Raw genomic sequence first — 111,855 nt, 5'->3', positions numbered from 1 at the left:
GCAATCCTGTGACAGTAAGTCCCAGGTCTTCGTCATGCGCATTGACAGCAAGATGGTACTGTTCGGGATCGCTCAAGCGAACTCGGTATTTACGAGTCGGTGTCTCGACCGTTTCCATTCCAAAGACGCCCGGCCCGCCGCGATTCTTTTTTGTCAACAGGTGGACTCTGCCAAGAATCTGCACCGCAACCGGAGCGTGGGTATCTTCGGCAAGTTTTGCGGCTACCTCATCAAAAACTTTATAATCATTATGATGAAATTCAAAGGTAAATCGGTCTGACGTGCCTGCTGGGATATCGATCGGATCCCACTCTAATGTAATATCGCCACCTGCTGACTGCTCTGTAACACCTTTCAAGGCGACCGATAGATCGTAAGAAACACCTCGCTGGACTCCTGCTTCAAATCCAGAAAACGATCCTGTCTTCCTGTAGTGATCGAGCGCCTCGGCCGAGGCTTCAAGTGCCTGCGAAATCGACCTGGTTACTGATCGTGCCTGCACAACTTCCAGGCCGGGGATAACAGGCGCGTCTGTGTGGCTATTCGACAAATTTACTGGTGTTTGTGTGGGAGCTAGGGCGGTGACAATATAACTCCCCACCGCTGTCTGCCCCATGAATACTCCGTCCAAATACCGGCTAGCGAACTGGCCATGTTTATTACTGTAACGACGAAGAGGGTCAAGATAGGACTTCGCTCCTGCAACAAGGGTTCCTCTAGCTGCAGAGATTAGTTCTTCGCCAGCTTTCCAAGGGATCAGACCGGCGGGAGCAGTGCTTTCTTTGCGGAAACGGAACGAATCTGCAGGCTCGGATCTAAGCCTGGGCAGTATCTCAGTCAACCACGCCTCTCTTGTGGAAAGCGATTGAGTTTCCGCTAATGCTGCTGCCATTGTTTCCGTGAAATCGTCGGCGGTTGTATCTAGAGGGAGGATTACCGAGAATCGGCGACGATGATCCAGTATGGGCGCAGAAGCGGGTGGCGAAAGTCGTGAGTACATGCCAGTTCGGCCGCCTACGATCTTCCATCCTGTTCGTTCAAGTAATGTCAGAAGTCTTTGGGGGTTAACTTGAGCGACAGTAGGAGCGTCATAAGAAAGATTATTATGGTCCATTTACAACGCCCCTCCTTTGTCAATCTTGTCAAGAATGTCACTCAAGGCGCTTGCGTCGAATATATTACTTGTGGGTATCCGGATCGATGGTGACTGTACACCATCCTTTGGAACTTCGCCCTCCAAGCTTCGCCAGTAACAGCAATGGCGCACTTCGAGTAGGTCGTGACTTGCGGAAGTCCAATCCGCCTGTATTGGTGATGTCACCATGACAATCAAAATTGCCTTGGGTGCGGTACGTCGCTTTTTTGAAAGATGGAGAAAGCTCTCACGTTTGGAAAATTGATAGGAGAACCAACCGTTTGTCGTGTCAGGTTTCTTTGTTGTGGTATTTTTCAACTGTGCGCGAACGGATATTTCCTCATCCACGGTTGGATCTAGGCCAGGACGGATGAACTCTACATCTAAACCGTGTACATCGCGGGCAATGTATTCCATAGAGCATCCGGCGGTTGCTGCCACGGCAGCTACATAACCCTCTTGCAATTGTTCCATGTATTCGGTAAACGTGCGCGGGTTTACCGGAACCACATTTTTTAGTCTAGACATCCTAACTCCCGGTAGCCGTACGCCAACGTTCAAACGGATATCGTTCGAACTGCTCTGGCGTTACACCGCTGGTTCTTGAGGAATTTTCCTCTAGAGGATCAAGGCCGCGCCGCCTGCGCGGCGCGGCGCCGTTGGCCTGTCCCGTGTGCTGGTGGTCCGGGGCCATCGCGCCACGGCGCGGGCTCCCGCTTCGCTCCGCCCGCGCGGGCGCGCGGCACGGCCCAGGCCCGGGCAGGGGAGGCGCCGCGCCACGCAGGCGGCACGGGGTGGGAGCCATGGCAACCAGCGACAGCAGCTCGTGATGGTTGCCGCTGAGCGCGTGGGGTGCTTCTCCGCCCCGCAATCGTCTAACGCTGCGAGGGGCCTATCAAGGGCGCCCGATGGGCGTCGCTGGCGCGATGAGGCACAGCCTCACCCTTGACAGACCCCTCCCAGCGCTAGAAGCGGCCAGTGCGAAGAAGCGGGGGAGACCGAGCCCCGGGTGATCGCTTCGCACCGGTCGACTCAGCCAGGAGGTACCTCGGATGCGCGCCAGCCGCCGTGAGCCCGGACCCAACCAGCTCAGCCTGTGGAGCACCTACGCCCTTCACCAGCGAGCCACCTACCAGGACCCGGCACCGGCCAAGCCCGCCCGCAAGCGCAAGCCGCGGTCTGCCCCGCGCAAGGTCGCCGAGACCATCCTCACGACCACCCGTCAACCGACGACGAGGGCCAGGAGCAAGCGCAGGACGGCCCCTGAGACCCGCTGTCGCACGGGCGCCCGGGGGCCGTCCTGGGTGGGTGTCTGAGGGACTCGTTTAGGGGGATTTATCCCGATGGTGCACGGTCTATGCACGGTTTTCACCGCTCGAAGTCGCCAAACGACGCTAGAGGACGCTTGGCGCTCCGGCGCGTCTGTGCAGGTCACGGCAGGTGTCGAGCAGCAACGACAGACGTTGCGAGAAGTTGATCTTGACTCGAAGGGTTACTGGTTCGAGTCCAGTTGGAGGAGCCAAAACCCCAGGTCACACGGCCTGGGGTTCTTTGCTGTCCGGGGTCGGTGATGCGCCTGTGGTGCACCACGAGAAGACATCGAGCGTGCTCGGAAGTCCTTGTCGGCGGTGTGCGTGTCGCGGAAGTCCGGGGTCGGTGTCGACTCCGGCCTGGTTTGCCCGTTCGGCGGCGTGTGGTGACGACGGTTGCCGGTTCTGCGGGCGGTCGTTCGCTGAACGCCACGACGCCCATCCGCCCGCGATGACCGCTGTGGTCACCACGGCGGTGATCACAGCGGTTGTCAGGTGCAGTGCCCGGTCAGCCACCGGTGCTCGTCACGTCTGCCGGTGGGGGCAGGGGCTCACCGGGTGCGGGCCCGATCTCGGGGTGGGCCAGCACCCACCAGAAGACCCCCAGGGCGACCAGCACCAGCAGGGCGGTCACCACGGCCGTGCGGATGACGATGTCGCGCCTGCGCCGGTCAGCCGACGGCATTGGCGTAATCCAGGTACATCTTTCCCTCACCTTCCAGCGATCCAGCCCTGCATGGCCACGAATACCGAGGCGCTGGAGTACCGGTTGGCCGGGATTGCGGCTGGGCCGTGTACGCCCGCGACGAAGGTCCGGTGGTTGATGTCGAACCAGGACCCGCCGCCCTCGTGCACGCGGTGTCCGACGGTGGACAGCATGCTGTGGCCGGGGCTGTTGACCGTAGAAGCCGAGCACGCGCGCGGCTCACCGTCGGTATTGGTGAAGAAGACCTTCCCCGTGACAGTAGCGACGTAGAGGTCCACGTTCGCCCCTCCGGCCTGAGAGTGGCGTCAGCCAATCGGGTCGTCGCCTCCTCGGCTCGTGCGATCGGGTTCTCCCAGCGGTTCGAGCTGGGTTGGTCGACGGGCTTGACCGCGACCATCCGCTCGGGAGTTCAGTACTCTCACGGTCTTGCGGAAGCCGAGGCGGCAGGGTCACTGGGCCCTGGTCGGGCTTCCGCTCACGCGGACTCACCCCGGAGCAGCGCGGAAGCCGTACGCCCGACGATAACCACGTCTCGGTCACCTGTTCGGGGCCGAATGGGTGATGCGATCTCCCGATGGGTCATACGATTTCACTCTTCTGGGTCCCGTGATGTTGGCGAGGGTCGCAAGCCCGCTCGTCTGCCCGGAACTGGTTGTGCCGGTCTGGGCGCTTCACGGGTAGCGGTCGACGGGAGACAATTGTCGTGCCCGACGGTGATCGGTGATGGCAGTCGGTCACCACCCTGTCCCCCCGAGGTGAGCATGTTCGGGATCGACATCTACGGCCGCTACCAGACCGTGACGGACTGGTGGGCGGTGCGTGGTGCCGGGGTGCGGTTCGCCTGGGTCAAGGCGTCCGACGGCGGTGGGCCCGCGCTGGTGCGCGCCGACGCGCTGGTGGCCGGGGCGCGGTCGGTGGGGATCGCGGTGGGGTTGTACCACTTCGCGCAGAAGTCGCCCGGTCCCGAAGTGCAGGCCGGGGTGTTGGCGGGGGAGGTTTCCCGGCTCGGGGCCCGTGGGGTGGTGCCCGCGCTCGACATGGAGGACAACGCCGGGGCGGGGTTGCGGTGGTCGGTGGCGGAGGCGCGGGAATACGGCACCCGGTTCCTGCACCGGTTGCGGGAACTCGGGTACGACCGGACCGCGATCTACTCCAGCGTCGGCCAACTGGGCCAGTGGCGGCCGGAGGGGTGGGGCGTGCCGGAACTGGTGATCTGGGCCGCCCGGTACGGCAGCAACAACGGCAGCAACCAGGGCCTGGGCGGCTACAGCGGCCGCGTCGACGTCCACCAGTACACCTCCGTCGGCCGGGTCCCGGGGATCTCCGGGTCGGTCGACCTGAACAACGGCCTGACCGATCCCACCGAGGAGGGCTTCTTGTCCGCACTCTCCGACATCGAGCAGCGCACCCTCTACAACCGGGTGATGGGCTTCCTGCGCCAGCGCTGGTACCTGCGCGGTGAAGACGGCAGCATCGCCATGGTCCCCGAGGGCACCCCCGGCGCCATCCCGGCGGCGGCGCTGGACACCCTCGACGGCAACCACCTCGTCGGCCTCCTCGGCGAGGAGGAGGCGGCCGTGGTCGACGCCCTGCGGTTGCTGTCATCCGGCCGGGGCACCGTGGCCGACCTCGCCGCCGCCATCGCCCCGGTCCTGCCCGAGGGCACGGACCCGGACGACTTCGCCACAGCCCTGCGCGTCCGCCTCGCCCCGCCCTCGGGATCCGAGGGCGGAGCGGAGTGACCCTTCCAGCCGAACGCGTGCGCCGTACCGAGTAAGATCACCCTCTCGGGGGCGGTAGCTCAGTTGGTCAGAGCAGAGGACTCATAATCCTTTGGCCGTCGGTTCGAGCCCGACCCGCCCCACTCGTGCTTGACCAGCAAGAACAAGCTACCTACTGATCGACAACATGGGCGTGTCGCTCAGCACTCGGGGGCAGACTCGTCCGTAGCGTCCCCGGGGGCCTGAACCGCAGGGTTCGGGGTCTTGGAGACCACGGAGCGCGTCCGCAGGCCGGCCGTGCTCGTCAGATGCGGGCGGGCGGGCAGCGCCGTCTGCCGGGCGGCCTTGAACGGCCCACCGAGCAGCATCATCACCGCCACCGTCATCACCGGTGGGCGGTCACGATGCCAGTGCCCCACACGACGTCGCCGTAAGCCTGTGGAGCAGCCTGTGTCAACGCTTTCCGCTGTCTTTCATCCCCGAGTGCTGGGTACGGCCGCCGATCGGGTGGTGATCTTTGACCTCGACCTAGGTAGAGGTTTGATCCTGGAGGAGGTCGACTGCCACAGCACGTGAAAGGACGTGACTCGTTCATGGATCTCGGAATCTTTCTCCCCCAGGACGGCTCTGTACCCGTCGCCGCCGCTGCCCGGCGGGCGGAGGACGCCGGACTGGGGTCGGTGTGGATCGGTGACCACTTGGCGGGCGGTCCGATCCTCGACGCCGGGATGGTGCTGGCGACGGCCGCTGCGGTCACCGAGCGGGTGCGTATCGGGTTCGGGGTGTTCCTCCCCGCCCTGCGGCCCGTCGCGTGGGCGGCGAAGCAGGTGGCGACCCTGAGCGTGTTGGGAGAGGGCCGGTTCGACCTCGGGGTGGGGATCGGGGGCATCGACGGGCCGGATTGGTCGGCCGCGGGGGTGCCGTTCGGCGAACGCGCAGCGCGCACCGATGACTTCCTCGAGGTCCTGCCCGCGCTGTTGCGTGCCGAGGCCACCACTGTCGGTGGTGGACGGACGGTCACGCTGGAGCCCGCCGTGACCCCACCACCGGTGTGGGTCGGCGGCGGGGCGAAACCCGCGCTGCGCCGGGTTGCCAGGCATGGGGACGGCTGGCTGGCCTCGCTGCAACCGCCCAAGCGGTTGCGTGAGCACTCCGAGTACATCGCCGAGCACGCCCAGCGGCTGGGACGCCCGGTGCCCCGACTCGGGACGGTCGTGCACGGCGCGCTGGTGGCGCGCTCCGAGCCGGGGCTGTGGCACCGGGAAGCAGCGAAGCTGGCGCGGCGCTACAGCGTCGAACAGGACGAGGCTTTGACCGCGACGATCGCGGGAACACCTGCCGAGGTGGCCGAGCAGCTCGCCGGGTTCATCGACGTCGGTGTCGAGAGGTTGGCCTTCGTGCCGCACGAGGGTTGGACCGCGACCTGCGACCTGCTCGCGGAGGTGGGCGCGCTCCTCGACCGCGGCTGAGCGGTCACGTCCGGGTTGGGGTGCGCTTGCGGGCCAGCCGGTTCATCGCGGGCACCTCGACCCAGGCGTTGAGGACCCTGCCGAGGACCAGGGAGATGGTGAACAGCCCGGTCAGCATCACCAGCGCCTCGTGGGTCGACCAGGAACGGCCCCCGAGAACCAGGTGCCCGAAGGTGAGCACCGGGACGTGGACCAGGTAGAACGCGAACGAGACCTCGCCGAGCGCCACCGCCCGCGGCGCCGCCAGCAGGCTGGGCCGCCCCGCCAGGTCCGTGGTCGCACCTGCCCCGATCAGGCAGGCCAGACCGACCGCCATCGTCGCGTCGGCCGCGTACAGGACGGGCGCGGCGACGGTGGCGGCGTAGCTCACGAGCACGACGACGGTCGCCGGGAACATCCCCACGCGCGGCCACTGCCCGCTGAGCACCAGTCGCCCCAGCACCATGCCCAGCACGAAGTCGGCCAAGCGGACGACGGGGAAGCCGTAGACGAACCACAGCCGGGGGAACGACACAGGCGGGTTCACCCCGGTGAGCGGACCATCCGGAAGTGCGGCGGCCACCGTCGGCATCGCCACGACGAATGCCAGCACACCCGCGCCCAGCCACCACAGCGACCGGGCGGGCACGCGGTCGAGCAGTGGCAGCAACAGGGGGAACAGTGCGTAGAACAGCAGTTCGCAGCACAGCGACCAGGCCGGGGTGTTCACACCGCTGATGACGGTCGGGATGGGTGCCCAGCTCTGCACCAACAGCAGGTTCGGCACGACCTGCGCCACCGTCAGAGTGCCGCCCGTGATCAAGAGCAGCAGGACGACGACCACGCACACAACGATGTTGTTCGGGTACAGCTTGGCCGCCCGCCGCCGCCAGAACGCGGTGATCCGGTCGCCCGGCCGTGCGGAGAAGGTCAGCACGAAGCCGCTGAGCATGAAGAAGAACTGGACCCCGGCCCAGCTCGCGCGCACGAACAGGTCCTGCAGGGTGCTCTGCAAGCCGCTGTCGGCGAAGAAGCCCTGCACCGAGCAGTGGGCGAGGAAGACCAGGAACGCCGCCACGAACCGCATACCGGTCAGCGAGGGCAGCCGAGCGCCGCGGTGCTCGTCGGCGGGCGGCGGTGGGACGACGTCCGGTTGCGGGGTCACCACGTCACGTTCACCGACTTCAGGCCGCCGGTGAGCAGGTCCGCGCGCTGTTCCAGCTCTTCCAGCGGCACCGCCAAGGCGAAGCCGGGAAAGCGCTCGGCCACCGCGGAGAACAGCTCCTGCAGTTCGAGGCGGGCCAGCGGGGCGCCCACGCAGAAGTGTGCCCCATGACCGAAGGTGAGGTGTCGGTTGGGGTGACGTCGCGCGTCGAAGCCCTGTTCGGCCCCCACCAGGTCCTCATCGACGTTGGCGTGCGCCAGCCCCAGCAGGACCATCTCGCCCTTGCGGATGGTCTCGCCGCCGAATTCCAGGTCGGTGTTGGCCCAGCGGGGCAGCGCGCCGCCGATGTCGTCCGGCTCAGGGGTGGCGAACCAGTTCGTCCTGGGCAGCGAGCCGCGCAGGATCTCCTCGACGGCGTCGGGGAGCCGGGCCTCGTCGAGGAACGCCGAGCGCTGCGCCGGGTGCATGGCCATCAGCACCGCCCCGGTGTCGATCGCTGTCACCGTGGTCTCGTGGCCCGCGAACAGCAGGGTCATGCCCAGTGTCACCACTTTGTCCAGGGTGAAGCCCTCCGGTTCGGCCCGGTGGGCTTGGACCAGGCTGGAGAGCAGGTCGTCGCCGGGTTCCCGCAGCCGGGTGTGGACCATCCCGGCGATGTACCCGGCCAGCTCGGCGCGCCCGTGCTCCGACCTGGCCTGGTCGTGCATGTCGGCGGCCTCGTCCGACCAGGCTCGGAAGCGCTCGCGGTGCGTGTACGGCACCCCGAGCAGGTCGCTGATCACCAACGCGGGCAGCGGGAACGAGACGATGCGGTGGAAATCGGCCGGGCGTGGCGCGGCGGCCAGCTCGTCGAGCAGGCCGTCGACGAGGCCGCGCACTCGTGGGGTGAACGCTGCGAGCCGTCTCGCCGAGAACCACTGCCCCAGCAGCTTGCGCATCCTGGTGTGGTCCTGCCCGTCGGTGGGCGTCGTCTTCTGCGGCCTGCCGAAGATCACCGAGTCGGACAGCCTGCCTGCGCTGTCCGGGTCGTCGTGCGTCAGGCCCAGGCGCGGGTCGGACAGCAACCTGCGCACTGTCTCGTAGTCGGTGACGAGCCAGGCGTCGTGACCCGATGGGGTCGTGGTCCGGGACATGCGGGTGGGCATGGGACTTCCTTCCACGAGAGGGGATCAGGCGGCGGGCACGAAGAACCCGCGCAGCACGGGCGGGAACGCGCCCGCATCGGCGGCGGCGCGGGTCAGCCGCGTCGTCACGTCGGTCAGGAGGGCCACCGCCGTCGCGCCCAGGCGCTCGTACGGCCGCCGGTCGAGCCGGTCGGTCGCCGCCTCCACGTCGTCGCGCAGCCGTGAGCCCGCAGCGGTCAGCTCGCCGGAGGCGCCCATCAGGCCGCGTTCGCGCAGCCGGTCCTCGGCCCCGGCCCAGTCCTGCTCGGTCCATCCCCGCTTGGCCATCACCACCGCCTTCGGCATCCCGGAGGGGCTGGCGCAGTGGCTGACCAGGGCATCCAAGCCGCCCAGCTCCGCAGCGCAGAGCGCGATCACGTGCCCGTCACCGCGGTGTTCGCGCAGCAGCGTGGCGCAGTGCCAGAGGGCCAGGTGCGGCTCCCGCGGAATCCGCAGGTCGGCGTTGCCGGAGAACAGCGGACGCCCCGGCTGCCGGCAGGCGTCGATCGCCCGGATCGCCAGCGTCGCGGCCTCGGCCACCTCCGGTGACCCGAGCAGCTCCGCGGGGAGCAGCCTGCTCAGCACGGCGTCGGCGGCGCGCAGCCGGGCGACCAGCGCCTCGCTCGGCGAGACCTTGTCCCACACGGCGGGCACGTGCCGCGCGACCAGGTCGGGGGCGAAGGCGTTGAACGCCGCCACCACGGTCCCCGGCCCCACTGCCCCCAGCGGGGCCGCCCGCCCGGCCAGGTAGGCGGCCATCGGGTCGTCGACCCCGTGCTCCGCGAGCTCCTCGTCCAGGTCCGGGGCGAAGTAGGCGATCGAGTGGAACGAGTTGAGCGCCTCGGCGCACCGGCGGGCGGCCGGGTTCACCGGTCCGTGCCCACGTTGCGGCTGTTGTACTTGAGCTCGTGCGGCGGTACGTCCGGTTCGCCGACGCCGAAGCTGATCACCCGGCGCGGGTGGATGCGGATCACCTCGTCGTCGAGGTCGGGGAAGACCTCGGGGGCCACGACGGTCTTCGCCTCACCGCGGATCTCCACGCAGCGGATGCGCCACGGGTCGGTGGACACCACGTCGTCGACCACGAGCGCGGCGCGGCCGTTGTCGGCGATGTTGCGGAACTTGCGGCTCGTGGCGAAGTTGAACCCGCCGATGTCGATCGTCCCCAGTTGCGGGTTGTAGCGGAAGCCAACGGGGTTGACCTGAACGGTGCCGTCGGGCTGGACGGTGGCCAACCTGCCGACCGGCTGGCTTGCGAGGTATGTCAGCTCAATCTCAGTGAATGCCATGCGAACCAATCCTTGCCGGGGGTCGGACTTGTCTGGCCATCGTGGCGGAAACCTCTTTTTATCGGCAAGACCTCGCATGTCATTTGTACCTGTGGAGATCGTCAAATCGTGGCTGACGGAGCTGCCCGGGCAAGGTTTGACATGCTTTTGAGAATTCGTTGTGGGGTGGCAGGTTGAATCGGGTCGCAGTCGCTGCCAGGGTCGATTGTGACTTTCTGCCACTATGGACAACCGGAGGAGACCGCCGTGCCAGAGGTGCCGACGCTGTTGCTGACATCGACCGAGACCGGGCTCGAGGCGCCCAGCTCCGCACCCGCGGGCCGGGCCGTCTTCCGGTCGGTGACCACCGCCGAGGGGCAGGGGTGGATCGGCCTGGCGCGCCTGGAGCCCGGGGTGGGGTGGCCGGAGTTCCGCGAGCGGCTCGCCGCCACCGTCTCCGACGACCAGGACCGCATCATCGAGGGGATGGCCGGGCTGGACCGCGCCGCGCACCTGCTCGGCGGCGCCGTCGTCCACCCGGACAAGCCCGCGGAGTTCACCGCCGACCTGGTCGAGGGCGATCACGTCCTGTTCGACTACCCCAGCACCGCCGCCGCTGGTGGAACACCCCGTTACCAGTTGTTGGACGTGACGGGGTCCGCGCCGGTCGAAGGGGGCGCACCGCAGGCCACCATCCGTTCGGTGCTGACCTCGGCGGGGCCGCGCTTCGAGCTGGCGGGCAGCCCGGTCGCGGGTGCGCCGTTGGGCTTCGAGAACGCGATGCCCCGGCCCTACCTGTTCGAAGCCGTGCTGTTCCCCATAGCCGACGACGTCACCGAGGACGTGCTGGCCGCCTACTTCGCGCAATTCGTGGACGGCAGTGGTGAGTGGCCGCCGGACCCGCCCTTCGGGCTGGCCGAGGGCACCGGCTGCCTGCCGCTGTCCGCGGGCCACTCGTCCGTGCTGACCCTGGCCGCGCCCGCCGGGCGGTACCTGGTCGCCGACTGGCTCAAGGACCCCAACGACGGGGTGCGGCTGGTCAAGCGCGGCCACTTCAGCGTCATCGAGCTGTCCTGACCCCGAGAGCGGAGGAGCGAGTCCCCATGACCGCGAGCGCCACCACGGTTGACGGCAGGCTGGCCGAACGTCTGGACAAGGACGAAATCAGCGAGCTCATCGACCGCTACCTGGTCACCCTGGACACCGCGGAGCTGTCTGACCGCGACCTGGCCTGGTACCGGCGGATCTTCACCGACGACGTGCGGCTGGTCTTCCCGATCGGCGAGCGCGTCGGTACCGAGGGCCTGGCCGAGTTCCAGCGCACCGCCCGCCTGGCCTGGCAGGCCACCCACCACGTCAGCGCCAACCACGTCGTCGACGTGGCGGGCGATCGTGCGACGGCCAGGGTCCAGCTCATCGGCACACATCTGGATTACGACACCACCGCCTCCGGCGTCGAGCACGCGCACCGCATGGACATGGGCGGCTACTACGACGTCACCGCCGTGCGCACGGACCGGGGCTGGCGCGTCGACTACCTGAGGTTCGTCGTCGTCTGGCTCTCCGGTGGCGGCAAACCCAACGCCAATTACTCCACCGCTCTCTGACGACCGCGCCACAGCGAGGCCCCGGGGTACGCCCCGGGGCCTCGCTCTTTGTGTGGCAGTGGGCGTTGACACTGGGTTTGCGCTGATTTTTCAGGCGATGCGTTCAGCGCTCTTGACGTTCGCCGTGTTTTCGGCGAAGAATGGTTGGCGGATCCGGTGGGAATCTTGTCCACGGAATTCTCAATTCACTTGATTGCAGACTTGTTTTGCGTCTGTCAGGTCTGGTCTTTGTTTTTCCGCGTTGTCGCTGGAGGCGGCGCGCGGCTGTGCGTGCCGTTTTCCGACGAGCCGAGGAGAGGTACATGGACGCACCAGTCATCGTCGTGGGGGCCGGGCCGGCCGGGCTGACGGTCGCCGCCGAGCTGCGCCTGGCCGGAGTCAAGGTGATCGTGCTCGAGCGGCTGCCCCGGCGGACGGGGCAGTCCAGGGGGCTCGGTTTCACCGCGCGCACCATGGAGGTGTTCGACCAGCGCGGGCTGCTCCCCCGCTTCGGCGAGGTGGAGACCAGCGACCTGGGTCACTTCGGCGGCATCCCGGTGGACTTCAGCGTCCTCGACGGTGCGGCGCAAGCCGCCAAGACCATCCCGCAGTCCACCACCGAGCAGGTGTTGGAGGACTGGGCCGTCGAGCTGGGCGCACAGGTGCGTCGCGGTTGGGCGCTCACCGGGCTGCGCGACACCGGCGACGGCGTTGAGGTCACCGTGGACAGTCCAGGTGGCGAGCGGGTGCTCACCGCGCGGTGGCTGGTGGGCTGCGACGGCGGCCGCAGTGCCGTGCGCAAGCTGGCCGGGTTCGACTTCCCCGGCACCCCGGCCACCATGGAGATGTTCCTGGCCGACATCAAGGGGGTCGACCTGGAGCCCAGGATGATCGGCGAGACCCTGCCCGGCGGCATGGTCATGGTCGGTCCGCTGCCCGACGCATCGACTCGCATCATCGTGTGCGAGCGCGGCGCCCCGCCGCAGCGCCGGACCGAGCCACCCGCCTTCGCCGAGGTGGCCGACGCGTGGAAGCGCCTCACCGGCGTCGACATCTCGCACGCCGAGCCGGTGTGGGTCAGTGCCTTCGGCGACGCCACCCGGCAGGTCACCGAGTACCGCAGGGGCCGGGTGCTGCTGGCGGGCGACTCCGCCCACATCCACCTCCCCGCGGGCGGGCAGGGCATGAACACCAGCATCCAGGACGCGGTGAACCTGGGCTGGAAGCTGGCCGCCGTCGTGCGGGGCGTCGCTGGGGAGGACCTGGTCGACAGCTACCACACCGAGCGGCACGCGGTCGGCCGCAGGCTGCTGATGAACACGCGGGCGCAGGGGAAGCTGTTCCTCAGCGGCTCCGAGATGCAGCCACTGCGCGAGGTCCTCGGCGAGCTGGTGCGCCACCGCGAGGTCGCGCGCCACCTGGCGGGCATGGTCAGCGGCCTGGAGATCCACTACGACGTCGGTGGCGGCAGCCACCCGCTGCTGGGTGCCCGGGTGCCGCGGGTGGGGCTGCGCACCGAGGACGGGCGGCAGACCAGCACCACCGCCCTGTTGCGCCAAGGCCGCGGTGTGCTCATCGACCTCGTCGACAACCCGGTCCTGCGCCGCCGCGCGGCGCCGTGGGCCGATCGGATCGACATCGTGACCGCCGCGCCCATCGAGGCGGACGGCGAGGACAACCACGTGACCGGCAGCGCCGCCGTGCTCGTGCGACCGGACGGATACGTGGCCTGGGCCGCGCCGGGCAGCCACGGGGACCTCCCGTCCGCGCTGCGGCGCTGGTTCGGGCCGGACAGCCACTGACACAGAGAGGACCGCACATGCACAGCACGTTGATCGTCGCCCGGATGCGCCCGGAGTCGGCGGACGAGGTCTCGGCGCTGTTCGAGGCATTCGACCGGACACCCATGCCTGAGCGGATGGGCACGCTGCGGCGACAGCTCTTCTCCTACCGGGGTCTGTACTTCCACCTCCAGGACTTCGCCACGGGCGACGGCGGCGAGCGCATCGAGGCAGCCAAGACCGACCCCCGCTTCGTGGGCATCAGCGAGGACCTCAAAGCGCACATCGAGGCCTACGACCCGGACACCTGGCGCTCGCCCTCGGACGCCATGGCCCACCGCTTCTACAACTGGAGCACGCGATGAGCGAGCGCATCGTCGCCATCACCGGCATCGGGGTCACCGCCCCGGGCGGCATCGGCGTCAAGGACTTCTGGAGCCTGCTGACCGACGGGCGCACGGCGACCCGCCGGATCAGCTTCTTCGACCCCTCCCCGTTCCGCTCGCAGATCGCCGCCGAGGTCGACTTCGACCCGGTGCTGCAGGGGCTGACCCCGCAGGAGGAGCGCCGCATGGACCGGGCGGCGCAGTTCGCGGTCGTCACCGCCCGCGAAGCGGTCGCCGACAGCGGGATCGAGTTCGACCGGATCGATCCGCACCGCGTGGGGGTCACCATCGGCAGTGCCGTCGGGGCCACCACCGGCTTGGACACCGAGTACCGGACCGTCAGCGACGCGGGTCAGCTCGCCCTCGTCGACCACCGCTACGCCGTGCCGCACCTCTACAACTACCTCGTGCCCAGCTCGTTCTCGGCCGAGGTGGCGTGGGCGGTCGGCGCGGAGGGCCCCAACACCGTCGTCTCGACCGGGTGCACCTCGGGGCTGGACGCGGTCGGGCACGCCACGGAGCTGATCCGCGAGGGGTCGGCCGACCTGATGGTCGCCGGGGCGACTGACGCCCCCATCTCACCGATCACGGTCGCCTGCTTCGACGCCATCAAGGCGACCACGCCGCGCAACGACGAGGCGGAGACCGCCTCGCGCCCGTTCGACGGCACCCGCAACGGATTTGTTCTCGGCGAGGGGGCGGCGGTGTTCGTCCTGGAGGAGCTCTCACACGCGCGGCGACGGGGCGCGCACGTCTACGCCACTGTGGCCGGGTACGCGTCGCGGTGCAACGCCTACCACATGACCGGCTTGCGCCCGGACGGGCGGGAGATGGCCGAGGCCATCCGCGTTGCGATGGCGCAGGCGGCGATCACGCCCGGCGCCATCGACTACATCAACGCCCACGGCTCCGGCACCCGGCAGAACGACCGGCACGAGACGGCGGCGTACAAGCGAAGCCTGGGTGCGCGGGCGCACGAGGTCCCGGTCAGTTCCATCAAGTCCATGGTCGGCCACTCGCTCGGTGCCATCGGCTCCATCGAGATCGCCGCCTGCGCGCTGGCCATGGAGCACGGTGTGGTGCCGCCGACGGCAAACCTGCGCACCCCCGACCCGGAGTGCGACTTGGACTACGTGCCGCTCACGGCTCGGGAGGCTGGGATCGACGCGGTCCTGTCGGTCGGCAGCGGTTTCGGCGGATTCCAGAGCGCGATGGTGCTGACCAAGCCGAAGGGCGGCCGGGCATGAGTGCGGCCGTCGTGGTGACCGGCCTGGGGATCGCCGCCCCCAACGGCATGGGCGTCGAGGACTACTGGCGGGCCGTGCTCGACGGGGTCAGCGGGATCGACCGCATCACCCGGTTCGACCCCGACAGCTACCCCGCGCTGCTGGCGGGCGAGATCAACGACTTCGCGGCGGCCGATCGGCTGCCGGGCAGGCTGCTGCCGCAGACCGACCGGATGACCCAGCTGGCGCTGGTGAGCGCGGAATGCGCGTTCGCCGACGCAGGGGTCGACCCGGCCGCCATGCCCGAGTACGACATGGGCATCGTGACCGCCTGCTTTTCCGGGGGGTTCGAGTTCGGCGAGAACGAGCTGCGGAACCTGTGGAGCAAGGGCGGGCAGTACGTCAGCGCCTACCAGTCCTTCGCCTGGTTCTACGCGGTCAACAGCGGTCAGATCTCCATCCGCAACGGCATGCGCGGTCCCAGTGGCGTCGTGGTCAGCGACCAGGCGGGCGGGTTGGACGCGGTGGCCCAAGCACGCCGCCAGGTTCGCCGGGGCACACCGCTGATGATGTCCGGTGGCGTGGACGCCACGCTCTGCTCCTGGGGGTGGGCGGCCCTGCTGACCAGCGGCAGGCTCAGCACCGCCACCGACCCCGACCGGGCCTACCTGCCCTTCGACGCCGACGCCGCGGGCCACGTGCCCGGCGAGGGCGGGGCGCTGATGGTCCTGGAGGACGCCGACGCCGCCGCCCGGCGCGGTGCCCCGCGGGTGTACGGGGAGGTGGCGGGCTACGGCTCGACCTTCGACCCGAGGCCGGGTTCCGACCGCGCGCCCGGCCTGCGCAGGGCGATCGAGATCGCGCTGACCGACGCCGGTGTCACGGCCGAGGAGGTGGACGTGGTGTTCGCCGACGCCGCCGCGGTGCCCGAGCTCGACCGGTCGGAGGCCGAGGCCGTCGCGGCGGTGTTCGGTCCGCACGCGGTGCCGGTGACGGCGCCCAAGACCACCACCGGCCGCCTCTACTCCGGCGGGGCGCCGCTCGACCTGGCCACCGCGCTGCTGTCCATCCGGGACGACGTCGTCCCCGCCACGACCGGCGTCCGGGTCCGCGACGACTACGAGATCGACCTGGTCACCGGGTCGCCGCGCACCGGCGCCCCGATCGAGGTCGCGCTCGTGCTCGCCAGGGGCCAGGGCGGCTTCAACTCGGCCGTGGTGCTGCGCGGTCACCACGGATGACCACCACCCGCACGAATGAAGGGATTCCCATGTCCGGCAAGAAGTTCGACATCGACGACCTCAAACGCATCCTCATCGAGGGCTCGGGCGAGCCCGACGGCCCCGGGATCAGCGCGGATCGGCTCGACGACGAGTTCGACCTGATCGGCTACGACTCGCTGGCCCTGCTGGAGACCACCGGTCGGGTGGAGCGCGAGTACGACGTGCGCCTCGACGAGACGCGGCTGGCCGAGATGAAGACCCCCCGCGATCTCATCGCGTTCGTCAACCAGCACATGACCCAGGCCGCCCCGTCAGCCTGACCGGCCACCGAGCACCAGGGAGGAAACCATGGCACAGCAACGGCACACAGCGCTCGTGACAGGGGCGACCAGCGGCATCGGCCTCGCGGTCACCGAGCTGCTCGCCGAGCAGGGGCACCGCGTCTTCGTGTGCGCCCGCACCGAGGAGGACGTCGCCACGCTGGTCAAGCAGCAGCGGGCGGAGGGCCGCGAGGTCGACGGGGTCGCCTGCGACGTGCGCTCCGGCGAGGACGTGACCAGGACGGTGGCCGCGGCCGTGGCCCGCTACGGCCGGATCGACGTGCTGGTCAACAACGTGGGCCGGTCCGGCGGCGGCGTCACCGCCGAGATCGAGGACGAGCTGTGGGACGACGTGATCGAGACCAACCTGACCAGCGTGTTCCGGGTGACCCGCGAGGTGCTCACCTCCGGTGGCATGCGCGCGGGCGACTGGGGTCGGATCGTCAACATCGCCTCCACGGCGGGCAAGCAGGGCGTGGTGCTCGGTGCCCCGTACTCGGCCTCCAAGCACGGCGTCGTCGGGTTCACCAAGGCGTTGGGCAATGAGCTCGCCCCCACCGGCATCACCGTCAACGCCGTCTGCCCCGGCTACGTGGAGACCCCCATGGCGCAGAAGGTCCGCCAGGGCTACGCCGCGGCCTACGACACCACCGAGGAGAGCATCCTCGCGAAGTTCCAGGCCAAGATCCCGCTCGGCCGCTACTCCACCCCGGCGGAGGCCGCGGGCCTGGTCGGTTACCTGGTGACCGACACCGCGGCCTCCATCACCTCCCAGGCGCTCAACGTCTGCGGCGGTCTGGGCAACTTCTGATCCCCGAGGAGGGTTCGATGACCACGCAAGAGACCAAGGTGACCCGCGAGGTCGAGCACGGCATCGATGTCGACGTCCCGGCGGACGCGGTCTACCGCATGATCGCCGAGGTCGAGAACTGGCCGTTGATCTTCCCGCCGACGGTGCTGGTCGAGCACGTGGAGCGCGGCGAGCACGACGAGCGCATCCGGATCTGGGCCACGGCCAACGGCGAGCCCAAGGACTGGACGTCGCGGCGGACCCTGGACCCGGTCCGCCGAGTGATCACCTTCCGGCAGGAGCGCTCGGCCGCACCGGTCGCGGCCATGGGCGGCGCCTGGGTGATCGAGCCGCGTGGAGCGGCGGGCTCGCGGGTGCGCCTGCTGCACGACTACCGCGCCGTCGACGACGACCCGGAGAGCCTGGCGTGGATCGACCAGGCGGTCGACCGCAACAGCCGCAGCGAGCTCGCGGCGCTCAAGCGCAACGTGGAGCAGGCGGCCGAGGCGGCCGAGCTGACGCTGAGCTTCGTGGACTCGGTGCCGGTCGAGGGGACGGCCAAGGACCTCTACGACTTCGTCAACGAGGCGGGGAAATGGCGTGAGCGGCTCCCGCACGTGGCCGCGGTGGACCTGCGCGAGACCACCCCCGGCCTCCAGGTGCTGCGGATGGACACGCTGACCAAGGACGGGGAGCAGCACACCACCGAGTCGGTTCGGGTGTGCTTCTCCGGCCACCGGATCGTCTACAAGCAGACGACCCTGCCCGCGCTGATGGACCTGCACACCGGGCGCTGGGACTTCACCGAGGACGGGCAGGGCACGACCACCGCCTCCTCCCAGCACACCGTGGTCGTCAACCGGGACAACATCGCCGCGGTCCTGGGTGAGCAGGCCACCGTGCAGGACGCGCTGCGCTTCCTGCGCGAGGCGCTGGGCGCGAACAGCCGGGCCACCCTGGGCCACGCCAAGGCCTACGCCGAGGCGCGGCGGTGACCGTGCGCGCGCGAGGCGGGTCGGACACGGACGTCGTGGTGGTCGGCGCGGGCCCGGTCGGCCTGCTGCTCGCGCACGACCTGCGTGCGGCCGGGGTCGGGGTCACGGTGCTCGAACAGCGCACCGAGCCGACGACAGAGTCCCGGGCGTCCACCGTGCACGCGCGCACGATGGAGCTGTTCGCCGAGCGGGCGCTGCTGGCTGAGCTGGACCCGGCGGGCCCGGGGGCGGGCGGGCACTTCGCGGGCCTGCCCCTGGACCTGGCCATCGCCGATGACGACCACCCGCACCGCGGGGTCTGGAAGGTTCCGCAGACCCGGATCGAGGCGGTGCTGGGTGCGCGGGTCGAGGCGGGCGGGGCCACGGTGCTGTTCGGCCACCGCGTCGTCGGCCTGGTCCAGCACGACGACCACGTCGAGGTCGAGGCGGTCGACCCACGTGGCACGCCGCTGCGGCTGCGCGCCGCCTACGTGGTGGGCAGCGACGGTGAGCGCAGCACCGTGCGGCGGCTGGCCGGGTTCGACTTCCCCGGTACCGAGGCGACCAGGGAGCTGCTGCGCGCCGACGTGATGGGCATCGACGTGCCCGACCGCCGATTCGAGCGCCACCCCGCGGGTTTGGCCATCTCCTCGCGGATGCCCGGCGGCGTGACCAGGGTCATGGTGCACGTGCACGGGGTCCAGCCCCGCGACCGCGCCGGGAAGCCCGAGTTCGCCGAGGTCGTCCGGGCCTGGCGCACGGTGACCGGCGAGGACATCGGCCATGGCAGGCCGGTGTGGGTCAACGCCTTCGGTGACGCCGCCCGGCAGGTCACCCGCTACCGCAACGGCAGGGTGCTGCTGGCGGGCGACGCCGCGCACACCCAGCTCCCGGTCGGCGGCCAGGCCATCAACCTGGGCCTGCAGGACGCCGCCGACCTCGGCGTCAAGCTGGCCGCCCGGTTGGCTCCCGGCGGCGGCGACGACCTGCTCGAGTCCTACCACCGCACCCGGCACGAAGCGGGCCGCTCGGCATTGATCGGCATCCGGGCCCAGGCCGAGCTGCTGCTCGGCGGCGAAGACGTGACCGCGCTGCGCGAGGTCTTCGCCGAGCTGCTGGAGCTGGAACCGGTGCGTCGTGACCTCGCCCGCGTGATCAGCGGCTTGGCCGCTCCCCGGGACGTCCCGGCCGACCCCGCCGGGGCCCCGCCCGCCACCCCCAGGAACGACAGGAGGAAAAGCATGGGAACGCTGGAAGGCAAGACCGCGCTCGTCACCGGGGCCAGCCGCGGTATCGGCCGGGCCACCGCGGTCCGCTTGGCCCGCGAGGGCGCGCTCGTCGCCGTCCACTACGGGCACGACGACACCGCGGCCAAGGAGGTGGTCACCGCCATCGAGAACGATGGTGGTGCCGCCTTTCCCGTCCGGGCGGAGCTGGGGGTTCCCGGCGACGTGCACGAGCTGTTCGTCGGCTTGGAGCGGGGTCTCAAAGAGCGCGTCGGCGGTGTCGGCCTGGACATCCTGGTCAACAACGCGGGCGTGATGGGCGGGACCGCACCGGAGGACCTGCGGCCGGAGCAGTTCGACCGGCTGTACGCGGTCAACGCCAAGGCCCCCTACTTCATCATCCAGCGCGCCTCGGACAACCTCGCCGAGGGCGGCCGGATCATCAACATCTCGTCCGGGCTGACACGCTTCGCCAATCCGCAGGAAATCGCCTACGCCATGACCAAGGGAGCGGTGGATCAGCTCACGCTGCACTTCGCCAAGCACCTGGGGGCGAGGGGGATCACCGTCAACAGCGTCGGTCCCGGCATCACCGACAACGGGACCCCGGTGTTCGACATCCCCGAGGCGGTGGACCAGATGTCGCGGATGTCGGTGTTCGGCCGGGTCGGCGCGACCGACGACATCGCTGCCGCCGTGGCGTTCCTGGCCAGTGGCGACGCCCGGTGGATCACCGGGTCGTACATCGATGCCAGCGGCGGCACGCTGCTCGGGGGCTGATGTGACGGGGTCCACGCCGGTGGCGATGAGCCAGGGGCACCGGGCGCTGCTGGTGGTGCTGGCGGGCAACATGTTGCTCGACGCCCTCGAGGTGTCGGTGTTGCTCCCGGCGCTGCCGGTGGCGGCTGCCGAACTGGGCGTGGGCGTGGTGGGCGCGCAGTGGCTGATGAGCGGGTTCGCGGCGGGGTTCGCCGTCTTCCTGCTGGTGGGACCCGCCATCGGCGCTCGCTGGGGCAGGCGCGTGCCCTATGCGAGCGCCCTGGCGGTCTTCGCGATCGCTTCCGTCGTCGGCGCGCTCACCGGGAGCTTCGCGGTGCTCGTCGCCAGCAGGGTCGTCAAGGGCGCCTGCGCCGCGCTGACCGCGCCAGTCGGGTTGGGCATCATCGGCGACGCCTTCCCGCAGGGGCGGGCACGCTCGCGCGCGGTCGGGGTGTACTCCCTGTTCGGCGCGGTCGGCTTCACCGCGGGGCTGCTGTTCTCCGGCCTGGTCTCGCTGGCGGGCTGGCGGTGGGTCCTGGCGTTCACCACGCCGGTGGCCGTGGTGCTCGCCGTCGCGGCTTCACGGGTGATCCCCGGCGGCGCACCCGCCGTTCCCGCCCGCCGCGGGCGGAGGGTGCTGCCCGGCACGTTCGTCAGGGCCGCAGTCGGGGCCGCCGCCCTCAACGGCACCTACCTCGGCTTCCTGCTCCTCACGACCTTCACCCTGCAACGGGACCTCGGCTGGCAGCCCTGGCAGGTGGCGCTGGGCCTGTTGCCCGCGTGCGTCCCGCTCGCCGTGTCCGCGCCGCTGGTGCGCGGGCTGCTCGCCCGTGTCGCTCCCGGGCGGCTCATCGCAGCGGGCACCCTCGCGGCCACGGTGGCCTACGCGTTGAGCCTGGTCCCGACCGAGCGGACGTCCTACGCGGGGGACATCCTGCCCGGGTTGCTGTTGATCGCGGCGGCGTTCGTCCTCTCGTTCGCCGCCTTCAACGCCGGTGCCCTGGCCGGGATCGACCCGGTGGACCGACCCGTCGCGGTCTCGCGCTACCAGTGCGGCGTGCAGTGCGGCGCGGTTGTCGCGCTGGTGCTGACCGCCGTGCTCAGGGAGCACACCGGGTCGGACCGGCCTGCCCTGCTCCTCTTGACCGTGTGCGGCGCGCTCTCCGTCGCTGTCGCGGTCCTCGGAAACCCGCACACCGAAGACCGGAGGTAAGGCCGTCATGACCGAGGTTCTCACTCAGTTGCAGGACAAACGCGCCGAGGCGAGTTCCGGCGTGGACCCCCTGGCCACCGAACGCCAGCACGCCAAGGGCAAGCTGACCGCGCGCGAGCGCATCGATCTGCTCCTGGACGAGGGGTCGTTCCAGGAGACTGAGCAGCTACGCAGGCACCGCGCCACCGGGTTCGGCCTGGAGGACCGGCGGCCCTACACCGACGGCGTGGTGACCGGCTGGGGGACGGTGCACGGGCGCACCGTGTTCGTCTACGCCCACGACTTCCGCATCTTCGGCGGCGCCCTCGGCGAGGCGTACGCCGACAAGATCCACAAGCTGATGGATCGCGCCATCGCGGCCGGGGCGCCACTGGTCTCGCTCAACGACGGCGCGGGCGCCCGCATCCAGGAGGGTGTGACCGCGCTGGCCGGGTACGGCGGGATCTTCCGCCGCAACACGCGCGCCTCCGGGGTGATCCCGCAGATCAGTGTGATGCTGGGCCCGTGCGCGGGTGGGGCGGCGTACTCGCCTGCCCTGACCGATTTTGTGTTCATGGTGCGTGACATCTCGCAGATGTTCATCACCGGGCCCGACGTCATCGAGTCGGTCACGGGGGAGCAGACCACGCAGAACGACCTCGGCGGCGCGGACGTGCACGGTGGGATCTCCGGTGTGGCGCACTTCGTCTACGACGACGAGCACGCCTGCCTGGAGGACGTCCGCTACCTGCTGTCGATCCTGCCTGCCAACAACCGCGAGATCCCGGTCGCCGGCACGGTCACCGACCCGGTGACGCGCCGGACCGACTCGCTGCGCGAGCTCGTCCCCGCTGACGGGAACCAGCCCTACGACGTGCGCGATGTGGTCGCTGAAATCGTCGACGACGGCGACCTGCTCGAGGTCAGCGCGGACTGGGCGGACAACATCGTGTGCGCGTTCGCGCAGGCGGGCGGTCACACCGTCGGGGTCGTGGCGAACCAGCCCAGGTCCATGGCGGGCGTGCTCGACATCCACTCCAGCGAGAAGGCAGCCCGGTTCGTCCAGTTCTGCGATGCCTTCAACCTCCCGCTGGTGACCCTGGTCGACGTCCCCGGCTTCCTGCCCGGTGTCACCCAAGAGCACGGCGGGATCATCCGCCACGGTGCCAAACTGCTCTACGCCTACTGCAACGCGACCGTCCCGAGGGTGTCGTTGGTGTTGCGCAAGGCTTACGGCGGCGCGTACATCGTGATGGACTCCCACTCCATCGGAGCCGACATCGCCCTGGCCTGGCCCACCAACGAGATCGCGGTGATGGGCGCGGAGGGCGCCGTCAACATCATCTTCCGGCGGGAGACGGCCGCGGCCGACGACCCGGGAACGGCGCGGGAGCAGCGCATCAAGGAGTACCGGGCGGAGCTGATGCACCCCTACTACGCCGCAGAGCGCGGCCTCGTCGACGACGTCATCGACCCGGGGGAGACCCGGGTGGTGATCATCCGGTCGTTGGACATGCTGCGCGCCAAAGACGTCGACCTGCCGCACCGCAAGCACGGCAACCCGCCGCAGTGACGGGTGGGAGGGGAGGGTGCACAGTGGATACGAATGGGGTGCAACCGCTGTTCAGGGTGGTCGCGGGCAATCCCGATCATGAGGAGGTGGCGGCGTTGGTCTCGGTGCTGACGGCCCTGTGCCACCGCCACGGCGCCGAACGACCTGCCCGCGACCGGCCTCGCCCCCGGTGGAGCAGGCCGGACCGGCATGCCGCCGCGGGCGGACCGCGTGGGTGGTCGAACCGGTGACCACCCCGGCAAGCGGGGTCCCCCGGCGAAGTCACCGGAGGTGTCCCCGGATGCCCGTGCGGGTGGCGAGGCCGGGGGATGTCTTGTGGATGTCGTCGGGGCGTTCCCGGCGGGTGCGCAGGCGTTGCGTGCCGTGACAACAGGCGATGGCCCGCTCGACGACCCACCGGACGGTGCCGACTCGGGGACCGCGGCGGGCGATTCGGGTGCCGATGTCCGTGTGCGCGATTCCGGCCGACGCTTGTTGTGGTCGTAGGTCTGGTCTCCGTGGACCACTTTCGGGTGGCGGGGCGTCCGACCCGCCCCCGGCGTGCAGTGCCGCGTCGAGCGGTGGTGCCAACCAGGTGGCGTCGTCCTGGTTGCCGTTGGTCGATCACCACGAGCGGCGCTGCGGGCATTTCCCGGGTCGAGCATTTCGCCGGAAACCGTTGACAGGACAACGACAGGTTGTGATGTGGTCATCGTCGGCCGGTGATGTGCAGGCACCACGCCAGGTACCCGCATACCACCCGCGTTGTTGCGCCAATGTCGTGCACGTGCTCGCGCTGACCTAGTAGCCTGACCGACGTGTCACAGGGGGAGCGTGGTAGTCGGTGCGATGGCCCCGACTCCTTTTCACGGCGACATGGGGGATTGCATGGCGGATACGGGCACTCGTTATCTCCGAACCCGGGGTGGGTTCGTTCGCACGATGCTCATCCGCTTCGAAGCCAGACGTGGTAGTTGGCTCAAACACCTGCTGTGCAGACACGGCCATGACGTCCAGGTCGTGGCGTCGGCACCGGAGGCCGCTGCGCTGGTTCCCGGCATGGACTTGGTGCTGGTCGAGGTCGGGGAGGGGGAGGAACCGCTCCAGCTTTGCCGTTCGGTCCGCGCCGCGGGCGACGTCGCGCTGATCGCCGTCTCCGGCGCGAACACCGAGCAGGAGCGATTACGGGTGTTGCGCGCAGGTTGCGACGATCACCTGTACTGGGACTGCGGCGCCGCCGAGGTGATGGCGAGGATCGACGCCGTGCTGAGGTGGGCGCGGCCTTCCGGTGGTGAACCCCAAGAAGTGGTCCACGGCCCGTTGCGCATCGAGACCGGCTCCCGCGAGGTGTCGTTGCACGGCGCTGTCGTGCACCTGACGCGCAAGGAGTACGACCTGCTGCACTTCCTGGCCATGCGCGCGGGCGTGGTCGCGGAACGGTCTGAGGTTCTGAGGACCATCTGGGGCGGGGACCTGCACGTCTCAAGCCGCACCCTGGATACCCACGTCAGCAGCCTGCGTCGCAAGCTGGGTCGCTGGATCTGCGTGACGGTCAAGGGGTACGGCCTGCGGATCGGCACCCCCGACGAACTCGACAGCACCAGCTGAGCGGGTCCGCGTCGTTGCCGACCCGCTCCGCGTCGGTTATCGCGCCCCGGCGAACACCACCTCGGCCAAGTGGTCGTGGGCGAAGCGGAAGCCCACACCCCGCTGGGTGTGGATCATGTCACCGCAGCCGAGCTTCCGACGGATGCTGTTGATGTGCGTGTCGATCGTGCGGCTGCGCTGCATCCAGGCGTTGTCGTCGTTCCAGACTGCGGCGAGGATCTGCTTGCGGTCGAAGGTGATGCCGGGACGAGAGGCCAGCAGGTGCAGCAGGTCGAACTCCTTCTTGGTGAGGTCGACCGCCTTGTGCCCCACCCGCACCTGCCGGGTTTGTGCGTCGATCATCAGGTCTCCGTAGGAGAGCGACTCCTTGGTGCCGCGCGGCTGGCTGCGACTGAGCAGGACGTTGATCCTGGCCACCAGCTCCAGTACGCCGAAATCCGGTGCCAGGCACATGTCCAAACCCGCGCGCAGGGCCAGGACGCGCTCGAACTCGCTGCTCCCGGAGAGCACGCCGATCAGCGGGACCTTGCTGGTCTCCCGGATGCGGCGGCACACCTCGGTGCCGTCGAGGTCGGGCAGGTCCAGGTCGAGGACCACCACGTCGGCCCCGTGCGCGCCCGTTATGGCGTCCCTGCCGTTGCCGGTGAGGCAGACAAGGAAGCCGATATCGGACAGAGCCTGTCTGGCCGACTCCGCGAGCGCGGAGTCGGAACCCACGAGGAGTACGCGAATCATCTTTCCCCCAACTAAGCTGGTTCGTTGTTCTGGTTGGTCCACTGTGGATTGTGGGTCCACCGAACTCTCCCCCGACTGCGTTGTCGGCGCCTGCGTGCAAGCCGAGCCGTGACCTCAGTCTCAAGACTGCGCGCGCCGTGCCCCGAGCACCCCGAATCATCGCTGCGGTGGGCGGGCGTTGTCACTGACCGGCCGCCTGCCTGCGGTCGTGCGCGGCAGGCCCGTGCCGCCGCTCTAGCTCTCGTGCCGCGCGGTGCGCGCCGAGTCCGCGCCGGGCCGTTCGATCAACTTGCGCAGCAAAGCGTTCAACTGCCCGCGCTCCTCGGGCGTCAGCGTCCTCAGCAAATCGTCCTGCGCGGCCTCGACGACGGCGTCGAGCTTGAACAACATCTCCCTGCCCGCCGCGGTGATGTTGACGACCTTGCGGCGGCTGTCGGTCGAGTCGGGCAACCTGCGGGCCAAGCCCTCCCCCTCCAGGTCGTTGAGGATCGACACCGCGTCGCCGCGGTCGATCCCCAGCCTGCGGCACAACTCGGCCTGGCTCAGGTTCCCGTACTGGTCGAGGCCCGCCAGTATCGCGTACCACATCCGCCAACCCGGCCTGCCGAAGTGCCCGGCGACGACGCGGTTCGAGCGGGCGTTGACGTGGTGCAGCAGCCAAGATGTCAGCCGCCACACGCGTGCGGGTGGGTCCACCTCGGGTTTCAGCAACGGTTCATCCACGAAGCCCAGTGTAGGCGAATCCGTTGGACATTCCAACGAACTTCTGACATCGTTGGAGTCTCCAACGATTCTTCAGAGGGGGAAACCATGAGAACCACCAGCGAAAGACGGGAAGCGGCGCCCGCGAGCGAGCGCATTCCCGCCGCCGTCTGGCGGGTCGCGATCGTGCTCGCAGCGGGATCGGTCATGGCTGGTCTCGACACGTCCCTGATCAACGTCGGCCTCGACTCCATCGGCAGTCAGCTGGGGGCGCCGCTGGCCGCCACGCAGTGGATCAACAGCGGCTACCTGCTCGCCTTGGCCGCGGCGCTGCCCGCGTGCGGGTGGCTGGGCAGGAGGTTCGGCGCGGGCCGGGTCTGGATCTGGGCGCTTGTCGGGTTCACCGCCACCTCCGTGCTGTGCGCGGTTTCGCCGAACGTGGGTGTGTTGATCGCCGCGCGCGCGCTGCAGGGTGTCACCGGTGGACTGCTCATCCCGTCCGGCATGGCAATCCTGGGGCAGATGGCGGGCAAGGCGGGCATGGGCCGGGTGATCGCCACGTCGAGTGTGCCCGCCATCCTGGCACCCGCGGTGGGGCCGGTGATCGGCGCGCTGCTGATCGCCAACCTTTCCTGGCACTGGTTGTTCCTGGTCAACGTGCCCATCGGCGTCATCGGCCTGGTGTGCGGCCTGCGCTGGGTGCCGCGGGGGGAGCCCGCGGAGGCGGGGAAGCTGGACCTCGCCTCGCTCGGCTTGGTCGTCGTCGGGCTGCCGCTGACTGTCTTCGCCATCACCGAGGCCGCCGACCGCAAATCCGTCGTCGAGCTCGGGGTGTGGTTGCCACTGCTGGTGGGCTTGGCCGCGCTGGGCTTGTTCGTCTGGCGGTCACTGGGCACGGGTGCGGCCCTGATGGACCTGCGCCTGGCCCGCGACCGGGTGTTCGGCTCCGCGTCCGTGGCGGTGTTCTTCACCAGCGCGGCGCTGTTCGGCGGTTTGGTCGTGATGCCGCTCTACTTCCAGTTGCTGCGCGGACAGGACATCGTCGACTCCGGTCTGCTGCTCATCGCTTTCAGCCTCGGGGCGGCGATCACCTTCCCGGTGGCGGGAGCGCTCAACGACCGCTTCGGCGGCGGGATCGTGACAACCGTGGGCCTGGTCGTCAGCATCGTCACCACGTTGCCCATGGCGCTGCTGCCCGCGGACGCCGACATGCTCCTCATCGAGGTCCTGCAGGTGCTGCGCGGTATCGGCATGGCGCTGGCCGGATCACCGGGGGTGTCCGCGGCGTTGTCCGCGGTGGAGAAGCACCAGATGTCCGACGCCAGCGCGCAGGTCAACATCCTGTCGAGGGTCGGCGGCGCCCTGGGCAGTGCGCTGTTCGTCGTGATCCTCGCCGATGGCCTGTCCGGCTCGGACCCGGGCGAGGCGCTGGGTGCTTTCCACCGCACCTTCTGGCTGATGGTGGCGGCGAGCGCGATCGCGCTGGTCGCCGCGGTGTGGCTGGCGCGCGAACAGCGCGCCGCCACCAGCAACACGAAATCATTGGACAAGCCAACGGTTCGATGAGTATCGTTGGACTTACCAACGGTACTCACGGTGCCCACAGTCGCTCCGTGAGAAAGGAACCATCATGACCCGCATCGCCATCATCATCGGCAGCACCCGTCCCGGTCGAAAGGGCGAGGCTGTGGCCCGCTGGGTGCACAAGCTCGCCAGCCAGCGCGGTGACGCCACCTTCGACGTGGTCGACCTGGCGGACTTCAACCTGCCGAACCTCGACGAGCCGGTGCCCGCCGCCATGGGCAGCGACTACGTCCAGGAGCACACCCGGCGCTGGGCCGAGACCGTCGCCTCGTACGACGGCTACATCTTCGTCACACCGGAGTACAACCACGCGGTGACCGGTGTCCTGAAGAACGCCATCGACTTCCTGTACCACGAGTGGCGCGACAAGGCGGCGGGTTTTGTCGGCTACGGCCTGCTCGGCGCCACCCGTGCCGTCGAGCAGCTCCGCCTGATCATGGCCGAACTGCACGTCGCCGACGTCCGGGATCAGATCGCCCTGTCCATGTTCACCGACTTCGTCAACGGGGTCGACCTGGCCCCGGGCGACCACCACGAGCCGGTCCTCGAACGAATGCTCGACCAGGTCGTCGCGTGGTCCGAGGCGTTCGCCCCGCTGCGTGAGCAGTCCGCCTGACCCGACCACCGTTTGAGCCCTCCGACCTGGTGCGCAGGCGGGCTCAAACGGTGGTGTCACGTGGTTGACGTGTATGCCCTGATCAGCGGTTGTGGCGGTGTGAACTGCCCGCGCCGTGCGGGGTCAGCGTGCCCGCCGCGCACCGCAGATCCATCGACTGGACCAAAACCGGGTTGTGGACCCGTTTCCCCCGGGGGTGCGCCCGAGTTTGTTACCGGAGTCCGTCACTGCTCGGCTTGGCGCTGGGCTCGAACTGACTGTCGCCTGGATGGCGGCGCTCTGCGAGTCGGGTTCGCGGGATCGTTCCCGGTGGGTCCTGTTCACCCCGTCGTGGTGAACAGGTCCGGGGTGGTGGTGCCCGCGACGCGGCGTTCGTGGTCGAGCAGGTGCTGCTTGCGGGCGAGGCCGCCGCCGTAGCCGGTGAGGTTCCCGGTGGCGCCGACGACCCGGTGGCAGGGGACGATGATGCTGATCGGGTTCTTGCCGTTCGCCAGGCCGACCGCGCGGGAAGCGGTGAGGGTGCCGGTGATCCGCAGGGCGAGTTCGCCGTAGCTGGTGGTCTCGCCGTGCGGGATGGTGGTCAGTTCCGCCCACACCCGGCGTTGGAAGTCGGTGCCGTGCAGGTGCAGGGGGAGGTCGAACTCCGTGCGGGTGCCCTCGAAGTACTCGGTGAGTTGGGTGATCGTGGCGGGGAAGGCGGTGGGGTCGTTCTCGCCGAAGGTGGCGGTGTCGGGGAGGTGGCGTTGGTTGGTCATGTAGAGGCCGGAGAGGACGCCGTCGGTGGCGACCAGGGTCAGGGTGCCCACCGGGCTCTCCACGTGGGTGTGGGTGCGCATGTGCTTGCCTCTCAAGGGGATACGGGCATCCGGTTGACCGCGTGGTCCATGGTGGCCCACAGGTACTGCACGGCGTAGGCGCGCCAGGGGCTCCACTGCTCCGCGTGGGCGGTGAGCGCGGACGCGCCGGTGGGCAGGCCCAGGGCCGCTGCCGCCGCCTTGATGCCGAGGTCGGTGGGGAGGAACGCGTCCGGGTCGCCCAGGGCGCGCATGGCGATGGTCTCGACCGTCCACGGGCCGACGCCGGGCAGGGTCAGCAGCCGCTCGCGGGTGGCCGCCCAGTCGGCGCCCGCGCCCAGGTCGACCTCGCCGTCGGCCAGGGCGCGGACCACGGTGGTGAGGGTGCGCTTGCGGGTGGCGGGCATGGCCAGCCGGTCCGGGTCGAGGCCGGTCAGGGTGGCCGGGTCGGGGAACAGGTGGGTCAGGCCGCCCTCGGGGTCGGTGATCGGTTCGCCGTGCTCCAGCACGAGGCGGGCGGCGTGGGTGCGGGCCGCGGCGGTGGAGACCTGTTGGCCGAGGACCGCCCGGACCGCCATCTCCTCCGGGTCGGCGGTGCGCGGGACGCGCCTGCCGGGGCTCTTGGCGACCAGGGGCGCCAGCACCGGGTCGGTGGCGAGCTGGTCGTCGACGGCGACCGGGTCGGCGTCGAGGTCGAGGAGGCGGCGGCAGCGGCTGATGGCCGTCGACAGGTCGCGCAGGTCGCTCAGCGCGAGCCGGGCGGCGATGTGGTCCGGGTGCGGGCTCAGCGCCACCACCGCCGGGCCGTGCGGCAGCCGCAGGGTGCGCCGGTAGGCGCCGTCGCGCCACTCCTCGACACCGGGGACGCCCGTGGCGACGAGGTGGCCGAACAGGTTGTCGGGGGTGAGCGGCGCGCGGAACGGCAGCCGGACCGAGAGGGTGGTCGCCGGGGTGTTGACCGGTTTCGCCTTGGCGCGCAGCTCGGTGGGGGTCAGGGCGAAGACGGACCGGACGGTGTCGTTGAACGAGCGGATGCTGGCGAACCCGGCCGCCAGGGCCACCTCGCCCATCGGGAGCGTGGTGGTCTCGATCAGCAGCCGGGCGGTCTGCGCGCGCTGCGCCCTGGCGATGGCCAGCGGACCCGCCCCGAGCTCGGCGCGTAGCTGCCGCTCGACCTGCCGGACGCTGTAGCCCAGGCGGGCGGCCAGACCGGGCACGCCGTCGGTGTCGACCACGCCGTCGGCGATCAGGCGCATGGTCCTGGCCACCAGGTCGGCCCGCTCGTTCCACTGCGGCGACCCGGGGCTGGCGTCGGGCCTGCACCGCTTGCAGGCGCGGAAACCGGCCTGCTGCGCGGAGGCGGCGCTGGGGTGGAAGCGCATGTTCTCCACTTTGGGCGGCACCACCGGACAGCTTGGCCTGCAATAGATCCCGGTGGTGAGCACCGCGGTGTAGAACCAGCCGTCGAAGCGGGCGTCCTTGGACTGGACGGCCCGCACGCAGCGTTCGGTTTCGGTGTGCACCAACCCAGTCTCACCCCTCCCGGCGACTCCGGCTGGCAGGAAACCGACGCCACTCTTCCGGGCGAGGGTGGCGTCGGTTTCCTGCCAGGTGGTGACCGCCTACCGCCGGGCGCGGTCCAGGATCTCCTGGACCACGGCGGTCTTCGCGTCGGCGTAGTGCTGGACGTGGCGCCAGGTGCGCCGGGCCAGGTCGCGCTTGGCGGCGGCGTAGCGGTCGCGATCCTCGGGGTGGGTGCGCAGCCGGTCCCGGAAGGTGAGCATCCGGGTGATCTCCGAGGTGCCTTCGGTGAAGACGTGCAGGTTGACGTCGGTGTCGGGGCCCTTCAGCAGGCGGTGCTCGAACCAGTCGGGTTCTCGGATGCGCAGGACGTAGCCGTGCGCCTCCAACTGCGGCACGTAGGTCTCCTCGGCGGCGGAGTCGGCGACGGCCAGGACCATGTCGATGATGGGCTTGGCGGGCAGGCCGGGGACGGACGTGGACCCGGCGTGCTCCAGGCGCAGCACGGTGTCGCCGAGGACGGCGGTGACCCGGGCGGCCTCGCGTTCGTACAGGCGCGGCCAGTCCTCGCTGTAGTCGGCCAGGTCGATGGTCGCGTTGTGCGGGGTGACCGGGGTGACGGTGACCTTCTGGAGGTCCTCGTCGGTGATCTCGTTCGACACGGTGTCGGCTCCTTCTCGAAGGCAGCCGATCAGGATACCAATCAGACCGTCTTGATGACGCCGCCGTCGGCCAGGTAGTCGGCGCCGGTGAGGTTGCCCGACAGCGGGGAGGCCAGGAAGGTGATCAGGGCGGCCGTCTCCTCCGGTTCGGTGAGCCTGCCGGTGGTGATGGACATGGCGGCGGGCACCGAGGCCAGGAACTCCTTCAGCGGCACGCCTGCCCGCGCCGCCAGCCTGCCCGCGTAGCCGTCGGGGTCCGACCAGTTCCCGGTGCGGGTGGGGCCGGGGCTGACGGTGAGCGCGCGCAGGCCGCGGGCGCCGAACTCCTCGGCCAGGGCCTTGGTCAGGTTGTTCAGCGCGGCCTTCGCGGTGCCGTAGTCGATCGGCTGGAAGGCCGCCCGGGCGCCGATCGAGGACACGTTGACCACCACGCCCCGCTTGCGCAGCAGGCCGGGCAGCAGGGCGCGGGTGACCCGGACGGTGGCGAACAGGTTCAGCTCGTAGGTCTCCCGCCACGCCTCGTCGTCGAGGTCGAGGAAGCCCGCGGCGCCCATGCTGGCGGGGACCACGCCGCCGAGGTTGTTGACCAGGACGTCGACCTCGCCCGCGGCCTCCGCCAGCGCGGCCGCGCCCGAGCCGTCGAGCAGGTCCACCGGGACGGGGGTGACGAGCGGGCCCAGGTCGGGGGCCGGGGTGCGGGCGGCGGCGAACACCCGGGCGCCCTCGGCGGCGAGGGCGGTGGTCGTCGCCAGGCCGATGCCCTTGCCGGCACCGGTCACGACGGCGGTCTTGCCTGCCAGGCGCAGGTCCACGGGAGCCTCTTTCTGTAACTTGAGTTCCAGTATTGGGGCAAAAAAAGAAACTAGAGCGCGCGCATCGCCGTTTCGGCGAGGGCGGCGAGCCTGGCCGGGTCCGGGTCGACCTTCGCCAGCACCTGGATGCCGTTGGTGGTGGTCAGGAAGAAGGTGGCCAGCGCGGCCGCGTCCCGGTCGGCGGGGATCTCGCCCGAGCGCCGGCCCTCCTCGATCACCGCGCGGAACGCCGCCTCCTGGCGGTCGAAGGTGGCGCGGACGAAGTCGCTGACCGGTTCGTCGCGGTCGGCGAACTCGACGGCGGTGTTGGTCATCAGGCAGCCGCGGCGGCGCTCGTCGGTGCGGGCGGCGGTGATGACCATGTCGAGGGCGGCGTGCAGGCGGGCACGGGCGGTGCCGGGGCCGTCCAGGATGGCGAACAGGCGGGCGGTGTTGGCCTCGTGGTAGCGGCGCAGGGCGCGCTCGAACAGCGCGTGCTTGCTCTCGAAGGCGTTGTACAGGCTGCCGCGGCCGATGCCCATGGCGTCGACGAGCTGCTGGGGGGTCGTGCCCGCGTAGCCGTTCGCCCAGAACAGCTCCATCGCCGCGTCGACCGCGGCGTCCGGGTCGAATCCCTTGGTGCGTGCCACGGGTCGACCCTAGGCGATACTGGAACCAGAGGTCAAATATCGCGTCGGGGGAACCGGCGGACGCCGTAGCAGGCGAGCAGCACGGCCGCCCCCAGCAGGAACAGCCCGAACCCGGCGCCGACACCGGCCACCGCGGGTGCGTCCAGCGGGTCCACGCCGACCGCGGTTTCGACGCCGACGACGACCGTGGGCACCAGGTGGCCGACGAGGGCGAGTTGGACCACGCGCAGCCGGGCCAAGGGGGTCCACCGGGTGAAGGCGAGCAGCCAGGAGAGGGCGGGCAGGACGAGGACCGCGTGCAACGCCATGGAGTGCGTGGGTTCCAGGGTGTCCGCGACGGGACCCCGCGCGATCGTCGTCGCCAAGGCCACGAGGAACAACACCAGCCCCGCCCGCACAGCCAACCGCATGTCCGGCGGGTCGACCGCGCCCCTGCGGAAAGCCGCCACCAGCAGCACCACCGCAGACACTGCGATCGCTGCTCCACCCGTGGTCGGACTCGTGCAGGCGGCATCGCCCCCAATGGTGGGCGACGGCACCCGCCGCCACGCCTGCGCCGAGATCAGCGCCACCTCGACCACGCTCGCCACGGTCAGGAGCCCCACTGCGGCGAGCCTGCCCCGGTCGTCCATGCGGATGCGGGCGCAGGCCCAGGTGACACTGACCAGGGTCAATCCGGACGACAGGCCGGACATCGCAGGCTTCCGCCAGGACTCCGGGCCCGTCCACGGATCACTGTCAAGCAGGAGAACTCCGAGACGAACGATCCCGCCCAGGAACAACACTGCCCCGAACGCGTACGCCACCCGCTCGATGCGACGACCCGCCGTCCAGGAACGGGCGAGGTCACGCAGCAGAACCATGCCGGTCATGGTGCTCGCCGCAGGCCGAGAGAGCTGACAGGTTCGGTCACCACTGCGGCGGTGGGAGCCAGGTGGGGCGATCCGCATGTGCGGCGAGTCTGAGCATGGCGCGCACGCGGGAGCGCAGGGCCGGGTTCGGATAGGACAATTGGTGGACCAGCAGCCGCCTGTTGCGCCAACCCAGGTCGTCCGTCACGAGGGACAGGGCCGCGAGCAGCCGAGTGCGTGCGTCCTTCTTGCGCCTGTGGGCATTGTCGGCGAGGTCGAGGAGGTGCAGCACCGCCCGCTCACCGAACTTCCGGTCGCGCAGGGCGCGCCGCAGGAGCACTCGTGCCTCGGCGGGAAACTCGGTCAGGAACGTCGTGCTGTCGAACCACGCCGATGCGGTGAAGCCGGTGAAGTACAACGCCAGCCGCAGTGACACCGGGCGGGTGTCGCCGCGCGCCGTGCTCGCGGCCGACCAGTGCAGCACCGTCGCGACCACCGCGGCGCGGTGCTCGGGCTGCCTCATCAGCCGCAACACGCTCGCGATCACCGCCGATTGCACCGATGGCTTCGAGGACTTCGCGGTCTCAGTCAGCCAGGCCAGCGCGCGGTCGAGGTCGCGGCTGCCCGCCGGGGTGGACCAGAACAGGGCCACCGTGCTCATCTGGTGCGCCCGGCCCGACCACCACTGGGTCAGCGCCTGTTTGACCAGCGGCCCCATCCCAGGGACGTCGACCAGGTGCGACAGCGTGGACGCGGCCAAGTCGCGGTGCTTGACCCACGGGCGGTCCGCCAACTCGCTCAGCGGTCGCAATGGCTCGTGCGCGGGCACCATTGCGACCAGGAGGCACAGTGCCCGCCGGATCGACTCGGGGAATCGGTGAACCAGTTCGGGGTCGCGCATCCACTCGGTCAGCACCGGGTGCGCCGCCGGGTACTCCCGCCACACGTGCCGCAACACAGCCGGAGCCCAGTCTTGGCGCTCGAATCGGACCGTCTCCTCCCGCAGGCCCGGGTATCGCGGGTGGTCGCGCAGCACCGACGTGGCGTGGATGGCCTTCAGCAGTTGGCCCTTGGTCTTGTCGAAGACCGGGGCCGGGGTGGGAAAGCCCGACTCGGGCAGCTCGGCGTCCTGGATCCGCTTGTCGAGGTCTCTGGCCAGGAGCAGGACCTCGTCCACCGGCTCGTGTTCGAGCAGGGCCACCGCCAGCGCCTCGGCGTGTTCGCGCACGCTGCGGCCCTCGAACCACTGCGACACTGCGACATCGGCGCCACCGCGCAGGTCCGCCAGCGCGTCGGTCGCGCTGACCTCGCCCCGGCTCACGCGGACGGCGAGGTCGGCGGCGCGGACCGCCCGTTCCGGCGGCGCCGACGCCAATTCCTCGGCCAGATCCTCCCGGAGCACGATGACAGCCGCTTCGGCGTCCTCGGTGTCCACCAGTGCGGTGGCGACGTCCAGGGCGGGTGGGGCGGAGAGCGGCACCGTGCGGTCGGCCGCCGCCGCGCACGATTGCAGCGGGTGGTCCAGGATTATCACCAGCAGGCAGCCTGCGGCGCGGACCACTTCCAGGCAGTGGACGAAAGCGTTGTCAGTGAACGGTTTCGCGCCCGCCTCGCGCAGGTCCCACACGTAGCCGTGGTCCGCCGCCAGCTCGCTGCCGCGAATGCTGCTCAGCGACCGCTCCGGGTTCAGGTCGGCCATGGTGGCCACGCCTCGGTCGACCAGCAGCCGCCGTGCCGCGTAGGAGCGGCCGGTGCCCCGGCCGCAGATGAGCACGACACCGGTGCCGAGGGCATGGGCCGCCGCGGTGAAACCACCCGGCCGGGTGAAGCGCGTTGCCACCTCGGCCAGCTCCGACTTCGTCGAGTAGCGCACGACCAGGTCTTCGCGGCCGATGCCGCTGCCGATGATCGCGACGTCACCGTTGATGGTGTGGGCTTGGACGCCGTCGGTGACGTTGCCATTGATCTTGTTGGTGGTGGTTCCCGGCTGCGGGGCAGGCGGGGCCTCCGCAGGTGGGGCGGTCACCAGCGGCCGCCGAAGGTGATGCCGCCGTTGATGGTGTGGGCCTGGATGGCGTGGGTGACGTTGCCGTTGATCGTGTTGACGACCCCGCCGTGTTCCTGCGGTTGCGGTTGCGGTTGCCGCAGGCTGGTGAGGCTGGTGGAGTCGAAGCCGGGGATGCGCACCCACGCGTTGCCCGAGTACTCCTTGACCGTGATCGGCAGGGGGGCGAAGTCGCCGCGGCGGACGTGGGTGGTGTGGTGGCCCTCGAAGACCACGTTCAGGACGCGGTCGGGGATGATCAGGGCGGTGGTGGCGCGGTCGTCGGTGGCTTCGGCGGCGCAGCGGGTGAACAGGGCCTTGAACGCGTCGGCGTCGAGGAGCCTGCTGGCGTCGACGCGGGTGCGCGAGAGGGAGTCGCCGGGGGCGACCGGGCCCAGTTCCACCGACAGTCGGACCCGGACCGGGCGGTGCAGGCGGTTGTGGGCGATGGTCAGCCCGTCGACGTGGTGGGCGGCGTCGAGCAGGGCGCCGACGCGGGTGGCCGGGACCGTGACCAGGGCGCCGTCGCCGCGGTCGGCCCACTTGAGGACCTCCTCGTCGGGGATGCCCGCGCTGGTCAGGGACTCGCGCAGTGCCCGCTGCATGAACTGCCGGGACTGGGTCATGGCGTCCTCGGGGACGCTCGCCGACCCCGCGATGTCCACCCCCAGGACAGCCCTGTGCTCAGGTACCAGGTCCACGTGGTTGCCTCCCTCGATTGCGGAGATCCTGCACCGCCGGGCGGTGCGGCTCCCCCTGATTTCCGGGACTCGCGCCCCCGAGCTTCTCCGGGGCCGGCAGCCGGAAGCGGAGCCTGCCGGTCTCCACCAGCCGCTCCCCGCGCAGTTCGGCCAGCGCCGCGGCCACGTGCTGCTCGGAGGCGGCCACGGCCATCGCCAGATCCTGCTGGCTCAGCCCGCGCAGCACCAGCCCCCGGTCGGTGGCCGTGCCGAAGCGCCGCGCCCACGCCAGCAGCGCCAGCTCCACCCTGGCCCGCACCGGCCTGGTGACGAGCACCTGCCGCAGGTCGCTGCGCTCGTGCCGCAGCCGCCAGGTCTCGTCGAGCAGCTCGCGCACCCCGGCGTCGTCGGCGCGCAGCCGCAGGAACGCGGTGCCCGCCACCCGGACCGCCCGCACCGGGGTCAGCGCGACGATCGTGGCGCTGCGGGGCGCGCGGGTGATCACCCCGGACTCGCCGAGCAGCTCCCCGGGGCCCACCAGGCCGACGACCGTGGTGGCGTCGTCGTGCGCGTGCAGCACGACCTTGGTCAGCCCGGACTCCACCAGCAGCACGTCCGTGCTCGGCGCCCCCGTGCTGAGCAGCAGGTCACCCCGCCGGAACACCACCTCCCGCCCGACCGAGCGCAACCGGGCCCGGCCGGACTCGGCGGTTGGTGAGGTCATGTCGACATCCGCCGCCAGGTCATGTCGACATCGTGCCGCAAACCGGGGCACCGGGGGCGCGGGACGACGGAGGCCCCCCGGCGTGGTCCGGGGGGCCTCCGTCGCGCGTCACGGGTCAGGCGGCGGGTTCCAGGGTGAGGGCCGCGACCGCCTTGGGGACGTTGTTGACGCACAGGGCGTCGACCCCGGCGTCGAGGAGCCTGCGGGCGAACTTCAGGGTGGGGCACCAGGCGAGGAACTCGCGGCCGCTGGCGTGGACGGTGTCGACCACGTAGTCCAGCGGGCGCAGCAGCGCCGCCTGGTCCTGCTCGGTGGCGTGCAGCGAACCCCAGTGCGGGGCGAGCACCTGCACGTCCAGGTGGGCCGCGGCGGCCACCGCCTGGTCGATCGGGAACTCCAGCCAGGTGAGCAGGCCGCGCGGGACGCCGGGGGCCACCTCGCGGGCGATGTCGAGCGCCCCGGCGTCGAACGAGCTGATCAGGGTGGGTCGGGCGCGGGCCTCCCGGCGGGCGACGGCGCCGAGCCTGCCCATGGTGGAGCGGGCCCGGCTGCGGGTCGCGTCCTCCATGGACGTCTTGACGTCGAAGTCGACCCCCACGTGCGCGGGCAGCGCCGCGAGCAGGGTGTCGAGCCGCAGGGCGCCGCGGGCGACCGCCTCGGTGCCGGTGAGGTCGGCGTAGAACACGCCGTCGTCGTCGGCCGGGTTGTGCGCCACGACCAGGTGGTCGTCGACCGTGCGGCGGACGTCGACCTCCACCCAGTCGACGCCCGCGTCGGCGGCGGCGAGGAAGGAGCCGAGCGTGTTCTCCACGTGGCCGTCGACGGTGCCGCGGCCGCAGCCCCGGTGCCCCAGGAGTACCGGCCTGGGCCCGAACACTCTGTTGCCGTCCATAACGCGCCGACACCCCGTGCGGCTACGCGGCGGAGGTGACGGTCTTGCCCACCTCCACGTTCGCACGCTCGAGGTCGCCCGCGAAGTCCACCTCCACCACGAAGAACTCGGAGATGTCCAGCGCCTGTACCCGAAGCCCGCCCCCCTCGATCGCGGACTCGATCCCGCGCTCGAAGTAGTCGGTGTCGGTGCACGACTCGAGGTGCTCGACGAGCGCCCCCAGGTCCGGGGACGCGATGTAGTTGATGCCGACCGCCTCTCCGAGACCGCCGACCACCGATTTTGACAGCTCGCGGACGTATCCGTCGACGGAAGCGGTGTACTTCACCTCTTCTTCACCCACCGCGGCGGTGTTCACGCAGACGAACGTCTCGTCCCGGCCGATCATCGGCAGGGCCGCCCGCAGCAGCCCGGCGTCGAACACCACGTCGCCGTTGAGCCAGAGCACCCCGCCGGTCCCGGGCGCGCGCAGCGCCCTGAGCAGGCTCTTGGAGGTGTTGGTGTGCTGGTAGCGGTGGTTGTAGACGAAGTTCGCCTCGGGCACCGCGGCCATGATCTGCTCGGCCTGGAAGCCGACCACCACGGTCAGCTCGAACCCGTCGTCACCGAACGCGGCGCGCAGGTTGTCCAACTGCTGGTGCAGGATCGAGCGCCCATCGACCAGCGGGGTCAGCGGCTTGGGCCGGGGCATCCCCAGCCGTGTGCCCATGCCCGCGGCCAGGATGACAACTCGCTGTCGGTCGCTCACGCCGACCTCCCCGGTGTGCTCGTGCGGCCCTCGGCCAGCAGGGCGAGCCCGCTGTCGCGGGTGGCCGCGGTCTCGTCGATGGCGGCCAGGAACCGCGCGGTGCTCTCGCCCGGTCCCAGGTCCCCGAAGTAGCCGCGTCGGGCGGCGTGCCGGTCGGCGCGGCGCGGGTCGGCCGCGAGCCGGTCGGCGATGGTGGCCGCCAGGTCGGCGACGGTGCTGCTGTCGACGATGTCGGCGGCGGCCGCGACCGGGGCCGCCGCCAGCAGCCGCTCCCGGTCGTCGTACCGGTCGGCGATGAACATCGGCTGGTCGACCCGCAGGTACAGGAAGTCCAGGCCGACCGAGGACACGTCGGTGACGATCAGGTCGCAGCCGGGGAACACGGCCAGGATGTCGCCGGTCAGGTGCACCTGGTGCCCCGCCTCCGGGTCCAGCCGGTCGGCCTCGGTGATCAGCCGGATGATCTCGCGGTGGTCGGCGGCCATCGACGGCAGCGGGCTCACCACGACCCTCGGGTGCGGCTTGTAGACCACCCGGGTGTCGGGCACGGCCAGTGCCGCCTCGACGATCCGCGGACCGAACACGTCCACCGAGGTGTAGTTGTTCGACGCGTTCTCGCCCTCCCAGGTGGGGGCGTAGAGGACCGTGCGGCGGTCGGTGGGCGGCAGCAGCGGCGCGGGCCGCAGGTCGAGCTGCGGGCGGCCGACCGGGACCAGCTTGGCGTCGTCGAACCCGATCAGCGCCGCGTGGTGGCGGGCGACCGCGTTGGGGCCCGCGACGAAGACCCGGTCGTAGGCCTTCACCTGGTTGCTGACCATGCAGACCTTGTCGCTCTCCCCGTGGTTCACGTGCACGTGCAGCATCGTGCGCTGGGTCAGGGAGTGGAAGTTGTGCACGGAGTTGTTCACGTACACCGCGACCTTGAAGTCGCTGACCTCGTACAGGCCGACCAGGTCGGGGAAGGTCGGGGCCAGCACGCAGCGCAGCGGGGTCAGCGTCGACAGCTCGGCCAGGCTCGCCAGGTCGCGCAGGACGATCACCACCGGGTGCCGCTCGTCGAGCAGTTCGAACACCGGCAGCCACTGTTTGAGCTGGTAGAGCTTCCTCGGGTCGTCGGCGAAGTACACGGCGACCTCGCCGAGCACCGGCTCGCCGGGGACGTAGCCCGCGGGCTGCGGTCCCCTCGGCGAATCCAGGAGCCGGTGCGGGTCGGCACCGCCCCTGGTGCTCGTGCGACGACCGAAAAAGCCCATGCGGCAACTCCCTCACGAGGTCGAGCGGGGTCGGCAGACCGCATGGTGAAAACGGCCTGGCGAGAGGTTGGGGTGAACGGGCAGTCGGCTTGCGGGCGCGACGCCGTGCGCCCCCATTGTTCCCGAAGTCCACTGTTTCGCCAAGTGGCGGATGCCGGAGAGAAACCAAGTGTTTACCACTTCGGGTTGGAGTGCGACGCCCGCTGTCCGCGCGGTACACCCCGACTGCCCGCCCCGCTCGCCCTGTGCGGTCATGTACACGGGGTCGAAACACAACGCCGGGCTTGGTAACCCCGCGCTGTTCCGGATGGAACGCCCCGGTCATCTGCGGAGCCTGTACTGGTGCCATGCCGGAGATGTTCTTCACCGTGCGGTGGCCCGACGGCTCGGCGCAGCGGTGCTACTCGCCCTCGCTGGTCGTCGAAGAGTACCTGGAGCCGGGGGTCAGCTACCCCGTCGACGACTTCGTCGAGCGCAGTTGCGCGGCGCTGCGGGAGGGCTCCGAGCGCGTCCGGGCGAAGTACGGCTTCGCCTGCGGCAACGCGCTGGGCGCCATCGAGGACATCCGGGCCCGGGCAGCGGCGCTCGGCGACAGCACACCGGGAGAGGTACTAGTCGAGGGGTTCCAGCGATGAGCAGGCTTGTTTCGGTGCCGGGCAGCGGTACGCACGACCTGGACGGGGTGCACCGGTCGGTGGTGGTGATCGGCGGCGGCCAGGCCGGGCTGTCGATGAGCCACTGCCTGACCCGCGGCGGGGTGGACCACCTCGTGCTCGAACGCGGCACCCTGGCCAACGAGTGGCGCGACCGGCGGTGGGACTCGTTCTGCCTGGTGACGCCGAACTGGCAGTGCGCGCTGCCCGGCTTCGGCTACGACGGCGCCGACCCCGACGGGTTCATGCTGCGCGACGAGATCGTGGACTACCTGCGCCGCTACGCCGAGTCGTTCCGCCCGCCGCTGGTGGAGGGCGTCGAGGTGACCCGGCTGCGCACCGACGGGACGGGCCGGTTCGCCGTGACCACGACCGCGGGCACGCTCACCGCCGACCAGGTCGTGGTGGCGACCGGTCCCTACCAGGTGCCGCTGACGCCCCGGGTCGCCGAGCGGCTGCCGGACGGCATCACCCAGGTCCACTCGTCCGGGTACCGCAACCCCGAGCAGTTGCCCGCCGGGGCGGTGCTCGTGGTCGGCACCGGGCAGTCCGGCTGCCAGATCGCCGAGGACCTGCACCTGGCCGGGCGCACCGTGCACCTGGCCACCGGCAGCGCGCCGAGGGTGGCCCGCCGCTACCGCGGCCGCGACGTCGTCGACTGGCTCGACGACATGGGCTACTACCGCCGGTCCATCGACGAGTTCGACGACGCCGACGCGGTCCGGATGCGCGCCAACCACTACGTGACCGGCCGCGACGGTGGCCGCGACATCGACCTGCGCGCCTTCGCCGCGCAGGGGATGCGGCTGCACGGCAGGCTCGCGGGCATCGGCGCGGGCACCGCCGCCTTCGCGGGCGACCTGCGGGCCAACCTCGACGCCGCGGACCGGGTGTCGGAGTCCATCAAGGACTCGATCGACACCCACATCGCCGCGCGCGGGCTCGACGCGCCGACCGAGGCGCGGTACGTGCCGGTGTGGGAGCCCGCCGACGACGGGCCGACGTCGGTCGACCTGGCCGCCGAGGGCATCACGTCCGTGGTGTGGTGCACCGGGTTCGGCCGCGACAACCGGTGGATCGACCTGCCGGTGTTCGACGGCCGCGGCTACCCCGCGCACCACCGCGGCGAAACCAGCTTCCCCGGGCTGTACTTCCTGGGCCTGCCCTGGCAGTGGACCTGGGGCTCCGGCCGGTTCTGCGGGGTCGCGGGCGACGCCGAGCACCTCGCCGAGCGGATCGCCGCCCGCAGCGGCACCACGGCGGACTTCGAGGTGCCGTGGCTGTCGGGCACCCCGGACAGCACCTGGCCCGGCACCGACGAGTGGACCGCCCCGCGCACCGTCGCGTGAAAGCGAAACCCCTTCCTTTCCGAGTCATATCCCGGTAACAAACGAAACGCCGTGTTGTTCCGCGGGGAATCATTCCGACATCCCGTGAAGGTGGAATTGTGGACATGACCGGACGACGGGTGAACGACGCACACCGGCACCTCGGAGTGCTCCCGTCCCATCCCTTTTACGGTGGCCCCGCGATCAACGCCGACATCGGCGCGCGGGCCACGATCGACGAATTGATCGCCGACCTGGACGCCGAGGGCGTCGAACGCGCGCTCGTCATCCCGAACTACGGCGTGCCGGACCCGGACGTCGCCTTCGGCTTCAACGAACTCGTGGTCGAGGCCGCGCAGCGCGACGAGCGGATCAGCGCCGCGCTGTGGACCTCGCCCAAGCCCGGCGACGCCGAGCGCAACACCCGGGCGCTGGCGCTGGCCGGTGAGCGGGGGGTGCGCGCGCTCAAGACCAGCTTCCTGCTCGGCGGGCACCCCGCCGACCCGGAGTGCAAGCCGGAGATCGACCGGATCTTCACCGCTGCCAGGGAGAACGGCCTGGTCGTGCACGTCCACACCTCCCCGGGCGCCGCCTCGGACGTCGACCAGGTGGGCACCCTGGTCGACACCTATGGCGACGACGTGGACATCCACCTGGTGCACTTCGGCGGCGGGATGAGCGGGCACATGAAGCTCGCCGGTTCCCGCTTCTTCGACTGGGTGGCGGCGGGCAAGCGGGTCTACACCGACCTGTCCTGGGCGATCGGTTTCGCCCCGCGCTTCCTCGCCGAGGAAATCAGCCGGAGGGGGATCGGGCACGACCGGGTCCTGTTCGCCAGCGATCAGCCCTGGGGTGATTTCGCCGGTGAATTCCACAAGCTCAACGCCGTCACCGGTGACGGCGAACTCGCGGATCTCGTCTTCCGCGACACATTCGCGCGGCTCTACGCGTGACCGTGCCAGACCGTTTTCGGAAATCCGAGTCAAGGAGATAGTGGAAATGGCTGACCTGACCGAACTCGAAGAGACCAGCCTCAACGAGATCCCGCACCCCTCGCTGCCCGAGGGGTCGAACATCTACGGCGGGACGAAGGTCTTCCCGGACTACCAGGCCGAAGCGGGCCAGAGCTACTTCACCCTGGTGCACGGCATCGCGCACGAGTCCTCGGTGAGCTTCGTGGCGATCCTGCAGGCCACCCGCGCGCTGCGGAAGGGCTTCGAGTCCGCCATCTACTTCTACGGCCCCGGCTCGATGAACGCCATGGCCACCCGCGGGTTCCCCACCACGGGCAACTCCGCGTTCCCCGGCGAGCACAACATCAACGACTCGCTCAAGACCTTCATCAAGGAGGGCGGCAAGGTCTACTGCTGCCGCTTCGGCCTGTCGCTGCACGGCCTGCGCGAGGAGGACCTGATCGAGGGCGTCATCCCGACGCACCCGCTGGACGTGCAGGACGCCCTGATCCACTACGCCCGCAAGGGCGCGATCATCAACTCCACCTACATGTGGTGACCGGGTGGCGGGGGGCCAGCGCGCCCCCCGCCGGGACCGGGACCTTCTTCCCGGGGGAGGAGCCGCACCACATGACCATCGAAACGCCCATCGACACCGACCTGAGCACCCGCGTGGACCTGGCCCTGTTGGGCGCGCGGATGGACGCGCCGGTCCGGCGCAGCAAGGGCGCTGGCCCCAGCGACGACGGGCACGTCGTGCTCGACGGCGCCAACGCCACCCTGCCGACCAACCCGGACTCGCCGTACGCGGTGCGCGGCGGCCGGGTCTTCCGCGGCACCCTCGACCTCGGCCTCAGCGTCGAACCCGTGCGGCGCCCGCGTTTCTACGACCTGGAGACCGCCGACGGCGTCCGCTACGACAAGATCGCCCTCCTGCACGGCCGCGACGTGCTGGCCACGACCGTCGTGCAGACCTGCATCCGCTACGCCGAGGACAAGCGCTGCAAGTTCTGCGCCATCGAGGAATCGCTCAACCAGGGCGACACCATCGCCGCGAAGACCCCGGCCCAGCTCGCCGAGGTCGCCGAGGCGGCCGTGCGGCTCGACGGGGTGCGGCAGATGGTGATGACCACCGGCACCACCGCCGGGGCCGACCGCGGCGCCCGCCCGCTGGTGCGCTGCGTCAGGGCGGTGCTGGACGCCGTGCCCGGGCTGCCGGTCCAGGTGCAGATCGAGCCGCCCGCCGACCTGTCGGTGATCGCCGAGCTCAAGGACGCGGGCGCCACCTCCATCGGCATCCACGTCGAATCGCTCGACGACGCGGTGCGCGCGGAGTGGATGCCGTCCAAGGGGCTGATCCCGATGGCCGAGTACGAGGCCGCCTGGGACGAGGCGGTGCGCGTCTTCGGCCGCAACAAGGTTTCCACCTACCTGCTGATCGGCTTGGGCGACGACCCGGACGAACTGGTCGCGGGCGCCGGGCGGCTCATCGACCGCGGCGTCTACCCGTTCGTCGTGCCGTTCCGGCCGATGCTGGGCACCCTGGCCCGCCGCGACGGCGCGACCGCGCCCTCCCCGGAGCTGGTCGGTGACGTGACCCGGCGGGTGGCGGCGCTGCTGCGCGCGGCCGGGATGTCCGGCGCCGACCAGGGCGCGGGGTGCGCGGCCTGCGGGGCGTGCAGCGTGCTGCAAGCGGCCGGTGGTTGAGGTGAGCCCAGTGGAGATCAGCCCCGTGGAGATGACCGTGCTGGGTGAGGTGTTGATCGGGGCGCGGACCCCGGCCACCGGACCGTTCCACCACGTCGAGGTCGCCGACGCCGCCGCGCTCACCCGCTACCGGGCGCTGCGCCGGGAGACCTTCGTCGAGCGGCAGGGCCTGTTCGCCGACGACCTCGACTGGCGCGACGAGGACCCGCGCACGGTCGTGCTCGTCGCCAGGGACACCGGCGGCGAGGTCGTCGGCGGGGTCCGGCTCGGCCCGGCCGAACCGGGCGCCGACGTCGGCTGGTGGGTCGGCGGCAGGCTGGTCGTGCGGCCGGGCGCCGGTGCCGCGGGCATCGGCTCCGCCCTGGTGCGGGCCGCCTGCGCGCACGCCGAGGGCGCGGGCGCGCTGCGCTTCGACGCCACCGTGCAGGCCGCCAACGAGCGGCTGTTCCGGAAGCTGGGCTGGCGGTCGGTGCGGCCGGTGACCGTCGCGGGCCACGACCACGTGCTGATGCGGTGGCCGATCGGGCGGATCGCCGCCCTGGCCGACGCCACCAAGCGCAGGCTCGGCGCGCTGCTGGCCGGGTTGTCCCCGGGCGGGCCCGGGTTCGTCGGCGACGACGGTGCCCCGGTGCCCGGCAGCGACCTCGTCGCCGCCTGCGACGCGATCGTGCCCGCCATGGTCGAGCGCGACCCGGAGTGGGCGGGCTGGTGCTCGGTGCTGGTCAACCTCAACGACCTGGCCGCCATGGGCGCCACCCCGGTCGGCGTCCTCGACGCCGTGGGCGCCCGGGACGCGTCCTTCGCCCACCGCGTGCTCAGCGGCCTGCGCGCGGCCGCCGCGGCCTACGACGTGCCGGTGCTCGGCGGGCACACCCAGTTCGGCGTCCCGGCCTCGCTGTCGGTCACCGCCCTGGGCCGCACCGGGCACCCGGTCCCCGGTGGCGGCGGCAAGCCCGGGCACCGGATCACGCTGACCGCCGACCTCGGCGGCCGGTGGCGGCCCGGGTACGCGGGCAGGCAGTGGGACTCCACGACCTCGCGGTCACCGGAGGAGCTGCGGACCATGCTCGCGGCCGTCGGCGCGGCCCGCCCGGCCGCGGCGAAGGACGTGTCGATGGCCGGGGCCGTCGGCACGCTGGGCATGCTGGCCGAGGCGAGCGGCTGCGGCGCCGTGCTCGACGTGGCCGCCGTCCCGCGCCCCGACGGCGCGGGCGTGGGCGATTGGCTGACCTGCTTCCCCGGCTTCGCCATGCTCACCGCAGACCGACCCGGCGCGGCCCCGCTGCCCGCCGGGCCCGCGGTCGGCGCCGAGTGCGGCGAGCTGGTCGCGGGGCGGGGCGTCGGGCTGCGCTGGCCCGACGGGGAGACCACCGAGGCGATCACCTCCGCGGTGACCGGGATGGGGACGGCATGAGCGGCTTGCGGATGGCGGCGGTCGCGGCGAACTTCGACCGCGACCTCGACGGCGACTTCGCCCGCGTGGCGGGGCTGATCGACCGGGCTCGGGCGGACGGGGTGAAGCTGCTCGCCCTGCCCGAGGCGGCGCTGGGCGGCTACCTGCTGTCGCTGGACGGCACAGCCAGCTCACCGCCCGCGCTGGCCGTCGACGGCCCGGAGATCCGGAAGCTCTCGGCGCTGGCGGGCGACATGGTCGTCACCGCCGGGTACTGCGAGGCCGCGGGCGACACGCGCTACAACAGCGTGGTCTGCGTCAACGGCGACGGTGTGCTGGGCAACCACCGCAAGGTGCACCAGCCGCTGAACGAGGACGCCAACTACGGCGCGGGCTCGGGGTTCGCCGCCTTCGACACGCCGGTCGGCAGGCTGGGCATGATGATCTGCTACGACAAGGCGTTCCCCGAGTCCGCCCGCGCCCTCGCCCTGGACGGCGCGGAGATCATCGTGTGCGTCTCGGCGTGGCCGGGCAGCGCCACCAACCCGGACCCGGACCTCAACCGGGACCGGTGGAAGCGCCGGTTCGACCTGTTCGACCGGGCGCGCGCCCTGGAGAACCAGGTCGTGTGGCTCTCGGCCAACCAGTCCGGCACGTTCGGTTCGCTGCGCTTCGTGGCCAGCGCCAAGGTCGTCGACCCGGGCGGGGAGGTCCTGGCCGACACCGGGGTCACCGAGGGCGTGGCGGTGGCCGAGGTCGACGTCGCCCTGGCCCTGGAGAACGCCCGCCGGTCCATGGGCCACCTGCGCGACCGCCGCCCGGAGGCATACCCGGCGCTGGGCGCGCAACTGGTCCAGGCATAGTCGGCGCCCATGAGCGCAACCGGCACCGTCCGGATCGGGGCCGTGGCCGCCAACTTCGGCCGCGACCTCGACTTCGACCTGCAGCGCGTCGCCACGCTGATCGAGCACGCCCGCCGCGACGGCGCCGCGCTGCTGGTCCTGCCGGACGCGGCCCTCGGCGGCTACCTCGCCGACCTGCGCCACCCGGACCCCGAGTCGCTGCCACCGGCCCTGCCGCTCGACGACGTGCACGTGCGCAAGGTCGCCGCGTTCGCCGCGGAGATGGTGGTGTGCTTCGGCTTCTGCGAGGCCGACGGCGACAAGCGGTACAACAGCGCGCTGTGCGTGACCGGGGACGGGGTCCTCGGCAGCCACCGCAAGGTCCACCAGCCCGCGGGGGAGTCGATCGCGTACGCGCCGGGCACCGGGTTCCGCGCGTTCGACACCCCCGTCGGCCGGATCGGGATGCTGATCGACTACGACAAGACCTTCCCCGAGTCGGCGCGGGCGCTGGCGGTGGACGGCGCGGAGATCATCGCCGCGCTGTCGGCGTGGCCCACCAGCATCACCAACCGGGCACCCCGGATGGCCCAGGACCGCCAGTCCCGGCTCTTCGACCTCTACGACCAGGCCCGCGCGGCGGAGAACCAGGTCGTGCTCGCCTCGTCCAACCAGACCGGGGCGCTGGGCGGGATGCGCTTCCTCGGGCAGGCCAAGGTCGTCGGCCCCGGCGGCGACATCCTGGCCCGCACCTGGTCCAAGGCCGGGATCGCCATCGCGGAACTGGACGTGGCCGCCGAGATCGCCACCGCGCGGCGCGTCCTCAACCACCTGACCGAGCGCAAACCGGAGGCCTACGGGTGAGGATCGCGCTGCTGACCTACTCCACCAAACCGCGCGGCGGCGTCGTGCACACCCTCGCGCTGGCCGAGGCGCTGGCCGCGCTGGGGGAGGACGTCACCGTCTGGACCCTGGGCCGCGGCGGCGACACCGGCTTCTACCGCCCGGTCGACCCGGCGGTCACCCTGCGGGTCGTCCCGTTCCCCGACGAACCGGACGAGGGTGTCGGCCCGCGCATCCTCCGCTCGATCGCGGTGCTGCGCGCGGCTTTCGACCCCGCGGACTTCGACGTCGTGCACGCCCAGGACTGCATCACCGCCAACGCCGCCGGGCCGTGCGTGCGCACGGTCCACCACCTCGACCGGTTCACCACCCCGGAACTGGCCGCCTGCCACGAGCGGGCGATCGTGGAGCCGTACGCGCACGTCTGCGTGTCGGCGGCGGTGGCGGCCGAACTGGCCGACGGCTGGGGCCTGTCGGCGCGGGTGATCCCCAACGGTGTCGCCGCCGCGAGGTTCTCGGCCGCGGTGGGATCCGCGGCGGCGGGGGAGTGGCGGGCGAAGCTGGGCCGGTACGTGCTGTCGGTCGGGGGGATCGAGCCGCGCAAGGGGTCGGTGGAACTGCTGGAGGCGTTCGCCGGCCTGGGGTTGCCGGACGTGCGGCTCGTGGTGGCGGGCGGGGAGACGCTGTTCGACTACCGGGACTACCGGCGCGCGTGGGAGGCGCGGGCGGTGGAACTGGAGGTCGTGCCGGAGGTCCTCGGCCTGGTCGACGACGCGGAACTACCCGGGTTGGTGGCGGGCGCAAGCGCTTTCGCCTTCCCGTCGACGAAGGAGGGCTTCGGGCTGGCCGCGATGGAGGCGCTGGCCGCCGAGGTGCCGCTGGTGGCCAGCGACCTGCCGGTGCTGCGCGAGGTCTTCGGGGAGGTCGCCACCTTCGGCGCCACGCCCGCGGAGCTGGCCGCCGGGTTGCGCACCGCCCTGGCCGCGCCGGACCCCGTCCGGCGCAAGGCGGGGAAGGCGTTGGCCGCGCGGTACACGTGGCAGGCTTCGGCGCTGCGGCACCGCGAGCTGTACCGGTCCCTGCCCCGGGTCCCGCGGTAGCGCCGTGCTCAGCGCCCGCTTCGGTGGTCTGCCTGCGTGGGCGGCGGGGGACCGCCGGAGGGTGCCAGTCTCGGGCGGGAGTCGGCCAGGAGCCAGCGCCCGTCGACCACCGCCAGCTCGAAGTCGTGGACGAGGGAGTAGCCCTCGGCCTCCGGTACGCCCGGGTTCTGCTCACCCGCGGCGGTGAAGTGCAGCATGGTCCGCTCAGCCACCACGGCGTGCGCGGACGTGCCGCTGACCGTGGTCCGCTCGACGGTGATGTCCAGGTCCGCCACGTCGTGCCCGGCGAGGGGATGGGTCCGGTACCGCTCGTCGGCCGCGTCCAGCACGGTGAGCGCGGTCGCCGTCCGGGCGGCGAACTCGCCGGTCATCGACACCGGGAGCCGCGCCGCCGCGGTGCCCGGGTCGACCCCGGTGACCACGTCGGCCCTGGCCCGCAGGTAGTCGGAGACCCAGGTGGCCACCTCGGCGGACGAGAGCGCGGGCACCGCCTCGGCCCCACTGGACCGCGTCACCGCCGCGCACGTCAGCACCACGACCACGCCCGCTTCGCGCCACCTCATGCCAGTTCGCTGCCCTTGGTCTCCGGGAGGGTGCGGATCACGAAGAACGCGACCACCGCGGCGCCAGCCACGTAGTAGAAGAAGGCGTTCTGCATCCCCGCGCCCGCCAGGGCGCTGATCAGCAGCGGTGCCGTGCCGCCGAAGACCGCGACGGTGAGGTTGTACCACGCGCCGATGCCCAGGGCGCGCAACTCGGTGGGGAACAGCTCGCTCATCAGCGCGGGCGCCACCGAGGTCATCGCCGTGTAGATGGCCAGCCCGGCGGTGAAGGCGACGATCAGCCCACCGAGGTTCGGGGTGACCAAAAGGGACAGTGGGACGATCAGGACCGCGATCAGCGCCGCCCAGAGCAGTAGCTGCGGCTTGCGGCCGAAGCGGTCCGCCGCGGCGCCCATCGGGTACTGCAACGCGATGAACACGGCCGTCCCGATGGACAGCGCCAGGAACACGTCGGCCGGGTCGGCGCCGCGGGTGGTCACCGCGAACGGGGTCAGGGCGCTGAAGAACGTGTAGTAGCAGAGGGTCGAGAGCATGCTGAACCCGATCAACTGGCCCACAGCCCTCGGGTGGTCGCGCAGCGTGCGCCACAGCGGGTTGCGCACGCGCTGGGCGCTGTCGCGGCGGGACCGGAACAGCTCGGTCTCGGGGATCGTCCGGCGCAGCCACAGGGCGATCAGCCCGAACACCCCGCCCAGCAGGAACGGCAGCCGCCAGCCGTAGGCGGTCATGTCGGCCTTGTCCAGGGTGCGGGCCAGGACGAACCCGAGCACGGTCGCGCTGAGGACCGCCGACCCGGTGGAGATGTAGAAGAACGAGGAATACCGCCCCCGCCGCTCCGGCGGCGCGATCTCCCCCAGGTACGCCGACGCGTTCGACACCTCCCCGCCCAGCGAGATCCCCTGCGCGATCCGCGCGAGCAGCAGCAGCGCCGGGGAGAACCACCCGACCTGCTCGAACGTCGGCAGTGCGGCGATGAGCACCGACCCCGCCGCCATCAACACGATGGTCAACAGCATCGCGGGCTTGCGCCCCCGGGTGTCGGCGAAGCGGCCGAGCAGCACCCCGCCGAGCGGGCGGAAGAAGAACGCCAGCGCATAGGTGGCGAACGTGTTCACCTGCGCCGCCGTGGAGTTGCCCGCCGGGAAGACCTCGGTGGCGAAGTACACGCTGAACGTGGCGAAGATGGTCCAGTCGAACCATTCCAGCGTGTTCCCCGCGCTCGCGGCGAACAGTTGGCGGACCGGGAGCTTGTGCCGAGTTGCCTGGGTCACACCGCACCTCCGTTGTGCTGATCGGCAAGGCGGTACTCATTCACACGCGGCTTGAGCGTAGCCAAGGGGCCGAGGCGGTGCCCATGTACATGGACGAGACCGGCGCGATGGTCACCGGGCATCCGCTGGTGGCCGCACTCCGCCGATCGGTTGACTCCACCTACCTGACCACCAAACCGCCACCACCTGTCATACCGCTCTGCTACAGAAGAAGTGCACGAAGATGGGCAGGACCGCCAGGGCAGCACGACCTCGTCGGCCTACCAGCACCGTCCGATCAACGAGGGAGACGCTTACTTGGTGATCATCTTCAACCCCGACAAGATCGCTAGCGAGCCGTGGGCAGGGCAGGAAGCCAAGGTGGGTTCGTGCTCGGGGTAGACCAGGTGCGCCGCTACGGCTGGGCTGACGAAGACGCCGACCTGGCATGGACGGTGGCAGTGACGACGGGTCGTTCGGTTGACGACGTGATCAGCGCCTACGGCGGCGACGTCGGCCAAGAGCCCGTGCTGCTCCCGTTCGCCCAGGCGCACGTCTCACCCGACGAGTTGGGCGCTCGCAGCCTGGTCCAGGTACGCGAGGTGAGTGGACATGTGGTCACCATCGAGAACAACGGCTGGGTGGGCAAACGGCCTGCTGTGGCCGAACATGCTTCCGAAGGTGGTGGCCGGTTCATCAGCGTCTTCTGGAACCTGAACGCCAACCACACTGTGGTCCAGGCCGTGGACGGCAAGCTCGTGGCCTGCTTCGACCCGTTGACCGTGCAGCACCCGGCTCCCGTCGGAGAGACCTACCCCGACTGGATCACCGACGTGGTGTTCACCGGCGAGTCGCTGCACGCGATCCTGCTCGCGATCGTGGAACGGCAAACCGGGGTGGCTTTCGATCCGGCCTGGCTCACTGATCCGTCGTGGACGTATCGGGTTCCGGCATAGTTGCCATCGCAGTCCTCGGGGCTTCACGAACACCCTGGACAAGCCTTCCTGTCCGTCGTTATCCATCCCGTCAACGGTCGCAGAGGCTCCCGTCATGACCGCGTGGAACTGATCTGGCGCGAGAACTGAGGTAACTTCGTCCCGTGAGCGACGAGCCGTCCCGCTGGACAATCCACGACGAGCGCCTGGTGGACGACACCCGCCGCCTCCACGTGGCCATCGCCCACGTCGAACTCCCCGACGGTGTGCAGTTCGAGCAGTACGTCCTGCGGATGCCCAAGGCCAGCATGACCGTGGTTTTGGACGACGCCCGTAAGCACGTCCTGTTGATCTACCGCCACCGCTTCATCATGGATCGCTGGACCTGGGAACTTCCCGGCGGCTATGTCGACCCCGACGAGGACCCGGCCCTCACCGCAGTCCGCGAGATCGAGGAAGAAACCGGCTGGCGCCCGCGCTCGATCCGTCTCTTGACCAGCTTCCAACCCCTGGCGGGCACGGCCGACTTCGAGAATCTGATCTACGTGGCCGAAGGTGCCGAGGACACCGGCGCGTCCCCGGACATCAACGAGGCCGCCCGAGTCGAATGGGTGCCCCTGGCCCAGGTTCGAGCCATGATCGCCAACGGCGAGATCATCGGCGCAGGCGCGCAGCTCGGTCTGATGTTCGTCTTGGCAGGCTAGCGAGCCGGGAGCGGCACCTCAGCCGCATGCATCCGCTCGAACAGGGCCGTCACAGCGTCAGTAGCCCGGTACCTGTTCAGCCGCCGCCCAACATCAGCCAGGTACGCGACGGTCCGAACCGACCGCACATTCCGAGCCATCCCCACCGCCTCGGTAGCCGCCGAGCACGCCTCTTCAACCCGAGCCTGATCAGCCAGCGCCGAGGCCAACACCGACAGGTTGAACAGCTTGCCCCGGTCGTAGCCCTCGCTCATCTCCAACGACTGCCGCGCATACCGCTCCGACTCCACCGGCCGCCCCAGGTCCCGAAAGCAGTGCGCGAACTTCGCCGCCAGGTAAGCGGAATCGAAGTACCCCAACCACTCCGGCCTCTCCTGCGCCTGAGCCGCAGGCAACGCCCGCTCCGAATCCCCGAGCGCATCCAGACAAGCCCGAGCGTGCCCCTGCAACGCATACCCGTGCGCAGCCATCACCGCGGATTCCGACGCCAACGCAGCCAACCCCGACCGCCCAGCACTCGCCCGAGCAGCCTCAGCCAGATCCACCGCGATCGAACCAGACTGGAAGAACGCCGCCTGGTGACTCATCCCCGCCAACATCTCAGCGGCCAGCCCATCGTCATCGACGTCCTGACACAGCCGCAAAGCCTGCCGCAGATGCTTGCTCCCGGTCTCAGCATCCCCAGTGTCATAGGCCATCCACCCGGCAAGCTGGTTCAGCTCAGCAACCGCCCCGTGCAGCTCAGCCCGCACCGAGTCCGTAGCCCATGACTCCCGCAGCAACGGCACAACCTGACCCGTCAGGTAGTCACTCACAGCCGACCGGGCGTGCCCGCCACCAAACCGGTTGTCCAGACTCCGAAACGTCCGGGTCATCTCCCGAATGACCGTCACCTCAGAAGCGGCGACAGACCGTTTCGGCGTCGCAGCAGCGACAACAGGTGAGAACCACCCGAACCCGGAAGCAGCCAACCCAACCGCTTTCAACATCTCTCGTCGCCGCATGTCGTCCTCTCCCTCGGCGTCGCGAGCCACCGTAGAGCCGAACTCATCGACCGAATATGCACGAACTGGTTGTTCGGACAGCCGGAACCACAAGTGCCGCTCCGGGATACGCAGTGCGCGCGCCCACACGTCGAGCTTCTCCAGGTCGCGAGCAGGCTCAACCGACCGTTCAAGTCGACTCACCTGACCCTGGGTGAGATCAAGCCATCGCCCGATCCGCGCCTGAGTCAGCACCGGCCGGTGTTCGTACCGGTATGCATAGATCACCTGACCGAAGTGCCGTTCCCGGAACGCATCCCGCAGCGCCGGACGCCGCCAGAACTCGTCAGCCTTCTCCGGCGCCCGCGAAGCCAGCCCCACCCGACGAGCGCACGGACTGCACAGCGACGAACGATTGTCCGCCGCCAAGCGCGCCCCGCAGCTCCCACAGCCACGCCGCTCACCAATGGTCCCCACCCGACCACTGTAACCGCTGACAGCCCTGCTGAGCTGCGAATATGTACCTCATACATATGCCAGCGGTTCATATCGTGGGGTGAAACCGCCCGGGTCTCGATGGTGGAAACGACACCAAGGAGGCCCTGATGTCCCATCCGCAGGTAGCAAGGCCGAAGAACCCTCCCGTGGCGGCGGTGATGGTCCGGCAGCACACGCCCATCCAGATGCTCCTGGATGAGCCGAACCGCCTGGTCTCTTTGCATGTGATCGGTGATCAGGTGTCGGTCATCCTGGGCTTGACTGCGTCCAGTGGTGAACGCCTGATCGCTGAGGTTCGCCGCGCCTTGGACGAGTTGGCGGGTCGATGAGCACCGTTGTGGCCCCGTACGTGACCCAGTGGAGCAGCGAGGAAGCCGCCCCGTTCCAGATGATCGCTCTGCCGGGTGGCATCGGCTACGCGGACGAGACCTTGGGTGATCGGGACTCCCGGGGAATCCTCTGGACCCGCACCCCGTCCCGCCACGGGGAGGGCAAACCGGTATTCGGCCTGGTCCACGGCCCGCGTCAGCGCCGGGCGATGCGCAGGCTGTTGTGTCAGGTCTGCGCAGGCCCCGCCGACCGGTCGACCGACGGGGTGCTGTGGATCTTGCAGGACCAGCGTGAGGACTGGCCCGGGTGGCCGAACCGCATGGGCATCACCGAGCCGCCCATCTGCCTGCCGTGCGCTGAGCTGTCCACCCGCCTCTGCCCCGCGCTGCGCCGAGGTCACGTCCTCATCCGCGCTCGCACCCACCCGCTCGCCGGGGTTTTCGGAATGCAGTACGAACCAGGCCTGCCCACACCCGTCAGAACTGAAACCGGGTTGGTCGCGTTCGACAGCCCTCGCATCCGCTGGACTCTCGCAGCTCAACTCATCCGCGAACTCAACGACTGCACGATCCTGGAGACCCCGTGACCACGACCCAGCACTCACGACAAGAGCTGCTCGACGAGTTCGGACGGCTCTGTGAGCAGATGAACGAACGGCAACTGCTCGCACTCTGCGAGTTCTTGCGAGCCTTTCTCGACGGCTAATCGCGGAGATACCTTGTCACCGAGGCCATCTCCAGCGGGTCCACCGTCTCCGGGTTCGGTTCCACCGTTTCGGCGAAGGCCGCCCGGATCGCTTCCCGGTCGAGGCCCGCGCCGATCAGCACCAGCGTTGTGCCCGGGGTCGTCCCGGGTGGCCACTCGTCGCGGGTCAGGCGCAGGTGGGTGCCGACGGTGTGGAGGGTGAAGCGCTGGGTGTGGCCGGGGACGCCGAAGTGGACGTGGCCCTTCACCCGGTACAGGCCCGCCGGGCGGTCGGTCAGGAAGGCCATGAAGCGCAGCGGGTTCACCGGGCGGTCCTCGACCAGTTCGATGCTCTCGTAGCCCGCGTGCACGTGTTCGGTGTGCGGGGTGTCGGCCGCGACCAGGTCTTCGAACGACAGTTGCTTCCAGCGGGGTTCCGGGCGGTCGACCGGGTCGAACAGCAGGGCGGGGTCGACCCGGCTGTGCTCGGTCGGGACCACCGGCACCCCGTCCGCCAGGTCCCGCACCAGGGTGAGCAGGCGTTCGCGCTCGGCGGCGGTGACCCGGTCCACCTTGTTCAGCAGCACCAGGTCGGCGTAGCGCAGGTGCTTGTCGAGCTGCGGGTGGCGGGTCCGGGTGTCGTCGAACTCGGCGGCGTCGACCACCTCGACCAGGCCGCCGTAGGTGATGGCCGGGTTTTCGCTGGCGACCACCAGGCGCACCATCGCCGGTGGTTCGGCCAGGCCGCTGGCCTCGATCACCACCACGTCGACCGGGGGTTCGCCGCCGTCCTCGCCGGGGGTGGTCAGGCGGTCCAGCATGGCGTCCAGCTCGGACACGTCGGTCACGCAGCACAGGCAGCCGTTGCCCAGTCCGACCATCGAGTCGACCTGGGCGGCGACGGTGAGCGCGTCCACGTTGACCTTGCCGAAGTCGTTGACGATGACGCCGACGCGGACCTGGCCGGTGGTGCGCAGCAGGTGGTTGAGCAGGGTGGTCTTGCCCGAGCCGAGGAAGCCCGCCACCACCAGTACCGGAATCGTCACCCCGACGACCCTAGTGGCCCACCACCGGGTCCCGCTGTGCTCGACCGGGCGAAGTAGCGCGCCACGGCCGCCGTGTGCAGCGAGAACGCCAATTCGACCGGGCCGCGCAGCAGCTCCCAGCCGGTGGTCTCGTCGGTGGCGACGGGGGCGGGGAGGTCGGCCTCGGCGGTGCGCGGGCCCAGGCCGAACACCAGCAGCGTCCCGTCCGGGGCGCTCTCGGCGCCGAACAGGTCGACCGAGGCGGGGTCGATGACCACGCCGGTCTCCTCGCGCAGCTCGCGCGCCGCCGCGTCCCGCCAGGCCTCGCCGAAGTCGACGTACCCGCCGGGCAGCGCGAGTTCGCCCCGGCGCGGTTCGATGTCGCGGCGGACCACCAGCAGGGCGTCGTCCCCGGCCGAGGTGACCGGCAGCAGGACCACCGCCACCGGCAGCGGGTTGCGGTACGCGGTGTCCCCGCAGGCCGGGCAGTGCCGGGGCCAGCCCGCGTCCGCCGGGTAGGCCGCGCCGCAGGTGGAGCAGTGGGAGTTCTTCGGCATGGCGCAGATCCTGCCCGACCGGCGGCGGTCAGGCGCCTGCCGGATCGGCTGCCCTGGCGGCCCGCTCGACCTCCGCGTGCCGGTTCGCCCAGAAAGCCGCGTCCTGGCCCCGCCGGATCATGCTCTCGGTGTCCATCTCCACCGCGCCGTCGAGGTGTTCGCGCAGGATGTCGGCGTGGCCCGCGTGCCGGGTGGTCTCGCCGACCACGTGGACCAGGACGTCGAACAGCCGCACCTCGGGACGCGGCCACCACGGCACGTGACCGGGGGCGTCGGCGGGGAGGCCGTCGATCGTGGCGTCGGAGTGCTCCCACACGCGCCGGTAGCGGTCGACGACCTCGGCGCGGGTCTCGTACTCGGTGGCCCACATGTCGGTGCCGCGCCGGGTCTCGTCGTCCCAGGCGGGCAGGGGCTCGGGGAACGGGCGCCGAAAGACCTCGCCGAAGTACCTGGCCTCCCAGGTCGACAGGTGCTTGACCAGGCCGAGCAGGTTGGTCCCGGTGGGGGTCAGCGGGCGGCGGACGTCGTACTCGCGGAGCCCGTCGAGCTTCGAGAGCACCGATTCGCGCACCTCGCGCAGTTCGCCGTGCAGGTGCGCCTTCGCGTAGTCGTCCATCATGGGGTGAGCCTGCACCAGCCGACCGCCCGCCGGGTGGCTGACCTACGATCGCCGGGTGCTGCCCCGGTTGCCCTCGCCGCTGACCGAGGTCGTCGACGAGCGCCTCCATGGGGTGCGGCTGCTGCTCAAGCGGGACGACCTCATCCACCCGGAGATTCCCGGCAACAAGTGGCGCAAGCTCGCGCACAACCTGGCCCCGGCGCGGGCGGCCGGGCGGGTGGTGACCTTCGGCGGCGCCTACTCCAACCACATCCGCGCGGTCGCGGCGGCGGGCCGCGAGCACGGGTTCGCCACCGTGGGGGTGATCCGGGGTGAGGAACACCTGCCGCTCAACGATTCCCTGGCCTTCGCCGTCGAGCGCGGGATGGCCCTGACCTACCTCGACCGCGCCACCTACCGCCGCAAGACCGACCCGGACGTCCTCGCCGCCCTGCGCGACCGGTTCGGCCCGCACCACCTGCTGCCCGAGGGCGGCAGCAACGACCTGGCGGTGCTCGGCTGCCAGGAGATCGTGGCGGAGCTGGGCGACTTCGACGTCGTCTGCTGCCCCTGCGGCACCGGCGCGACGCTCGCCGGGCTGGCCCGGGGGCTGCGCGCGGGCCGGCGGGCCGTCGGGTTCGCCGTGCTGCGCGGGGACTTCCTCGCCGACGCCGTGGCGGACCTCGCGGGTCACCGTCGCAACTGGACAGTCGACACGCGGTTCCACTTCGGCGGCTACGCGAAGACACCGCCGGAGTTGCACGCCTTCGCCGACGAGTTCACCGCGCGGCACGGCGTCGCGGTGGAACGCCTCTACGTGGCGAAGATGCTCTATGGCGTCTACGCACGTGCGGCCTCGGGCGAGTTCGCCCCCGGGACGACGGTGGTCGCCGTCATCACCGGGTAGCCGTCACCCCCGGATGGTCAACCCCACGTCGGTCGACTCCTTCAACGTCCGCGTGACCGTGCAGACCGCCTCCACCGCCCGCCGCACCACGGCGACGAGTTCCGCCCGCGCCCGCTCGTCGAGCCCGGACAGGTCCAGGTCGAGCCCGATGTCCACCCCGTCGAGCGCGTGCGCCCCCACCGGCCGCACGTCCTCGGCCACCACGTCGACGACCGCGTCCGGCGTCGTGCGCCGCACCACCAGGTCCTCCGCGGTGATCCCGACGCAGCCCGCCGCCGCGGCGAGCAGCAGTTCCACCGGGGTGAACGCCCCCGGTTCACCGACCCGCCCGAGGCGCACGTGCCCGCCGCGGTCGTTCGACGCGGTGAACGCGTGTGTCCCGATCCGCCGGACCCGCACCGCCGCCATCCCGGCCTCCTCCTCGTCGAGGGCTCCGACCGCGGGGATCCGCCCTGCGCCTGGAGATTCCGATGATCTTACGCGGGTTCGGGCCGGGCCGCGTGCGGGCGCTCCAGCGCCGTGGCGTCCGGGGCGGCGAAGCCGAACCCGGCGTAGAGCGAGTGCGCGTCGGCGGTGTGCAGCAGCCAGCGGAAGTGCGCGCCCGGGCCCTCCTCGACCATCGTGCGGACCAGTGCCTTGCCCAGGCCGCGACCGCGCGCCGACGGCAGCACGAACACGTCGGCGAGGTAGGCAAGCGACACCCCGTCGGAGATCGCGCGGGCGAAGCCGACCTGCGCCCCGGTCGCCCGCTCGTAGGCGCCGACGACCCGCCAGGCGCCGTCGATCTGGGCGTCGACGTGGGCGCGGGTGCGCCAGCGGGCCCAGTAGGCCTCGGTGGACAGGAACCCGTAGATGGCCGCGCGGTCGAGGCGGGTCGGGTCGGTGTCGAGGTCGTACTCGCTCACGGGGGTCCTTCCTGGCGGGCGGGGTGCCCACGGCGGTGGTGGACTCGCGGGTCAGGTGCGTCGCGGACGCGGTCGCACAGGGCGCGGACCAGCCGCGCGGTCGAGTCGGAGGTGGGGCCGCGCGCAGAGGCCCAGCCGTCGGTGGTGCGGGCGAACCGGCCGCGCACCCCGCGCGTGTAGGACACCCGGCCACGGTAGCTGTCGCGCTCGTCCGACACCCGCGATTTTCCGGCGGTCTGCCTGCCGCCCACGGACATGCCGGAACTGCTGGCCGCCGCCGTCGCCGCCGGGAGGGAGCCGGGCGCGCTGGAGGGCGAGACCACCACGATGTCCGCGCCGCTGCCCGCCGACCGGGTCGCGTCGGGGGCACGGCGGAGATGGGCGGCAGTACGGCGCGTTCGGCGCCGAGGTCGCGGTGCCCGCCGACGCCCCGGCCCTGCACCGGGCGCTGGCCCTCACCGGCCGTGACCCGTCCTGGCGGCCCGCCTAGGCTCGGTCGCGTGGCGTGGGACTTCGTGGTGGTGGGCGGCGGGATCGCCGGGGTGTCGGTGGCGGCCGGGTTGGTCGGGCACGGGTCGGTGCTGCTGGTGGAGGCCGAACCGGAACTGGCGCGGCACACCACCGGCCGCTCGGCCGCGATCTACCTGCCCAGCTACGGCGGCCCGGTGGTGCGCGCGCTGACCACCGCCAGCCGCGCCGGTTTCGCCGCCCGCTCGGTCGGGGCGCCGCTGCTCAGCCCGCGCCCGACGCTGTGGTTGGCCACCACCGAGGGCGGGGCCGCGGCGATGCCGCCCGCCCCGGCGGTGTCGGCGGCGGAGGCGCTGGCGCTGTGCCCGGTGCTGCGGCCGGAAGTCGTGGTGGCCGCCGCGGTGGACTCGGGCACGATGGACGTCGACGCCATGGGGCTGCACCAGTCCTACGTCCGCGAACTGCGCGCGGGCGGCGGCGAGATCCGCACCGGGGCGCGGGTCACCGCGCTGGCCCGCGACGGCTCGGGGTGGGTGGTCGGTCTCGGCGGGGACACCGTGCGGGCGGGCGTGGTGGTGAACGCCGCGGGTGCGTGGGCGGACGAGCTGGCCGTGCTCGCGGGTGTGCCCGCGCTGGGTCTGCGCCCGCTGCGCCGCACCGTCGCGGTCGCCGCCGCGGCCGCGGTGGACCCGGCGTGGCCGCTGGTCGCGGAAGTCACCGACGCCTTCTACTTCCGCCCGGAGGGCACGGGAATCCTGCTGTCCCCGGCCGATGAGACCCCGTCGGCGCCGGTCGACGCCCGGCCGGTCGACGTGGACGTCGCCCTGGCCCTGGACCGGGTCAACGCCGCCACGACGCTGGGGTTGCGCTCGGTGCGCCAGAGCTGGGCGGGGCTGCGCACCTTCGCCGCCGACCGGGAACCGGTGGTGGGGGAGCTGCCCGGGCACCCGGGTTTCGCTTTTGTCGCCGGGCAGGGCGGTTACGGCATCCAGATGGCGCCCGCGCTGGCCGAGGTGGCCGTCGCCGTCATCACCGGTGGGCCGACCGCGGTGGACCCGGCACTGCTCTCCCCGGCCCGGTTGCGCCGGGACGGCGACCCCGGGCAGGGGAATACGGCCTGACCGCGGGAACCCGACACCGTTCGAGTGCCCTTTCCCGCTGTGGCAGGTGAACGGGGCCGCGCGGGATCAGTCGAACGGTGTCAGGTGGGGGCGCTTGGGGGCGCGGCCGTCGCCGGAGGAGCGGCCGGTGAGGCGGCGGCCGATCCAGGGGGCGGCGTGCCTGCGGACCCAGCGCAGGTCGGCCACCGCGCGCTCGTGCCACGGGGCGGCCGGGGACGGCGGGACCGGTTCGTCCCAGTCGAACTCCGGGGGCAGGCCCAGGGCGCGCAGGACGGCCTCGGCGACGCGGCGGTGGCCCTCGGCGTTGAGGTGGATGCGGTCCTCGGCCCAGAGCTGCCCGGAGTCGAACACCCGGGAGGAGAACAGGTCGACCACGATCGCGTCGTGCCGTTCGGCCAGGGCGTCCACGGTGGCGATGAGGGCGTTGACGCGGGGGAGCAGCCGGGTGCTGCCGCGCATCCGCCGCGACGGGTCGATCACCCGGAACAGCAGCAGCCGCCCGGAGGACTCCGCCAGGGTGTCGGCGATGCGGGTGATGTGCGCGGTCACCGCGGCGAGGTCGCAGCCGGGGCGCAGGACGTCGTTCATGCCGCCCGCGAAGCAGGCCACGTCGGCGCGCATCGCCGCGGCCGGGGCGAGCTGCTCGTCGACCATCTGGCCGACGAGCTTGCCGCGCACGGCCAGGTTCGCGTACCGGAAGCCGGGCGCCTCCACGGCGAGCCGGGCGGCGACGAGGTCGGCCCAACCCCGGGAGGTGCCGTCGGGCAGGTCGTCGGACAGGCCCTCGGTGAAGGAGTCCCCGAGGGCCACGAGGCTGGTGTAGGCGTTCATCTCGGCGCAGAGGCTACTTTGGTCGTGCCGCGGGTCCACCGAAAGGTGTGGAAGCCCTCGTCGGTGGCCCTCGCCTCGCTACCGTGGGGAGGTGAGCCGCCACGCCGACGCCCCCCTGTGGCACACCCGCCGGGAGGCATTCTTCTACCTGCTGCCCATCGGGGTGACGCTGGCGCTCTGGGGCCTGTTCGCGGTCGAAGCCGGGTTGCCCGACACCCCCGCGGACGCGCTCGACACCGTGGTCTCGCTCGTGCTGATCGGCCTGCTCTGGGTGCGCCGCCGCCACCCGACCGCGCTGCTGGTCGCCACCCTCGCCGTCAGCGCGCTGTACCTGGTCCTGATGACCTGGGGCGCCGAGTTCTTCTCCCCCGACCTGGACTTCGCCTCGCCCTGGGTCCCCCTGGCGACCCCGGTGATCGTCTACAACGCCGTCCTGCACGCGGGTTCGGTCGTCGGGACCGCGCTGGCCGCGGCGCTGTACCTGGTCGCGGCGCGGCCGTGGGAGGTCTCCACGGACGTCATCCTGGGGGCCGTCACCATGGTGGTCCTCCCCGCGCTGATCGGCCTGTACCTGCGGGCCCACCGCACCCTGGTGCGGGCGCTCACCGACCGCGCCGAGCGGGCCGAGCGCGAGCAGCACCTGCTGGCCGAGCGGGCCCGCGCCGACGAGCGGGTGCGGCTGGCCGAGGAGATGCACGACGTGGTCACCCACCGGGTCAGCCTGATGGTGCTGCACGCGGGCGCGCTGGGCGTGACCGCGCCGGACGAGCGGGTCCGCACCGCCGCCGAGGGGCTGCGCGCGGCGGGCTGCGAGGCGCTCGACGAGCTGCGCGAGCTGGTCGGCGTGCTGGGCAACCACGAGCGCGCCGACGCCGACGAACCACGGGAGGTCGACCCGGGCGCGGTGCCGGACCTGTCGACGCTGCTGGCCGAGTCCGCCTCGGTCGGGGTGCCGGTGGAGCTGGTGCGCGAGGGCAACCCGGCGCTCACCTCACCCGCCGTCGGGCGCACCGCCTACCGGGTGGTGCAGGAGTCGCTGACCAACATCCGCAAGCACGCGCCGGGCGCCCCGACCAGGGTGCACGTGCGCTACGGCGGTGACCGGGTGCGGCTGACCGTCCGCAACGACCGCGCCACCGCCCCGGTGGACCGGGGCCTGTCGCGCACCGGTTCCGGTGCCGGGCTGGCCGGGCTGCGGCAGCGGGTGGAGCTGGTCGGCGGCACCCTCACCGCCGGGCCGCGCACCGGGGGCGGCTTCGAGGTCGACGTGGTGCTGCCCGCCTACGTGCCCGCGGGCGCCGAGCGGTGATCCGGGTCGTGCTGGTCGACGACGAGCCGATGGTGTGCGCGCACCTGACGGACATCCTGTCCTCCGCCCCGGACCTCGACGTCGTCGACACCGCGCACGACGGCGCCGCCGCGGTCGAGTCGGTGGTCCGGCACCGCCCGCACGTGGTGCTGATGGACCTGCGGATGCCCGGCGTGGACGGGCTGACCGCCATCGAGCGGATCGCCTGCCTGCCCGACCCGCCCGCCGTGGTCGCCCTGACCACCTTCGACGCCGACCGCTACGTGCTGCGCGCCCTGCGCGCCGGGGCGGCCGGGTTCCTGGTGAAGACCACCCCGCCGAAGGACCTGATCGGCCTGGTCCGCGTCGCCGCAGACGGGCACACCGTGCTGTCCCCGGCCGCCACCCGCAGGCTCGTCGCCGCCCAGGCCGGGGAGCAGGCCGCCCGCGACCGGGCGCTGCGCCGGGTGCGGTCGCTGACCGAGCGCGAGACCGAGGTGCTGACCGGGCTGGGTGAGGGGTTGTCCAACGCCCGCATCGCCGCCCGGCTGTCGCTGAGCGAGGCCACGGTCAAGAGCCACGTGTCGCGGATGCTGGTGAAGCTGGAGGTGGAGAACCGCACGCAGGCGGGCCTGCTCGCCTACGACGCGGGCCTGGTCACCCGCTGAGCCCGGCCGGGAAAACGGAGCGCGCCGGGGTGTGACGCCTGGCACGCTGGCCGCCATGGCATCGACGCTCCTGAACATCTGCATCGACAGCAGCGACAACTACGCCCTGGTCACCTGGTGGTCGGAGGTCTTCGGCCTGCCGCTCGACCCGGACAACCAGCCGGGCGAAGAGGAGACGTGGATCGAGCTGCCCAACGGCACCACGATCATCTTCAACCGCGTGCCCGAGCCCAAGGCGGTCAAGAACCGCGTGCACATCTGCCTGCAACCCGACATCCCGCGCGACGAGGAGGTCGAGCGCCTGCTCGGCCGCGGCGCGACCCTGGTCGGCGACCTCCGCGAGCCGGACGGCACCGGCTGGGCCGTCCTCGCCGACCCGGAGGGCAACGAGTTCTGCGTGCTCCGCAGCGCCGCCGAGCGCGCCGCCACCGGGGGCTGACGGCCCGCCGGTGTGACCGAGCGGACCCGCGGGAAAGGATTCGGCGTCCCCGGTGTTGACCCGGGCATGGACCCGGTGGTGGACGTCGTGGTGATCGGAGCGGGGCAGGCCGGTCTGTCGAGCGCGTACTTCCTGCGCCGGGCCGGGCTGGACTTCGTGGTGCTCGACGCCAACCCCGGGCCGGGCGGGGCGTGGCGGCACCGCTGGCCGACGCTGCGGCTGGGCACCGTCCACGGCATCCACGACCTGCCCGGCCTCGCCCTGCCGCACACCGACGAGGACCGGCCCGCGTCGGAGGTCGTCGCGGAGTACTTCGGGCGCTACGAGCGGGAGTTCGACCTGCCCGTGCTGCGCCCGGTGGCGGTGAAGGCCGTGCGGGACACCGGGTCGACGCTGCGGGTGGAGACCGCGCGCGGCACCTGGGAGACCCGGGCGCTGATCAACGCCACCGGCACCTGGGACCGCCCGTTCTGGCCGAGGTACCCCGGGCAGGCGGAGTTCGCCGGGCGGCAGTTGCACACCGCCGACTACCGGGGACCGGAGGAGTTCGTCGGCAAGCGCGTGGTCGTGGTGGGCGGTGGCGCCTCGGCGGTGCAGGCGCTGATCGAGCTGGCACCGGGGGCCGCCGCGACCACGTGGGTGACCCGCAGGCCGCCGGTGTGGCGGGACGGGCCGTTCACCCCGGAGGTCGGGCGCGCGGCGGTGGCGCGGGTCGCCGAGGCGGTCGAGGCGGGCAGGCCGCCGGAGAGCGTGGTCAGCGTGACCGGGCTGGTGCTGACCCCCGAGGTGGTCGAGGCGCGGCGCTCCGGTGTCCTGGACCGGCTCCCCGTGTTCGACCGGCTCACCGCCGACGGCGTCGCCTGGGACGACGGGCGGTTCGTGCCCGCCGACACGATCCTCTGGGCGACCGGCTTCCGGCACGCCCTCGACCACCTGGCGCCGCTGCGGCTGCGCGGTCACGGCGGGGGCATCACCGTGGCCGGGACCCGGGTCGCCGCCGACCCGCGGCTGCACCTCGTGGGTTACGGCCCCTCGGCGAGCACCATCGGCGCCACCCGCGCCGGGCGGGCCGCCGTCGCCGAGCTGAAGCGGTACCTCGCGGGCCGTGCTGCGCCGGTCGGCTGACGGCTATCGTGGGGCGACCGGTAGCGGAGGGAGTCCCATGGCGGACATCGGAGCGAGGCTGGCCGACATCGTCGGGCTGACCGAGGTGGTCGACGACCACGGCCACGACGAGTCGCTGACCGTCCCCGCCCAGCGGCCCGCCCACGTGGTGCGCCCGGAGACCGCCGAGCAGGTCGCGGCGATCCTCGAAGCCGCCACCGAGCACGCCACCCCCGTCACCGCCCGCGGTTCCGGCACCGGCCTGTCCGGCGCGGCCGTGCCGCGCGCCGACGGGATCGTGGTGTCGTTCGAGAAGATGAACCGCGTGCTGGAGATCGACACGGAGAACCACGTGGCGGTCGTGCAGCCCGGCGTGACGTTGCAGGAGCTGGAGGAGTGCACCGCCGCGGCGGGGCTGGTGTACCCGGTCTACCCCGGCGAGCTGAGCGCCAGCCTCGGCGGGAGCGTCGCCACCAACGCGGGCGGGATGCGCGCGGTCAAGTACGGCGTGACCCGCCACCACGTGCTGGGGGTGCAGGCCGCGCTGCCGACCGGGGAGCTGATCCGCACCGGCGGCCGGTTCGTCAAGTCCAGCACCGGCTACGACCTCACCCAGTTGATCGTGGGCTCCGAGGGCACGCTGGCCCTGGTGACCGAGGCGATCCTCAAGCTGCAACCGCGCGTCGCGCACCAGGCGACCGTGCTCGCGCCGTTCGCCGACCTGGCCGCCGTGGTGGCGGCGGTGCCCCGGGTGGTGGCCAGCGGGATCGGGCCGCTGATCCTGGAGTACATCGACGGCATGACCATGGGCGCGATCACCCACACCGCCGACCTGCAACTGGGCATCCCGGACGCGGTCCGCGAGACGGCGCAGGCCTACCTCGTGGTGATGCTGGAGAACCGCTCCGCCGACCGCCTGGACGCCGACGTCGCCGAAACCGGGGAGATGCTCGCCGGGCTGGGCGCGGTCGACGCGTACGTGCTGCCCGGCGGGTCCGCGCGGCGGCTGATCGAGGCGCGGGAGCGGGCCTTCTACACGGCCAAGGCCGCAGGCGCCGACGACGTGATCGACACCGTGCTGCCGCGCGCCGCCCTGCCGGACTTCATGGCCGCGGTCACCGGCATCGCCCAGGCGCACGGGACGTTCGTGATCGGGTGCGGGCACGCGGGCGACGGCAACGTCCACCTCGCGGTGTTCCAGAAGGACGCCGAGCAGCGGTCCGCGGTGCTGGGCGAGCTGTTCGCCGCGGCCATCGCGCTGGGCGGGGCCATCTCCGGCGAGCACGGCATCGGCCGGGCGAAGCGGTCGCACTTCCTGGCGTCGGAGGACCCCACGAAGGTCGAGCTGATGCGGCGGGTCAAGCAGGCGTTCGACCCCGCGGGCGTGCTCAACCCCGGCGTCCTGTTCTAGACCCGCCCGTTCCGAGAACCCGTTACCCGGCAAGTGAAGGACGACATGAACGGCGCACAGTCACTGATCCGCACGCTCGTCGACTCCGGGGTCGAGGTGTGCTTCGCCAACCCGGGGACCTCGGAGATGCACTTCGTCGCCGCGCTGGACTCGGTACCGCAGATGCGGGGCGTGCTCGCCCTGTTCGAGGGGGTCGTCACCGGTGCCGCGGACGGGTACGGGCGGATGGCGGGCAAGCCCGCCTGCACGCTGCTGCACCTGGGGCCGGGCCTGGCCAACGGCGGGGCGAACCTGCACAACGCCCGCCGCGCGCACACGCCGCTGGTCAACGTCGTGGGCGACCACGCGCTGTACCACAAGGGTTTCGACGCGCCGCTGGAGTCGGACATCGACTCGCTGACCGGGTGGACCGAGGGGTGGAGCCGCACCTCGACCGACACCGAGAAGGTCGGGGCCGACGCCGCCGCCGCCGTCGCCGCCGCGCGGGCGCTGCCCGGCCGGACGGCGAACCTGGTGCTGCCCGCCGACGTGTCCTGGGGCGAGGGCGGGGTCGCCGCCGCGCCCGTGCCCGTCCCGGCGCCCGACGCCGTGCCGGACTCCGCGCTGGCCGCCATCGCCGAGGTCCTCGGGTCCGGTGAGTCCACCGTGCTCCTGCTCGGCTCCGGGGCGACCCTGGAGCGCGGGCTCGTCGCCGCCTCGCGGATCGCCGCCGCGACCGGGGTCAAGGTGCTGGTGGAGACGTTCCCGGCCCGGTTGGAGCGCGGCGCCGGGCTGCCCGCCGTGGAGCGGCTGGGCTACCTCGCCGAGCAGGTGCAGTGGCAGTTGACCGACGTGCGGCACCTGGTGCTGGCCGGGGCCACCGCGCCGGTGTCGTTCTTCGCCTACCCGGGCAAGGCCTCCGAGCTGACCCCCGATGGCTGCGCCGTGCACACCCTGGCCGCACCGGGGTCGGATGTGGTCGACGCCCTGGAGCGGTTGGCCGACTCGGTGGCCCCCGGGGTGGCGCCGGTGTTGCAGGAACCCTCCCGGCCCGCGCTGCCGTCCGGGGAACTGACCCCGCAGAACTGGGCCGAGGTGATCGGGGCGCTGCTGCCGGAGGGGGCGATCATCTCCGACGAGGCGAACACCTCCGGGCTGATGATCCCCATGGTGACCGCGGGCGGTCCCCGGCACGACGTGCTGACCCTGACCGGCGGGTCCATCGGGCAGGGTCTGCCGGTCGCGGTCGGCGCCGCCGTCGCCTGCCCGGACCGGCCCGTGGTGGCGTTGCAGGCCGACGGCAGCGCCATGTACACGATCTCGGCGCTGTGGACCATGGCCCGGGAGCAGTTGGACGTGACCACGGTGATCCTGAACAACCGGGCCTACGCGATCCTGCGGATGGAGCTGGGTCGGGTGGGGGCCGAGGGCGCCGGGCCGGTGGCCCGGTCGCTGCTGGACATCGGTGGGCCGGACCTGGACTTCGTGAAGATCGCGGAGGGGATGGGGGTGCCCGCCACCCGGGCCACCACCGCCGAGGAGCTGGCCGAGCAGTTCGCCGCCGCGCTGGCCGAACCGGGACCGCACCTGATCGACGCCCTGGTGCCCTCGCTGATCTGACCCGCTGCCCGCGCGGGGGCTTGGCCGGAGCCCGGTCAGGCCCCCGCGCGGCGGGTCACGGCTTGCGGCCCGCCCCGGCCCAGATGACCGCCTCGTTCGGCCTGCTGAAGTGGATCTGCTTGGCGTTGGGGCCGGTCTCCTCGGGGTGCCACTCCGGGGTCCAGACCATGCCGGGGTCGACCAGCTCGAAGTCGCCCATCAGGGCGGTGATGTCGGCGCGGGAGCGCCAGATGGCGTTGCTGCTGGAGGAGCTGTCGTACATGGCCTTGAGCTCGGCCAGCTTCGGGCCGAGCTCCGGCGGGATGCCGTCGTCGGTGATGTGGGAGATGCCCAGGTAGGAGCCCCGGGGGAGGAGTTCGCGGTAGCGGGCCACGCACTGCGCGCCGATGTCCTCGCCGGTCTCGCGGTCGGGCTGGAACACGTGCAGGACGGCGATCATGAGCAGGGCGATGGGCTCGTCCGGGTCGAGGATGCCCGTCGCCATCGCCTCCGACCACAGCTCGTCCGGGTCGCGCAGGTCGCCGTAGATCACCGCGTTGCGGTCGGTGTTGCCCTCCTCGTCCAGCAGGATCTCGGCGTGGGCCACGGCGACCGGCTCGTTGTCGACGTAGACCACCCTGGCGTCGTCGGTGATCTCCGCGGCCACCTGGTGGGTGGCGCCCGCCGTGGGCACCCCGGCGCCGATGTCGAGGAACTGGCGGATGCCCCGGGTGGTGAGGTGGCGGACCAGGCGGTTGAGGAACAGGCGGTTGGCGACGGCGATGTTGCGGACCAGGGGGAACCGCTCGACCACCCGCTGGCCGAACTCGCGGTCGATGGCCCAGTTGGCGGTGCCGCCCAGGTAGTAGTCGTACACCCGGGCCACGCTGGGGCGGTCCAGGTCGATGCCCTGCGGCGGGATCGGGTCGGAGAGGGCGTCGGACAAGGTGGGCTCCCTGGTCGGGTTCGGTCGGTCTGCGGGATGTCAGGTGGCGCGCGGGACGAGCAGCGAGCGCAGGTACTCGACCGTGCCGTCCCGGTCCAGCGCCGCGTCGGAGATCCGGGCCCACTCGGCCCGGTAGGCGGTGAGCTTGGCCGCGCTGGTGACGGTGCGGGCGTCGCCGGGCAGTTCGATGTAGGCGAAGCTCTCGCGCAGGTCGTCGGCGAAGTCGAGCACGGTGAAGCCGGAGTGCACGTGCGACAGCGGGGCCTCGTAGGGCAGGAACCGCAGGTCCAGGTTGTCGTAGGTGTCGATCATGGTCAGCAGGTGCTCCACCTGGTCGACCACCAGGTCGCGCGTGCGGCCACCCGGCAGTCGCTCCAGGCAGGACGGGCTGAGCACCGCGCGGTAGGCGGGCGGGTCGGCCACGGTGAAGATCTCGGTGCGCGCCTTGCGCCTGCGGAAGCGCTCGGTGATCTCGGTCTGCGCGACCACCCCGGGCAGCCAGGCGAGCTGGAACTGCTTGAGCATGTACCGCTCGGACTGCAACGGGCCCGGGATCCGCTCGGTGTGCCAGCCCAGGATGGTCTCCGCCTCCGACTCCAGGTCGACCAGCAGGGCGAACTCGTCGGTCTCCTGCAGGCCGGAGCGGATCCGGCGCTCGGTCAGCCGCTCCGCGAGCAGCACCATCTCCTTGGCCTCGTCGTCCGGGGTGGCCAGGACCTGGAGCATCCGGCGCAGTTCGTCGGCCTTGACCCCGACCTTGGCCGCCTCGATCTTCTGGATCTTGCTCTGCGTGCAGCCGAGGTGTTCGGCCACTTCGGCCTGGGTCCGCCCGGCGCTCTGGCGGGCGGTCTGGATCCGCCGGGCCAGCGCACGGCGTGCGGCGTTGTCCTGCACCCGGTTTCCACCTCTTCGGTCCGGCTGGCGAGGGCCGAATCAGCGTATCCGACGGTGCGTGTCCGCACCCTGCTCGGTTGGGCGGGCCCGGAACCGCCTCGGTGATTTCGGATTAATCCGAAACCGTCCTGGTTCGGCTCCGCTGTCATCCCGAACCGGTGAACACCCGCGAGGTCCGCCAGGTCACCCGTCTCCGACGGCGCCCAGGAAACGAGTCCACGCGGTCCGCCCGAAGGACAGCCCGCCGTGTTCCCGGTTCTTGGAATCGCGGACGTCGGCACCGGTCGGCGCGGTGAGGCGGACCTCGACGCAGTCGCCGTTCGGCTCGCAGCGGCTCGAGGTGCGCCAGCCACCCGTGCCCGCCGGGCGTCCCCCGCGGCTGAACCCGTTCTCGCTCATGGTGTGTCTCCACTCGTCGGTGAGGTCCGATGGGATTAATCCTGCCAGCGGAATAATCGAAGTGCAACACTCCGTGATGCGATCCGCGCTGAGAGTGACGACGGTTACCCGATCCTCAGATCATCCCCTGTCTTCCCCGCGTCGGCCGGGGCGGGCGAGGCAGGAGTGGATTAATCGCTTTTCCCGAAGATGATCATTTGTTCCGGTAAGGGAATAATCCGGACCGGTCTGGATTTCAGTTCGCCAGAAGGATCGGCTACCGTTCGCCGTGGACGGCGGTCCACTCGGCGCTCGACGTGCGGTTTCGGCTCCATTTCACTCTTCAGTGGAGATTGTGGGACACCCACTGCGGAGGAATTCGACCGACGGCGGGCACCGGCTCCGCCGCCACCGGGAAAGTCGAACCGAGGGACTGGGCACCGACATGCACAGCACAGCGCACCGCACCCGCGGCCAGGAACCGCCCGCGGGCCGCGTCCGGCCCGGGGCCCCCGCGCCCTGGACGCTGTCGCCCACCCGGCGCGACTCCGACCGGATCACCACCGCCCTGCTGGCCGCGGTCGACCCCGCCGCCCGCCCGGGCGGCGCGGGCCCGGCCGTCTCCGACGGGGTGGCCCGGCTGGCGCGGCGGCTGCGGGCAGCGGTGCTGCTCATCCCCGCCCTGCTGCACGGCGCGCTGCGCGCCGCGTTCTCCGGCCTCGGCGGCCCCGTCGCCGTGGTCGTCCTCGGGGTGGCACCGGAGTGGGAAACCGACCCGCCCGGCCGCCCCCGCCCGCGCGCGTCGACCCTGGGGCAGGTGGGGGAGCACCTGCCGGAGGGGAACCGGGAAGCCGCCTAGACCCGTCGGGGGCGACGGGTCGTTGTTGCCGGGCGCGGAGGTGGCGCCGGTTCCGGTTTCGAGGGGTCAGGGTCGGCGGGCGTGTGCGCGTCACCGCCGTCCTCCGGTGCTGTGCGCCGGGGGGCGGCGGTGACGCGTGGTGGGCTTGGAGTCAGTGCTTGGTGCCTGGGCTTGTGTGCTGGGTGTCCGGGTGTTCGGCCGTGTCTTTGGTCAAGGGCCCGGGATTTTCGGGGCGTGCCCGGGTGGGTGGATCTGCTCGGGCGGGGCCCCTACGCCGATCATGTGCCCAGTGTGACCGAGTGGGGTTGAAGAGATGCCCCACAGCCCCAGCAGGCTTGCACATGATCGGCACCCCCACCCAAGCACATCCACCCACCCGGGCAGTTGGTCACCGGGCCGGCGGTTTGGAGGTGGTCGGCAGCTACGCCGGTGGGGTTCGGGTGGCCGGCCGCCAGGCCGGCGGGTTTGGGGTGGCTGCGCCGGGGGCGTTGCGGTCCGCCGGGTGTTCCGAGAACGGCGGTGGCGCACCGCGACCAAGTCGCGGTGCGCCACCGTGGGGTTCTTCTCCCCGTCAGGGGGTCGGGTCGACCACCGTCGGGAGGGGTTCGCGGTCTGCTGCGGCCCGCTCCTTGGCCTCCCGCATCTCGAACACGTCGGTTGCCAGGTCGCCGATTTCGCGGGCGATGTCGACGATCGCCCCGGTGACGATCTGGGCGATGCGGCCGACGTGCACGGCGGCCGACTCGGTGATCTCCTGCACGGTGTCCTTGGTGCTCTCGAACTCACTGACCATCTGAAGTCCCCATCCCCGTCATGCCACGCGGAGCGCGCGGCCCTCCTTGACGTTACGGGTGCCCGGGTTCGACGGCTTGCGCCAGAACCGGTCCGGCAGCGCCAGCTTGACGATCTTCACGGCGACCGAGCCGAGCTGCCTGGTCAGGCCGCCGGTGTTGTAGGGCAGGCCGTACTTCTCGCAGATCGCCCGGACCTCGCCCGCGATCTGCGGGTAGCGGCGGGCCGGGATGTCCGGGAACAGGTGGTGCTCGATCTGGTGCGACAGGTTGCCGGTCATGATGTGGAACAGCGGGCTGCCGGAGATGTTCGCCGAGCCCAGCATCTGCCGGAAGTACCACTCGCCGCGGGTTTCGTCCTTGGTCTCCTCCTCGGTGAAGCTCTCCACACCGGTGGGGAAGTGGCCGCAGAAGATGATCGAGAACGCCCAGATGTTGCGGACCAGGTTGGCCGTCGCGTTGGCCGTCGCGGTGGCCACGAACTGGGGGCCGGTCAGCGCCGGGAACAGCACGTAGTCCTTGAGGACCTGCTTGAGGCCCTTGTGCCACATGCGGCGGCGCACGCCCGCGGTCTCCGACCACTTCTTGCGGCCGGTGCGCAGGTTGTCGACCTCCAGGTCGTGCAGCATCACGCCCCACTCGAAGAACACCATCAGGGCGAACGCGTACGCCGGGTTGCCCAGGTAGTACGGGTTCCAGCGCTGGCCCTCGTCCATCCGCAGCACGCCGTAGCCGATGTCGCGGTCCTTGCCGAGGATGTTGGTGTAGGTGTGGTGGATGTAGTTGTGGGAGTGCTTCCAGTTCTCCCCGGGCGCCACGTTGTCCCACTCGAACATCTTCGAGTTCATCGCCGGGTCGCGCATCCAGTCGTACTGGCCGTGCATGACGTTGTGGCCGATCTCCATGTTGTCGATGATCTTCGACAGGGAGAGCGCCGCGGTCCCGGCGAGCCAGGCGGGCGGGAAGGAGCTGGCCATCAGCAGGCCGCGCCCGGCGACCTCGAGGGCGCGCTGCACCTTGACCACGTCGTAGATGTACTTGCGGTCCTCCTCGCCCAGGTCGTCGAGCAGGCGCTGGCGCAGCGCGTCGAGTTCCTCGCCCAGTTCCTGGAACTGCTGCGGGGTCAGGCGGGGGGTCTTGGTGGTCATGTCCGATGCTCCAAGAGGGGGTCAGATGTCGATGGCGACGTCGCCGACCGGTACGGAGACGCAGAGCTGGATCTCCTCCTCCGGGTCGGTGGACAGCTCGCCGTTGCGCACGTCGCGGGTGCACCCGCTGGTCTTGACGCTGGTGCAGGTGAAGCAGATGCCCATCCGGCAGCCGAACTCCGGCTTCAGCCCGGCGGCCTCGGCCTGCTCCAGCAGCGTCCGCCCGGAGTTGGGCGCGGTGGTGGCGCTGCGACCGAAGGTGACCTCCCCGGTCGCGTCCTCGGCGTCGACGGTGATCGGCGCCGGGGCGAAGTCCTCGGTGCGCAGCCGGTGGGCCACCCCGAGCCGGTCGAACACCTCGCGCGCCCCGGCCATCAGCCCGGGCGGGCCGCACAGGTAGGTGTCGGTCTCGGCGAACCACGGCGCCGCCGCGCGCAGGTGCTCCTCGGTGAAGAACCCGTGCAGGTCACCGCCCTCGACGTCGGTGTAGGCCAGCAGCAGCCGCACGTTGTCGTGGCGCGCGGCCAGCTCGCGCAGCGCGTCCCGGTAGGGCACGTCCGCCTCGGTGTAGGCGTAGTGCAGGAAGACGATCTCGCCGCGGTGGCCCTCGTCGGTCAGCGTGCGCAGCATCGACATCACCGGCGTGATGCCGCTGCCGCCGCTGACCAGCAGCACCCGGTCCGGGCGGGTGGCGGGGAGGGTGAACTCGCCCTCGGCGGGCGAGAGGTGCAGCACCAGGCCCCGGCGGGCGTTGGCGTGCAGCCACCGCGACACCCGGCCGCTGTCGTGGGCCTTGACGGTCAGCTCGAACCGGCCGTCGCGGCTGTGCTCGGAGGTGGCGGGGGAGTAGTAGCGGGTGTGCCGCACGCCGTTGATCTCGACGCCCACCCGCACGTGCTGACCGGCGGTGAAACCGCGCCAGCGCCTGGTCGGGCGGATCGTGAGCGTCACCGAGTCGCGCGTGGTTCGGTGCACACTTGTCACCTCACCACGAATCTCGCGGAGAACCAGCATCGGATGCACGAGTTCGAGGTACCGGTCGATGCTGTGTGGCGTCGCCAGGGCCTCCAACAGGTGCAACCCAGGGAATCGGCGCTTGCGCTCCAGCTGGGCCGTCACCACGTGCCTCCAATTTCAGTGAACGTGCGTACACTGAAAAGTGCAACGCGGATCTTGGTCGGTGTCAACCGGGTGGCCGTGTGACGTGACGAACAGTGCGCGTGGGGGAGCCGATGCGGGAGGCCGGGGCGCGGCGGGGCGATAGGGTCGGTGCCGTGGCTGAGGACGTGTCCGGTGCGGTCGGCACCCGGCAGGAGCGCAAGCGCCGCACGCGGCAGGCCCTGCTCGACTCCGCGCTGCGGCTCCTCGCCGACACCAGCCTCGCCGGCCTGAGCCTGCGCGAGGTCACCCGCGAGGCGGGCATCGTGCCCACCGCCTTCTACCGGCACTTCCCGTCGATCGGCGAGCTGGGCGTGGCGCTGGTCGAGGAGAGCATGCGGACCCTGCGCGCCATGCTGCGCTCGGCGCGGCGCAAACCGGCCGACGACGCCATTCGCGGCTCGGTCGCCATTCTGGTCCAGCAAGTCGGTCGGTCTCCTTCGCATTTCCGCTTTCTCATCCGCGAGCGATATGGCGGTGTGGCCGAGGTGCGCAAGTCCATCGCGGGCGAGCTGCGGCTGCTCGGCAGCGAGCTGGCCACCGACCTCGCCCGCTACCCTGGCATGGCCGACTGGGACGCCGACGACCTGCGGATGGTCGCCGACCTGATGGTCGGAGCCATGTTGTCCGTGGTCACGGCGCTGCTCGACGTGTCCGGCGACCCGAGGGCGGAGGCTGAGGTGGTCTCGGTCGCCGAGCAGCAGCTGCGGCTGATCGCGCTCGGCATGGCCCACTGGCGCCGTCCCTGAATTGCACCGGTTGCTCGGCGCTCCACTGCGCCGCGGTCGGTTCGAATGGTACACAAATGCTGTGATAGCCGACACGGTGTGGACGGTTCATCCTGATTTCCGCGACTATTTTGCCCATTGTCATCAAGGCTGTTCATTGCCCGCGGCAAAACATCGCACGAGGTGAGCAATTTCGGGTCGTTCCCAGACTGTGCCGCACCGATGGTGTCGTCGGGCGCCCGCGCGGACTATGTTGCCTAGCGGTGTGGCGCAGCGGGCGGCCGAACGAGAGGGCGTGGCGGACATGGGCGCGAGGACAGCCGCGAACACGGCCGCCGACCTGCCGTACCAACTGCACGCGCGCTGGCGGTGGATCGGCGTGGTGCTCGGCTCGCTGATCCTGCTGGTCTCCCTGGCGGTGCTCGGCCTCGACGACGTGCTCGGGTTCGTGCTGGCCGCGGTGTTCATCGTGCTCGGCTTCGTGCTGATCGACACCTTCTACAACTCCGGGGTGCGGGTCACCGCCGAGGCCGTGGAGGAGCGGTCGATCCTGGTGCGCTCCTGGATGGTGGAGTGGGACGAGGTCGTCGGCATGGAGGTGCCCGCCGGGCGGGTCGTGCGCAGGCCGGTCCTGCTCACCCGCGACGGCGACCGGCTCTCGCTGTACTCGCTGGCCTTCCTGAGCCTGGGCCGCGAGCGCGCGCCCTCCCGGATCGGCAGGTTGCGGCACACGGTCGAGGAGATGGCCTACGACGGCGCCGACGAGTACTACGAGGACGACGAGGACTTCACCGACGACTTCGCCGACCTCGACGACGACGTGGACGTGGAGGACGTCGAGGACACCGACCTCGACGATCCCGCGGACCGGGCCGACGACGACAGCGACCACGACGAAGCGGACGACCACGACGAAGCCGGCGAGGACGACGGGGACGCGGTCGACCACGACGGCTCGGACGACTCCGACGACGCCCCGGATGCCGCCGACGACCGGGACGACCTCGACGACCTCGACGAGGACGACCGGGTGGCGGGTGAGCCGGGCGAGGGCGACCGGGAGCCCGCGGAAGCCGACGGGCCGCGCGGCGAGCGGACCCGGCAGGAGCAGTCCGCGTCCTAGCCCGGGCCGTCGCCCCGGCGGAGCAGGGCGCGGCGGGGGAGACTGGGCCCATGAGCAGGCCGGTCGTGATCGACACCGAGGAGCTGGGGCTGTTCGGCCCCGACTCGGTGACCTGGCAGGTGCACGCCGACCCCGCGCTGTGGCTCGGCGGCATCCGCAGCCTGTACCTGCAGGCGCTGCACCCGCGGGCGGTCGCCGGGGTCGTGCAGAATTCCGACTTCCGGACCGACCCGCTGGGCAGGCTCATCCGCACGGCGGAGTTCGTCGGCACCAGCACCTACGGCACCCTCACCCGGGCCCACGCCGCCGGGGCCGCCGTGCGCCGGGTCCACCGGGCGCTGCGCGCCACCGACCCGGACACGGGCGAGGTGTTCCGGGTCGACGACCCGGAACTGCTGCTGTGGGTGCACTGCGCCGAGGTGTCGTCGTTCCTGACCGCCCTGGGCCGCTCGGGCTGCCCGCTGACGCGCGCCCAGGCCGACCGCTACCTGCACGAGCAGCGCCGCACGGCCGCGCTCGTCGGCCTGGACCCCGCCGAGGTGCCCGGGTCGCTCGCGGAGATGTCGGCCTACCTGCGCGGCGTGTACCCGGTGCTGCGGCGGACGGCGGGCAGTGACGTGATCTACGACTTCCTGCACCGACCCCCGGTGCGCGGCTGGCCGGCGCTGGGCGTGCGCGTGTACGAGCCGACCGTCTCGCACCTGGCCTACTCGTTGCTGCCCGGCTGGGCCCGGAAGCTGCACGGCCGCCGCGGCTACCCGCCCGCGCTGACCACCGCCGCCGCCCGGGGGCTGCGCGCGACCGCCCAGGTGGTGCTGCCCCGGTTGCGCCGCGAGGACAGCTCGGCCCAGCCCGCCTTCGTCGACGCCGTGCGCAGGCTCGGCGACTGGGCCGCGCCCTCGCTCGACCGCCTGCCCGCCTGCTGACGCCGGGGCCTGGCAGGGCTGTCGGAGCTGCCCGGCCGCCGACCGCGGTGCCGGACCCGCGCCCGCGGGTCCGGCCGGTCAGGGGGTCACTCCCCGTGCGCCTCCTGGAACTTGATCACCAGCGCCTGCGGGATGCGGCCGCGCTCGGCGATGTTCTCGCCCTGGCTGCGCGCCCACTCGCGGATCGCCTGGTTGTCGGCCTTCTCGCCCGCGGTGGTGGACTTGCGGGCGCCGTTCACCGCGGCGGCCCTGGTGCCCTTGCGGCCACCGGTGCGCCGGGCGTGCCCGACGAACTCGGCCAGCGAGTCGCGCAGCCGGGCGGCGTTGTCCCGGGAAAGGTCGATCATGAAGTCCACGCCGTCGAGGGCGAAGGTGACGGTCTCGTCGGCCGTTCCGCCGTCTAGGTCGTCGACGAGTTCGACAACGGTCTTCTGGGCCACGGTTTCCTCCGCGTGATGTGAGTCGTTTACGGCACGGGAACCCGGTGAATTCCCCGGTGCTCTCCCGGCGTGGGCCCACTAATGCGGCCCGGTCGTCAGGAAGGGTATCGGTATCGCCGTCGGGTCGCCGTCAGGCGGTGCCGTGTGTCGTACGAGTCATATTGCCGCAGGCGTCGCCCCCGGCGGTGGTCGGCGGGAAAACGACCTGTCCGATTCGCGCCGCCCACCGGTGCCCGGCGAGCGGTCACGCGATCGAATGAGGCCCATCGGCACTGGTCAGCCGGTGTGCCTAATGCAGCCCGACGGGGCCGTGGGTGAATTTCGGGTTGTTCATACCCGAAGTGCGCCGCTGTCGGGTGCGCGATGATGGTATTCGGCACTCCGCCGCGACCGCGGGTGGCACGTGGGAATGCGCCCGCCACCCGGATAGGGTGCGACCATGACCGTCGACCTGAGCGCCTTCCCGCGCGTCGCGCTCGGCCATTGGCCCACACCGTTGGACGAGTGCCCCCGGCTGGGTGCCGAGCTCGGCATTCAGCTCCTGCTCAAGCGCGACGACGTCGGCGGTGTCGGCGCGGGCGGGAACAAATTGCGGAAACTGGAGTTCCTGCTCGGCGCCGCGCTCGACCGGGGCGCCGACACGGTGATCACCTTCGGCGCCGTGCAGACCAACCACGGCCGCCAGACCGCCGCCGCCTGCGCCCGCCTCGGCCTGCGCTGCGAACTGGTGCTGACCCGCAGCGTCGCGCGCACCGGTCAGGCGTACGAGGAATCCGGCAACGTCGTCCTCGACCACCTCTACGGCGCGAACCTGCACCTCTGCGCGGACGCGGAGGAGACCGCCGCCGTCTACAACCGACTGCTCGCCGAGGCCGAGGAGCAGGGCCGCACCGTCGCCACCTTCCCGGTCGGCGGCTCCGACGAGGTCGGCGTGCTTGGCTACGTGGCGGCCACCGTGGAGCTGTTCCAGCAGGTCGACTCGCTCGGCCTGGACGTGGGCGCCCTGGTGGTGCCGGTCGGCAGCGCGGGCACCGCGGCCGGGGTCGCCCTGGGCTCCGAGCTGCTCTGCCGCACCACCCGGGTCGAGGCCGCCTGCGTCTCCCACACCGCCGAGGAGTCCCGCGCCGACATCACCCGCCTCGCCGGGGCCGCGGCCGGGCTGCTGGGCGCGGCGGAGCCCGCCCTGGCGGAGCTGGTGGTGGACGACCGGGCGGTCGGACCGGCCTACGGGGTGCCCACCGAGGAGATGTGGCGGGCGCTGGAGCTGTTCGCGCGCACCGAGGGCGTGACCCTGGACCCCGTCTACACCGGCAAGGCCGCGGCTTGCCTGGTCGACCGGGTCCGCACCGGGGAGATCGCGCAGGGGGAGACCGTGGTGTTCTTCCACACCGGCGGGTTGCCCGGGTTGTTCGCCTACGCGCCGGACCTGATGGCCCGCGCGGGTTCCTAGGCCGTGTGCTCAAGCCTGGGATTGGGTGGGCGTGCCCGGGTGGGGCCGCTTCGCTGGACCCGGGTGGGTGGATCTGCTCAGCCGTGGCCGGGTCTTAAAAGCCCGGGAGTTTTGGGGCGTGCCCGGGTGGGTGGATCTGCTTGGGCGGGGCCCCTACGCCGATCATGTGCCCAGTGTGACCGAGTGGGGCTGAAGAGATGCCCCACAGCCCAGGCAGGCTTGCACATGATCGGCTCCCCCACCCAAGCACATCCACCCACCCGGGCCTCTGCGTAGCCGGGCAGGCGGTTGCGGGGGTGGCCACCGGCTGCGCGGCGTGGGGTTGCGGGTGGCTGGCCGCCGGGCCGCCGGTTGGGGGTGGTCGTTGACTGCGCCCGGCGGGGTTCGGCGTGGCCGGTGGCCGGGCTGGCGGTTGGTGGGGCCTGCGGTGTGGTGGTGGCTGGGTTTCGCTGCGCCTGGTGGGGTTCGGCGTGGTCGGGCGGTTGGCAGGTGGTTGGTGGGGTGGCTGAGCGTGGGCGGCTTCGCGGACAGGCAGACCCCGGGACCCAGGGGTCTCAGGTGCCGGTGCCCAGGCGCAGCGCCCCGGTCGCGATCTCGCGCAGCGCCGGGTCCTCCGGTGTCGAGGTCTGGTCGAGCCACACCGCCTGCACCAGCTTGACGCTGTTGCCCTCGCGGCCGCTGGCGTAGGCGGCGGAGGTGAACGCGGGCTCGCGGTCCCCCGGCCACGGCACGCCCTCGGCGGCCTGGTCGCGCACACCACCGGCCCCCGGCCGGTCGGCGACCGCGCGCAGCTCCGCCCCGGAGGCGCTGCCCGCGAAGCGCAGCACCGAGACCAGCACCGCGGCCTGCCTGCCGTCGCGGCCCGCGGCCTCGAAGCGGGCCCGGATCAGCCGGGCGCACCGGTTGGCCTGCAACCACGCCTGCACGTCGCCGAACGCGTGCGCGGCGCAGTCGGTGGCCTCCGCGGTGCCGCGGGCGGTGTAGCCGATCCCCTCGACCGGGACCGCCGCGGAGGAGTGGGGGGTCTGCCCGCCGCCGGGGTCCTCGTCGGCGGAGCTGATGGCCACCGCGATGCCGGTGATCAGCAGCACCGCGACCAGGACCACCGCGGCGATCGGCAGCCACCGCAGCGACCGCTGCCGCGCCTGGGCGGGCTCGGGCCGGTTCGCCTCCAAGGCGACCTTGGGGATGAACGTGGTGCTCGCCGCGGCGACCGCGGGTGCCACCACGTCGCCGAAGCCCTCGGCGACCAGGTCGGCGTGGTCGAGTTCCACCCCGAGCGCGGCCAGCATCCGGCGGGCGTCGGTCGCCGGGCAGACCCGGGTGTGCGTGGACAGCTCGCGCGCCGCGGTCAGCAGCGACTTGGGTTCCGGGTGCAGGATGCGCACGCCGCGCACCAGGTCGGCGCTGGGCTGCGCGACCTGCCCGACGTACGGGCCGACCGCGACCACGGTGCCGGTCGGCAGCGGTTCGGCCCTGGCCGACTCCAGCGCGTCGGACACCGCCGAGGTCGCCCCGAGCGCGTCGACCGCCGGGTTCACCGGGCCGTCCTGGCGGGTCAGCGGCCAGCCGTCGGTCTTCCACACCCCCGACAGCGGCGCCTCCAGCCGCATCGCCGGGTCGGGCAGGTCGACGCCGACCACCACCAGGACCGCGCGCGGCAGCAGGATGACCGCTTCGAGCGGTTCGGGGTGGTCCGGCGGCCGGTACCCGATCAGCGCGATCCCGCCGGCGACGCCGTCGCCGCGCCCCCAGGAGGCCAGCGCGGCCCGCAGGTCGTTGCCGACGGACGACGCCGTGTCACCGAGTCGCAGTGTGCGCAACGCGGCACCTCCACCAGTCGCGGCCTGATCACGTGGAACCCCCCACGGGCAGTGTGCGACACGGTATCCCCGGCGGCCATTCCGCGGACCGGCGACCTCGATTCGCGGATCTTGGTCGAACGTGGTGGCGCCTCGCCATCGGTGACCCGGTCCCCGGTGACGCCGCTTCGTGAGTGATCGGGTGCGGGGAGTTCGCGGTGGACTCCCCCCGTTCGTCACCGGCGGGCGGAATCCGCGCACCGGGCGGTGTCTTTCGCCGTTCGTGTGGCCAAGGGGTCCGGCGGCAGGGCACAATGATCGCGGGCAATCACCGCCGGTCACCCGTTGGGCGCGATGGACGTAGGGGAAGACGATCCTCGTCGAGCAGCGGAGGTCAGCAGTGAGCACCCGTGGAAACACCCAAGGTGTGGTGTACGTCCACTCGTCGCCGTCTGCGGTGTGTCCGCACGTCGAGTGGTCGATTTCGGGCACCCTCGGGGTCCGCGCGGAGTTGCGCTGGACCGCGCAGCCCGCGGCCCCCGGCCAGTTGCGCGCCGAGTGCGCGTGGACCGGTGACGCGGGCACCGGTGCCAAGCTGGCGGCCGGGCTGCGGGCCTGGCCGATGATCCGCTTCGAGGTCACCGAGGAACCCAGCGCTGGTGTCGACGGCGAGCGGTTCTGCTACGCCCCGGCCCTGGGCCTGTGGCACGCCCGCACCGGCGCCAACGGCGACATCGTCGTCGGCGAGGACCAACTGCGCACCGTCGCCGCCACCGCCCGCGGCGGCGAGTCCTTCGCCTTCAAGGTCGACGAACTCCTCGGCGCCTCCTGGGACGAAGCCCTGGAACCCTACCGCCGCGCGGGCGACGGCGCCCCCATCACCTGGCTGCACCGCGTCGGCTGATCCCAGCTCGGCGGTTCCTCGGTCGCGCCCGGGCGGCGGGCCCGCTGTGGCACGCTGGCACCCGTGCGCGAGTCGGGTGGTGGGCAGCGGTGGGTGCTGCCGGTGGTGCTGGTCGCGGTCGTGCTGACCGCGGTGGCGGGGCTGCTGGCCCGCGAGTTCTACCTCGACCCGGTCACCAGGACGTCCCCGCCCGCGTCGGCGGTCGTGCCGACCGAGTCCGCCGTCCCCGCCGCCGCCCAACCCGGTCCCCGCGACGTCCGGGGCACCGCCGACGCCGTCGGCCATCCCCTCTTCGAGACCACCCGCCAGCTCCTGCAGACCCACTTCGACGCGATCAACGGCAAGAACTACGACCGCTGGAAGACCACGGTCACCGACGACCGCGTGAAGGCCATGCCGGAACCCGACTGGCAGCGCAACTACGCCACGACGACCGACGGCACCATCGTCGTCTACCGCATCGAGACGGGTCCGCCGAACACCGCCAGGGTCCTGCTCACCTTCGTCAGCAAGCAGGACACGGCCGACGCCCCGCCGGAGCTGCCGGTCGACTGCATCCGCTGGAGCGTGGTCTACCCGCTGATCCTCACCGGGGGCCAGTGGCGCCTCGACATGACCTCCACCGGTGCCAGCCCCCAGCACGACCCCTGCTGATCAGTCCTCAGTGGAACGACAGGAGGACCCGCCCCCACCCGGGACGGGTCCTCCTCGCACCGGCGTGCGCCGGTCAGGCGGTCGTGAAGACCAGGGCGACGTTGTGCCCGCCGAAGCCGAACGAGTCGTTCACCGCGGCGGTGATCTCCACCTTGCGCGGCTGCCCGGTGACCACGTCCAACTCGACCCGCGGGTCCAGGTTCTCCAGGTTGCGGGTGGCGGGGATGACCCCGTAGTACAGCGACAGCAGGGTGAAGATGCTCTCCACCGCGCCCGCCCCGCCGACCAGGTGGCCAATCGCGGACTTCGGCGCGGTGAGCACCGGGTGGTCGCCGATGGCCTTGCGGATCGCGGCGGCCTCGCCGACGTCGCCGACCACCGTGGAGGTGGCGTGCGCGTTGACGTGGCCGATGTCGGCCGCGGTCAGCCCGGCCACGCGCACCGCGTTCTCGATGGCCTTGATCTGCCCCAGGCCCTCGGGGTGGTTGCCGGTGATGTGGTAGGCGTCGGAGGTCATGCCGTACCCGGCGACCCGGCCGTAGATCCGCGCGCCGCGGGCGATGGCGTGGTCGGCGCGCTCCAGCACCAGCACACCCGCGCCCTCACCGAGGACGAAGCCGTCCCGGTCGGTGTCGAACGGCCGCGAGGCCCGGTCCGGGGCGTCGTTGCGGGTGCTCAGCGTCCGCGACTGGCAGAAGCCCGCCACGGTGATCGGGTGGATGCACGCCTCGGCGCCACCGGCCACGACGACGTCGGCGCGGCCGTTCTGGATCATCTGCCAGGCGGTGGCGATGCCCTCGGCACCGGAGGCGCAGGCCGAGGCCGGGGAGTGCACGCCCGCCCTGGCGCGCAGCTCGATCCCGACGTGCGCGGCCGGGCCGTTGGGCATCAGCATCGGCACCGTCAGCGGCGAGACCTTGCGCAGGCCCTGCTGCTCCAGGATGTCGTCCTGGCCCAGCAGCGTCAGCGGTCCGCCGACCCCGGTGCCGATGCTGACCCCGAGCCGGTCCGGGTCCACCGGTTCGTCCCCGTCGGAGGGCAGGTCGAACCCGGCGTCCGCCCAGGCCTCCCGCGCGGCGATCAGGGCCACCTGCTCGCAGCGGTCCAGGCGGCGGGCCTGCACGCGCGGCAGCACGTCCGTCGGCTCGACGGCGAGGGGAGCGGCCAAGCGCGCGGGCAGGTCGTACTTCTCGACCCACTCGTTGTCGTTGCGCCGGATGCCGTTCTCGCCCGCGAGCAGGGCATCCCAGGTGGACGTGACGTCCCCGCCGAGCGGCGTGGTGGCGCCCAGCCCGGTGACGACGACATCGACGTTGCTCATGGCGGTTCCTTCACAGCGGGTGGTGTGCCTGACCGGGTGCCGGGCGGCACGGGGACCCGGGGTTTCGTGCGGGTGGAGCGGTCGGTGCTGCGATCAGGCGTGGCTGGACACGTAGGTGACGGCGTCACCCACGGTCTTGAGGTTCGCCAGCTCGTCGTCGGGGATCTTGACGCCGAACCGGTCCTCGGCCTGCACGGCGATCTCGACCATGGACAGCGAGTCGATGTCGAGGTCGTCCACGAAGGACTTGTCCGCGGTCACGTCGTCGGGGGAGACACCCGCGACCTCTTCCACGATCTCCGCGAGGCCCTCGAGGATCTGCGCGTCGCTGGGCTTGTCCGACATGTGCTTGGTGTCCTTCCGTGGTGTGCGTTGCCACCGGCCGGGCACCGCGCCCGACCGGTGTTGTTGCGGCCCCTGGGTCAGGGGCAGATCACGACCTGCCCCGCGTAGGACAGGCCCGCTCCGAAGCCCACGAGCAGCGCCACGTCACCGGGCTTGATCCGGCCCGCGGCGCGCATGTGGTCCATCGCCATCGGGATCGATGCCGAGGAGGTGTTGCCGGAGTGCACGATGTCGTCGGCGACGACCATGTCCTCCCGGGCGCCGTTGGCCCGCAGCTTCTTGGCGATCGACTCGACGATGCGCAGGTTCGCCTGGTGCGGGATGAGCACGTCGACCTCGGCCGGGGTGATGCCCGCGGCCTCCAGGGCGCGCAGCGCGATCGGCGCGATCTTCGTCGTCGCCCACCGGAAGACCGACTGGCCCTCCTGGTAGAGCACCTTGTTGCCGCCGGGGGACGCCGGGTTCGGGTTCATCCCGATCGTGTCGACCAGGTCACCGGCGCTGCCCCAGACCACCGGGCCGATGCCGGGGGTGTCCGACGGGCCGACCACCGCGGCGCCCGCGCCGTCGGCGAAGATGATCGCGTTGGCCCGGTCGGTCGGGTCCACCCAGTCGGTCAGCTTCTCCGCGCCGATCACCAGCACCCGCTTCGCCGAGCCCGCGCGGACCAGGTCCGAGGCGGTGCCCAGGCTGTAGCAGAAGCCCGCGCAGGCGGCGTTGAGGTCGAACGCGCCCGCCGCCTTGACCCCGATCCGGTCGGCCACCTGCGCGGCGCCGTTGGGGATGGGGTGCGGCATGGTGCAGTTCGCCAGGATCACCGTGTCGACGTCGGACGGGCTCAGGCCGGAGTCGGCGAGCGCCTTGGACCCGGCGATGACCGCCATGTCGACCAGCTTCTCGTCCGGGGCGGAGAACCGCCGCTCGGCGATGCCGACGCGCTCGCGGATCCACTGGTCGGTGGTGTCCATGTGCAGCGACAGCTCGTCGTTGGTGACGATCCGCTCCGGCTGGTGGCTGCCCACGCCGAGGATGCGGGTGGCCGAGGGGCCGGTGGTCTGGTTCAGCGTGGTCATGACGCGCTCCCGATCAGCTCGACGACGGCGTCGAGGGTGTCCGGTGTCTTCAGCGCGAAGAAGGGTGTTCCCTTCAGCTCGCGCTTCGCCAGGCCGACGAGCGCGCCCGCGGGCGGGAACTCGACGACCGCGGCGACGCCGCGCTCGGCCATGGTGGCCATGCACAGGTCCCACCGGACCGGGTTGGTGACCTGGTCGATGAGCCGCTCCAGCACGTCCGCGCCGTCGGTGACCACCGCGCCGTCGCGGTTCGACAGCAGCGTGCGGGTGGGGTCCGCGGGATTGGCCAGGGTGGCCGCGTGTGCGCGCAGCGCGTCCTGGGCCGGGGCCATGTAGCTGGTGTGGAAGGCGCCCGCGACCTTCAGGGTGATCGCCTTGGCGCCCTCCGGCGGTTCGGCGGCGAGCTTCTCCAGCGCGGCGATCGAACCGGCGGCGACGATCTGGCCCGCCCCGTTGCGGTTGGCGGGCACCAGGCCCAGCTCGGCCAGGCGGGCCAGGATGCCCTCCTCGGTGCCGCGGACCAGGGCGGACATGCCGGTGGGCTCCAGCTCGCAGGCGGCGGCCATCTCCCGGCCGCGGACCGCGGCGAGCGCCACCGCGTCCTCCGGTGTCAGCACCCCGGCGATCGCGGCGGCGGCGAACTCGCCGATCGAGTGGCCCGCCACCAGCACGTCGGCCGGGATCTCCACCCGCCGGGCCAGCTCCTCGTAGGCCAGCAGGGTGGAGGCCACGATCAGCGGCTGCGTGATCGCGGTGTCCTTGATCTCGTCGGCGTCGGCGGTGCTGCCGAGCCGGGCGAGGTCGAGCCCGGCCACCTCGGACCAGCCCGCGAGCCGCTCGGCGGTGTCGGGCAGTTCGAGCCAGGGGAGGAGCATCCCCGGCGCCTGGGAACCCTGTCCGGGTGCGAGCAGTGCGATCACAGTGCTAACTAGACACCGTCCGCCCGCCCGGTGAGGATGCTGCCAGCTCACCAAGCTCCGGCACCCCTGTTGTGGAAACCCTACAAAGCTTGAGCCGTTATGAACCGCCACCGCGGCAGTTCCTTGTGCGTTGTGGTGTGGGCCACCGAAGCGTTGCCTGGAATTGACGGTTTACCAGAGTCCCCGGGCCCGCGACAAGCGCCCCACCGCCAGCGCCACCCGCAGGACCAGCGCGTCCCGGGGGTCGTTGGCGTTGTGCCCGGTGACGTCGGTCGCCTTCCGCAGCCGGTAGCGCACCGTGTTCGGGTGCACGAACAGCTGCCGCGCGCACGACTCCAGCACCCCGCCCGCGGCGAGGTACGCCTCCACGGTCTCTTGTAAGGCTCCTCCTGCCTCCTCCAGCGGCCGGGCCACCCGGTCGATGAGTTGCCACTCGGCTTCCGGGTCGCCCGCCAGCGCCCGTTCCGGCAGCAGGTCGGCCGAGCGCACCGGCCGCGGCGCGTCCGGCCAGGCGACCACCGCGCGCAGCCCGGACAGCGCGTCGGCGGAGCTGCGGTGCGCCTCGGCGATGCTGGCCATGGTGGGCCCGGCCACCACCGGTCCCGCCCCGAACGCCGAGGCCATCCGCACCAGCGCCTCCCGGTCGACGGGGTCGGTGGTCGGCCCGGCCAGCACCACCACCAGCCGGGAGCCCTGCACGCCCAGCAGCACCGGCCTGCTCGCCCGCGCGGCCCGGCTGCGCACCTCGTAGACCACGGTCGGCTGGTCGTCCGAGGGCGGGTTCCCGACCAGCACGGTGGCCTCGGCCGCCGGGTCCCAGCCCAGCGCCGCCGCCCGCGACAGCAGGGACTCCTCGGCGTCGCCGCGCACGATCCCGTCCACGACCAGCGCTTCCAGCCGCGCGTCCCACGCCCCCCGCGCTTCGGCGGCGGACGCGTAGGACATGGCCGAGGCGAACGCCACCTCCCGGCCGTACCGCAGCACGGCCTCCGACAGCACCGCCCGCTCGGCCTCGTCGGCGGCCAGGTCCGGCACCATGTCCTCGAACACCTGCAACGACACCCGCACCATCTCCACCGTCTGCCGCAGGCTGATCCACCGCGACAGGTCCCGGGGCGCCCCCCGGAACGTGTCGGTGGTCATCCGCAACGCCTCCCGCGGGTCCCGCAACCAAGCGGTGAACCCCGCCACCCCGTTCTGCGCGACCAACAACACACTGGCCCGCTGGTCAGCGGGCATCCGCCCGAACCACGCGAACTGCTCATCCATGGCAGCCACCGCAGCAGCCGCCAGTTTCCCCGAAGCCCGCCCCACCGCATCCAAAGTCCCCGCCGACAACCCCACCGATCCCCGACCACTCATACCCAAAGAATCCCACGCCCCCCACCCCACCAAAGCCGCCCCACGCTGTCCCACCCCAAGCCCCACCCCAAGCGCTACCCAACAACTACCGTGCCCACCGCGACTAAACGGTCTTGCTCGCCGAAGGCGGCCCACGCTGGTTCAGGAACCCACCGCACCGTGGGGGTCTGGGGGGTCGCCCCCCAGATTCGATGACCGCCCCACCGATGGGAAGCACGAGTGCGAACAGGACTCGGAATGGGGCGGGCCGCCCAGCATGTTCGGTGCGCTCGATGCTGGGCGGCCCTTCTCCCCGGTCCCCACCGGTAGTTCCACTATGGACTGCCCGGGTGTATCGCGGCTAGGTGAAACGGTCTAGTTCCCTCGTTCGTGCGACGCAGCGGCCGTGCGCCACCCGTTCGACCGGTCACGCGGGGTGTGGAACAAACGACTTGTGGTGGGGGGTTGGATCGACCATGGGAAGGGGGACGCCATGCACGTCCTGATGGACTACGGGGTGACCGTGTTCGGGCAGCGCATCGCCTGGGCGGAGCTGATCGGGCAGGTGTTCGCGCTGGCCGTGGTGTTCCTGGCGCAGCGGCGCACGCTGTGGACCTGGCCGGTGCAGCTGGTGTCGGTGGTGCTGCTGTTCACCGTGTACCTGTCCGCGCACCTGGGCGGGTTGGCGGTGCGGCAGCTTGCCGTGGGCCTGATCGCGGTCTACGGCTGGTGGGCGTGGGCGCGCAGGCGGGACCCGGTGTTCGGGGTCGCGGTGCGGCGGGCGAGCCGGTGGGAGCTGGTGGCGACGGCGGCGGCGTTCGTCGTCGGGACCGTGGTGTTCGCGCTGGTGTTGGACGCGCTGGACGCCTCGTGGGCGCCGTGGCCGGATTCGGCCATCTTCATCGGGACCGTGCTGGCGTTCGCGCTGCAGGCCTACGGGCTGGTGGAGTTCTGGATCGTCTGGCTGGTGGTGGACGCGATCGGCGTGCCCTTGCAACTGTCGTCGGGGTTGGTGTTCAGCGCCTCGGTCTACATCGTGTTCGCCGGGCTGGTGGTCTACGGCTGGGTAAGCTGGTTCCGCTCGGCGAAGCAGCAGGCCACCGTGGCCGTGTGAGCGGTGCCCACACGGCCACGGCCGGGCCTCAGGCGACCCCGGGGTCGCCCACCTGCGGGCCTGCCGCCGTCACGTCGTCGATCCTGTAGCGGCGCGCCGCCTCGACGACCAGCGACCGGTCGACCTCGCCGCGCCGGGCCAGCGCCGCCAGCACGCCCACGGTGATGGACTCGGCGTCGACCAGGAAGTGCCTGCGGGCGGCCGGGCGGGTGTCGGAGAAGCCGAACCCGTCGGTGCCGAGCGTGGTCATGTCGGTGGGCACCCACGGGCGGATCAGGTCCGGCACCGCGCTCATCCAGTCCGACACCGCCACGACCGGGCCCTGCTTGCCCTTGAGCACCTCGGTCACGTACGGCACGCGCGGTTCGGCCTGCGGGTGCAGCAGGTTGTGCCGGTCGACCTCCACCGCTTCGCGGCGCAGCTCCGACCAGGACGTCGCCGACCACACGTCCGCGTTGACGTTCCAGTCCGCCGCCAGCATCTCCTGGGCCCGGATCGCCCACGGCATGGCCACACCGGAGACCAGGATCTGCGCCTTGAGCCCGGTGGAGGACTCCGCCTGCCGGTAGCGGTAGAGGCCGCGCAGCAGGCCCTCGACGTCGAGGTCCTCCGGCTCGGCGGGCTGCTGGTACGGGTCGTTGTAGACCGTCAGGTAGTAGAAGACGTCCTCGGCCTGCTCGCCGTACATGCGGCGCAGCCCGTCCTTGACGATGTGCGCGATCTCGAACGACCACGCCGCGTCGTAGGACACCACCGCCGGGTTGGTCGCCGCCAGCAGCAGCGAGTGCCCGTCGTTGTGCTGCAGGCCCTCACCGGTCAGCGTGGTGCGGCCCGCGGTGGCGCCCAGGACGAACCCGCGCGCCATCTGGTCGGCCGCGGCCCACAGGCCGTCGCCGGTGCGCTGGAAGCCGAACATCGAGTAGAAGATGTAGATCGGGATCATCGGCTCGCCGTGCGTGGCGTAGGAGCTGCCCGCCGCGGTGAACGACGCGGTCGACCCGGCCTCGTTGATGCCCTCGTGCAGGATCTGGCCCTGCTCGGACTCCTTGTAGCTGAGCATCAGCGACGCGTCGACCGAGGTGTAGAGCTGCCCGTTGGGGTTGTAGATCTTCTGCGTCGGGAACATCGAGTCCATGCCGAACGTGCGCGCCTCGTCCGGGATGATCGGCACCAGCCGCGGCCCGATCTCCGGGTCCTTGGCCAGGTCGCGCACCAGCCGGACGAACGCCATGGTGGTGGCGACCTCCTGCTTGCCCGACCCGCGCTTGAGCACGTCGTAGACCTTGTCGCCGGGCAGCACCAGCGCCTTGCCCTTGGTGCGGCGCTCGGGCAGGTACCCGCCGAGCTGGCGGCGCCGCTCCTGCAGGTACTGGATCGCCTCGTCGTCCTGCCCAGGGTGGTAGTACGGCGGCAGGTACGGGTCCTTCTCCAGCTCCGCGTCCTCGATCGGGATGCGCAGCGTGTCCCGGAACGCCTTGAGGTCGTCCAGGGTCATCTTCTTCATCTGGTGCGTGGCGTTGCGCGCCTCGAAGTGCGGGCCGAGGTTGTAGCCCTTGATCGTCTTGGCCAGGATCACCGTCGGCTGGCCGTGGTGCTCGGTGGCCGCCCGGTAGGCCGCGTAGACCTTGCGGTAGTCGTGGCCGCCGCGCTTGAGGTTCCAGATCTCCTGGTCGCTCATCGGGTTGACCAGGGCCTTGGTGCGCGGGTCGCGGCCGAAGAAGTGCTCGCGGACGAACGCGCCGTCGTTGGCCTTGTAGGTCTGGTAGTCGCCGTCGGGGGTGGTGTTCATCAGGTTGACCAGGGCGCCGTCGCGGTCGGCGTGCAGCAGCGCGTCCCACTCCCGGCCCCAGATGACCTTGATGACGTTCCAGCCCGCGCCGCGGAAGTACGACTCCAGCTCCTGGATGATCTTGCCGTTGCCGCGCACCGGGCCGTCCAGGCGCTGCAGGTTGCAGTTGATCACGAAGGTGAGGTTGTCGAGCTGCTCGTTGGCCGCGACGTGGATCAGCCCGCGCGACTCCGGCTCGTCCATCTCCCCGTCGCCGAGGAACGCCCACACCCGCTGGTCGGAGGTGTCCTTGATGCCGCGGTCGCGCAGGTACCGGTTGAACCGGGCCTGGTAGATGGCGTTCATCGGGCCCAGGCCCATGGAGACGGTCGGGAACTCCCAGAAGTCCGGCATCAGCCGCGGGTGCGGGTACGACGGCAGCCCGCCGCCGGGGCCCGCGTGCGACAGCTCCTGGCGGAACCCGTCGAGCTGGTCGGTGGACAGGCGGCCCTCGAGGAACGCGCGGGCGTAGATGCCGGGGGAGGCGTGGCCCTGCACGTAGATGTGGTCACCGCCACCGGGGTGGTTCTTGCCGCGGAAGAAGTGGTTGAAGCCCACCTCGTAGAGGGCCGCGGAGGAGGCGTAGGTGGAGATGTGCCCGCCGACGCCCACCCCGGGGCGCTGCGCGCGGTGCACGGTCATCGCCGCGTTCCACCGGATCCACGCCCGGTACCGGCGCTCCACCTCCTCGTCGCCGGGGAACCACGGCTCCCGGTCGGTGGCGATGGTGTTGACGTAGTCGGTGCTGGTCAGCGACGGGACGCCGACGTGGCTCTCCCTGGCCCGCTCGAGCAGCCGGAGCATCAGGTAGCGGGCCCGCTGCTGGCCGCCCTCGGCGAGGGCGGCGTCGAACGACTCCAGCCACTCCGAGGTCTCCTCCGGGTCGATGTCGGGGAGGTGCGCGGCGAGGCCGTCGCGGATGACGCGTACCCGTTCGGGTGCGCCGGACCTGTCGTTGTGGGTGGCCACGGTGGAGCTCCAGCCTGGGTCGAGGTCGGGTTGCATCGCGCGCGCGGGTGACACGCGCGCGAGACTCACTCTGCCATGTTCGTCTGAATCGAAGCGCACGTCATCCTTACTGGTCAGTAGGGGTGTGCGTGGCCACGGCCGGGCGTCGAGGGGGTCACGGTTCCCGGCGTGTCGGGGACAGGACGGTTGCGCAGGTGGCCACTGTCAGTGTTCGCTGTCGCCTAACCGAACAGGCAGGACGCGGTGGACGGGCCGGTCAGCGACCCGCGCCCCCGTGACAGCGCAGATGGAGGAGTGACACCGTGGTGGCCGCGGGAGATGCCGGGAGCATCGGCATCGCCGACAAGCTGGGGATCGTTGGGGGCGCAGTCGTCCAGGAGATCGGCTGGGACGAGGACGTCGACGACGACCTGCGTGCCGCGATCGAGGACCGCATCGGCGCCGACCTGCTCGACGAGGACGCCGAGGAGGTGGTCGAGGTCGTCCTGCTGTGGTGGCGCGACGGCGACGGTGACCTCGTCGACGCGCTGGTGGACGCGATCGGCCCGCTCGCCGACAACGGCGTGATCTGGGTCCTGACGCCGAAGCCGGGGCGCGAGGGGCACGTCGAGCCGTCGGACATCGCCGAGGCGGTGCCCACCGCCGGACTGGCCCAGACCTCCAGCGTCAGCGTGGGCAAGGACTGGGCGGGCACCAGGCTGGTGTCCCCGAAGTCCGCCAAGACCAGGCGCTGACGCCGCCGGACCGATCACCCGGGTGGCGGGCCGCCCGGGTGCCCTAGGCTGTCCGCGCACGGGTCGCCACTGATCAGGAGGATGTCGGGTATGGCTGTTGAGGTCGGTTCCAAGGCTCCGGACTTCACGCTCAACGACTACAACAAGCAGCCGGTGAAGCTGTCGGACTTCCGCGGCGGGAAGAACGTCCTCCTCGTGTTCTACCCGTTCGCCTTCAGCGGCATCTGCCAGGGCGAGCTCTGCCAGGTCCGCGACGAACTCGCCGAGTACACCGACAGCAACGTCCAGGTCGTCGGCGTCTCGGTGGACACCCCGTTCAGCCTCAAGGCGTGGGCCGACCAGCAGGGCTACACCTTCCCGCTGCTGTCGGACTTCTGGCCGCACGGCGAGGTCGCCAAGGCCTACGGCGTGTTCAACGAGGCCGCGGGCCTGGCCAACCGCGGCACGTTCCTCATCGACACCGAGGGCACCGTCCGCTACGCCGAGGTCAACCAGCCCGGCGAGGCCCGCGACCAGGCCGCCTGGAAGAAGGCCGTCGCGGCCCTGTAGGCCCGTCGGCGGGCGCGGTGGGGTGTCAGGTCCTCGGCGCGCTCCCCGGGCGCATAGCTCAGCGGAAGAGCACTCGGTTTACACCCGAGCGGTCGCAGGTTCGAATCCTGCTGCGCCCACCGGATCTCCTCCACACCACGTCCCGCCCCCGGTCGGCGGGACGTGGTCGTCTCATCGCCCCGTCAGGCGGCGGGTTCGAGGTCTTCCTCGACCACTGCCGCGGGGGTGGCCTTCGCGCGGCGCTTCTTGACGACGTGGGCGATCACGACCACCGCGACCACCGCGGCGACGACGGCGAGCGCGCCGGTGCTCATGGCGCTCTCCAGCCGCTTCGCGGCCTCGCCCAGGGCCGCGCCGATGCCGATGTGCAGGGCCGACCAGCAGGCGGCCCCGGCCGCGGCGGCCGGGAGGAACTTGCGGTACGCCAGCCCGGAGGTCCCGGCGGCGGCCGGGGTCAGGGTGCGCACGACGGGCAGGAACCTGGCGAAGAACACCGCCCAGGCGCCGCGGCGGCGGAGGATGCCGGTGGCCTTGTCCCAGCCGCCGACGCCGTACTTCTGGATCAGCCGGGTTTCCCGCAGCCGGGGGCCGTAGCGGCGGCCGATCAGGTAGCCGAGCGAGTCGCCGGTGGCCGCGCAGAGGGTGACGACGCCCCACAGCACCAGGAAGCGGGTGGGGGTGATCGCGGTGGTGGCGGCGACCAGCAGGCCCGCCTCGCCGGGGGCGATGAAGCCCAGGCCGATGGTGCACTCCGCCAGGACCAGGCCCCCGGTCGCGGCGACCAGGCCGGGCTGCGGCAGTGCCTGGAGCCAGTCCAGGACATCGGTCATCAAGCCCACGGGGGTACTCCTTCGGGTGGCGGCGACTTCCCATCAGAGGGAGCCCGTTTCCTCGTGGTTCCCCCGCATGTGTATATCGCCGCCACCCGAAGGGCGTAACGCTTGGGGGTCGCTACCGCTGGAGCAGCGCGCTGATCTCCTGGCTGGCGGCGCCCGCCTCCGCCAGGTGGCGCAGGTTCTCCGGGACGACCTCGCCCCGGTGCTCGACCGCCTGGGTGTAGAGCCGCCCGGCGCGGTAGGACGAGCGCACCAGCGGCCCGGCCATCACCCCGGCGAAGCCCATCGCCTCCGCGGCCTGCTTGTGCTCCAGGAACTCCTCCGGCTTGACCCACCGGTCGATCGGGTGGTGGCGCAGGCTGGGGCGCAGGTACTGGGTGATGGTGATGATGTCGCAGCCCGCGTCGTGCAGGTCCTGGAGGGCGGCGGTGACCTCGTCGGGGGTCTCGCCCATGCCCAGGATCAGGTTGGACTTGGTCACCAGGCCGTACCCGCGGGCCTCGGTGATCACCTTCAGCGAGCGCTCGTAGCGGAACGCGGGGCGGATGCGCTTGAAGATGCGCGGGACCGTCTCCAGGTTGTGCGCGAGCACCTGCGGGCGGGAGCCGAACACCTCGGCGAGCTGGTCGGGCTCGGCGTTGAAGTCGGGGATGAGCAGTTCGACGCCGGTGCCCGGGTTCAGGTCGTGGATCTGGCGGACCGTCTCGGCGTAGAGCCACGCGCCGCCGTCGGCCAGGTCGTCGCGGGCGACGCCGGTGATGGTGGAGTAGCGCAGGCCCATCGCCTGGACCGACTCGGCGACCCGGCGGGGCTCGTCGCGGTCGAGGTCGGCGGGGCGGCCGGTGTCGATCTGGCAGAAGTCGCAGCGGCGGGTGCACTGCTCGCCGCCGATGAGGAAGGTGGCCTCGCGGTCTTCCCAGCACTCGAAGATGTTGGGGCAGCCCGCTTCCTCGCACACCGTGTGCAGGCCCTCGCGCTTGACCAGGCCCTTGAGTTCGCGGTACTCGGGGCCCATCTTGGCGCGGGTCTTGATCCAGGAGGGTTTTCTCTCGATCGGGGTCTCGCTGTTGCGCACTTCGAGGCGCAGCATCTTCCGACCCTCAGGCGCTACCGTCACCCGCTCAGGCTACGCCTCCCCGGCGGGGGGTGGAAACACGCGGGGTCCGGCGAAACGTCGGTCAACACCGCTGCTTACCCCGGGAATGTCCGGGCAGTGTCCGGTTTGCCGCCACAGACTGCGGGACGCCTTCTCGGGGGCGCAGCGCTGCGCTCCTCGAGCAGGGGTGTCGGGCAGAGCGGCGGTCAGGCGCTGGCGACCAGCCTGCGCAGCAGTCCGACCGCGGACGGCCTGCGCGGCGGCGCGGCCACCTCGGCCGGGGTGCTGCGCAGCATCGCCAGGTAGGCGGCACCGGTGCGGGTGGCCTCCTCGGTCGAATCGTCGTCGGCGGCCAGACCGGACGACAGGGCGAGCAGGCGCTGTTCGGCCTCGCGCACCGGCCGCAGCGCCTCGGTGTCGTGCGCCTCCAGCAGCCGGTGCAGCACCGAGGACTCCTCGGCGGCCGCGCGCCAGGCGGCCGACGCGGCCTCCACCCGGTCCAGCGACGGGTCGCGGTCGGCTTCCGCGGCCGCCACCTCGAGGCGGCCGGTCAGCCGCCGCATCCACCGGTGGTGCAGGGCGAGCAGCAGTTCGTCGGTGTCGGTGAACACCTCCGCCGCCAGCGGCACGTCGGCCGTCGACAGCGGTCCCTCGGGGTTGTGCCGGACGTGCGCCAAGACTGCGTCCAGCGCCGCCTGTCTGCGGTAGTAGTCGTTCCAGCTCATGGTGATGGACTCCTCCCCGTGACCTTCGCCATACCGTGGGTTTGCGGCATACCGTCAGTATGGTCCACAATCTAGCACTGGCCATACCCCCGGTATGTCCGTCCGATTAAGTTACGGTGTGGTGATGACGACAGCGCAGTCCAGGCGGGTGGACTACAGCGAGTCGACCAGGAACGCCCTGGTCGACTCGGCCGTGGCGCTGTTCACCGAACACGGCTACGCCGCCACCTCGCTGGACGCCATCGCCCGCCGCACCCGGGTCACCAAGGGCGCGCTCTACCACCACTTCAGCGGCAAGCAGGCGCTGTTCGAGGCCGCCTTCGACGCGGTCGAGTCCGGTGTCATCGCCCGCCTCGGCCAGGTCGTGGCGGGCCCCGGTGACGCCTGGGACCGGGCGATGAGCGCCCTGCGCGGCTACGTCGGCATCTGCCTGGAGCCGGACTACCAGCGCATCGTGATCCACGAGGGCCCGGTGGTGATGGGCTGGGAGCGCTGGCGCGCGGCCGAGGAGCACTTCAGCTACGGCCTGGTGAAGGCCGCGCTGGAGGCGCTGATCGCGGCGGGGGAGATCGAGGCGCTGCCGGTCGAGGTCACCGCCAGGGTGCTGTTCGGCGCGCTGTCCACCGGCGCCACCATCATCGCCACCGCCGAGGACCCCGAGCGGGCGGGCGCGGAGGTCTCGCTGACGATCACCCGCGTGCTGGAGGGAATGCGGGTGACCAGGCTGCGATAACGGCTCCCGCGCCTGGGACGATGCCCCCAGCGAGACCCGGGTTCCCGGGCCTGACCCTGGGGGAGCTGCTGATGGAGTCGACCGCGCCGGTCGTCCGCGATCCCGCCATCGACCGCCCGGCGATCACCGACCCGACCACCGCCATCCTGCTGCGGGTGCGCCAGGACCAGAGCTTCGGCCTGGCCATGGTGGTCGTGCTGCTCGCCTTCGTCTTCAGCAGCGCCTTCGTCCTCGCCTGGAGCGGGGCGTCGATCCTGTTCGCGCTGCACCTCGCGGTGATGCTGGGCGTGCTCGGCCTGGTCGCCTCGCGGCAGTACCTGTGGGGCCGGTGGCTGCGGTCCGCGCGCGGACCGCGGCTGCTGCACGCGGCACCGTGGCGGCCCGTGCCCGCCAGGGTGGTGCGGCGCCGGTCGCCGGGCTGGGCGTCGGTCGTCGCGCTGGGGGAGGGCGCGACGAGCACCGCCGTGCGGGTCACCGCCTTGAACGAGGCGCACCACGCCGTGATCGCGCGCACCGGCCGGGCCTGGGTCGTCGGCCCCGACAAGACCGGGTGGGCCGCGCTGCGCGTCGACGGCACGCACGAGGCCCTGCCGGCGTGGGCGCTGGCGGCCGTCCCCCGAGGCACCGCCAAGGCACCCCGGGCCGACCCCGCCTTGCTGACCGCGCGCACCCTGTCGATGAACACGGTCTCCATGGTCGCCCTGTTCCTCCTCGGGCTCGCGATCACGGTGGGCGCCTGGCTGGTGGTCGGCATGCGGCCGTCCACGATGCTGGTGAGCTTGGCGTCCTGGTTGCTGTGCGTGGGGCTGGCCCTGGGGCTCACCGTCTGGCACGCCCGGGTCAACCTGCGGCTGCCCGCGCTGGTCGGGGCCGCCGAGTGGACCAGGGTCGAACTCAGCCTCGCGCCGTGGAAGGCCCGTCGTGACGGCACCGCCAAGGCCAGCGCGACCGTGCGGCTGTCCGACGGCAGCACCCGCACGCTGCTGATGCCCGGCGCGTCGGTGGAACTGCTCGGCACCATCTGGGACACCGGCGCGGCCTGGCTCAGCGCCACCCCCGACCCCGGGGCGACCCTGGCCGTGGGACACCCCGGCTACCCGCCGGTGGCGGTGGCCCGGGTTGCCTAGGCCATGTCTTCGAAGCCGGTCTTTTGGCTGGTGTGCCCGGCTGGGTGGATGTGCTTGGCCGGGGCCCCTACGGCGATCATGTGGCCCGGCGTGACAGGGTGGGGCTGAAGGGATGCCCCACCGCCAGAGGCAGGCTTGCACATGATCGCCACCCCCGGCCAAACACATCCACCCACCCGGGCAGTTGGGCAGCCGGGCAGGCGGTTCGTGGGGTGGCCGGCTTTGGGACAGGCCCTTGGGGGCCGTGCGCCGGGCGGGTCAGCGCAGGGCGAAGGTGACGCCGGGCAGCGCGGGCTGGTCCTGGGCGAGCCAGTGGTCGCGCACGGGCAGCGTGCCGTCCAGGGCGGCGAGGACGGCGTCGCGGGCCAGGGGGAGGACCTCTGAGACCGGGACCCGGCGGCCCAGTTCCAGGGTCAGCGAGGTCACCCCGGCGTCGCGGATGCCGCAGGGGACGATGTGGTCGAACGGGGTCAGGTCGGCGTCGCAGTTGAGCTGGAAGCCGTGCATGGTGACCCCGCGCTGGACCCGGATGCCGACCGCGGAGATCTTGCGCTCGGGGCGCACGCCGTCGGCGGCCAGCCACACGCCGCTGCGGCCCTCGACGCGGCCGGTGGCCAGGCCGAAGTGGGCGCACACGGCGATCATCGCCTCCTCGACCCGGCGCACGTACTGCACCACGTCGACCGGGTCGGCCAGCTTGACGATCGGGTAGCCCACGAGCTGCCCCGGCCCGTGCCAGGTGATCTTGCCGCCGCGGTCGACGTCGATCACCGGGGTGCCGTCGTCCGGCCGCTCCTCCGGGGTGGTCCGCTTGCCCGCGGTGTAGACCGGGTCGTGCTCCAGCAGCAGCAGGGTGTCCGGGCCCGCGTCGTCGGCGCGGGCGGTGGCCAGATCCCGCTGCCACTGCCAGGTGCGCAGGTAGTCCACCGTCCCGATCGGACGAACGTCGACCGGGTCCGCGCTCGCCCGGCAGGAGACCTCAACAGCGCTCACGCGACGACACTACGCCTCGCCCGGCCGTCCGTCCCGGACCCGCGGGCGCGCTCCGATCCCGGAGCCGCGCGGGGTGCGAAGAACGGGCCCGTACCCGATCACGGTCCCGGTCGGGACCCCGCTTCCCCGGCCGGGGGCGGGAGCAGGCCCAGGGCGGCCGAGGCGAGCAGGCCCACGCCGAGCACGCCCACCACCGCGCCCACGGTGTCGGTGAGCCAGTGGACGTCCAGCAGGATGCGGCAGAGCGCGGCCACCAGCACCGCCAGCCCACCCCAGAACGCGCAGGCGCGCAGCCGGGGGCGGGCCAGCCAGGCGCACAGCACGGCCGCGGTGAACGCCACCGCCGCCACCGACGTCACGTGTCCACTCGGGAAGCTGAAGTCCGGGTACTCGCGCGGTCTGGCCCTGGCGAACAGCGGCTTCACGAACGACACCACCCTGCACAGCACCAGCACCACCACCGCCTTGAGCAGCAGGCGGGACCGGTCGCGGTCGGTGGTCCGCACGACCGCGGCCCGGACGAGCAGCCCCGCGCCCATGGCGATCGGCAGGACCGGGCCGAACACGTCGCTGAGCACCGAGGCGACCGAACCGACGTCCCCGGCGAAACCACCACCCAGGGCCTCGGCCACGAACCGGTCGACACCCGGGGTGACGCCGGAAACGGTCAGGCCCAGCGCGACGAAGGCGGCGACCAGCAGCAGGCCGACGCCGAGCAGCCACCTCACCGCTGTTCGAGCGCGGCCAGGGCGTCGTCGACGGTGTCGTAGCGGAACGCAAAACCGTGGTCCTGCAACACCCTCGGGACCACGTGCTGGCTGCGCAGGATCTCCTCGGCGAACTCGCCCAGCGCGACCTGCAACGCCACCTTCGGCACCCGGAACAGCGCCGGGCGGTTGCGGGCGCGGCCGAACGCGCGGGTGAACTCGGCGTTCGTCGCCGGGCTAGGGCCCACCAGGTTGACCGGGCCGGAGATGTCCTCGCGCAGCAGGAACGCCAGCGCGTCGACCTCGTCGTCCAGGTGGATCCAGGGCAGGTACTGCCTGCCGCTGCCCAGCTTGCCGCCCAGGCCCAGGGAGAACAGTGGGCGCAGCGGGCCGAGCAGGCCGCCGCTGGGGGACAGGACCTGCGCGGTGCGGGCCAGCACGACCCGGGCGCCCGCCGCCGCGGCGGCCGCGGTCGCCGCCTCCCAGCGCACGCACAGCTCCGCCAGGAAACCGCGCCCCGCGGGCTCGTGCTCGTCGGCCGGGCCCGCCGGGATGGTGCCGTAGTAGCCGACCGCGGAGCCGTTGAGCAGCACCGGCACCCCCGTCTCGGCCACCGCGGCGGCGAGCACCTCGGTCGGCTCGACGCGGCTGTCGAGGAGCATCTGCTTGCGCGCCTGCGTCCAGCGGCGGTCGGCGACCCCGGCACCGCACAGGTTGACCACCGCGTCGACGCCGTCGAGGGTGCCCTCCTGCAGCGTGCCCGCGGGCGGGTCCCAGCGGCGCTCGTCCGGGGCCTGCGGCTCGCGGCGGACCAGTCGCAGCACCTCGTCGCCGTCGTGTCGGAGCTTGGCCACGAGAGCGGTCCCGATGAGGCCGGACGACCCGGCGACGACTACGCGCATGGGGTGATCGTCCCGAACATCCGGTCGGCGCGCACGCCCGGGTGACGGCGGTTACCCGCGGCGGATGACAAAAGAGGGCCGCCCCGGCGGGGCGGCCCTCCTCGTGTCCACTCGTGCCGGAGTACCCGGTCAGAGGCCCAGGTCGGCCTCGAAGGCACCCTCTTCCAGGCGGTTCTTCACCGTGGAGAGGAACCGGCCCGCGTCCGCGCCGTCGACCAGGCGGTGGTCGTAGGTCAGCGCCAGGTACACCATCGAGCGAACGGCGATGGTGTCGTCGCCGTTCTCGTCGGTGATCACGACCGGGCGCTTGACGACCAGGCCGACCCCCAGGATGCCGACCTGCGGGAGCTGGATGATCGGGGTGTCGAACAGCGCGCCCTGGCTGCCCAGGTTGGTCAGGTTGAACGTCGCCCCGAACAGCTCGTCCGGGGTGACCTTGTTGGCCCTGGTCCGGTCCGCGAGGTCGGTGATCTTGTGCGCCAGCCCGGCCAGGTTCAGCTCGCCCGCGTCGTGGATCGCCGGGGTGAGCAGGCCGCGCTCGGTGTCCACCGCGATGCCCAGGTGCTCGGCGCCGTGGTAGGTCACCTCCTTGGCCTCCTCGTCGATGGAGGCGTTGAGCTTCGGGTGCTGCTTGAGCGCCTCGACGGTGGCCTTGGCGAAGAACGGCAGGAACGTCAGCTTGACGCCCTCGCGCGCCTCGAACGCCGCCTTGGCCCGCGAGCGCAGCTTGGCGATCCGGGTCACGTCGACCTCGACGACCTGGGTGAGCTGCGCCGCCGTCTGCAGCGACTCCACCATCCGGCGCGACACCGTCTGGCGCAGGCGGGTCATCTTCTGCGTCGTGCCGCGCAGCGAGGTGTCCACCGCTCCCGGCTTGCTCGGCGCCTGCGGGGTCGAGGCGGTCGAGGCCGCGGCCGGGCGGCGCTCCGGCTGGGCGGGCTCGGCGGGCTTGGCCGACTCCGCCTTCTTCGCCTCGGCGGCGGCCAGCACGTCCTGCTTGCGGATGCGACCGCCGACACCGGTGCCCTTGAGCGAGGACAGGTCCACGCCGTGCTCACCGGCCAGCTTGCGCACCAGCGGGGTCACGTACGGGGCGCTGCCGTTGGTCTCGGCCTGCGCGGGCTCGGGGGCCTCGTCCCGCTTCGGGGCCTGCTTGGGCGCCTCCTGCTTGGGCGCCTCCTGCTTCGGCGCCTCCTGCTTGGGGGCTTCCTGCTTCGGCGCCTCCTGCTTCGGCTCGGCCTTCGGGGCCTCCTGCTTCGGCGGCTCCGGGGCCTGCTCCGGCTCCGGGGCGGCGGGCGCGGCGCCCGCGTTCCCGATCACGGCGAGCTTGCCGCCGACCTCGACGGTGGCGTCCTCGCCCGCGCTGATCTCCAGCAGCGTGCCCGCCACCGGCGACGGGATCTCGGTGTCGACCTTGTCGGTGGACACCTCCAGCAGCGGCTCGTCGACCTCGACCGCGTCGCCGACCTGCTTGAGCCAGCGGGTGACGGTGCCCTCGGTGACGCTCTCGCCCAGCGCGGGCATGGTCACCGGGGTGCCCTTGCCGCTGCCCCCGGACGACGCGTCCGACGACGGCTGCGGGCCTGACGCGGGGGCCTCCTCCTGCTCGGGCTCCGCCTCCTGCGCGGGCTCGGGCTCCGGCTCGGGTTCGGGGGCGGACTCGGCCTCGGCGGAACCGCCGGAGTCGGAGCCCCCCGACTCGGAGGCGTCGCCGATCTCGGCGAGCGCGGCGCCCACCTCGACCGTCTCGTCCTCCTGGGCGAGGATCTTCGTCAGCACACCCGCGGCGGGCGACGGGATCTCGGTGTCGACCTTGTCGGTCGAGACCTCGAGCAACGGCTCGTCGACCTCGACCGTGTCGCCCTCCTGCTTGAGCCAGCGGGTGACTGTTCCTTCGGTGACGCTCTCTCCGAGCGCCGGCATCTCAACGGAGAACGCCATGGTTTCCTGGACTCCTCGTGCTTTCTGGCATGGCTGGCGGGACGTGGGCTGAGCTTCCGGTCAGCCGTGCACGTGTAGCGGCTTGCCCGCGAGGGCGAGGAACGCCTCGCCGAGGGCCTCCGTCTGGGTGGGGTGGGCGTGGATCAGCGGTGCCACGTCCTCGGGGTAGGCCTCCCAGCTGTAGATCAACTGGGCCTCGCCGATCAGCTCGCCCACGCGCTCACCCACGAGGGTGATGCCGACGACCGGGCCGTCGGGCGCCTTGACCAGCTTCACGCCGCCGGAGGTCTTGAGGATCTGGCTCTTGCCGTTGCCCGACAGGGCGTAGACCAGGGTCTCGGCCGAGCCGTACTTCTCCTTGGCCTGCGCCTCGGACAGGCCGACCGAGGCGACCTCCGGCTTGCAGTAGGTCACCTTCGGGATACCCGCCTCGTCGATGACCTTCGGGTCCTGCCCGGCGATGTCCTCGGCGATGAAGATGCCCTGCTGGAAGCCGCGGTGCGCCAGTTGCAGGCCGGGCACCAGGTCGCCGACGGCGTAGACGCCGGGCAGGTTCGTGCGCAGCCGCTCGTCGGTGATCACGAAGCCGCGGTCCATGGTGACCCCGGCCTCCTCGTAGCCGTGGCCCGCGCTGTTGGGGCCGCGGCCGACCGCGACCAGCAGCAGGTCGGCGTCGATCGACTCGCCGGACTCCAGCGACACCGAGACACCGGTGTCGTTCTGGGTGGCGCCGGTGAACTTCACACCGGTCTTGAACTTGATGCCGCGCTTGCGGAAGGCCCGCTCAAGCTGCTTGGAGGCCCACTCGTCCTCCAGCGGCACCAGCCGGGGCAGCGCCTCGACGATGGTGACCTCGGCGCCGAAGGAGCGCCACACGCTGGCGAACTCCACGCCGATCACGCCGCCGCCGAGGACGACGACCTTCTCCGGCACGTAGTCGAGGTTCAGCGCCTGGTCGCTGGTGATGATCCGGCCGCCGATCTCCAGGCCGGGCAGGGTCTTGGCGTAGGAACCGGTGGCGAGCACCACGTTCTTGCCGGTGTAGGTCTGCCCGTCGACGGTGACCTTGTTCGGGCCGACGAAGGTGCCCGCGCCCTCGACCACGGTGACCTTGTTGGCCTTGAACAGGCCCTGCAGGCCCTTGTGCAGGCCGGAGACGATGGAGTCCTTGTAGGAGTTCACACCGTTCATGTCGATGCCCTCGAGCGAGGACTTCACCCCGAACTGGTCGCCCTCGCGGGCGTTGTCCGCGACCTCGGCGGCGTGCAGCAGCGCCTTGGTCGGGATGCAGCCCCGGTGCAGGCAGGTGCCACCGACCTTGTCCTTCTCCACCAGGATCACCGAGAGTCCTAGCTCGGCCGCGCGGAACGCGCAGGCGTAGCCGCCGGACCCGCCACCCAGGATCACGAGGTCAGCGGAGGTGTCAGTCACGGGGTCTCCTCGACGTGCGACAGCGTTCTGTCAATGTTGCGCCCAGTGCGGCGGGCGGCGCGCGATCACACGTTCGGCGCAGCCACCACACGCCATCTTGTCACTTCGTGAGGCAGGCTTGCGAGGTGGTCGGGGTGTCCGTTGCGTCCCTTCCGTGGTTACCGGCCGGTACCGGGGGACACTGGGAACGCGGCCCCGTGGGCGGGGCCGGGAAGAGGAGGGGCAGATGGGGGTTTTCGACTCGCTGCGGCGCAAGCGCGGCAAGCCCGGCGTGCTGCGCGCGGCCAGCAAGCAGGACACCTCGCACCTGGACGAGTGGGCGGCGGCGCGCACCGGGGTCGAGGCGTACGTGGAGCCGAAGACGAACGTGACGGACACGACCGTGGTGCTCGTCGCGCACGACGGCGAGTGGACCCGGCGGCGCATCGCCGACCTGGACGCGGCCTTCGCCTTCGGCAAGAAGCGGTCCATCCCGGTGTACGAGGTGAACCGGGTCGGGCTGCCGCAGCGGATGCGCGACTACATCGCCAGGCAGAAGCGCGAGGGCAAGGCCTAGGCCGTGGCCGGGTCTTAAAAGCCCGGGATTTTTGGGGGCGTGCCCGGGTGGGTGGATCCGCTTGGGCGGGGCCCCTACAGCGATCATGTGCCCAGTGTGACCGAGTGGGGCTGAAGGGATGCCCCACAGCCCGGGCAGGCTTGCACATGATCGCTTCCCCCACCCAAGCAGATCCACCCACCCGGGCTTCTGCGTAGCCGGGCCGGCGGTTGGTGGGGTGGTCGGCAGCTGCGCCGCTGACGGCTCGGCGTGGCGGGCCGCCCGGTCGGGCCGGCGGCGGCGGTCCCTCGGGGGATCCGCCGCCGTCGTCGGGAGGTCGGTCAGCCGTTCGCGGCGATGTCGGCCAGGACGGCCGCGATCGTGCGGACCGGCAGGCCGGTGCCGCCCTTGGTGGTGTACCCCCAGGGGGCGCCGCCGTTGTAGGCCGGGCCCGCGACGTCGAGGTGCGCCCACGGCAGGTCCTCGGGGACGAACTCGCGGAGGAACACGCCCGCGGCGAGCATCCCGCCCCAGCGCTGCCCGGTGACGTTGGTCAGGTCGGCCAGCCGGGAGTCCAGGTCGGCGCGCAGCTCCTCGGGCAGCGGCATGGCCCAGCCGCCCTCGCCGGTGCCGCGGGCGATCCCGGCGACGCGGTCGCGGAACTCGTCGGAGCCCATGATGCCCGCGGTGCGGTTGCCCAGGGCCACGACCTGCGCCCCGGTCAGCGTGGAGGTCTCGATCAGGTAGTCCGGGTCGTCCTCGGCGGCGCGCACGATGGCGTCGGCCAGGATCAGGCGGCCCTCGGCGTCGGTGTTGAGGACCTCGACGGTCTTGCCGCCGTACATGGTCAGCACGTCGCCGGGGCGGTAGGCGGCCCCGGACGGCATGTTCTCGGCCATCGGCACCGTGGCCACGACCTCCAGCGGGTACTTGAGCTTCGCCGCCAGCACCACGCTCGCCACGACCGCCGCCGCGCCGGACATGTCCGAGGTCATCGCCTCCATGCCGCCCGCGGGCTTGATCGAGATGCCGCCGGTGTCGAAGGTGATGCCCTTGCCGACCAGCGCGACCTTCTTGCGCGCCCGCGGGCCCCGGTAGGTCAGCCGCACCAGCCGGGGCTGGCGGGTGGAGCCGACGCCCACGCCGAGGATGCCGCCGAAGCCGCCCTTGCGCAGCGCCTTCTCGTCGAGGACCTCCACCTCCAGGCCCGCGTCCTTGGCCAGCGCGACCGCGCGCTCGGCGAACGACGCCGGGTACAGGTCGTTGGGCGGGGTGTTGACGAAGTCGCGGGCGGTGGCGACGGCCTCGGCGATCGCGGTGGCGGCCTTGAGGGTGGCCCGGTGCTCCTTGGCGGTGCCCGCGGCCGGGGCGGCCAGGTCCACCCGCGCCAGTTCGCGCTCGGTGGCGTCGGACTTGTACGCGGAGAAGGTGTACGAGCCCAGCAGGAAGCCCTCCACCGCGGCCTGCAGGTCCACCGCGGACAGCGTGGTGGCGGCCCGCTTGCTCGACCCGGTGGCGCGGGCGGCGGCACCGGCGGCCCGGCGCACCTGCTCGGCGGTCACCGACCCGTCCGCGGCGGCCTTGCCCAGGCCCGCGGCGACCACCACGGCGGCGGGCAGCTTGCCCAGCGTGGGCAGCTTGACGACCTCGTCGGCCTTGCCGGTGGCGCCCAGGGCGCCGAGCACCTCGGTGAGCGCGCCGTCGAACGCCGCGTCCACCTGCTCCGCGCCGGGCGCCAGCGCGAGGCCGGAGCCGTGCTGCACGGTGCCGATCACGATCGCGTCGACGGGGGCCTCGGTCACCGGTGCGGTGGCCAGTGCCAGCTTGGGGGCGGTCACGTCAGGTGCTCCTCGGGGGTTGGCTTCGGATCGACCCGGCAACGGCCTCGTGGGTCGCCCGGGCCTGGTCGGACCGGGTCCTGCGGCCCGGGTGGTGACGTATGCTAACCAGTTGGGTATGGCTTTCAACCGGTGGCCGGATGGTGCGTCGGCCACGAATCTGACACGGTTGCGCCCGTGACAGCGATCGGACACGTTCCGGTGGGCACCCGGATCGGGGTGCTCCCGCTCCTGGCGGGTGCCGTGGTCACCGCGGCGCTGGTCGCGGTCGGACCGGCCGCGGCGGTCGCGGGCTGGTGGTCGCTCGCCGCGCTGGGCCTGGCCGGGGTGGTGAGCGTGCTGACCGCGGTGTCGCACGCCGACCTGCTGGCCCAGTCGCCCACCGGTGACCGGCACGCGCACGTCCGCGAGCGCCTCGGGCCCGTCCCCGCCCGGCTCTCCGGGCTGCTCTCGGTCGTGGGCCGGGTGGTCGCCGCGGCGGCCGTCACCGGTGCCGCGGGCACCTACCTGTGGCCCGCCCGCCCGGCGTACGCGGCGGTCGCGCTGCTGGTGGCGGTCACCGCGCTGGTGGTCGCGCCGCCCGCGGTGCCACCCGCGGTGACCAGGGCCGCCTGGGCTGTGGTGCTGCTCACCGTCGTCGGCTTCGTGGTGGTCGGGCTGGCCATCGCCCCGGCCGACGCCGCAGTCCCCGCCGCCCCCGGCACCCCGGGCACCGACGACCCGACGGGGGTGCTGTCCGCCGCGGGTCTGCTCACGCTGGGCTTCCTCGGCCTCGAACGGACGGGCACGGCCCGCACGGCCGTGCCGGTGGTGCTCGCCTCGCTGCTGGTCTCGCTGGGGGTGGCGGTCGTCGTGCTGCGCCAGCTCGGCGGTCCGCGCGTGGCGCTGTCGCCGACCCCGCTGCGCGACGCCCTGGTCGCCGCCGACGGGGCGGGCCTCGACCCGCTGCTGACCCTCGGCCTCGCCCTCGGCGCGGTGCTGGCCGTGCGCGCGCTGCTCGACGGCGCCCTCGGTGCCGCCCGCGACCTGGCCGCGCACGGCGAGCTGCCCGGCGAGGCCCGTCACCACGCGCTCGCGGTCGCGGTGCTCGCCGTCGGCGCCGCGGTCGCCGTGGCGCCCGCGCTGCTGGCCGAGGTGGCCGCGTGCCTGCTGCTCGGGCACGCCGCGTTCGTCAACTCCTCCGCCCGCTCGCTGCCGCGCCACGACCGCTCAAGCTGGGTCCGCACCGGCTGCTGCGGCCTCGTGCTCAGCGTCGTCATCGGCGTCAACATCTCCATCCCCGCCCTCGCCACCGCGGCCGGGGTCCTGCTCCTCGGCGGCGGCGCGCTGTGGGCGCACCGAACGCGGGCGGTGACCTGAGGTAGTCGGACGCCCGAATGTCGGGATACCGATTCTCTGCCGGGCCGATCACCGGATACGGTGCCCCCATGACGTCGACCTTGTCGTTCACGAGCACTCCGAACCCCCACCCGGCCACCCCGGAACGGGTCGCGGAAGTACTCACGTCCCCCGGCTTCGGACGCTACTTCACCGACCACATGGTGACTGTCCGCCACACCCGCGAGCAGGGCTGGCACGACGCCAGGGTCGAGCCGTACCAGCCGCTGACCCTGGACCCCTCGGCCTCGGTCCTGCACTACGGCCAGGCGATCTTCGAGGGCCTCAAGGCCTACGCGCAGCCGGACGGTTCGATCGCCACCTTCCGCCCCGAGGCCAACGCCGCCCGCTTCCGCGCCTCCGCCCGCCGGATGGCGATGCCGGAACTGCCGGACGAGCTGTTCCTGGAGTCCCTGCGCCTGCTGGTCGACATCGACCGCCGCTGGGTGTCCACCAAACCGGAGGAGTCGCTGTACCTGCGGCCCTTCATGATCTCCACCGAGGCGGCCCTCGGCGTCCGCCCGTCCTCGGAGTACCTGTACCTGCTCATCGCCTCACCGGCGGGCGCGTACTTCGCCGGTGGCGTCAAGCCGGTGACGGTCTGGCTGTCCACCGAGTACGTCCGCGCGGCCCCCGGCGGCACCGGCGCGGCCAAGTTCGCGGGCAACTACGCCGCGTCGCTCGTCGCCCAGGCCCAGGCCGCCGAGGAGGGCTGCGACCAGGTCGTCTGGCTCGACGCCGTGGAGCGCCGCTGGGTGGAGGAGATGGGCGGCATGAACCTGTTCTTCGTGCTGGGCGACAAGGTCGTCACCCCGGAGCTGTCGGGTTCCCTGCTCCCCGGCATCACCCGCGACTCCCTGCTGTCGCTGGCCCGGGACCTGGGCTACACCACCGAGGAGCGCCCGATCTCCACCGACGAGTGGGAGAAGAAGGCCGCCTCCGGTGAGCTGACCGAGGTCTTCGCCTGCGGCACCGCCGCGGTGATCACCCCCGTGGGCCACGTCAAGCACGCCACCGGGTCCTTCGACATCGCAGGCGGCGCCACCGGCCCGGTCACCACCAAGCTCCGCCAGACCCTCACCGACCTGCAGTACGGCCGGATCGAGGACCCTCAGGGCTGGATGACCACCCTCTGACCGCGGCGGGGCGGGCCCCGGCCCGCCCCGCACCCGTCGGCGCTCAGCCGAAGGTGCACGCGGTCAGCACGACCGCCGTGGCCAGTTCGCAGGCCGCGCCCAGCACGTCCCCGGTGACCCCGCCGAAGCGGCGCCGCGTGTGCCGCACCAGCAGCGCCACCGACGCCGCCGCGACCACCACGCCCACCGCAGCCCTCGGTCCCACCGCCACCAGCCCCGCGGCGGCCAGCAGCACCGCCCACCCCGCGGGCACCCACCACGGCTGCGTCCCGGCGACCAGCGCGCCCAACCCGTCCGGCCGCGCCGCCGGGACCCCGCGCACGCAGCACGCCCCGAACGCCGTTCGCCCGGCGGCCAGCGCGAGCACGACCCCCGCCCACGGCACCGACGGCAGCGCCACCGCCTCGACGCCCAGCACGACGATCAGCGCCACCACCCCGAACGGCCCGACGTCGCCGCCCTTCATCACCGCCAGCGCCCGCTCCGGCGGCCCGTAGCAGCCCAGCCCGTCCGCGGTGTCCGCCAGCCCGTCCAGGTGCATCCCCCGGGTCACCAGCGCCAGCACGCCCACCGCCAGCACCCCCGCGAGCAGCGGCGGGAACGGCAGCCACAGCACCCCGGCGGCCACCAGGCCCAGCAGGGCGCCGACCACGGGTGCCACCGCGATCGCCGAGCGGGCCGCCCGGGTGTCCACCGACTCGATGTGCAGCGGCAGGACGGTCAGCCAGGACAGCGCCAGCCGCAGACCGGTCATCCGGCGTCGGGCGGCAGCGGGGTCTCGCGCCCGCTGACCCCCGCGTCCTCGAAGGTCGCCATCTCGGCCAGGACCCGGGTCGCCATGGAGACCAGGGGCAGCGCGGCGAGCGCCCCGGACCCCTCGCCCAGCCGCAGGTCCAGCTCCAGCAGCGGCGTGAGGTCGAGCTGCTCCAGGGCGAGCGCGTGCGCGGGTTCCACCGACCGGTGCCCGGCGACCCACCACGCCGACGCGCCCGGCGCCAGCTCCTCGGCGACCAGCGCCGCCGCCGCGCTGATCACCCCGTCCAGGATCACCGGTGTCCGGCGCACGGCCGCCTGCGCCAGGAAGGCCGCCATGGCCGCGATGTCCGCGCCCGAGGCGGCGCGCAGCAGCGCCACCGGGTCGCCCGAGACCCGGCGGGCCCGGCGCAGGCCGTCGCGGACGGCCACCGCCTTGCGCATCCACCCCCGGTCGTCGATGCCGGTGCCGCGGCCGACCACGGCCACCGGCTCCGCGCCGGTCAGCGCGGCGATCAGCACCGAGGCCGGGGTGGTGTTGCCGATGCCCATGTCGCCCGCGACCAGCAGGTCGGCCCCGCCGTCGACCTCCTCGTCGGCGATGGCGCGACCCGCGGCGATCGCCGCGCGCACCTCGGCGTCGGACAGGGCATCCTCGCGGTCGACCGACCCGGACGAGCGGCGGACCTTGCGCGCGGTGACCTGCTCGGGCAGCCCGGCGCCGTCGGTGTCGACCGACAGGTCCGCCACCCGCACGGTCGCCCCCGCGACCGAGGCCAGCACGTTGACCGCCGCGCCGCCGGTGAGGAAGTTCGCCACCATCTGGCCGGTGACCTCGCTCGGGTACGCCGACACCCCGTGCGCGGCGACCCCGTGGTCACCGGCGAACACGACCACCCTGGGCCGGGCGAACGGCTTCGGCGGGCACTGGCCCTGGCAGGCCGCCACCCACACCCCGACCTCCTCCAGCCGCCCCAGCGAGCCCTGCGGCTTGGTCAGCCGCCCGTGCCGGGCGACGGCCTCGCGGCGGGCGGTCGCGTCCGGCGCGGTCACGTGCGGGAAGTCGGTGCTCACCGGGGTGCCTCCGAGGGGTTCAGCGTCAGCGCAGCCGCAGCGGCAGGCCCGCGACCAGCAGCAGCACCTCGGTGCTCACCTCGGCCAGGGACGCGTTGACCGCGCCGAGTTCGTCGCGGAAGAGCCTGCCAGAACGGGTCGCGGGAACCACACCCAGCCCGACCTCGGCCGACACCACCACCAGCGGCGCCGCGCACGCGGCGACCGCCCCGACCAACCGCGCCCGCTCGGCCGCCGCGGTGATGCCCGGGGTGGTCCAGGCCGCGGCGTCGTCGAGGGCGCCGGTGAGCCAGGTCGCCACGTCGTCGAGCAGCAGCGGTGGGTCACCCGCGCGGGCCAGGGACAGGGCGGTCACCAGGGACCCGGTGTCCGGGACCTCCACCGTGCGCCAGGTGTCCGGCCTGCGGTCGACGTGGGTGGCGATCCGCGCGTCCCACTCCGCGTCGCCCGGCACCCGGCGGGCGGTGGCCAGGTAGGTGGCCGGGCCGTCGGCCGGGAGCAGGCCCTCGGCGTGCGCGGACTTGCCCGACCGGGCCCCACCCAGCACCAGCGTCTTCACGCCCCGGCACGCTACCGTCCCGGGAATGAGCTTGCGCTGGCGCTACGAGGACACCACCGGCAGCCCCGTCCCCGGCCCGGCCGTCACCTTCGACGACCAGGCCGAGGCCGAAGACTGGTTCAGCACCACCTGGCCGGACCTGCTGGAATCCGGTGTCGAGCAGGTGACCCTGCTCGACGGGGAGACCGAGGTCTACGGCCCGATGGGCCTGCGCACCCCCTGACCACGGGCTCGGCTCAGGGGCTGACGGTCAGCGACGGGTCGGTGACGACCACGTCGGCGAGCACGTCGTCGATGGCCTTGAGCAGGTCGGCGTCGAGCTTCCTGCCCGCCGCGGCGGCGTTGTCGACGACCTGCTCCGGGCGGGACGCGCCGATGATCGCCGAGGCGACGTTGGGGTTCTGCAGCACCCACGCCACCGCGAGCTGGGCCATGCTCAGCCCGGCCTGCTCGGCCAGCGGCTTGAGCTGCTGCACGGCGGTGAGCACGTCGTCGCGCAGCCAGCGGGAGATCATGTTCTTGCCGCCGGACTCGTCGGTCGCCCGGGACCCGGCGGGCGGCTCGGCCCCCGGCGCGTACTTGCCGGTCAGCACGCCCTGGGCGATGGGCGACCACACGATCTGGCCCAGGCCCTCCCGCTCGGAGGTGGGCACGACCTGCTTCTCGATGACCCGCCACAGCATCGAGTACTGCGGCTGGTTGGAGATGAGCGGCACGTTCAGCTCCCTGGCCAGCGCCGCGCCCCGGGTGATCTGGTCCGCGGTCCACTCCGAGACGCCGATGTAGAGGACCTTGCCCTGCCGCACCAGGTCGGCGAAGGCGAGCATGGTCTCCTCCAGCGGCGTGCTCCGGTCGAACCGGTGCGCCTGGTAGAGGTCGAGGTAGTCGGTGCCGAGCCGCTGCAGCGAGGCGTGCGCGGACTCCATGATGTGCTTGCGGCCCAGGCCCTTGTCGTTGGGGCCGCCGGGGCCGGTCGGCCAGAAGACCTTGGTGAAGATCTCCAGGCCCTCGCGCCGCTGGCCCTTGAGGGCGCGGCCGAGGACCGACTCGGCCTTGGTGTTGGCGTAGACGTCGGCGGTGTCGAAGGTCGTGATGCCCGCGTCGAGGGCGGCGCGCACGCAGGACTGCGCGGCGTCCTCCTCGACCTGCGAGCCGTGGGTCAACCAGTTGCCGTAGGAGATCTCGGAGACGTTGAGGCCACTGCGGCCCAGGCGGCGGTGTTCCATGGGAACCAGCCTAATCCGAGATGCTTCGGTGTGCTAACTGTTGTGAGTGGACGGAGCGGCCGGGGCGATCAGGCGACCGCGTCGCCCGCGCGCACCCGGGGCTTGGGCACGCGCAGCTTGCGCAGCTGGGTGGCGCGCACGAACCCGTACCAGCCGATGGAGAAGCCGCGGCTGGTGTCCTTCGGGAACTTCGCCCGCACCCGCTTGGCGATCCGGCGGCCGTTGAGCACGCCCTCGATCACCATGGCGACCAGCATCAGCAGGCAGGCCAGCGTCGCGTACTGCTGGACCGCGAGCGAGGGCACCAGCAGCGACAGGAACACCACCACGGCCAGCGGCATGAACAGCCCCAGCAGGTTGCGCCGGGAGTCCACCAGGTCGCGGATGTAGGCCTTGACCGGGCCGCGGTCGCGCGGCATCAGGTAGCGGTCGTCGCCCTCGTTCATCCGCTTGCGCTGCTCGATGCGCTGGAGCTTGCGCTGGGCGGCCAGCTCGGCGCGCTCCTCCTTGCTGCCGCGGGCGCGGCGCATGGCCTCGCGGGTGGTCTTCGGCGGCGGCGCCACCGGGCCGCGCTTGCGCCCCTCGGCCTCGCGCCGCTTGGGGGTGGGCCTGCCCTTGCCGGGGGTGCGGGCCTTGGTGGTGTCGCCCACGGTCACGGCAGCCTCCTCCACCTGTTCGGCTTCGGGACTGTCTGCGCTGGTGCGACGGAGGAACCTCACCTGCACAGGGTATGACAACACGTTCGGTGGATACGCTGCGCCCGTGCTGGTCGTCATCGCGCCCGACGGTTTCGGGGGCACCCTGACCTCCCCGGCCGCCGCCGAGGCCATCGCCGCGGGCTGGCGCCGGGGTGCCCCGGAGCACGAACTGCTGCTGCGCCCGCTGGCCGACGGCGGCCCCGGCTTCGTCCCGGTGCTGCACGGCGCCCTGGGCGGCGAGGTCCACCGGACGCAGGTCAGCGGCCCCCTGGGCGACCCGGTGGGCGCGTCCTGGCTGCTGGTGGGGGAGACCGCCTACCT

The 111,855-nt window shown here is 71.7% G+C and carries 116 protein-coding genes and 2 tRNA genes (1 of these 118 cut by a window edge); 58 read left to right on the top strand and 60 right to left on the bottom strand.

Going from position 1 to position 111,855, the window contains the following annotated elements:
* The 4 genes from L6E12_RS14290 to L6E12_RS14275 all read right to left on the bottom strand — a co-directional run.
* Positions 1-841, bottom strand: the 5' portion of a protein-coding gene (locus L6E12_RS14290) for a hypothetical protein (RefSeq protein ID WP_236228392.1). 101 nt of this gene lie to the left of the window's left edge; the window shows 841 of its 942 coding nt (coding positions 1-841); it begins with the start codon at positions 839-841; the stop codon falls past the left edge of the window.
* A gap of 273 nt (positions 842-1,114) precedes the next feature.
* Complete coding sequence (locus L6E12_RS14285) at positions 1,115-1,645, bottom strand: DUF4365 domain-containing protein (RefSeq protein WP_236228391.1); 531 nt, start codon at positions 1,643-1,645, stop codon at positions 1,115-1,117.
* A gap of 1,308 nt (positions 1,646-2,953) precedes the next feature.
* Entirely contained in the window at positions 2,954-3,130 is a 177-nt protein-coding gene (locus L6E12_RS14280; protein WP_236228390.1) for a hypothetical protein, read from the bottom strand.
* Positions 3,131-3,156: 26 nt separating this feature from the next.
* The gene (locus L6E12_RS14275; protein ID WP_236228389.1) at positions 3,157-3,429 is read right to left on the bottom strand and encodes a hypothetical protein; all 273 of its coding nucleotides are present in this window, start codon (positions 3,427-3,429) and stop codon (positions 3,157-3,159) included.
* 483 nt (positions 3,430-3,912) lie between these two features.
* Here L6E12_RS14275 and L6E12_RS14270 point away from each other — a divergent pair, with 483 nt between their 5' ends.
* From L6E12_RS14270 to L6E12_RS14260, 3 genes are all read left to right on the top strand, one after another.
* Entirely contained in the window at positions 3,913-4,893 is a 981-nt protein-coding gene (locus tag L6E12_RS14270) for a glycoside hydrolase family 25 protein (protein ID WP_236228388.1), read from the top strand.
* 48 nt (positions 4,894-4,941) lie between these two features.
* Positions 4,942-5,015 (top strand) — tRNA-Ile (locus L6E12_RS14265).
* A 450-nt stretch (positions 5,016-5,465) separates the two neighbouring features.
* A complete protein-coding gene (locus L6E12_RS14260) occupies positions 5,466-6,341 on the top strand; it encodes an LLM class flavin-dependent oxidoreductase (RefSeq protein WP_236228387.1) in 876 nt (291 codons plus the stop codon).
* 4 nt (positions 6,342-6,345) lie between these two features.
* Here the strand turns inward: L6E12_RS14260 and L6E12_RS14255 are convergent, their stop codons facing one another.
* Genes L6E12_RS14255 through L6E12_RS14240 form a run of 4 tightly spaced genes read right to left on the bottom strand, consistent with a single transcriptional unit; the run spans position 6,346 to position 9,937 of the window.
* Positions 6,346-7,485, bottom strand: coding sequence for an acyltransferase (locus L6E12_RS14255; protein ID WP_236228386.1), 1,140 nt, complete (start codon positions 7,483-7,485; stop codon positions 6,346-6,348).
* On the bottom strand, positions 7,482-8,630 hold the full coding sequence (locus L6E12_RS14250) for a cytochrome P450 (RefSeq protein WP_236228385.1): 1,149 nt from the start codon (positions 8,628-8,630) through the stop codon (positions 7,482-7,484). The genes L6E12_RS14255 and L6E12_RS14250 overlap by 4 nt, the downstream gene beginning before the upstream one ends.
* Before the next feature lie 24 nt (positions 8,631-8,654).
* Complete coding sequence (locus L6E12_RS14245) at positions 8,655-9,518, bottom strand: hypothetical protein (RefSeq protein ID WP_236228384.1); 864 nt, start codon at positions 9,516-9,518, stop codon at positions 8,655-8,657.
* Positions 9,515-9,937, bottom strand: coding sequence for a PPOX class F420-dependent oxidoreductase (locus L6E12_RS14240; RefSeq protein ID WP_236228383.1), 423 nt, complete (start codon positions 9,935-9,937; stop codon positions 9,515-9,517). Before L6E12_RS14240 ends, L6E12_RS14245 begins: the two co-directional genes overlap by 4 nt.
* 246 nt (positions 9,938-10,183) lie before the next feature.
* On the opposite strand from L6E12_RS14240, the gene L6E12_RS14235 reads away from it, so the two are divergent.
* The 14 genes from L6E12_RS14235 (at position 10,184) to L6E12_RS14170 (ending at position 24,539) form a co-directional block, all read left to right on the top strand.
* Positions 10,184-10,993 carry a hypothetical protein gene (locus L6E12_RS14235; RefSeq protein ID WP_236228382.1) on the top strand — a complete coding sequence of 270 codons (810 nt, stop codon included), beginning with the start codon at positions 10,184-10,186 and terminating at the stop codon, positions 10,991-10,993.
* A 26-nt stretch (positions 10,994-11,019) separates the two neighbouring features.
* A complete protein-coding gene (locus tag L6E12_RS14230) occupies positions 11,020-11,523 on the top strand; it encodes a nuclear transport factor 2 family protein (protein WP_236228381.1) in 504 nt (167 codons plus the stop codon).
* Positions 11,524-11,663: 140 nt separating this feature from the next.
* Positions 11,664-13,304 carry an FAD-dependent monooxygenase gene (locus L6E12_RS14225; protein WP_255683167.1) on the top strand — a complete coding sequence of 547 codons (1,641 nt, stop codon included), beginning with the start codon at positions 11,664-11,666 and terminating at the stop codon, positions 13,302-13,304.
* 17 nt (positions 13,305-13,321) lie between these two features.
* Positions 13,322-13,648 (top strand): TcmI family type II polyketide cyclase, encoded by a 327-nt coding sequence (locus L6E12_RS14220; RefSeq protein WP_236228379.1) that lies wholly within the window; start codon positions 13,322-13,324, stop codon positions 13,646-13,648.
* Positions 13,645-14,916 (top strand): beta-ketoacyl synthase, encoded by a 1,272-nt coding sequence (locus L6E12_RS14215; protein WP_236228378.1) that lies wholly within the window; start codon positions 13,645-13,647, stop codon positions 14,914-14,916. Before L6E12_RS14220 ends, L6E12_RS14215 begins: the two co-directional genes overlap by 4 nt.
* Positions 14,913-16,136: a ketosynthase chain-length factor gene (locus tag L6E12_RS14210; protein ID WP_236228377.1), complete on the top strand. Its 1,224-nt coding sequence runs from the start codon at positions 14,913-14,915 to the stop codon at positions 16,134-16,136. The genes L6E12_RS14215 and L6E12_RS14210 overlap by 4 nt, the downstream gene beginning before the upstream one ends.
* A 29-nt stretch (positions 16,137-16,165) precedes the next feature.
* The gene (locus L6E12_RS14205; RefSeq protein ID WP_236228376.1) at positions 16,166-16,438 is read left to right on the top strand and encodes an acyl carrier protein; all 273 of its coding nucleotides are present in this window, start codon (positions 16,166-16,168) and stop codon (positions 16,436-16,438) included.
* Positions 16,439-16,466: 28 nt separating this feature from the next.
* Positions 16,467-17,249: an SDR family NAD(P)-dependent oxidoreductase gene (locus tag L6E12_RS14200; RefSeq protein WP_236228375.1), complete on the top strand. Its 783-nt coding sequence runs from the start codon at positions 16,467-16,469 to the stop codon at positions 17,247-17,249.
* A gap of 17 nt (positions 17,250-17,266) precedes the next feature.
* On the top strand, positions 17,267-18,223 hold the full coding sequence (locus L6E12_RS14195; protein ID WP_236228374.1) for an aromatase/cyclase: 957 nt from the start codon (positions 17,267-17,269) through the stop codon (positions 18,221-18,223).
* On the top strand, positions 18,220-20,208 hold the full coding sequence (locus L6E12_RS35380) for an SDR family oxidoreductase (protein WP_308074874.1): 1,989 nt from the start codon (positions 18,220-18,222) through the stop codon (positions 20,206-20,208). The genes L6E12_RS14195 and L6E12_RS35380 overlap by 4 nt, the downstream gene beginning before the upstream one ends.
* A 25-nt stretch (positions 20,209-20,233) precedes the next feature.
* Positions 20,234-21,400, top strand: a complete 1,167-nt coding sequence (locus L6E12_RS14180; RefSeq protein WP_236228373.1) for an MFS transporter — start codon at positions 20,234-20,236, stop codon at positions 21,398-21,400.
* A 7-nt stretch (positions 21,401-21,407) separates the two neighbouring features.
* Positions 21,408-22,952 (top strand): acyl-CoA carboxylase subunit beta, encoded by a 1,545-nt coding sequence (locus L6E12_RS14175; protein WP_236228372.1) that lies wholly within the window; start codon positions 21,408-21,410, stop codon positions 22,950-22,952.
* Complete coding sequence (locus tag L6E12_RS35705; RefSeq protein WP_374201873.1) at positions 22,949-23,182, top strand: acyl-CoA carboxylase subunit epsilon; 234 nt, start codon at positions 22,949-22,951, stop codon at positions 23,180-23,182. Before L6E12_RS14175 ends, L6E12_RS35705 begins: the two co-directional genes overlap by 4 nt.
* Before the next feature lie 691 nt (positions 23,183-23,873).
* On the top strand, positions 23,874-24,539 hold the full coding sequence (locus L6E12_RS14170; RefSeq protein WP_236228371.1) for a response regulator transcription factor: 666 nt from the start codon (positions 23,874-23,876) through the stop codon (positions 24,537-24,539).
* Between the two features lie 36 nt (positions 24,540-24,575).
* Here the strand turns inward: L6E12_RS14170 and L6E12_RS14165 are convergent, their stop codons facing one another.
* The gene (locus tag L6E12_RS14165) at positions 24,576-25,256 is read right to left on the bottom strand and encodes a response regulator transcription factor (protein ID WP_236228370.1); all 681 of its coding nucleotides are present in this window, start codon (positions 25,254-25,256) and stop codon (positions 24,576-24,578) included.
* Positions 25,257-25,508: 252 nt separating this feature from the next.
* Positions 25,509-25,997 (bottom strand): MarR family winged helix-turn-helix transcriptional regulator, encoded by a 489-nt coding sequence (locus tag L6E12_RS14160; protein ID WP_236228369.1) that lies wholly within the window; start codon positions 25,995-25,997, stop codon positions 25,509-25,511.
* A gap of 87 nt (positions 25,998-26,084) precedes the next feature.
* Here L6E12_RS14160 and L6E12_RS14155 point away from each other — a divergent pair, with 87 nt between their 5' ends.
* Together L6E12_RS14155 and L6E12_RS14150 are read left to right on the top strand one after the other, a co-directional pair.
* Complete coding sequence (locus L6E12_RS14155) at positions 26,085-27,542, top strand: DHA2 family efflux MFS transporter permease subunit (RefSeq protein WP_255683165.1); 1,458 nt, start codon at positions 26,085-26,087, stop codon at positions 27,540-27,542.
* A 64-nt stretch (positions 27,543-27,606) separates the two neighbouring features.
* Complete coding sequence (locus L6E12_RS14150) at positions 27,607-28,176, top strand: NADPH-dependent FMN reductase (RefSeq protein ID WP_236228367.1); 570 nt, start codon at positions 27,607-27,609, stop codon at positions 28,174-28,176.
* Positions 28,177-28,496: 320 nt separating this feature from the next.
* Here the strand turns inward: L6E12_RS14150 and L6E12_RS14145 are convergent, their stop codons facing one another.
* The 12 genes from L6E12_RS14145 to L6E12_RS14085 all read right to left on the bottom strand — a co-directional run bounded on the left by L6E12_RS14145 (position 28,497) and on the right by L6E12_RS14085 (position 39,786).
* On the bottom strand, positions 28,497-29,012 hold the full coding sequence (locus L6E12_RS14145) for a methylated-DNA--[protein]-cysteine S-methyltransferase (RefSeq protein ID WP_236228366.1): 516 nt from the start codon (positions 29,010-29,012) through the stop codon (positions 28,497-28,499).
* Positions 29,013-29,023: 11 nt separating this feature from the next.
* Positions 29,024-30,493 carry a DNA-3-methyladenine glycosylase 2 family protein gene (locus L6E12_RS14140; protein ID WP_236228365.1) on the bottom strand — a complete coding sequence of 490 codons (1,470 nt, stop codon included), beginning with the start codon at positions 30,491-30,493 and terminating at the stop codon, positions 29,024-29,026.
* Positions 30,494-30,592: 99 nt separating this feature from the next.
* Positions 30,593-31,153 carry a GrpB family protein gene (locus L6E12_RS14135; RefSeq protein WP_236228364.1) on the bottom strand — a complete coding sequence of 187 codons (561 nt, stop codon included), beginning with the start codon at positions 31,151-31,153 and terminating at the stop codon, positions 30,593-30,595.
* A 41-nt stretch (positions 31,154-31,194) separates the two neighbouring features.
* A complete protein-coding gene (locus tag L6E12_RS14130; protein WP_236228363.1) occupies positions 31,195-31,965 on the bottom strand; it encodes an SDR family oxidoreductase in 771 nt (256 codons plus the stop codon).
* 50 nt (positions 31,966-32,015) lie between these two features.
* Entirely contained in the window at positions 32,016-32,594 is a 579-nt protein-coding gene (locus tag L6E12_RS14125) for a TetR/AcrR family transcriptional regulator (RefSeq protein WP_236228362.1), read from the bottom strand.
* Between the two features lie 32 nt (positions 32,595-32,626).
* The gene (locus L6E12_RS14120; RefSeq protein ID WP_236228361.1) at positions 32,627-33,457 is read right to left on the bottom strand and encodes a hypothetical protein; all 831 of its coding nucleotides are present in this window, start codon (positions 33,455-33,457) and stop codon (positions 32,627-32,629) included.
* A 46-nt stretch (positions 33,458-33,503) separates the two neighbouring features.
* The gene (locus L6E12_RS14115; RefSeq protein WP_236228360.1) at positions 33,504-35,471 is read right to left on the bottom strand and encodes a hypothetical protein; all 1,968 of its coding nucleotides are present in this window, start codon (positions 35,469-35,471) and stop codon (positions 33,504-33,506) included.
* The gene (locus tag L6E12_RS14110) at positions 35,468-36,190 is read right to left on the bottom strand and encodes a hypothetical protein (protein ID WP_236228359.1); all 723 of its coding nucleotides are present in this window, start codon (positions 36,188-36,190) and stop codon (positions 35,468-35,470) included. The genes L6E12_RS14115 and L6E12_RS14110 overlap by 4 nt, the downstream gene beginning before the upstream one ends.
* Entirely contained in the window at positions 36,174-36,893 is a 720-nt protein-coding gene (locus L6E12_RS35100; protein ID WP_304523882.1) for a Crp/Fnr family transcriptional regulator, read from the bottom strand. Before L6E12_RS35100 ends, L6E12_RS14110 begins: the two co-directional genes overlap by 17 nt.
* Positions 36,894-37,008: 115 nt before the next feature.
* On the bottom strand, positions 37,009-37,785 hold the full coding sequence (locus L6E12_RS14095) for a glycerophosphodiester phosphodiesterase (RefSeq protein WP_236228358.1): 777 nt from the start codon (positions 37,783-37,785) through the stop codon (positions 37,009-37,011).
* Positions 37,786-37,807: 22 nt separating this feature from the next.
* On the bottom strand, positions 37,808-38,533 hold the full coding sequence (locus L6E12_RS14090; protein ID WP_236228357.1) for an NTP transferase domain-containing protein: 726 nt from the start codon (positions 38,531-38,533) through the stop codon (positions 37,808-37,810).
* Positions 38,530-39,786 (bottom strand): CDP-glycerol glycerophosphotransferase family protein, encoded by a 1,257-nt coding sequence (locus tag L6E12_RS14085; RefSeq protein ID WP_236228356.1) that lies wholly within the window; start codon positions 39,784-39,786, stop codon positions 38,530-38,532. The genes L6E12_RS14090 and L6E12_RS14085 overlap by 4 nt, the downstream gene beginning before the upstream one ends.
* A gap of 347 nt (positions 39,787-40,133) precedes the next feature.
* Between L6E12_RS14085 and L6E12_RS14080 the strand changes: the two genes are divergently transcribed.
* The 9 genes from L6E12_RS14080 (at position 40,134) to L6E12_RS14040 (ending at position 48,605) form a co-directional block, all read left to right on the top strand.
* Positions 40,134-40,421 (top strand): MSMEG_0570 family nitrogen starvation response protein, encoded by a 288-nt coding sequence (locus L6E12_RS14080; RefSeq protein WP_236228355.1) that lies wholly within the window; start codon positions 40,134-40,136, stop codon positions 40,419-40,421.
* Positions 40,418-41,788: an MSMEG_0569 family flavin-dependent oxidoreductase gene (locus tag L6E12_RS14075; protein ID WP_236228354.1), complete on the top strand. Its 1,371-nt coding sequence runs from the start codon at positions 40,418-40,420 to the stop codon at positions 41,786-41,788. Before L6E12_RS14080 ends, L6E12_RS14075 begins: the two co-directional genes overlap by 4 nt.
* Before the next feature lie 104 nt (positions 41,789-41,892).
* A complete protein-coding gene (locus tag L6E12_RS14070; protein WP_236228353.1) occupies positions 41,893-42,720 on the top strand; it encodes an amidohydrolase family protein in 828 nt (275 codons plus the stop codon).
* 46 nt (positions 42,721-42,766) lie between these two features.
* A complete protein-coding gene (locus tag L6E12_RS14065; RefSeq protein ID WP_110081228.1) occupies positions 42,767-43,279 on the top strand; it encodes an MSMEG_0572/Sll0783 family nitrogen starvation response protein in 513 nt (170 codons plus the stop codon).
* Positions 43,280-43,350: 71 nt separating this feature from the next.
* Positions 43,351-44,427, top strand: a complete 1,077-nt coding sequence (locus tag L6E12_RS14060) for an MSMEG_0568 family radical SAM protein (RefSeq protein ID WP_236228352.1) — start codon at positions 43,351-43,353, stop codon at positions 44,425-44,427.
* A gap of 10 nt (positions 44,428-44,437) precedes the next feature.
* Positions 44,438-45,841, top strand: a complete 1,404-nt coding sequence (locus L6E12_RS14055; protein WP_236228351.1) for an MSMEG_0567/sll0787 family protein — start codon at positions 44,438-44,440, stop codon at positions 45,839-45,841.
* On the top strand, positions 45,838-46,683 hold the full coding sequence (locus L6E12_RS14050; RefSeq protein WP_236228350.1) for a carbon-nitrogen hydrolase family protein: 846 nt from the start codon (positions 45,838-45,840) through the stop codon (positions 46,681-46,683). The genes L6E12_RS14055 and L6E12_RS14050 overlap by 4 nt, the downstream gene beginning before the upstream one ends.
* Before the next feature lie 9 nt (positions 46,684-46,692).
* Positions 46,693-47,526, top strand: a complete 834-nt coding sequence (locus L6E12_RS14045) for a carbon-nitrogen hydrolase family protein (protein WP_236228349.1) — start codon at positions 46,693-46,695, stop codon at positions 47,524-47,526.
* Positions 47,523-48,605 carry an MSMEG_0565 family glycosyltransferase gene (locus tag L6E12_RS14040; RefSeq protein WP_236228348.1) on the top strand — a complete coding sequence of 361 codons (1,083 nt, stop codon included), beginning with the start codon at positions 47,523-47,525 and terminating at the stop codon, positions 48,603-48,605. The genes L6E12_RS14045 and L6E12_RS14040 overlap by 4 nt, the downstream gene beginning before the upstream one ends.
* 8 nt (positions 48,606-48,613) lie before the next feature.
* On the opposite strand, the gene L6E12_RS14035 is transcribed toward L6E12_RS14040, so the two are convergent.
* Together L6E12_RS14035 and L6E12_RS14030 are read right to left on the bottom strand one after the other, a co-directional pair.
* On the bottom strand, positions 48,614-49,168 hold the full coding sequence (locus L6E12_RS14035) for a hypothetical protein (RefSeq protein WP_236228347.1): 555 nt from the start codon (positions 49,166-49,168) through the stop codon (positions 48,614-48,616).
* Positions 49,165-50,439 carry an MFS transporter gene (locus L6E12_RS14030; RefSeq protein WP_236228346.1) on the bottom strand — a complete coding sequence of 425 codons (1,275 nt, stop codon included), beginning with the start codon at positions 50,437-50,439 and terminating at the stop codon, positions 49,165-49,167. Before L6E12_RS14030 ends, L6E12_RS14035 begins: the two co-directional genes overlap by 4 nt.
* A 368-nt stretch (positions 50,440-50,807) precedes the next feature.
* On the opposite strand from L6E12_RS14030, the gene L6E12_RS14025 reads away from it, so the two are divergent.
* Together L6E12_RS14025 and L6E12_RS14020 are read left to right on the top strand one after the other, a co-directional pair.
* Complete coding sequence (locus tag L6E12_RS14025) at positions 50,808-51,374, top strand: DUF6461 domain-containing protein (RefSeq protein WP_236228345.1); 567 nt, start codon at positions 50,808-50,810, stop codon at positions 51,372-51,374.
* A gap of 143 nt (positions 51,375-51,517) precedes the next feature.
* A complete protein-coding gene (locus L6E12_RS14020) occupies positions 51,518-52,057 on the top strand; it encodes an NUDIX hydrolase (RefSeq protein WP_236228344.1) in 540 nt (179 codons plus the stop codon).
* Here L6E12_RS14020 and L6E12_RS14015 read toward each other — a convergent pair.
* On the bottom strand, positions 52,054-53,421 hold the full coding sequence (locus L6E12_RS14015) for an XRE family transcriptional regulator (protein ID WP_236228343.1): 1,368 nt from the start codon (positions 53,419-53,421) through the stop codon (positions 52,054-52,056). The genes L6E12_RS14020 and L6E12_RS14015 overlap by 4 nt on opposite strands.
* A 224-nt stretch (positions 53,422-53,645) precedes the next feature.
* On the opposite strand from L6E12_RS14015, the gene L6E12_RS14010 reads away from it, so the two are divergent.
* Together L6E12_RS14010 and L6E12_RS14005 are read left to right on the top strand one after the other, a co-directional pair.
* A complete protein-coding gene (locus tag L6E12_RS14010; protein WP_236228342.1) occupies positions 53,646-53,867 on the top strand; it encodes a hypothetical protein in 222 nt (73 codons plus the stop codon).
* Positions 53,864-54,454, top strand: a complete 591-nt coding sequence (locus tag L6E12_RS14005) for a hypothetical protein (protein ID WP_236228341.1) — start codon at positions 53,864-53,866, stop codon at positions 54,452-54,454. The genes L6E12_RS14010 and L6E12_RS14005 overlap by 4 nt, the downstream gene beginning before the upstream one ends.
* Positions 54,455-54,569: 115 nt before the next feature.
* Here L6E12_RS14005 and L6E12_RS14000 read toward each other — a convergent pair whose 3' ends face one another.
* Genes L6E12_RS14000 through L6E12_RS13990 form a run of 3 tightly spaced genes read right to left on the bottom strand, consistent with a single transcriptional unit; the run spans position 54,570 to position 56,753 of the window.
* Entirely contained in the window at positions 54,570-55,598 is a 1,029-nt protein-coding gene (locus L6E12_RS14000) for a GTP-binding protein (protein WP_236228340.1), read from the bottom strand.
* The gene (locus L6E12_RS13995; RefSeq protein ID WP_236228339.1) at positions 55,595-56,134 is read right to left on the bottom strand and encodes an NUDIX domain-containing protein; all 540 of its coding nucleotides are present in this window, start codon (positions 56,132-56,134) and stop codon (positions 55,595-55,597) included. The genes L6E12_RS14000 and L6E12_RS13995 overlap by 4 nt, the downstream gene beginning before the upstream one ends.
* 28 nt (positions 56,135-56,162) lie before the next feature.
* Positions 56,163-56,753, bottom strand: a complete 591-nt coding sequence (locus L6E12_RS13990; RefSeq protein ID WP_236228338.1) for a DinB family protein — start codon at positions 56,751-56,753, stop codon at positions 56,163-56,165.
* 55 nt (positions 56,754-56,808) lie between these two features.
* Between L6E12_RS13990 and L6E12_RS13985 the strand changes: the two genes are divergently transcribed.
* The gene (locus tag L6E12_RS13985) at positions 56,809-57,639 is read left to right on the top strand and encodes a 1-aminocyclopropane-1-carboxylate deaminase/D-cysteine desulfhydrase (RefSeq protein WP_236228337.1); all 831 of its coding nucleotides are present in this window, start codon (positions 56,809-56,811) and stop codon (positions 57,637-57,639) included.
* A gap of 3 nt (positions 57,640-57,642) precedes the next feature.
* On the opposite strand, the gene L6E12_RS13980 is transcribed toward L6E12_RS13985, so the two are convergent.
* The 3 genes from L6E12_RS13980 to L6E12_RS13970 all read right to left on the bottom strand — a co-directional run bounded on the left by L6E12_RS13980 (position 57,643) and on the right by L6E12_RS13970 (position 58,867).
* Positions 57,643-58,047, bottom strand: a complete 405-nt coding sequence (locus L6E12_RS13980) for an OsmC family protein (protein ID WP_236228336.1) — start codon at positions 58,045-58,047, stop codon at positions 57,643-57,645.
* 68 nt (positions 58,048-58,115) lie between these two features.
* Positions 58,116-58,544, bottom strand: coding sequence for a GNAT family N-acetyltransferase (locus L6E12_RS13975; protein ID WP_236228335.1), 429 nt, complete (start codon positions 58,542-58,544; stop codon positions 58,116-58,118).
* Positions 58,541-58,867, bottom strand: a complete 327-nt coding sequence (locus L6E12_RS13970) for a hypothetical protein (RefSeq protein ID WP_236228578.1) — start codon at positions 58,865-58,867, stop codon at positions 58,541-58,543. Before L6E12_RS13970 ends, L6E12_RS13975 begins: the two co-directional genes overlap by 4 nt.
* Before the next feature lie 177 nt (positions 58,868-59,044).
* Here L6E12_RS13970 and L6E12_RS13960 point away from each other — a divergent pair, with 177 nt between their 5' ends.
* The gene (locus L6E12_RS13960; protein ID WP_236228334.1) at positions 59,045-60,133 is read left to right on the top strand and encodes an FAD-dependent oxidoreductase; all 1,089 of its coding nucleotides are present in this window, start codon (positions 59,045-59,047) and stop codon (positions 60,131-60,133) included.
* 66 nt (positions 60,134-60,199) lie between these two features.
* Here the strand turns inward: L6E12_RS13960 and L6E12_RS13955 are convergent, their stop codons facing one another.
* The gene (locus L6E12_RS13955; RefSeq protein ID WP_236228333.1) at positions 60,200-60,964 is read right to left on the bottom strand and encodes an SGNH/GDSL hydrolase family protein; all 765 of its coding nucleotides are present in this window, start codon (positions 60,962-60,964) and stop codon (positions 60,200-60,202) included.
* Between the two features lie 91 nt (positions 60,965-61,055).
* Here L6E12_RS13955 and L6E12_RS13950 point away from each other — a divergent pair, with 91 nt between their 5' ends.
* From L6E12_RS13950 to L6E12_RS13925, 6 genes are all read left to right on the top strand, one after another.
* A complete protein-coding gene (locus L6E12_RS13950; RefSeq protein WP_236228332.1) occupies positions 61,056-62,273 on the top strand; it encodes a sensor histidine kinase in 1,218 nt (405 codons plus the stop codon).
* Positions 62,270-62,920 carry a response regulator transcription factor gene (locus tag L6E12_RS13945; RefSeq protein WP_236228331.1) on the top strand — a complete coding sequence of 217 codons (651 nt, stop codon included), beginning with the start codon at positions 62,270-62,272 and terminating at the stop codon, positions 62,918-62,920. Before L6E12_RS13950 ends, L6E12_RS13945 begins: the two co-directional genes overlap by 4 nt.
* Before the next feature lie 55 nt (positions 62,921-62,975).
* On the top strand, positions 62,976-63,359 hold the full coding sequence (locus L6E12_RS13940) for a VOC family protein (protein ID WP_236228330.1): 384 nt from the start codon (positions 62,976-62,978) through the stop codon (positions 63,357-63,359).
* A 66-nt stretch (positions 63,360-63,425) separates the two neighbouring features.
* Positions 63,426-64,484 (top strand): FAD-dependent oxidoreductase, encoded by a 1,059-nt coding sequence (locus L6E12_RS13935; RefSeq protein WP_236228329.1) that lies wholly within the window; start codon positions 63,426-63,428, stop codon positions 64,482-64,484.
* 37 nt (positions 64,485-64,521) lie between these two features.
* Positions 64,522-65,874 carry an FAD-binding oxidoreductase gene (locus L6E12_RS13930; protein ID WP_236228328.1) on the top strand — a complete coding sequence of 451 codons (1,353 nt, stop codon included), beginning with the start codon at positions 64,522-64,524 and terminating at the stop codon, positions 65,872-65,874.
* Between the two features lie 45 nt (positions 65,875-65,919).
* The gene (locus tag L6E12_RS13925) at positions 65,920-67,473 is read left to right on the top strand and encodes an acetolactate synthase large subunit (protein WP_236228327.1); all 1,554 of its coding nucleotides are present in this window, start codon (positions 65,920-65,922) and stop codon (positions 67,471-67,473) included.
* A 55-nt stretch (positions 67,474-67,528) separates the two neighbouring features.
* Here the strand turns inward: L6E12_RS13925 and L6E12_RS13920 are convergent, their stop codons facing one another.
* The 3 genes from L6E12_RS13920 to L6E12_RS13910 form a co-directional block, all read right to left on the bottom strand.
* The gene (locus L6E12_RS13920; protein ID WP_236228326.1) at positions 67,529-68,398 is read right to left on the bottom strand and encodes an SAM-dependent methyltransferase; all 870 of its coding nucleotides are present in this window, start codon (positions 68,396-68,398) and stop codon (positions 67,529-67,531) included.
* Positions 68,399-68,437: 39 nt separating this feature from the next.
* Positions 68,438-69,292, bottom strand: coding sequence for a helix-turn-helix transcriptional regulator (locus tag L6E12_RS13915; protein ID WP_236228325.1), 855 nt, complete (start codon positions 69,290-69,292; stop codon positions 68,438-68,440).
* A gap of 183 nt (positions 69,293-69,475) precedes the next feature.
* A complete protein-coding gene (locus L6E12_RS13910) occupies positions 69,476-69,691 on the bottom strand; it encodes a DUF397 domain-containing protein (protein WP_236228324.1) in 216 nt (71 codons plus the stop codon).
* Between the two features lie 424 nt (positions 69,692-70,115).
* Here L6E12_RS13910 and L6E12_RS13905 point away from each other — a divergent pair, with 424 nt between their 5' ends.
* The gene (locus L6E12_RS13905) at positions 70,116-70,529 is read left to right on the top strand and encodes a hypothetical protein (RefSeq protein WP_236228323.1); all 414 of its coding nucleotides are present in this window, start codon (positions 70,116-70,118) and stop codon (positions 70,527-70,529) included.
* A gap of 571 nt (positions 70,530-71,100) precedes the next feature.
* Here the strand turns inward: L6E12_RS13905 and L6E12_RS13900 are convergent.
* Genes L6E12_RS13900 through L6E12_RS13890 form a run of 3 tightly spaced genes read right to left on the bottom strand, consistent with a single transcriptional unit; the run spans position 71,101 to position 73,587 of the window.
* A complete protein-coding gene (locus L6E12_RS13900; RefSeq protein WP_035279005.1) occupies positions 71,101-71,322 on the bottom strand; it encodes a hypothetical protein in 222 nt (73 codons plus the stop codon).
* A gap of 18 nt (positions 71,323-71,340) precedes the next feature.
* Positions 71,341-72,468, bottom strand: coding sequence for an acyl-CoA desaturase (locus L6E12_RS13895; RefSeq protein WP_236228322.1), 1,128 nt, complete (start codon positions 72,466-72,468; stop codon positions 71,341-71,343).
* A 21-nt stretch (positions 72,469-72,489) separates the two neighbouring features.
* Positions 72,490-73,587, bottom strand: coding sequence for a ferredoxin reductase (locus L6E12_RS13890; protein ID WP_308074849.1), 1,098 nt, complete (start codon positions 73,585-73,587; stop codon positions 72,490-72,492).
* 155 nt (positions 73,588-73,742) lie between these two features.
* On the opposite strand from L6E12_RS13890, the gene L6E12_RS13885 reads away from it, so the two are divergent.
* The 3 genes from L6E12_RS13885 (at position 73,743) to L6E12_RS13875 (ending at position 76,403) form a co-directional block, all read left to right on the top strand.
* Complete coding sequence (locus L6E12_RS13885; RefSeq protein ID WP_233438534.1) at positions 73,743-74,375, top strand: TetR family transcriptional regulator; 633 nt, start codon at positions 73,743-73,745, stop codon at positions 74,373-74,375.
* A gap of 244 nt (positions 74,376-74,619) precedes the next feature.
* Entirely contained in the window at positions 74,620-75,477 is an 858-nt protein-coding gene (locus tag L6E12_RS13880; protein ID WP_236228320.1) for a hypothetical protein, read from the top strand.
* 50 nt (positions 75,478-75,527) lie between these two features.
* On the top strand, positions 75,528-76,403 hold the full coding sequence (locus tag L6E12_RS13875; RefSeq protein WP_236228319.1) for an oxygenase MpaB family protein: 876 nt from the start codon (positions 75,528-75,530) through the stop codon (positions 76,401-76,403).
* An 86-nt stretch (positions 76,404-76,489) separates the two neighbouring features.
* Here L6E12_RS13875 and L6E12_RS13870 read toward each other — a convergent pair whose 3' ends face one another.
* Entirely contained in the window at positions 76,490-76,843 is a 354-nt protein-coding gene (locus tag L6E12_RS13870) for an Lsr2 family protein (RefSeq protein WP_236228318.1), read from the bottom strand.
* Between the two features lie 439 nt (positions 76,844-77,282).
* Here L6E12_RS13870 and L6E12_RS13865 point away from each other — a divergent pair, with 439 nt between their 5' ends.
* Entirely contained in the window at positions 77,283-78,293 is a 1,011-nt protein-coding gene (locus L6E12_RS13865; protein ID WP_236228317.1) for a D-cysteine desulfhydrase family protein, read from the top strand.
* A gap of 554 nt (positions 78,294-78,847) precedes the next feature.
* Here L6E12_RS13865 and L6E12_RS13860 read toward each other — a convergent pair.
* Positions 78,848-80,116, bottom strand: coding sequence for a hypothetical protein (locus L6E12_RS13860; RefSeq protein ID WP_236228316.1), 1,269 nt, complete (start codon positions 80,114-80,116; stop codon positions 78,848-78,850).
* Between the two features lie 379 nt (positions 80,117-80,495).
* On the opposite strand from L6E12_RS13860, the gene L6E12_RS13855 reads away from it, so the two are divergent.
* Together L6E12_RS13855 and L6E12_RS13850 are read left to right on the top strand one after the other, a co-directional pair.
* Positions 80,496-80,999: a DUF3145 domain-containing protein gene (locus L6E12_RS13855; protein WP_236228315.1), complete on the top strand. Its 504-nt coding sequence runs from the start codon at positions 80,496-80,498 to the stop codon at positions 80,997-80,999.
* Positions 81,000-81,062: 63 nt separating this feature from the next.
* On the top strand, positions 81,063-81,653 hold the full coding sequence (locus L6E12_RS13850) for a DUF4829 domain-containing protein (protein WP_236228314.1): 591 nt from the start codon (positions 81,063-81,065) through the stop codon (positions 81,651-81,653).
* A 73-nt stretch (positions 81,654-81,726) separates the two neighbouring features.
* Here the strand turns inward: L6E12_RS13850 and L6E12_RS13845 are convergent, their stop codons facing one another.
* The 5 genes from L6E12_RS13845 to L6E12_RS13825 form a co-directional block, all read right to left on the bottom strand.
* Positions 81,727-82,974 carry a beta-ketoacyl synthase gene (locus L6E12_RS13845; RefSeq protein WP_236228313.1) on the bottom strand — a complete coding sequence of 416 codons (1,248 nt, stop codon included), beginning with the start codon at positions 82,972-82,974 and terminating at the stop codon, positions 81,727-81,729.
* 93 nt (positions 82,975-83,067) lie between these two features.
* Positions 83,068-83,319 (bottom strand): acyl carrier protein, encoded by a 252-nt coding sequence (locus L6E12_RS13840; protein WP_236228312.1) that lies wholly within the window; start codon positions 83,317-83,319, stop codon positions 83,068-83,070.
* A 77-nt stretch (positions 83,320-83,396) separates the two neighbouring features.
* The gene (locus L6E12_RS13835) at positions 83,397-84,392 is read right to left on the bottom strand and encodes a beta-ketoacyl-ACP synthase III (RefSeq protein ID WP_236228311.1); all 996 of its coding nucleotides are present in this window, start codon (positions 84,390-84,392) and stop codon (positions 83,397-83,399) included.
* A complete protein-coding gene (locus L6E12_RS13830) occupies positions 84,389-85,312 on the bottom strand; it encodes an ACP S-malonyltransferase (protein WP_236228310.1) in 924 nt (307 codons plus the stop codon). The genes L6E12_RS13835 and L6E12_RS13830 overlap by 4 nt, the downstream gene beginning before the upstream one ends.
* A gap of 171 nt (positions 85,313-85,483) precedes the next feature.
* Positions 85,484-86,674 carry a CdaR family transcriptional regulator gene (locus L6E12_RS13825; RefSeq protein WP_236228309.1) on the bottom strand — a complete coding sequence of 397 codons (1,191 nt, stop codon included), beginning with the start codon at positions 86,672-86,674 and terminating at the stop codon, positions 85,484-85,486.
* A 472-nt stretch (positions 86,675-87,146) separates the two neighbouring features.
* On the opposite strand from L6E12_RS13825, the gene pnuC reads away from it, so the two are divergent.
* Complete coding sequence (gene pnuC, locus L6E12_RS13820; RefSeq protein ID WP_236228308.1) at positions 87,147-87,767, top strand: nicotinamide riboside transporter PnuC; 621 nt, start codon at positions 87,147-87,149, stop codon at positions 87,765-87,767.
* 28 nt (positions 87,768-87,795) lie between these two features.
* Here the strand turns inward: pnuC and aceE are convergent, their stop codons facing one another.
* Positions 87,796-90,564 carry a pyruvate dehydrogenase (acetyl-transferring), homodimeric type gene (aceE, locus tag L6E12_RS13815; protein ID WP_374201870.1) on the bottom strand — a complete coding sequence of 923 codons (2,769 nt, stop codon included), beginning with the start codon at positions 90,562-90,564 and terminating at the stop codon, positions 87,796-87,798.
* A 302-nt stretch (positions 90,565-90,866) separates the two neighbouring features.
* On the opposite strand from aceE, the gene L6E12_RS13810 reads away from it, so the two are divergent.
* The 3 genes from L6E12_RS13810 (at position 90,867) to L6E12_RS13800 (ending at position 91,966) form a co-directional block, all read left to right on the top strand.
* Positions 90,867-91,298, top strand: coding sequence for a DUF3052 domain-containing protein (locus L6E12_RS13810; protein ID WP_236228307.1), 432 nt, complete (start codon positions 90,867-90,869; stop codon positions 91,296-91,298).
* Between the two features lie 90 nt (positions 91,299-91,388).
* Positions 91,389-91,847 carry a peroxiredoxin gene (locus L6E12_RS13805; protein ID WP_236228306.1) on the top strand — a complete coding sequence of 153 codons (459 nt, stop codon included), beginning with the start codon at positions 91,389-91,391 and terminating at the stop codon, positions 91,845-91,847.
* A 47-nt stretch (positions 91,848-91,894) separates the two neighbouring features.
* Positions 91,895-91,966: transfer RNA gene (locus L6E12_RS13800), tRNA-Val, on the top strand.
* Between the two features lie 63 nt (positions 91,967-92,029).
* On the opposite strand, the gene L6E12_RS13795 is transcribed toward L6E12_RS13800, so the two are convergent.
* The 3 genes from L6E12_RS13795 to L6E12_RS13785 form a co-directional block, all read right to left on the bottom strand.
* Complete coding sequence (locus L6E12_RS13795; protein ID WP_236228305.1) at positions 92,030-92,686, bottom strand: DedA family protein; 657 nt, start codon at positions 92,684-92,686, stop codon at positions 92,030-92,032.
* Between the two features lie 112 nt (positions 92,687-92,798).
* On the bottom strand, positions 92,799-93,800 hold the full coding sequence (lipA, locus tag L6E12_RS13790) for a lipoyl synthase (RefSeq protein ID WP_236228304.1): 1,002 nt from the start codon (positions 93,798-93,800) through the stop codon (positions 92,799-92,801).
* Positions 93,801-93,985: 185 nt separating this feature from the next.
* Positions 93,986-94,504: a hypothetical protein gene (locus tag L6E12_RS13785; RefSeq protein ID WP_236228303.1), complete on the bottom strand. Its 519-nt coding sequence runs from the start codon at positions 94,502-94,504 to the stop codon at positions 93,986-93,988.
* Between the two features lie 124 nt (positions 94,505-94,628).
* On the opposite strand from L6E12_RS13785, the gene L6E12_RS13780 reads away from it, so the two are divergent.
* A complete protein-coding gene (locus tag L6E12_RS13780) occupies positions 94,629-95,237 on the top strand; it encodes a TetR/AcrR family transcriptional regulator (RefSeq protein WP_236228302.1) in 609 nt (202 codons plus the stop codon).
* A 20-nt stretch (positions 95,238-95,257) separates the two neighbouring features.
* Positions 95,258-96,364 carry a hypothetical protein gene (locus tag L6E12_RS13775; RefSeq protein ID WP_236228301.1) on the top strand — a complete coding sequence of 369 codons (1,107 nt, stop codon included), beginning with the start codon at positions 95,258-95,260 and terminating at the stop codon, positions 96,362-96,364.
* 258 nt (positions 96,365-96,622) lie between these two features.
* On the opposite strand, the gene lipB is transcribed toward L6E12_RS13775, so the two are convergent.
* The 5 genes from lipB to lpdA all read right to left on the bottom strand — a co-directional run bounded on the left by lipB (position 96,623) and on the right by lpdA (position 102,338).
* Positions 96,623-97,357 carry a lipoyl(octanoyl) transferase LipB gene (gene lipB / locus L6E12_RS13770; protein WP_236228300.1) on the bottom strand — a complete coding sequence of 245 codons (735 nt, stop codon included), beginning with the start codon at positions 97,355-97,357 and terminating at the stop codon, positions 96,623-96,625.
* Positions 97,358-97,455: 98 nt separating this feature from the next.
* Positions 97,456-98,085 (bottom strand): phosphatase PAP2 family protein, encoded by a 630-nt coding sequence (locus L6E12_RS13765; RefSeq protein WP_236228299.1) that lies wholly within the window; start codon positions 98,083-98,085, stop codon positions 97,456-97,458.
* The gene (locus L6E12_RS13760) at positions 98,082-98,966 is read right to left on the bottom strand and encodes a TIGR01777 family oxidoreductase (RefSeq protein WP_236228298.1); all 885 of its coding nucleotides are present in this window, start codon (positions 98,964-98,966) and stop codon (positions 98,082-98,084) included. The genes L6E12_RS13765 and L6E12_RS13760 overlap by 4 nt, the downstream gene beginning before the upstream one ends.
* Before the next feature lie 129 nt (positions 98,967-99,095).
* Positions 99,096-100,907, bottom strand: a complete 1,812-nt coding sequence (gene sucB / locus L6E12_RS13755) for a 2-oxoglutarate dehydrogenase, E2 component, dihydrolipoamide succinyltransferase (RefSeq protein WP_236228297.1) — start codon at positions 100,905-100,907, stop codon at positions 99,096-99,098.
* A 60-nt stretch (positions 100,908-100,967) separates the two neighbouring features.
* The gene (gene lpdA, locus L6E12_RS13750; protein WP_236228296.1) at positions 100,968-102,338 is read right to left on the bottom strand and encodes a dihydrolipoyl dehydrogenase; all 1,371 of its coding nucleotides are present in this window, start codon (positions 102,336-102,338) and stop codon (positions 100,968-100,970) included.
* Between the two features lie 226 nt (positions 102,339-102,564).
* Here lpdA and L6E12_RS13745 point away from each other — a divergent pair, with 226 nt between their 5' ends.
* Positions 102,565-102,894 carry a hypothetical protein gene (locus L6E12_RS13745; protein WP_035283309.1) on the top strand — a complete coding sequence of 110 codons (330 nt, stop codon included), beginning with the start codon at positions 102,565-102,567 and terminating at the stop codon, positions 102,892-102,894.
* Positions 102,895-103,214: 320 nt separating this feature from the next.
* On the opposite strand, the gene L6E12_RS13740 is transcribed toward L6E12_RS13745, so the two are convergent.
* Entirely contained in the window at positions 103,215-104,711 is a 1,497-nt protein-coding gene (locus tag L6E12_RS13740) for a leucyl aminopeptidase (RefSeq protein WP_236228295.1), read from the bottom strand.
* A gap of 177 nt (positions 104,712-104,888) precedes the next feature.
* Between L6E12_RS13740 and L6E12_RS13735 the strand changes: the two genes are divergently transcribed.
* Positions 104,889-106,070, top strand: a complete 1,182-nt coding sequence (locus L6E12_RS13735) for a hypothetical protein (RefSeq protein ID WP_236228294.1) — start codon at positions 104,889-104,891, stop codon at positions 106,068-106,070.
* Between the two features lie 68 nt (positions 106,071-106,138).
* Positions 106,139-107,224 (top strand): branched-chain amino acid aminotransferase, encoded by a 1,086-nt coding sequence (locus tag L6E12_RS13730; RefSeq protein WP_236228293.1) that lies wholly within the window; start codon positions 106,139-106,141, stop codon positions 107,222-107,224.
* Positions 107,225-107,267: 43 nt separating this feature from the next.
* Here the strand turns inward: L6E12_RS13730 and cobS are convergent, their stop codons facing one another.
* The 3 genes from cobS to L6E12_RS13715 are packed head-to-tail and all read right to left on the bottom strand — an operon-like array spanning position 107,268 to position 109,610.
* The gene (gene cobS / locus L6E12_RS13725; RefSeq protein WP_236228292.1) at positions 107,268-107,978 is read right to left on the bottom strand and encodes an adenosylcobinamide-GDP ribazoletransferase; all 711 of its coding nucleotides are present in this window, start codon (positions 107,976-107,978) and stop codon (positions 107,268-107,270) included.
* A complete protein-coding gene (gene cobT, locus L6E12_RS13720) occupies positions 107,975-109,051 on the bottom strand; it encodes a nicotinate-nucleotide--dimethylbenzimidazole phosphoribosyltransferase (protein ID WP_236228291.1) in 1,077 nt (358 codons plus the stop codon). Before cobT ends, cobS begins: the two co-directional genes overlap by 4 nt.
* Before the next feature lie 25 nt (positions 109,052-109,076).
* Entirely contained in the window at positions 109,077-109,610 is a 534-nt protein-coding gene (locus L6E12_RS13715; protein ID WP_236228290.1) for a bifunctional adenosylcobinamide kinase/adenosylcobinamide-phosphate guanylyltransferase, read from the bottom strand.
* A gap of 25 nt (positions 109,611-109,635) precedes the next feature.
* Here L6E12_RS13715 and L6E12_RS13710 point away from each other — a divergent pair, with 25 nt between their 5' ends.
* Positions 109,636-109,833, top strand: a complete 198-nt coding sequence (locus tag L6E12_RS13710; protein ID WP_236228289.1) for a hypothetical protein — start codon at positions 109,636-109,638, stop codon at positions 109,831-109,833.
* A 13-nt stretch (positions 109,834-109,846) separates the two neighbouring features.
* Here the strand turns inward: L6E12_RS13710 and L6E12_RS13705 are convergent, their stop codons facing one another.
* Both L6E12_RS13705 and L6E12_RS13700 read right to left on the bottom strand, forming a co-directional pair.
* Entirely contained in the window at positions 109,847-110,836 is a 990-nt protein-coding gene (locus tag L6E12_RS13705; protein ID WP_236228288.1) for an aldo/keto reductase family protein, read from the bottom strand.
* Positions 110,837-110,904: 68 nt separating this feature from the next.
* Positions 110,905-111,555 (bottom strand): DUF3043 domain-containing protein, encoded by a 651-nt coding sequence (locus L6E12_RS13700; RefSeq protein WP_236228287.1) that lies wholly within the window; start codon positions 111,553-111,555, stop codon positions 110,905-110,907.
* A gap of 43 nt (positions 111,556-111,598) precedes the next feature.
* On the opposite strand from L6E12_RS13700, the gene L6E12_RS13695 reads away from it, so the two are divergent.
* Positions 111,599-111,855 (top strand): glycerate kinase (locus tag L6E12_RS13695; protein WP_236228286.1); only part of this gene is annotated, 257 nt, incomplete at its 3' end.

Origin of the sequence: Actinokineospora sp. PR83 (assembly GCF_021056305.1) — a bacterium.
GTDB lineage: Bacteria > Actinomycetota > Actinomycetes > Mycobacteriales > Pseudonocardiaceae > Actinokineospora > Actinokineospora spheciospongiae.
This window is presented reverse-complemented; position numbering and strand designations above follow the sequence as displayed.

Coding starts and splice junctions, on each gene's coding strand:
- L6E12_RS13710 (WP_236228289.1), top strand. CDS start 109,636: ATGAGCTTGCGCTGGCGCTACGAGGACACCACCGGCAGCCCCGTCCCC.
- L6E12_RS13935 (WP_236228329.1), top strand. CDS start 63,426: ATGGACCCGGTGGTGGACGTCGTGGTGATCGGAGCGGGGCAGGCCGGT.
- L6E12_RS13940 (WP_236228330.1), top strand. CDS start 62,976: ATGGCATCGACGCTCCTGAACATCTGCATCGACAGCAGCGACAACTAC.
- L6E12_RS14230 (WP_236228381.1), top strand. CDS start 11,020: ATGACCGCGAGCGCCACCACGGTTGACGGCAGGCTGGCCGAACGTCTG.
- L6E12_RS14210 (WP_236228377.1), top strand. CDS start 14,913: ATGAGTGCGGCCGTCGTGGTGACCGGCCTGGGGATCGCCGCCCCCAAC.
- L6E12_RS13905 (WP_236228323.1), top strand. CDS start 70,116: ATGCACAGCACAGCGCACCGCACCCGCGGCCAGGAACCGCCCGCGGGC.
- L6E12_RS13745 (WP_035283309.1), top strand. CDS start 102,565: ATGGGGGTTTTCGACTCGCTGCGGCGCAAGCGCGGCAAGCCCGGCGTG.
- L6E12_RS13930 (WP_236228328.1), top strand. CDS start 64,522: ATGGCGGACATCGGAGCGAGGCTGGCCGACATCGTCGGGCTGACCGAG.
- L6E12_RS14170 (WP_236228371.1), top strand. CDS start 23,874: ATGCTCATCCGCTTCGAAGCCAGACGTGGTAGTTGGCTCAAACACCTG.
- L6E12_RS14005 (WP_236228341.1), top strand. CDS start 53,864: ATGAGCACCGTTGTGGCCCCGTACGTGACCCAGTGGAGCAGCGAGGAA.
- L6E12_RS13990 (WP_236228338.1), bottom strand. CDS start 56,753: ATGATGGACGACTACGCGAAGGCGCACCTGCACGGCGAACTGCGCGAG.
- L6E12_RS14145 (WP_236228366.1), bottom strand. CDS start 29,012: ATGCGCACCCACACCCACGTGGAGAGCCCGGTGGGCACCCTGACCCTG.
- L6E12_RS13840 (WP_236228312.1), bottom strand. CDS start 83,319: ATGTCGGACAAGCCCAGCGACGCGCAGATCCTCGAGGGCCTCGCGGAG.
- L6E12_RS14280 (WP_236228390.1), bottom strand. CDS start 3,130: ATGCCGTCGGCTGACCGGCGCAGGCGCGACATCGTCATCCGCACGGCC.
- sucB (WP_236228297.1), bottom strand. CDS start 100,907: ATGGCGTTCTCCGTTGAGATGCCGGCGCTCGGAGAGAGCGTCACCGAA.
- L6E12_RS14010 (WP_236228342.1), top strand. CDS start 53,646: ATGTCCCATCCGCAGGTAGCAAGGCCGAAGAACCCTCCCGTGGCGGCG.
- L6E12_RS13845 (WP_236228313.1), bottom strand. CDS start 82,974: ATGAGCAACGTCGATGTCGTCGTCACCGGGCTGGGCGCCACCACGCCG.
- L6E12_RS35100 (WP_304523882.1), bottom strand. CDS start 36,893: ATGACCTCACCAACCGCCGAGTCCGGCCGGGCCCGGTTGCGCTCGGTC.
- L6E12_RS14120 (WP_236228361.1), bottom strand. CDS start 33,457: ATGGTTCTGCTGCGTGACCTCGCCCGTTCCTGGACGGCGGGTCGTCGC.
- L6E12_RS13895 (WP_236228322.1), bottom strand. CDS start 72,468: ATGACCACCAAGACCCCCCGCCTGACCCCGCAGCAGTTCCAGGAACTG.
- L6E12_RS13705 (WP_236228288.1), bottom strand. CDS start 110,836: ATGGAACACCGCCGCCTGGGCCGCAGTGGCCTCAACGTCTCCGAGATC.
- cobS (WP_236228292.1), bottom strand. CDS start 107,978: ATGACCGGTCTGCGGCTGGCGCTGTCCTGGCTGACCGTCCTGCCGCTG.
- L6E12_RS13730 (WP_236228293.1), top strand. CDS start 106,139: ATGACGTCGACCTTGTCGTTCACGAGCACTCCGAACCCCCACCCGGCC.
- L6E12_RS14200 (WP_236228375.1), top strand. CDS start 16,467: ATGGCACAGCAACGGCACACAGCGCTCGTGACAGGGGCGACCAGCGGC.
- L6E12_RS14220 (WP_236228379.1), top strand. CDS start 13,322: ATGCACAGCACGTTGATCGTCGCCCGGATGCGCCCGGAGTCGGCGGAC.
- L6E12_RS14075 (WP_236228354.1), top strand. CDS start 40,418: ATGAGCAGGCTTGTTTCGGTGCCGGGCAGCGGTACGCACGACCTGGAC.
- L6E12_RS13785 (WP_236228303.1), bottom strand. CDS start 94,504: ATGAGCTGGAACGACTACTACCGCAGACAGGCGGCGCTGGACGCAGTC.
- L6E12_RS14225 (WP_255683167.1), top strand. CDS start 11,664: ATGGTTGGCGGATCCGGTGGGAATCTTGTCCACGGAATTCTCAATTCA.
- L6E12_RS13805 (WP_236228306.1), top strand. CDS start 91,389: ATGGCTGTTGAGGTCGGTTCCAAGGCTCCGGACTTCACGCTCAACGAC.
- L6E12_RS14195 (WP_236228374.1), top strand. CDS start 17,267: ATGACCACGCAAGAGACCAAGGTGACCCGCGAGGTCGAGCACGGCATC.
- L6E12_RS14060 (WP_236228352.1), top strand. CDS start 43,351: ATGACCATCGAAACGCCCATCGACACCGACCTGAGCACCCGCGTGGAC.
- L6E12_RS14270 (WP_236228388.1), top strand. CDS start 3,913: ATGTTCGGGATCGACATCTACGGCCGCTACCAGACCGTGACGGACTGG.
- L6E12_RS14175 (WP_236228372.1), top strand. CDS start 21,408: ATGACCGAGGTTCTCACTCAGTTGCAGGACAAACGCGCCGAGGCGAGT.
- L6E12_RS13900 (WP_035279005.1), bottom strand. CDS start 71,322: ATGGTCAGTGAGTTCGAGAGCACCAAGGACACCGTGCAGGAGATCACC.
- L6E12_RS14150 (WP_236228367.1), top strand. CDS start 27,607: ATGACCCGCATCGCCATCATCATCGGCAGCACCCGTCCCGGTCGAAAG.
- L6E12_RS14045 (WP_236228349.1), top strand. CDS start 46,693: ATGAGCGCAACCGGCACCGTCCGGATCGGGGCCGTGGCCGCCAACTTC.
- L6E12_RS13925 (WP_236228327.1), top strand. CDS start 65,920: ATGAACGGCGCACAGTCACTGATCCGCACGCTCGTCGACTCCGGGGTC.
- L6E12_RS14070 (WP_236228353.1), top strand. CDS start 41,893: ATGACCGGACGACGGGTGAACGACGCACACCGGCACCTCGGAGTGCTC.
- L6E12_RS13775 (WP_236228301.1), top strand. CDS start 95,258: ATGCCCCCAGCGAGACCCGGGTTCCCGGGCCTGACCCTGGGGGAGCTG.
- pnuC (WP_236228308.1), top strand. CDS start 87,147: ATGCACGTCCTGATGGACTACGGGGTGACCGTGTTCGGGCAGCGCATC.
- L6E12_RS14215 (WP_236228378.1), top strand. CDS start 13,645: ATGAGCGAGCGCATCGTCGCCATCACCGGCATCGGGGTCACCGCCCCG.
- L6E12_RS14250 (WP_236228385.1), bottom strand. CDS start 8,630: ATGCCCACCCGCATGTCCCGGACCACGACCCCATCGGGTCACGACGCC.
- L6E12_RS13980 (WP_236228336.1), bottom strand. CDS start 58,047: ATGGCGGCGGTGCGGGTCCGGCGGATCGGGACACACGCGTTCACCGCG.
- L6E12_RS14180 (WP_236228373.1), top strand. CDS start 20,234: ATGAGCCAGGGGCACCGGGCGCTGCTGGTGGTGCTGGCGGGCAACATG.
- L6E12_RS13780 (WP_236228302.1), top strand. CDS start 94,629: ATGACGACAGCGCAGTCCAGGCGGGTGGACTACAGCGAGTCGACCAGG.
- L6E12_RS14095 (WP_236228358.1), bottom strand. CDS start 37,785: ATGGACGGCAACAGAGTGTTCGGGCCCAGGCCGGTACTCCTGGGGCAC.
- L6E12_RS13825 (WP_236228309.1), bottom strand. CDS start 86,674: ATGAGTGGTCGGGGATCGGTGGGGTTGTCGGCGGGGACTTTGGATGCG.
- L6E12_RS14155 (WP_255683165.1), top strand. CDS start 26,085: ATGAGAACCACCAGCGAAAGACGGGAAGCGGCGCCCGCGAGCGAGCGC.
- L6E12_RS14085 (WP_236228356.1), bottom strand. CDS start 39,786: ATGGGCTTTTTCGGTCGTCGCACGAGCACCAGGGGCGGTGCCGACCCG.
- L6E12_RS13955 (WP_236228333.1), bottom strand. CDS start 60,964: ATGAACGCCTACACCAGCCTCGTGGCCCTCGGGGACTCCTTCACCGAG.
- L6E12_RS14065 (WP_110081228.1), top strand. CDS start 42,767: ATGGCTGACCTGACCGAACTCGAAGAGACCAGCCTCAACGAGATCCCG.
- L6E12_RS13910 (WP_236228324.1), bottom strand. CDS start 69,691: ATGAGCGAGAACGGGTTCAGCCGCGGGGGACGCCCGGCGGGCACGGGT.
- L6E12_RS14050 (WP_236228350.1), top strand. CDS start 45,838: ATGAGCGGCTTGCGGATGGCGGCGGTCGCGGCGAACTTCGACCGCGAC.
- L6E12_RS13875 (WP_236228319.1), top strand. CDS start 75,528: ATGAGCAGGCCGGTCGTGATCGACACCGAGGAGCTGGGGCTGTTCGGC.
- L6E12_RS14080 (WP_236228355.1), top strand. CDS start 40,134: ATGCCGGAGATGTTCTTCACCGTGCGGTGGCCCGACGGCTCGGCGCAG.
- L6E12_RS14035 (WP_236228347.1), bottom strand. CDS start 49,168: ATGAGGTGGCGCGAAGCGGGCGTGGTCGTGGTGCTGACGTGCGCGGCG.
- L6E12_RS13835 (WP_236228311.1), bottom strand. CDS start 84,392: ATGACCACGCTGAACCAGACCACCGGCCCCTCGGCCACCCGCATCCTC.
- L6E12_RS13760 (WP_236228298.1), bottom strand. CDS start 98,966: ATGCGCGTAGTCGTCGCCGGGTCGTCCGGCCTCATCGGGACCGCTCTC.
- L6E12_RS13865 (WP_236228317.1), top strand. CDS start 77,283: ATGACCGTCGACCTGAGCGCCTTCCCGCGCGTCGCGCTCGGCCATTGG.
- L6E12_RS13995 (WP_236228339.1), bottom strand. CDS start 56,134: ATGCCGAAGAACTCCCACTGCTCCACCTGCGGCGCGGCCTACCCGGCG.
- L6E12_RS14240 (WP_236228383.1), bottom strand. CDS start 9,937: ATGGCATTCACTGAGATTGAGCTGACATACCTCGCAAGCCAGCCGGTC.
- L6E12_RS14260 (WP_236228387.1), top strand. CDS start 5,466: ATGGATCTCGGAATCTTTCTCCCCCAGGACGGCTCTGTACCCGTCGCC.
- L6E12_RS14205 (WP_236228376.1), top strand. CDS start 16,166: ATGTCCGGCAAGAAGTTCGACATCGACGACCTCAAACGCATCCTCATC.